Annotated in this window: 102 protein-coding genes (2 of these 102 only partly in view); 61 read left to right on the forward strand and 41 right to left on the reverse strand. The window is 70.8% G+C overall.

The features are described 5' to 3' along the window. The 5 genes from JIAGA_RS27810 to pdxR form a co-directional block, all read right to left on the reverse strand. Positions 1-113, reverse strand: partial view of an ABC transporter permease gene (locus JIAGA_RS27810; RefSeq protein ID WP_035812144.1) — the start only. The gene continues 772 nt to the left of window position 1, outside the view; the window shows 113 of its 885 coding nt (coding positions 1-113); it begins with the start codon at positions 111-113; the stop codon falls past the left edge of the window. Continuing rightward, complete coding sequence (locus JIAGA_RS0105825; protein WP_026874941.1) at positions 110-1,063, reverse strand: ABC transporter permease; 954 nt, start codon at positions 1,061-1,063, stop codon at positions 110-112. Before JIAGA_RS0105825 ends, JIAGA_RS27810 begins: the two co-directional genes overlap by 4 nt. 70 nt (positions 1,064-1,133) lie before the next feature. Further along, entirely contained in the window at positions 1,134-2,777 is a 1,644-nt protein-coding gene (locus tag JIAGA_RS0105830; protein ID WP_026874942.1) for an ABC transporter substrate-binding protein, read from the reverse strand. Next, positions 2,774-3,976, reverse strand: a complete 1,203-nt coding sequence (locus tag JIAGA_RS0105835; protein ID WP_026874943.1) for a dipeptidase — start codon at positions 3,974-3,976, stop codon at positions 2,774-2,776. The genes JIAGA_RS0105830 and JIAGA_RS0105835 overlap by 4 nt, the downstream gene beginning before the upstream one ends. A gap of 816 nt (positions 3,977-4,792) precedes the next feature. Then, on the reverse strand, positions 4,793-6,205 hold the full coding sequence (gene pdxR / locus JIAGA_RS0105845) for a MocR-like pyridoxine biosynthesis transcription factor PdxR (protein ID WP_026874944.1): 1,413 nt from the start codon (positions 6,203-6,205) through the stop codon (positions 4,793-4,795). A gap of 47 nt (positions 6,206-6,252) precedes the next feature. Between pdxR and JIAGA_RS0105850 the strand changes: the two genes are divergently transcribed. Beyond that, a complete protein-coding gene (locus JIAGA_RS0105850) occupies positions 6,253-7,572 on the forward strand; it encodes an FAD-binding oxidoreductase (protein WP_026874945.1) in 1,320 nt (439 codons plus the stop codon). A gap of 91 nt (positions 7,573-7,663) precedes the next feature. Here the strand turns inward: JIAGA_RS0105850 and JIAGA_RS0105855 are convergent, their stop codons facing one another. The 7 genes from JIAGA_RS0105855 to JIAGA_RS0105885 all read right to left on the reverse strand — a co-directional run bounded on the left by JIAGA_RS0105855 (position 7,664) and on the right by JIAGA_RS0105885 (position 12,478). After that, on the reverse strand, positions 7,664-8,422 hold the full coding sequence (locus JIAGA_RS0105855) for a class I SAM-dependent methyltransferase (protein WP_026874946.1): 759 nt from the start codon (positions 8,420-8,422) through the stop codon (positions 7,664-7,666). 15 nt (positions 8,423-8,437) lie between these two features. Further along, positions 8,438-8,740, reverse strand: coding sequence for a hypothetical protein (locus JIAGA_RS0105860; RefSeq protein WP_157552757.1), 303 nt, complete (start codon positions 8,738-8,740; stop codon positions 8,438-8,440). A gap of 179 nt (positions 8,741-8,919) precedes the next feature. Further along, entirely contained in the window at positions 8,920-10,146 is a 1,227-nt protein-coding gene (locus JIAGA_RS0105865; RefSeq protein WP_026874948.1) for an RNA polymerase sigma factor, read from the reverse strand. A 2-nt stretch (positions 10,147-10,148) separates the two neighbouring features. Then, positions 10,149-10,499, reverse strand: a complete 351-nt coding sequence (locus JIAGA_RS0105870) for a YciI family protein (protein WP_026874949.1) — start codon at positions 10,497-10,499, stop codon at positions 10,149-10,151. A gap of 132 nt (positions 10,500-10,631) precedes the next feature. Further along, complete coding sequence (locus JIAGA_RS0105875) at positions 10,632-11,210, reverse strand: dihydrofolate reductase family protein (RefSeq protein WP_026874950.1); 579 nt, start codon at positions 11,208-11,210, stop codon at positions 10,632-10,634. A 24-nt stretch (positions 11,211-11,234) separates the two neighbouring features. Then, entirely contained in the window at positions 11,235-11,840 is a 606-nt protein-coding gene (locus JIAGA_RS0105880; RefSeq protein ID WP_026874951.1) for a dihydrofolate reductase family protein, read from the reverse strand. A gap of 152 nt (positions 11,841-11,992) precedes the next feature. Next, positions 11,993-12,478 carry a MarR family winged helix-turn-helix transcriptional regulator gene (locus tag JIAGA_RS0105885; protein ID WP_026874952.1) on the reverse strand — a complete coding sequence of 162 codons (486 nt, stop codon included), beginning with the start codon at positions 12,476-12,478 and terminating at the stop codon, positions 11,993-11,995. A 321-nt stretch (positions 12,479-12,799) separates the two neighbouring features. On the opposite strand from JIAGA_RS0105885, the gene JIAGA_RS0105890 reads away from it, so the two are divergent. Beyond that, complete coding sequence (locus JIAGA_RS0105890) at positions 12,800-13,000, forward strand: cold-shock protein (RefSeq protein WP_026874953.1); 201 nt, start codon at positions 12,800-12,802, stop codon at positions 12,998-13,000. Positions 13,001-13,082: 82 nt separating this feature from the next. Here JIAGA_RS0105890 and JIAGA_RS0105895 read toward each other — a convergent pair whose 3' ends face one another. Next, positions 13,083-14,771, reverse strand: coding sequence for a DEAD/DEAH box helicase (locus JIAGA_RS0105895; RefSeq protein ID WP_026874954.1), 1,689 nt, complete (start codon positions 14,769-14,771; stop codon positions 13,083-13,085). Between the two features lie 144 nt (positions 14,772-14,915). Here JIAGA_RS0105895 and JIAGA_RS0105900 point away from each other — a divergent pair, with 144 nt between their 5' ends. The 3 genes from JIAGA_RS0105900 to JIAGA_RS27820 all read left to right on the forward strand — a co-directional run bounded on the left by JIAGA_RS0105900 (position 14,916) and on the right by JIAGA_RS27820 (position 22,770). Next, positions 14,916-17,837: an ATP-binding protein gene (locus tag JIAGA_RS0105900; RefSeq protein WP_026874955.1), complete on the forward strand. Its 2,922-nt coding sequence runs from the start codon at positions 14,916-14,918 to the stop codon at positions 17,835-17,837. A 44-nt stretch (positions 17,838-17,881) separates the two neighbouring features. Continuing rightward, a complete protein-coding gene (locus JIAGA_RS35885; protein WP_281172663.1) occupies positions 17,882-18,004 on the forward strand; it encodes a hypothetical protein in 123 nt (40 codons plus the stop codon). Positions 18,005-19,020: 1,016 nt separating this feature from the next. Continuing rightward, complete coding sequence (locus JIAGA_RS27820) at positions 19,021-22,770, forward strand: S8 family serine peptidase (protein WP_084469501.1); 3,750 nt, start codon at positions 19,021-19,023, stop codon at positions 22,768-22,770. Positions 22,771-22,848: 78 nt separating this feature from the next. Here the strand turns inward: JIAGA_RS27820 and JIAGA_RS0105915 are convergent, their stop codons facing one another. Continuing rightward, complete coding sequence (locus JIAGA_RS0105915; protein WP_026874956.1) at positions 22,849-24,465, reverse strand: DUF3352 domain-containing protein; 1,617 nt, start codon at positions 24,463-24,465, stop codon at positions 22,849-22,851. A gap of 398 nt (positions 24,466-24,863) precedes the next feature. On the opposite strand from JIAGA_RS0105915, the gene JIAGA_RS0105920 reads away from it, so the two are divergent. Further along, positions 24,864-25,664 carry a Bax inhibitor-1/YccA family protein gene (locus tag JIAGA_RS0105920; RefSeq protein WP_084469502.1) on the forward strand — a complete coding sequence of 267 codons (801 nt, stop codon included), beginning with the start codon at positions 24,864-24,866 and terminating at the stop codon, positions 25,662-25,664. Positions 25,665-25,884: 220 nt separating this feature from the next. On the opposite strand, the gene JIAGA_RS0105925 is transcribed toward JIAGA_RS0105920, so the two are convergent. Further along, positions 25,885-26,115 carry a DUF4287 domain-containing protein gene (locus JIAGA_RS0105925; RefSeq protein WP_026874958.1) on the reverse strand — a complete coding sequence of 77 codons (231 nt, stop codon included), beginning with the start codon at positions 26,113-26,115 and terminating at the stop codon, positions 25,885-25,887. A gap of 124 nt (positions 26,116-26,239) precedes the next feature. Between JIAGA_RS0105925 and JIAGA_RS32815 the strand changes: the two genes are divergently transcribed. Beyond that, positions 26,240-26,566: a hypothetical protein gene (locus JIAGA_RS32815; protein ID WP_157552763.1), complete on the forward strand. Its 327-nt coding sequence runs from the start codon at positions 26,240-26,242 to the stop codon at positions 26,564-26,566. A gap of 46 nt (positions 26,567-26,612) precedes the next feature. Here JIAGA_RS32815 and JIAGA_RS0105935 read toward each other — a convergent pair whose 3' ends face one another. Together JIAGA_RS0105935 and JIAGA_RS27830 are read right to left on the reverse strand one after the other, a co-directional pair. Beyond that, positions 26,613-27,833, reverse strand: coding sequence for an acetyl-CoA C-acetyltransferase (locus JIAGA_RS0105935; RefSeq protein ID WP_026874959.1), 1,221 nt, complete (start codon positions 27,831-27,833; stop codon positions 26,613-26,615). 55 nt (positions 27,834-27,888) lie between these two features. Further along, entirely contained in the window at positions 27,889-28,887 is a 999-nt protein-coding gene (locus JIAGA_RS27830; RefSeq protein WP_035813509.1) for an SGNH/GDSL hydrolase family protein, read from the reverse strand. Positions 28,888-29,045: 158 nt separating this feature from the next. Between JIAGA_RS27830 and JIAGA_RS0105945 the strand changes: the two genes are divergently transcribed. Beyond that, positions 29,046-30,413, forward strand: coding sequence for a cystathionine beta-synthase (locus tag JIAGA_RS0105945; RefSeq protein WP_026874960.1), 1,368 nt, complete (start codon positions 29,046-29,048; stop codon positions 30,411-30,413). A gap of 26 nt (positions 30,414-30,439) precedes the next feature. On the opposite strand, the gene JIAGA_RS0105950 is transcribed toward JIAGA_RS0105945, so the two are convergent. Next, positions 30,440-30,901: an NfeD family protein gene (locus tag JIAGA_RS0105950; protein WP_026874961.1), complete on the reverse strand. Its 462-nt coding sequence runs from the start codon at positions 30,899-30,901 to the stop codon at positions 30,440-30,442. Between the two features lie 99 nt (positions 30,902-31,000). Between JIAGA_RS0105950 and JIAGA_RS0105955 the strand changes: the two genes are divergently transcribed. The 7 genes from JIAGA_RS0105955 (at position 31,001) to JIAGA_RS0105990 (ending at position 43,419) form a co-directional block, all read left to right on the forward strand. Further along, positions 31,001-31,801, forward strand: coding sequence for a DUF3152 domain-containing protein (locus JIAGA_RS0105955; protein WP_035812146.1), 801 nt, complete (start codon positions 31,001-31,003; stop codon positions 31,799-31,801). A 962-nt stretch (positions 31,802-32,763) separates the two neighbouring features. Continuing rightward, the gene (locus JIAGA_RS27835; RefSeq protein ID WP_084469503.1) at positions 32,764-37,260 is read left to right on the forward strand and encodes a 3-keto-alpha-glucoside-1,2-lyase-like domain-containing protein; all 4,497 of its coding nucleotides are present in this window, start codon (positions 32,764-32,766) and stop codon (positions 37,258-37,260) included. 113 nt (positions 37,261-37,373) lie between these two features. Beyond that, positions 37,374-38,450 (forward strand): substrate-binding domain-containing protein, encoded by a 1,077-nt coding sequence (locus tag JIAGA_RS0105970; RefSeq protein ID WP_026874963.1) that lies wholly within the window; start codon positions 37,374-37,376, stop codon positions 38,448-38,450. Positions 38,451-38,454: 4 nt separating this feature from the next. Then, positions 38,455-39,933 carry a sugar ABC transporter ATP-binding protein gene (locus JIAGA_RS27840; protein ID WP_035812149.1) on the forward strand — a complete coding sequence of 493 codons (1,479 nt, stop codon included), beginning with the start codon at positions 38,455-38,457 and terminating at the stop codon, positions 39,931-39,933. After that, positions 39,930-40,949, forward strand: coding sequence for an ABC transporter permease (locus JIAGA_RS27845; RefSeq protein WP_051425775.1), 1,020 nt, complete (start codon positions 39,930-39,932; stop codon positions 40,947-40,949). The genes JIAGA_RS27840 and JIAGA_RS27845 overlap by 4 nt, the downstream gene beginning before the upstream one ends. Further along, positions 40,946-41,971 (forward strand): ABC transporter permease, encoded by a 1,026-nt coding sequence (locus JIAGA_RS27850; RefSeq protein ID WP_084470209.1) that lies wholly within the window; start codon positions 40,946-40,948, stop codon positions 41,969-41,971. Before JIAGA_RS27845 ends, JIAGA_RS27850 begins: the two co-directional genes overlap by 4 nt. Positions 41,972-42,207: 236 nt before the next feature. After that, positions 42,208-43,419: an ROK family transcriptional regulator gene (locus JIAGA_RS0105990; RefSeq protein ID WP_035812150.1), complete on the forward strand. Its 1,212-nt coding sequence runs from the start codon at positions 42,208-42,210 to the stop codon at positions 43,417-43,419. On the opposite strand, the gene JIAGA_RS0105995 is transcribed toward JIAGA_RS0105990, so the two are convergent. Next, entirely contained in the window at positions 43,408-44,598 is a 1,191-nt protein-coding gene (locus tag JIAGA_RS0105995; RefSeq protein ID WP_035813524.1) for a Gfo/Idh/MocA family protein, read from the reverse strand. The two genes, JIAGA_RS0105990 and JIAGA_RS0105995, sit on opposite strands and share 12 nt — an antisense overlap. Positions 44,599-45,223: 625 nt before the next feature. Here JIAGA_RS0105995 and lanKC point away from each other — a divergent pair. The 5 genes from lanKC to JIAGA_RS0106015 all read left to right on the forward strand — a co-directional run bounded on the left by lanKC (position 45,224) and on the right by JIAGA_RS0106015 (position 53,639). After that, on the forward strand, positions 45,224-47,890 hold the full coding sequence (gene lanKC, locus JIAGA_RS27855) for a class III lanthionine synthetase LanKC (protein ID WP_051426593.1): 2,667 nt from the start codon (positions 45,224-45,226) through the stop codon (positions 47,888-47,890). A 30-nt stretch (positions 47,891-47,920) separates the two neighbouring features. After that, positions 47,921-48,049: a SapB/AmfS family lanthipeptide gene (locus tag JIAGA_RS34345; RefSeq protein ID WP_157552773.1), complete on the forward strand. Its 129-nt coding sequence runs from the start codon at positions 47,921-47,923 to the stop codon at positions 48,047-48,049. Between the two features lie 84 nt (positions 48,050-48,133). Continuing rightward, a complete protein-coding gene (locus JIAGA_RS0106005) occupies positions 48,134-50,227 on the forward strand; it encodes a prolyl oligopeptidase family serine peptidase (protein ID WP_026874966.1) in 2,094 nt (697 codons plus the stop codon). Next, a complete protein-coding gene (locus JIAGA_RS0106010) occupies positions 50,224-51,918 on the forward strand; it encodes an ABC transporter ATP-binding protein (RefSeq protein WP_051425776.1) in 1,695 nt (564 codons plus the stop codon). The genes JIAGA_RS0106005 and JIAGA_RS0106010 overlap by 4 nt, the downstream gene beginning before the upstream one ends. Further along, the gene (locus JIAGA_RS0106015; protein ID WP_026874968.1) at positions 51,915-53,639 is read left to right on the forward strand and encodes an ATP-binding cassette domain-containing protein; all 1,725 of its coding nucleotides are present in this window, start codon (positions 51,915-51,917) and stop codon (positions 53,637-53,639) included. The genes JIAGA_RS0106010 and JIAGA_RS0106015 overlap by 4 nt, the downstream gene beginning before the upstream one ends. Here JIAGA_RS0106015 and JIAGA_RS0106020 read toward each other — a convergent pair. The 3 genes from JIAGA_RS0106020 to yczR all read right to left on the reverse strand — a co-directional run bounded on the left by JIAGA_RS0106020 (position 53,618) and on the right by yczR (position 56,630). Continuing rightward, positions 53,618-54,223 carry a response regulator transcription factor gene (locus tag JIAGA_RS0106020; RefSeq protein ID WP_026874969.1) on the reverse strand — a complete coding sequence of 202 codons (606 nt, stop codon included), beginning with the start codon at positions 54,221-54,223 and terminating at the stop codon, positions 53,618-53,620. The two genes, JIAGA_RS0106015 and JIAGA_RS0106020, sit on opposite strands and share 22 nt — an antisense overlap. Positions 54,224-54,391: 168 nt before the next feature. Beyond that, positions 54,392-55,060, reverse strand: a complete 669-nt coding sequence (gene msrA, locus JIAGA_RS0106025) for a peptide-methionine (S)-S-oxide reductase MsrA (RefSeq protein WP_157552776.1) — start codon at positions 55,058-55,060, stop codon at positions 54,392-54,394. Positions 55,061-55,169: 109 nt separating this feature from the next. After that, positions 55,170-56,630 carry a MocR-like transcription factor YczR gene (gene yczR, locus JIAGA_RS0106030; protein ID WP_211239528.1) on the reverse strand — a complete coding sequence of 487 codons (1,461 nt, stop codon included), beginning with the start codon at positions 56,628-56,630 and terminating at the stop codon, positions 55,170-55,172. Positions 56,631-56,695: 65 nt separating this feature from the next. Here yczR and yczE point away from each other — a divergent pair, with 65 nt between their 5' ends. After that, positions 56,696-57,304 carry a membrane protein YczE gene (yczE, locus tag JIAGA_RS34350; RefSeq protein ID WP_026874972.1) on the forward strand — a complete coding sequence of 203 codons (609 nt, stop codon included), beginning with the start codon at positions 56,696-56,698 and terminating at the stop codon, positions 57,302-57,304. 11 nt (positions 57,305-57,315) lie between these two features. Then, positions 57,316-58,452, forward strand: a complete 1,137-nt coding sequence (locus JIAGA_RS34355; protein ID WP_026874973.1) for a cystathionine gamma-synthase — start codon at positions 57,316-57,318, stop codon at positions 58,450-58,452. Between the two features lie 72 nt (positions 58,453-58,524). Here the strand turns inward: JIAGA_RS34355 and JIAGA_RS0106045 are convergent, their stop codons facing one another. After that, on the reverse strand, positions 58,525-59,508 hold the full coding sequence (locus tag JIAGA_RS0106045; RefSeq protein WP_026874974.1) for an LLM class flavin-dependent oxidoreductase: 984 nt from the start codon (positions 59,506-59,508) through the stop codon (positions 58,525-58,527). 68 nt (positions 59,509-59,576) lie between these two features. On the opposite strand from JIAGA_RS0106045, the gene ilvA reads away from it, so the two are divergent. The 5 genes from ilvA (at position 59,577) to JIAGA_RS0106070 (ending at position 64,093) form a co-directional block, all read left to right on the forward strand. Beyond that, entirely contained in the window at positions 59,577-60,791 is a 1,215-nt protein-coding gene (gene ilvA / locus JIAGA_RS0106050; protein WP_026874975.1) for a threonine ammonia-lyase, read from the forward strand. 59 nt (positions 60,792-60,850) lie between these two features. After that, a complete protein-coding gene (locus JIAGA_RS27860) occupies positions 60,851-61,729 on the forward strand; it encodes a hypothetical protein (RefSeq protein ID WP_026874976.1) in 879 nt (292 codons plus the stop codon). Beyond that, complete coding sequence (locus JIAGA_RS0106060) at positions 61,726-62,124, forward strand: DUF2089 domain-containing protein (protein ID WP_026874977.1); 399 nt, start codon at positions 61,726-61,728, stop codon at positions 62,122-62,124. The genes JIAGA_RS27860 and JIAGA_RS0106060 overlap by 4 nt, the downstream gene beginning before the upstream one ends. Positions 62,125-62,276: 152 nt before the next feature. Further along, positions 62,277-63,266, forward strand: a complete 990-nt coding sequence (locus JIAGA_RS0106065; protein ID WP_026874978.1) for a daunorubicin resistance protein DrrA family ABC transporter ATP-binding protein — start codon at positions 62,277-62,279, stop codon at positions 63,264-63,266. Continuing rightward, positions 63,263-64,093: an ABC transporter permease gene (locus tag JIAGA_RS0106070; RefSeq protein WP_026874979.1), complete on the forward strand. Its 831-nt coding sequence runs from the start codon at positions 63,263-63,265 to the stop codon at positions 64,091-64,093. The genes JIAGA_RS0106065 and JIAGA_RS0106070 overlap by 4 nt, the downstream gene beginning before the upstream one ends. A 71-nt stretch (positions 64,094-64,164) precedes the next feature. Here JIAGA_RS0106070 and greA read toward each other — a convergent pair whose 3' ends face one another. Together greA and JIAGA_RS0106080 are read right to left on the reverse strand one after the other, a co-directional pair. Further along, on the reverse strand, positions 64,165-64,668 hold the full coding sequence (greA, locus tag JIAGA_RS0106075; protein WP_026874980.1) for a transcription elongation factor GreA: 504 nt from the start codon (positions 64,666-64,668) through the stop codon (positions 64,165-64,167). 150 nt (positions 64,669-64,818) lie between these two features. Next, positions 64,819-65,238: a DUF4307 domain-containing protein gene (locus tag JIAGA_RS0106080; RefSeq protein ID WP_026874981.1), complete on the reverse strand. Its 420-nt coding sequence runs from the start codon at positions 65,236-65,238 to the stop codon at positions 64,819-64,821. Positions 65,239-65,371: 133 nt separating this feature from the next. On the opposite strand from JIAGA_RS0106080, the gene mca reads away from it, so the two are divergent. The 14 genes from mca to JIAGA_RS0106150 all read left to right on the forward strand — a co-directional run bounded on the left by mca (position 65,372) and on the right by JIAGA_RS0106150 (position 81,683). Then, positions 65,372-66,232, forward strand: a complete 861-nt coding sequence (gene mca, locus JIAGA_RS0106085) for a mycothiol conjugate amidase Mca (RefSeq protein ID WP_026874982.1) — start codon at positions 65,372-65,374, stop codon at positions 66,230-66,232. Between the two features lie 61 nt (positions 66,233-66,293). Beyond that, positions 66,294-66,497, forward strand: coding sequence for a hypothetical protein (locus JIAGA_RS27865; protein WP_157552779.1), 204 nt, complete (start codon positions 66,294-66,296; stop codon positions 66,495-66,497). Between the two features lie 106 nt (positions 66,498-66,603). Continuing rightward, the gene (locus tag JIAGA_RS27870) at positions 66,604-67,020 is read left to right on the forward strand and encodes a helix-turn-helix domain-containing protein (protein ID WP_051426595.1); all 417 of its coding nucleotides are present in this window, start codon (positions 66,604-66,606) and stop codon (positions 67,018-67,020) included. Between the two features lie 40 nt (positions 67,021-67,060). Beyond that, a complete protein-coding gene (locus JIAGA_RS0106100; RefSeq protein WP_026874983.1) occupies positions 67,061-67,522 on the forward strand; it encodes a VOC family protein in 462 nt (153 codons plus the stop codon). Between the two features lie 201 nt (positions 67,523-67,723). Beyond that, positions 67,724-68,779, forward strand: a complete 1,056-nt coding sequence (locus JIAGA_RS0106105) for a ScyD/ScyE family protein (protein ID WP_026874984.1) — start codon at positions 67,724-67,726, stop codon at positions 68,777-68,779. A gap of 602 nt (positions 68,780-69,381) precedes the next feature. Continuing rightward, a complete protein-coding gene (locus tag JIAGA_RS0106110; RefSeq protein ID WP_026874985.1) occupies positions 69,382-70,464 on the forward strand; it encodes a Fic family protein in 1,083 nt (360 codons plus the stop codon). Between the two features lie 238 nt (positions 70,465-70,702). Beyond that, a complete protein-coding gene (locus tag JIAGA_RS0106115; protein WP_026874986.1) occupies positions 70,703-72,769 on the forward strand; it encodes a thioredoxin domain-containing protein in 2,067 nt (688 codons plus the stop codon). Positions 72,770-73,520: 751 nt separating this feature from the next. Continuing rightward, positions 73,521-74,723 carry a glycosyltransferase family protein gene (locus tag JIAGA_RS27875; RefSeq protein WP_157552785.1) on the forward strand — a complete coding sequence of 401 codons (1,203 nt, stop codon included), beginning with the start codon at positions 73,521-73,523 and terminating at the stop codon, positions 74,721-74,723. Then, the gene (locus JIAGA_RS27880) at positions 74,713-75,933 is read left to right on the forward strand and encodes a glycosyltransferase (protein ID WP_035812153.1); all 1,221 of its coding nucleotides are present in this window, start codon (positions 74,713-74,715) and stop codon (positions 75,931-75,933) included. The genes JIAGA_RS27875 and JIAGA_RS27880 overlap by 11 nt, the downstream gene beginning before the upstream one ends. After that, entirely contained in the window at positions 75,930-77,093 is a 1,164-nt protein-coding gene (locus JIAGA_RS0106130) for a glycosyltransferase family 4 protein (protein ID WP_026874987.1), read from the forward strand. Before JIAGA_RS27880 ends, JIAGA_RS0106130 begins: the two co-directional genes overlap by 4 nt. Beyond that, positions 77,093-78,880 carry an ABC transporter ATP-binding protein gene (locus JIAGA_RS27885; protein ID WP_211239531.1) on the forward strand — a complete coding sequence of 596 codons (1,788 nt, stop codon included), beginning with the start codon at positions 77,093-77,095 and terminating at the stop codon, positions 78,878-78,880. Before JIAGA_RS0106130 ends, JIAGA_RS27885 begins: the two co-directional genes overlap by 1 nt. Beyond that, positions 78,864-80,039: an aminoglycoside phosphotransferase family protein gene (locus JIAGA_RS33710; protein ID WP_026874988.1), complete on the forward strand. Its 1,176-nt coding sequence runs from the start codon at positions 78,864-78,866 to the stop codon at positions 80,037-80,039. The genes JIAGA_RS27885 and JIAGA_RS33710 overlap by 17 nt, the downstream gene beginning before the upstream one ends. Then, a complete protein-coding gene (locus JIAGA_RS0106145) occupies positions 80,036-81,154 on the forward strand; it encodes a protein kinase family protein (RefSeq protein WP_026874989.1) in 1,119 nt (372 codons plus the stop codon). The genes JIAGA_RS33710 and JIAGA_RS0106145 overlap by 4 nt, the downstream gene beginning before the upstream one ends. 10 nt (positions 81,155-81,164) lie before the next feature. Next, on the forward strand, positions 81,165-81,683 hold the full coding sequence (locus tag JIAGA_RS0106150) for a hypothetical protein (RefSeq protein ID WP_026874990.1): 519 nt from the start codon (positions 81,165-81,167) through the stop codon (positions 81,681-81,683). A gap of 30 nt (positions 81,684-81,713) precedes the next feature. Here the strand turns inward: JIAGA_RS0106150 and JIAGA_RS0106155 are convergent, their stop codons facing one another. Together JIAGA_RS0106155 and trhA are read right to left on the reverse strand one after the other, a co-directional pair. Continuing rightward, entirely contained in the window at positions 81,714-82,160 is a 447-nt protein-coding gene (locus JIAGA_RS0106155) for a hypothetical protein (protein WP_026874991.1), read from the reverse strand. A 10-nt stretch (positions 82,161-82,170) separates the two neighbouring features. Then, the gene (trhA, locus tag JIAGA_RS0106160; RefSeq protein ID WP_211239532.1) at positions 82,171-82,857 is read right to left on the reverse strand and encodes a PAQR family membrane homeostasis protein TrhA; all 687 of its coding nucleotides are present in this window, start codon (positions 82,855-82,857) and stop codon (positions 82,171-82,173) included. A 108-nt stretch (positions 82,858-82,965) separates the two neighbouring features. On the opposite strand from trhA, the gene JIAGA_RS0106165 reads away from it, so the two are divergent. Next, positions 82,966-83,727 (forward strand): isoprenyl transferase, encoded by a 762-nt coding sequence (locus JIAGA_RS0106165; RefSeq protein ID WP_026874993.1) that lies wholly within the window; start codon positions 82,966-82,968, stop codon positions 83,725-83,727. Between the two features lie 6 nt (positions 83,728-83,733). Here JIAGA_RS0106165 and JIAGA_RS0106170 read toward each other — a convergent pair whose 3' ends face one another. The 3 genes from JIAGA_RS0106170 to JIAGA_RS0106180 are packed head-to-tail and all read right to left on the reverse strand — an operon-like array spanning position 83,734 to position 85,774. After that, positions 83,734-84,330, reverse strand: a complete 597-nt coding sequence (locus tag JIAGA_RS0106170; protein ID WP_026874994.1) for a TIGR03086 family metal-binding protein — start codon at positions 84,328-84,330, stop codon at positions 83,734-83,736. Continuing rightward, positions 84,327-85,334, reverse strand: coding sequence for an RNA polymerase subunit sigma-70 (locus JIAGA_RS0106175; RefSeq protein WP_026874995.1), 1,008 nt, complete (start codon positions 85,332-85,334; stop codon positions 84,327-84,329). Before JIAGA_RS0106175 ends, JIAGA_RS0106170 begins: the two co-directional genes overlap by 4 nt. Before the next feature lie 41 nt (positions 85,335-85,375). After that, the gene (locus JIAGA_RS0106180) at positions 85,376-85,774 is read right to left on the reverse strand and encodes a VOC family protein (protein ID WP_026874996.1); all 399 of its coding nucleotides are present in this window, start codon (positions 85,772-85,774) and stop codon (positions 85,376-85,378) included. 127 nt (positions 85,775-85,901) lie between these two features. Here JIAGA_RS0106180 and JIAGA_RS0106185 point away from each other — a divergent pair, with 127 nt between their 5' ends. After that, a complete protein-coding gene (locus JIAGA_RS0106185; RefSeq protein ID WP_026874997.1) occupies positions 85,902-86,720 on the forward strand; it encodes an NmrA family NAD(P)-binding protein in 819 nt (272 codons plus the stop codon). Positions 86,721-86,759: 39 nt separating this feature from the next. Here JIAGA_RS0106185 and JIAGA_RS0106190 read toward each other — a convergent pair whose 3' ends face one another. The 4 genes from JIAGA_RS0106190 to JIAGA_RS0106205 form a co-directional block, all read right to left on the reverse strand. After that, complete coding sequence (locus tag JIAGA_RS0106190) at positions 86,760-87,686, reverse strand: ABC transporter permease (RefSeq protein WP_026874998.1); 927 nt, start codon at positions 87,684-87,686, stop codon at positions 86,760-86,762. Further along, positions 87,679-88,617, reverse strand: a complete 939-nt coding sequence (locus JIAGA_RS0106195; protein ID WP_211239533.1) for an ABC transporter permease — start codon at positions 88,615-88,617, stop codon at positions 87,679-87,681. The genes JIAGA_RS0106190 and JIAGA_RS0106195 overlap by 8 nt, the downstream gene beginning before the upstream one ends. A gap of 19 nt (positions 88,618-88,636) precedes the next feature. Further along, positions 88,637-90,007 carry a M14 family zinc carboxypeptidase gene (locus tag JIAGA_RS27890; RefSeq protein ID WP_035812158.1) on the reverse strand — a complete coding sequence of 457 codons (1,371 nt, stop codon included), beginning with the start codon at positions 90,005-90,007 and terminating at the stop codon, positions 88,637-88,639. 108 nt (positions 90,008-90,115) lie between these two features. After that, a complete protein-coding gene (locus tag JIAGA_RS0106205) occupies positions 90,116-91,723 on the reverse strand; it encodes a peptide ABC transporter substrate-binding protein (RefSeq protein WP_026875000.1) in 1,608 nt (535 codons plus the stop codon). Between the two features lie 226 nt (positions 91,724-91,949). Here JIAGA_RS0106205 and JIAGA_RS27895 point away from each other — a divergent pair, with 226 nt between their 5' ends. The 3 genes from JIAGA_RS27895 to JIAGA_RS35190 all read left to right on the forward strand — a co-directional run bounded on the left by JIAGA_RS27895 (position 91,950) and on the right by JIAGA_RS35190 (position 95,110). Next, positions 91,950-92,453 (forward strand): GbsR/MarR family transcriptional regulator, encoded by a 504-nt coding sequence (locus JIAGA_RS27895; protein ID WP_051425778.1) that lies wholly within the window; start codon positions 91,950-91,952, stop codon positions 92,451-92,453. 358 nt (positions 92,454-92,811) lie between these two features. After that, entirely contained in the window at positions 92,812-94,152 is a 1,341-nt protein-coding gene (gene phoH2 / locus JIAGA_RS0106215) for an RNA 5'-3' helicase PhoH2 (RefSeq protein WP_084469505.1), read from the forward strand. A 247-nt stretch (positions 94,153-94,399) separates the two neighbouring features. Further along, positions 94,400-95,110, forward strand: coding sequence for an aggregation-promoting factor C-terminal-like domain-containing protein (locus JIAGA_RS35190; RefSeq protein ID WP_051425779.1), 711 nt, complete (start codon positions 94,400-94,402; stop codon positions 95,108-95,110). Between the two features lie 128 nt (positions 95,111-95,238). On the opposite strand, the gene JIAGA_RS0106225 is transcribed toward JIAGA_RS35190, so the two are convergent. Then, positions 95,239-96,642 (reverse strand): class II fumarate hydratase, encoded by a 1,404-nt coding sequence (locus JIAGA_RS0106225; RefSeq protein ID WP_026875002.1) that lies wholly within the window; start codon positions 96,640-96,642, stop codon positions 95,239-95,241. Between the two features lie 206 nt (positions 96,643-96,848). Here JIAGA_RS0106225 and JIAGA_RS0106230 point away from each other — a divergent pair, with 206 nt between their 5' ends. Continuing rightward, positions 96,849-97,643: a hypothetical protein gene (locus JIAGA_RS0106230; RefSeq protein WP_026875003.1), complete on the forward strand. Its 795-nt coding sequence runs from the start codon at positions 96,849-96,851 to the stop codon at positions 97,641-97,643. A gap of 88 nt (positions 97,644-97,731) precedes the next feature. Here the strand turns inward: JIAGA_RS0106230 and JIAGA_RS0106235 are convergent, their stop codons facing one another. Beyond that, positions 97,732-98,418, reverse strand: coding sequence for a spermine/spermidine synthase domain-containing protein (locus JIAGA_RS0106235; RefSeq protein ID WP_051425780.1), 687 nt, complete (start codon positions 98,416-98,418; stop codon positions 97,732-97,734). 117 nt (positions 98,419-98,535) lie between these two features. On the opposite strand from JIAGA_RS0106235, the gene JIAGA_RS0106240 reads away from it, so the two are divergent. From JIAGA_RS0106240 to JIAGA_RS0106295, 12 genes are all read left to right on the forward strand, one after another. Continuing rightward, on the forward strand, positions 98,536-99,822 hold the full coding sequence (locus JIAGA_RS0106240) for an extracellular solute-binding protein (protein ID WP_026875005.1): 1,287 nt from the start codon (positions 98,536-98,538) through the stop codon (positions 99,820-99,822). Further along, positions 99,819-100,775, forward strand: coding sequence for a carbohydrate ABC transporter permease (locus tag JIAGA_RS0106245; protein ID WP_026875006.1), 957 nt, complete (start codon positions 99,819-99,821; stop codon positions 100,773-100,775). The genes JIAGA_RS0106240 and JIAGA_RS0106245 overlap by 4 nt, the downstream gene beginning before the upstream one ends. Further along, positions 100,775-101,623 carry a carbohydrate ABC transporter permease gene (locus JIAGA_RS0106250; RefSeq protein WP_026875007.1) on the forward strand — a complete coding sequence of 283 codons (849 nt, stop codon included), beginning with the start codon at positions 100,775-100,777 and terminating at the stop codon, positions 101,621-101,623. The genes JIAGA_RS0106245 and JIAGA_RS0106250 overlap by 1 nt, the downstream gene beginning before the upstream one ends. A gap of 27 nt (positions 101,624-101,650) precedes the next feature. Next, complete coding sequence (locus tag JIAGA_RS0106255) at positions 101,651-102,862, forward strand: ABC transporter ATP-binding protein (RefSeq protein ID WP_026875008.1); 1,212 nt, start codon at positions 101,651-101,653, stop codon at positions 102,860-102,862. Between the two features lie 227 nt (positions 102,863-103,089). Then, positions 103,090-103,725 (forward strand): DUF1707 SHOCT-like domain-containing protein, encoded by a 636-nt coding sequence (locus tag JIAGA_RS27905; protein ID WP_084469508.1) that lies wholly within the window; start codon positions 103,090-103,092, stop codon positions 103,723-103,725. After that, the gene (locus JIAGA_RS34910) at positions 103,722-104,492 is read left to right on the forward strand and encodes a DUF1707 SHOCT-like domain-containing protein (protein WP_051425782.1); all 771 of its coding nucleotides are present in this window, start codon (positions 103,722-103,724) and stop codon (positions 104,490-104,492) included. The genes JIAGA_RS27905 and JIAGA_RS34910 overlap by 4 nt, the downstream gene beginning before the upstream one ends. 212 nt (positions 104,493-104,704) lie before the next feature. After that, positions 104,705-105,055, forward strand: a complete 351-nt coding sequence (locus tag JIAGA_RS34370; RefSeq protein WP_157552791.1) for a hypothetical protein — start codon at positions 104,705-104,707, stop codon at positions 105,053-105,055. Positions 105,056-105,128: 73 nt separating this feature from the next. Then, the gene (locus tag JIAGA_RS0106275) at positions 105,129-105,533 is read left to right on the forward strand and encodes a TOBE domain-containing protein (RefSeq protein WP_026875010.1); all 405 of its coding nucleotides are present in this window, start codon (positions 105,129-105,131) and stop codon (positions 105,531-105,533) included. Next, entirely contained in the window at positions 105,530-106,315 is a 786-nt protein-coding gene (gene modA, locus JIAGA_RS0106280; RefSeq protein ID WP_051425784.1) for a molybdate ABC transporter substrate-binding protein, read from the forward strand. The genes JIAGA_RS0106275 and modA overlap by 4 nt, the downstream gene beginning before the upstream one ends. Then, positions 106,312-107,118, forward strand: a complete 807-nt coding sequence (locus tag JIAGA_RS0106285) for an ABC transporter permease (RefSeq protein WP_026875012.1) — start codon at positions 106,312-106,314, stop codon at positions 107,116-107,118. The genes modA and JIAGA_RS0106285 overlap by 4 nt, the downstream gene beginning before the upstream one ends. Then, positions 107,115-108,167, forward strand: coding sequence for an ABC transporter ATP-binding protein (locus tag JIAGA_RS0106290; protein ID WP_026875013.1), 1,053 nt, complete (start codon positions 107,115-107,117; stop codon positions 108,165-108,167). Before JIAGA_RS0106285 ends, JIAGA_RS0106290 begins: the two co-directional genes overlap by 4 nt. A gap of 84 nt (positions 108,168-108,251) precedes the next feature. Continuing rightward, positions 108,252-108,782 (forward strand): DUF4245 domain-containing protein, encoded by a 531-nt coding sequence (locus JIAGA_RS0106295; RefSeq protein ID WP_026875014.1) that lies wholly within the window; start codon positions 108,252-108,254, stop codon positions 108,780-108,782. Between the two features lie 101 nt (positions 108,783-108,883). Here JIAGA_RS0106295 and JIAGA_RS0106300 read toward each other — a convergent pair whose 3' ends face one another. The 3 genes from JIAGA_RS0106300 to xseA are packed head-to-tail and all read right to left on the reverse strand — an operon-like array spanning position 108,884 to position 110,798. Continuing rightward, a complete protein-coding gene (locus JIAGA_RS0106300; protein ID WP_035812162.1) occupies positions 108,884-109,096 on the reverse strand; it encodes an exodeoxyribonuclease VII small subunit in 213 nt (70 codons plus the stop codon). A gap of 24 nt (positions 109,097-109,120) precedes the next feature. Beyond that, a complete protein-coding gene (locus JIAGA_RS0106305; RefSeq protein ID WP_026875016.1) occupies positions 109,121-109,528 on the reverse strand; it encodes a nitroreductase family deazaflavin-dependent oxidoreductase in 408 nt (135 codons plus the stop codon). Positions 109,529-109,535: 7 nt separating this feature from the next. Continuing rightward, on the reverse strand, positions 109,536-110,798 hold the full coding sequence (xseA, locus tag JIAGA_RS27915; protein WP_051426596.1) for an exodeoxyribonuclease VII large subunit: 1,263 nt from the start codon (positions 110,796-110,798) through the stop codon (positions 109,536-109,538). 44 nt (positions 110,799-110,842) lie between these two features. Here xseA and JIAGA_RS0106315 point away from each other — a divergent pair, with 44 nt between their 5' ends. Beyond that, positions 110,843-111,817, forward strand: coding sequence for a 4-hydroxy-3-methylbut-2-enyl diphosphate reductase (locus JIAGA_RS0106315; protein WP_026875017.1), 975 nt, complete (start codon positions 110,843-110,845; stop codon positions 111,815-111,817). 39 nt (positions 111,818-111,856) lie between these two features. Here JIAGA_RS0106315 and JIAGA_RS0106320 read toward each other — a convergent pair whose 3' ends face one another. Further along, positions 111,857-112,300, reverse strand: a complete 444-nt coding sequence (locus tag JIAGA_RS0106320) for a DUF1707 SHOCT-like domain-containing protein (RefSeq protein ID WP_026875018.1) — start codon at positions 112,298-112,300, stop codon at positions 111,857-111,859. Positions 112,301-112,398: 98 nt separating this feature from the next. After that, positions 112,399-113,877, reverse strand: a complete 1,479-nt coding sequence (locus JIAGA_RS27920; RefSeq protein ID WP_084469509.1) for a DNA recombination protein RmuC — start codon at positions 113,875-113,877, stop codon at positions 112,399-112,401. A 219-nt stretch (positions 113,878-114,096) separates the two neighbouring features. Here JIAGA_RS27920 and ychF point away from each other — a divergent pair, with 219 nt between their 5' ends. Beyond that, positions 114,097-114,300, forward strand: partial view of a redox-regulated ATPase YchF gene (gene ychF / locus JIAGA_RS0106330; RefSeq protein WP_026875019.1) — the beginning only. The gene runs 870 nt beyond the window's last position; 204 of the gene's 1,074 nt are visible here — the first part of the coding sequence; its start codon is at positions 114,097-114,099; the stop codon falls past the right edge of the window.

Raw genomic sequence — 114,300 nt, forward strand, 5'->3', positions numbered from 1 at the left:
CCGACCGACAGCCACCCGGACGGCGCGGAGAAGAACCCCCCGGTTCGCCGGCGCCTGGTGGTCATCGCGGCCGTCGGCGTGTCGACGGTGAGATTCTGCGGCTCGGTGCTCATGTGCGGATCCTTGGGTTGAGAACCATCGAGAGCAGATCGGTGAGCAGATTGGCCAGCACGACGGTCACGGCCAGCACCACGAAAGCCCCCTGCAGCACGGGGAAGTCCAACTGTTGCACCGACTCGAAGATCAGCCGGCCCACGCCCGGGTAGGCGAAGACGGTCTCGGTCAGCACCGCGCCGCCGATGAGCGTCCCGAGCTGAAGACCCATCAGCATCAGCGCCGGCAGGACTGCGTTGCGCAGCGCATGCCGCCACACGACCCGCCGCGGGGTGAGCCCGCGCGAGCGGGCACTGGTGATGTAGTCCTCACCGAGCACCTCGGCCATGTTGGTACGCAGCGTGAGGGCATACGGGCCGAGCTGCACCAGCACCAGCGAGAACAGCGGCAATGCCAGGTGGTGCAGGAGGGAGGCGTACGCCGCGAGCCCCCGGGTGTCCGGGTCGATGGCCTGCCCGATCGGGAACCAGCCCAGGTTCGAGCCGAAGACGACCAGGAGCAGGATCGCGACGCTCGGAATGAACAGCGCGTTCGACGTGATCCCGAAGAACTGCACGCTCCGGTCCACCGCGCCGCCCCGCCCGACGGCGGCGTAGACGCCGAGCGGGATGCCGATCAGCAGCGTCAGGACGAACGCCGAACCGGCGAGCAGCAGCGTCCACGGCAGCCGCGACAGCAGCAGGTCGGTGACCGGGACGAGCTGGCGGAACGAGACCCCGAGGTTGCCCTGGACGAGCTGGCCCAGGTACAGGCCGTACTGCTGGAGAAGGGGCTTGTCGAGGCCGTACTGGCTCCGGAGCGCCTCCTGCATCTCCGGGGTCATGTCGCCCTCCACGACCAGGAGGGTGGGATCCGCCGGCAGGAGCCGCAGCAGGAAGAACGTCACCGTCACGGCGATCCAGATCGTCAGAATCGCGCGCAGCAGTCGACTTGCGGCGTACCTCAACACGGTGTGCTACCCACCCTCCCGGTGTGTCGTGGACATGACGTGAGCGCCCGGCGGGCCTCGTTCAGCGGTCTCAGTCGACTGTCGTGACCTGGGACAACGAGTAGCCGGTCACCATGCCGAGCAGGTCGGACGGCGACGGGTCGAAGCCGGTGAACCGGTCGCCGCGGTACGCGAAGCGGAAGTCCTCCACGTACAGCGGGGTGAGCAGCGCCTGGTCGTGCACGTACGCGTCGATGTTCTTGATCTTCTCGACGAAGGCGTCGTGGTCGTCCGTCGTCGCGGCGTCGTTCACCAGGGCGTCCAGCTCGGGGTCCTGCACGAGGTTGTAGTTGATGCCGCCCGGGTTGCTCGACAGGTAGGTGCTGCGCAGCTGGTCCATGGGGTTGTCGAAGACGCCCCACTGCGACAGATCGATGTCGTAGTCGCCGCTGCGGGTCCGGCTGAGGAACGTGTTCCGCTCGATGCAGGCCAGGTCGAGCTGGATGCCGGCCTCGGCCGCGTCGTCACGCACGACCTCCGCGACGCGGGTGAGGTTCGCGTTGGACTGGTCGCACACCACCTCGAACGTGAGGTCGTCGAACGTGCCGTCGCCGTCGGCGTCGGTGTAGCCGGCTTCCTCGAGCAGGGTCCTCGCGGCGGCCGGGTCGAACGGGTACGGCTCGAGCTCGGTGTTGTCGTACTCGGCGAAGATCGGCGAGATCGGACCGGTCATCTGCTGGCCGTCGCCCTGCAGGATCGTCGCGATGATCGACTCGGTGTCGACCACCATCGAGAGCGCCTGCCGGACCGCCTGGTCCGCGAGCACCGGGTGCTGCACGTTGTACGTGAGGTGCGCGAACCCGAGCGACTCCACCGACTCGATGGCGATGTTCTCGTCACTCTCGATCGAGGCCACCGCGGAGATCGGCACCGGAGTGCCCATCAGGTCGATGTCGCCGTTGCGCAGCGCCAGGATCATCGTGTTGATGTCCGGGTAGACGACGTACTCGACCGTCTCGACCGCGGCGCCGCCCTCGGGGGCATAGGGGTAGTTCTCGTTGGCCTTCAGGGTGTAGCGCTGACCGGGAGTCACCGAGTCCAGGATGTATGCGCCGGCACCGACCCAGTCGGAGTCGTTCGCGAACTGCGACAGGTCGCCGGCCTCGCTGAAGATGTGCTCGGGCACGATGCGCATCCAGAACCCGACGCCCTCGGCGAAGGGCGCGTACGGCTCGGTGAGGTGGAACGCGACCGTCTGCTCGTCACGGACCTCGATGCTCTCGACCCAGGTCAGCTTCGCCGCTACGTTGCCCAGCTGGTAGTCCATGATCGCCTGGGCCGTGAACGCGACGTCGTTGGCCGTCACCGGAGTGCCGTCGGTCCACTCGAAGTCGTCGCGCAGGTGGAAGACCACGGTGCTGCCGCCGTCCTCCGTCGTGTACTCCTCGGCGAGCTCCGGCACCTTCTGTGCGTCCCGGTCGATGCGCAGGAGCGCCGGGTAGGTCGCGTTCAGGATCCAGCTGTCCGTCTTGGACAGCGACTGCAGCGGGTTGTAGTTCTCGACGTCCGTCGTGGTGCCGATGCGCAGCGTCGCCGGGGCCGACTGCTCGCCCGAGCCGCTGCCGGCCTCACTCGTGTCGCCGCCTTCGTTGAGCGAGCATCCCGTGACCGCGACCATGGCCGCGACCACCAGCGCCGCGCTCGTCGCGCGGACGCGTGTGATCTTCCCGTTCACCAGACCTCCTTGAGTACGCGCAGGATGTTGAGACCGATCACCTTGCTGATGTCCTCGTCGGACCAGCCGTGCTTGACCAGCCAGCCGACGATGTTGGTGAAGTTCTCCGCCGGGTTCTCCACCCCGGCGACGTACGGGACCCGCGGATGGTCCACGTGCCCGTGCGCGCTGGCGATGGTGAGATGACCGGTGAAGGAGTCGTGCAGCCCGACGTGATCGCCGAAGTTGGTGTCCGGGCCGAACGCGACGTGGTCGATGCCGACCAGGTCGACGCAGTACTGGAAGTGGTCCATGACCGACTCCAGCGAGTGTTCGGGGTGTTCGGCCGAGAGCGTGGTGTGCGGTGCTGCCTCGATGCCGATGACCCCGCCGCGCTCGGCGCAGGCGACGATGACGTCGTCGGGCTTCATGCGGTTGGTGGGCCAGACCGCCCGGGCGCCGGCGTGGGTGATGAACACCGGGACGGCGGAGCGCTCGATGACGTCACGGCTGGTGCGGTCGGACGAGTGCGAGATGTCGATCGCGATGCCGAGGGCGTTCATCCGCTCGACGGCGCGGCCGCCGAACATGGTGAGCCCACCGTCCTGCGGCTCGGCGAGACCGGCGCCGAGCTGGTTGGCCATGGAGTACGCGATGCCCATCTGCCGCACACCGAGGCCGTAGAGGATGTCGAGCCGGTCGAGCTCGTTCTCGATCATCGTGGCGGCTTCGAGCCCCGCGACCAGCGCGATCCGGCCCTCCTCCTTGGCCTTCTCGAGGTCGGCGACGGTGCGCGCGAGCACGACGTGGTCCTGCTGCGCGACATCCGCGAAACGCAGGCCAAGGTCGAAGATGACGTCGTTCCACTTCCAGCCGTGTTCGGACGTCACACAGTTGGTGCCGTTCATGAAGTTGTCGAAGAACGCGGTCATCCCCGACCGCGCGATGCCCTCGAACCCGAACGCGTTGCGCCCGGTGCCGTTGTACTCCTTCAGCAGGGACGGGTCCGTGGTGAGGATCTTCGGGTGCTCGTGCAGGGAGATCACGTGCTCGCGGCCCAGGATGTCGGTCACTCGCCGTGTCTGCTCCTCGTCCAGCCCGAGGTCGTACGCGGGCACGCGGCCGATCTCGGGGGCGAGGTCGAAGACGCGGAAGTCGGTGTGCGGTTCGAGGTAGTCGAAACTGCGGTAGCCCCGGTAGCGCACGCCTGGTCTCTGCATCGGCTTCTCCCAAGTGGTCCAACCTCTTTCGAGGGCACACCATAACCAGAGGTTGGACCTCTTGAGTTGCTGATTCCTTGATCGAGAATTCGTCGACAGATCATTCGCGGCGCACTGGGGGAGTCTTTTGGGCCTGCTGAGCAGGACGGACACGCTCCGCGCCCGCCGTCCACGACCTGATCAACGGGAAGCGCGACGTCGCCGGATCGTTACGAGAAGGAAACGTGCGTTCACGAATAAGGGCACTTTTCGGTCCGCCACGATGGCCGACGGCACCGCAAGCGATCAGCCAGGCCGATCATCGGCATGACGGCTGAGAGCTCGGGCCGGTACCCGCGGGCGGCCGGCGCTAGGGTGTGTCACCTGATCGTCGTTGTGTCACCTGATCGCCTCGGTGTGGACGATCAGGTGTCCCGGACGCCGACCATCGGCGCGCGTGGCCCACCTGATCATCGCCAACATGTGGATCCGAAACGATCAGGTGACCTCGACGCGCCGTTCAGCGCCGGAAGGTCGCCTGATCGCCAGGCCGCGGCCGGAATGCGCGTAGTGGCCGATGACTTTCTGGTTGCTTGCCAGTGAGGCGCGAAGAGTACCCGCCTGCGGTGGCGTCGGTCGCCGGAGCTGGGCGCCGGGCCGAACCGGCTGGCCGCGGGTGACGATTCGCGCTGACGCGCCAGGTCAGGCCGCTCGGTCAGCCTGCGCGGACATGAAAGGGCCGCCCTACCAATTTGGGGGGCAAAACGGCAGGGCGGCCACGTGAATCCACTGTAACTCACCGTGACGGTGTTGCGCATCCTTAAGTGGTGAGATGCTTCACATCGCGCGCAGCTGGCCCATCGCGGCGGCCAGCAACTCCACGCCGTCGCGCACGGCGCGTTCGCTCAACGCCGAGTACCCGAAGATCAGCCCGCCGGGTCCGGGCCCGCCCAGCCGGTACGGGCCGACACCGTGAACGCGGACGCCGCGGCGCCCGGCCGCCGCCACGACATCGTCCTCGTCGAGTCCCGGCGGCAGCCACGCCACCAGGTGCAGGCCCGCGGAGACGCCGGCGGGTTCGAGGTCGGGGAGCAGGGCACCGAGCGCGGCCAGCAGGGCGTCGCGTCGGCGCCGGTACGCCGGTCGCATCCGCCGCAGGTGCCGGTCGAACTCCCCGTGCGCGACGAAGTCGGCGAAGGCCAGCTGGTCCAGGACCGGCGAACCGCGGTCGACGGCCAGTTTGGCGGCCGCCACTTCGTCGACGAGGCCCCGCGGCAGCACCAGCCACCCCAGCCGCAGCCCGGGCGCCAGGGTCTTGCTGGCCGAGCCCGCGTAGGCCACGCGGTCGGGCGCCAGGCCCTGCATCGCGCCGATCGGAGCGCGGTCGTAGCGGTACTCCGCGTCGTAGTCGTCCTCGACGACCAGGGCGTCGTTGCGTTCGGCCCATCTCAGTACCGCGGCCCGGCGCTCGGCGGGCAGCACCGCGCCGGTGGGCCACTGGTGCGACGGGGTCAGCACGACGGCGTCCGCGGGCGTCGCGTCCAGCAGGTCGGTGCGGATGCCGTCGGCGTCGACCGGCACCCCGACGACCTCCAGCCCGGCTGCCGCCGCGAGCGGGCGGACGTCGTCGTCGGCGGACGGGTCCTCGACGACGAGCCGCCGGGCGCCACGTGCGGCGAGCACCTGCACGAGCAGCGCGACACCCTGCGCGTATCCGGTGCAGACGACGACGGTGCCGGGCGTGGCCGCGGTGCCCCGAACCCGGTTGAGGTAGTCGGTCAGGGCGTCGTGCAGCTCGGGCACTCCGCGGCCGCTGAGGTAGCCGAACCGTTCGTTGGGTGCCGCGGCGAAGGCGCGGCGGATCGAGCGCATCCAGGCGGTGCGGGGGAAGTTCGACACGTCGTAGCGGCCGTAGCCGAAGTCGACGCGTGGGGCCGGTGGCGGCGCCGCCGCCGCGGTGGTCCGCTGACCGACCGGCCCGATGGCCACCTCGGTGTAGCCGCCGGGCCGGCTGGTGAGGTACCCCTCCGCGACGAGCTGCTGGTACGCCTCGACGACGACGCCACGTGAGACGCCGAGATCGGCGGCCAGCGTCCGGGTCGGCGGCAGGCTGGTGCCCAGCCGCAGCCGCCCGGAGCGGACGCCGTCGCGCACCGCGGCCGCGAGCTGGCGGTGGAGGGGCACGGCAGTGGCCCGGTCGAGCTGCACGAGCAGCCCGCCGGGTGGCGAATTGGTCCGGCTTCCCGCCACGGCATTGGACCTTATCGCGAGTACCGGTCGCTGCCAGGCTCGAAGCCATGACGACGTACACCCGGATCCGAGAGCAGCTCGACGGCCAGTTGGTCCTGCCGGGCGACGAACACTACGACCGTGCCCGCACGGTCTGGAACGCGATGGTCGATCGCCGGCCGCGGATGATCGTGCGCTGCGCGAGCGTCGGCGACGTCGTGGCGGCGGTGCGCACGGCCCGCGAGCTGGGCCTGGAGATCGGGGTCCGGTGCGGCGGGCACGGTGTGTTGGGGCTGGCGGTGCCCGCGGACGGCGTGATGATCGACCTGACCCCGATGAACGGCGTGCGGGTCGACGCGGAGCGGCGGCGGGCCGTCGTCCAGGGCGGTGCGCTGCTGGGCGCGCTCGACGCCGCGGCGCAGCGGCACGGCCTGGCCACCACCGCCGGCAACGTGTCGCACACCGGGGTGGGTGGGCTCACCCTCGGCGGCGGCATGGGCTGGCTGGCCCGTCAGTACGGCCTGACGTGCGACAACGTCGTCTCGTACGAGGTGGTGACGGCTGCCGGTGACGTCGTGCGCGCCAGCCGCAGCGAGAACCCCGACCTGTTCTGGGGACTGCGCGGCGGCGGCGGCAACTTCGGCATCGTCACGTCGTTCGAGTTCCAGCTGCACCCGGTGGGCACCCGCGCGTTCGTCGCGGAACTGTCGTATCCGCTGGAGCGGGCCGCCGCCGTGCTGCGCGGCTGGCGCGACCTCAGTACGCAGGCGCCGCGGGCGGCGACGTTCGCCGTGTCACTGGGCGGCGGGCTCGCCACCGTCGGCTTAGTCTGGGTCGGCCGGCCCGACGGTGCGTCGTCGCTGGTGCCGGAGCTGCGGGCGCTGGGCGCTCCGGTGACGGAGAACGTCGGTGAACTGTCCTACGTGGACCTGCAGCGGCGCGAGGACAGCCCGGAGGGGTACTCGATGCGCCGGTACTGGAAGGGCCACTACCTGCACGGCCTGCCCGACGCCGCCGTCGACGCGCTGGTCGAGCACGCCGCGAACGGGGTGGGCGTCAGTCTGCAGGCCTACGGGGGCACGATCGCCGACGTCCCCGACGAGGACTCCGCGTTCAGCCAGCGCGACGCCGCGTTCGAGTACGTGGCGGCCGCGAAGTGGGCCGACCCGGCCGAGGACACCGAGCGGATGGCGTTGGCCCGCCGGTCGGCCGCGGCCATGGAACCGTTCGCCAGCGGCGCGTACGTCAACGCGCTCAGCGACGAAGGCAGCGCGGGGGTGCGGCGGGCGTACCGGCCGGCCAAGCTGGCACGGCTGCGCACCCTGAAGGCGGCCTACGACCCCGAGAACGTGTTCCACCTCAACCAGAACATCACCCCCGCGACCTGACCCGGCCGGCGCCCGACGCGATCCCACTTCTGGAGAGTTGCGCACCCTACGAGGAGAGTTTTGGCGTGGATAAGTCTCCAGAAGTGGGGTCTCAAGGGGAGGAGGGGCGGTGGCCGAGGAAGATGTCGCGCGGGGTGTGCGCGCCGTCGGCGACCTGCTCGCTGAGCGCCATCGGTTCGAAACCGGCATCGGTGAGCCGGCGGAACCACACGTCGCGGCTGAACAGGCCGGTGTCGTGGGTTTCGTGGACGCACTCGGTCCTGCCGTCGGCCGAGCGTAGGAGCAGCACGTACTCGGTTCGCACCCAGGTGTCGGCGGGGTCCGGGTCCCAGGTCCAGCCGAGGAACCGGGCACCGCGGCCGTCGGTGTCGTCCTCGCCGCCGTGCTCGGTGCTCTCCTGGAACGTCTCGGCGGTGTGGTCGGGGACGAAGACGGCGACGCCGCCGGGCCGGCAGTGCGCGAACGCGGTGGCGATGGACTGGACGAGATCGTCCTCGGTGACCATGTAGTCGACGGCGTCGTGGACGAACACGGCGTCGAAGTCGCGGCCCAGCCGGACCGTGCGCATGTCGGCCTGGTGGTGCTCGCACTCGGGGTTGAGCCGCCGCGACACGTCGAGCATCTCCGGCGACAGGTCGACCAGGGTGAGCGCGAAGTGCTGCTTCAGGTGGACGGCGTTGTGGCCGCCGCCGCTGCCCAGCTCCAGCACCTCCCGTACCGGCCGCTGCGCGGAGTTCAGCACGCTGGCGGCGAAGGCGGCCTCGTCGGCGTACTCGTCCGGCGGCGAGATCAGTGGCCACCAAGAGGCCAGGTCACCGTAGAAGCGGTACGGAGCGGACGGCTCAGGCATGCCGGAATCGTCGCATCAAGCGGTGTCGCCGGGGGCCGGGGGCCGTTGATGGCGCTGGACCGGCGGCGCCTCCGGCTCGGTACCCGGAGACCTGGCCTCCAGGAACGCCTCGATCTCCGCGATGCCGGCTTCGGCCTCGCGGGCGACGGCGTCACGGCGCCGTCGGGCGGGTGGTCCGGCCTTCTGCCAGATCGCGTGGACGCTGGAACCGCCGTAGAAGGCGGCGCCGACGACGGCAAAGCCGCTGACCGTCATCCACATGAGATATCGCAGGCCGTCGAACATCGCGTGCACGAGGTGTGCCGACCAATAGCTCACGTGGCTCACCTCCGCTCCGTTGCGGCTGCAGGCGACTTGCTGTCCACATACCCACCGTGAACAGTTCGTCACCACCGAGAGTACGTCGATTTATATAGCAGGAACACCGCAGCGCGCCAGCGATGGCGCGTCGAGGTCTCCGACCTGGCCGGATCCGGGCAGATCCATCCGCGCGGGCGCTACCCGAGCTGGTCGCGGCGGCGGGTCAGGTAGGCGGTCTCGGCGGTGTTGCCCGCCAGCTCGATGGCTCTGTCGTACGCGGCGCGCGCCTGCCGGCCGCGGCCCAGCCTGCGCAGGAGGTCGGCGCGGGTCGCGTGGTAGGCGTGATAGCCGGCCAACGTGTCGTCGAGCCGGTCAACGGCGGCAAGCGCCACCTCGGGGCCGTCCAGCTCGGCGACGGCGATGGCCCGGTTGAGGGCGACGATCGGCGACGGGTCGAGCCGGACGAGCTGGTCGTAGAGGGCGACGACCTGCGACCAGTCGGTGTCGCGCATGTCGCGGGCGGAGGTGTGCACGGCGTTGATCGCGGCGAGGATCTGATAGCGACCCGGAGCCACCCCGGCGGCCAGGCGCTCGCGCACCAGCCGGTGGCCCTCGGCGATGAGCGCCGCGTCCCAGGCCCCACGGTCCTGCTCGCCGAGGGTGACCAGTTCGCCGCCGGCCGACACGCGGGCGGTGCGGCGGGCCTCGGTGAGCAGCATCAGAGCCAGCAGCCCGGCCACCTCACCGTCCTGCGGCAGGAGGGCGCGGACCAGGCGGGTGAGCCGGATCGCCTCGGCGGTCAGGTCGTGGCGTACGGGGTCGGAGTCCGGGCCGCTGGCTAGGTAGCCCTCGTTGAAGACGAGGAAGAGGACGGCGAGAACGCCGGAGACGCGTGCCGGGAGGTCGTCCGCGCCCGGTACCCGGTAGGGGATGCGAGCGGCCTTGATCTTGGCCTTCGCGCGGGTGATCCGCTGGCCCATGGCGGTCTCCTGCACCAGGAAGGCGCGGGCGATCTCGGGCACGGTCAGACCGCCGACCATGCGCAGCGTCAGCGCCACGCGGGACTCCATCGCGAGCGCCGGGTGACAGCAGGTGAAGATCAGCCGGAGCCGCTCGTCGTCGATGGCGCCGAGAGGCTCGACCGGGTTGTCGTCGTACAGCATCCGAGCCTCCTTCTGTTTGTCGTCGCGCTTGTTCTCGCGCCGGATCCGGTCGATGGCCTTGCGGTTGGCGGTGGTGGTCAGCCAGGCGCCCGGGTTGGGCGGTACGCCGTCGGCCGGCCACCGCTCGACGGCGGTCGCGAACGCGTCGGCAGCGGCCTCCTCGGCGATGTCGAGGTCGCCGAACCGCCTGGCCAGGCCGGCGACCACCCGTGCCCATTCCTCGTGGTGGGCACGGGTGATCGCTTCCCGGACGTCGACCATGCTCACAGGAGCGGCCGCACCTCGATCCTCCGGTTGCAGGCCTTCGAGCCCTCGGCCGCGAGCTGGAGCGCCACGTCGAGATCGGGAGCCTCGATGACCCAGAAGCCGCCGAGGTGCTCCTTGGACTCCAGGAAGGGTCCGTCGGTGAACATCGCCTCCCCGCCCCGGTTGTCGACGATGGTGGCCGTGTTGGGCGACGCGAGGCCACCGGCGAAGACCCAGCGACCCTCCGCAGTGAGCCGGTCGTTGAACGCGTTGATCGCGGCCTGCTCCTCCGGAGTGGCGGAGCCGGCCTCGTCCGCTCGGACGCCACCCGGCAGGAACTGCTCGATCACGGAAACGAGGTACTGCATCTGAAGACCATCTCCTATGGTCGGGGCGCCCCTCGTGGGCAGCCTCTCATCCTTGCTGCGAACATCGCGGCCCCGAGCCGACACCGCTTCCCAGGCCGCGGGGAGAATCTCCGGGCAGGTGCCTGGATGCACTCAGACGTGCAGGGTGGGCCGGTAGACGAGTTCCTGGATGTGGCCGTCGAGTGTTCGGTGCTCGATGAGCTCGAGGTCGAAGTCGGCTGCGTTCTGGAAGATCGGGTCCGCTCCGGTCTGGCCGGTGATCACCGGGAAGAGCGTGACCTGCACGCGGTCGACCAGGCCGGCGGCCATCAGCGCGCGGTTCATCGACAGGCTGCCGTGTGAGCGCAACGGCACCTCGGACTCCTCCTTGAGCCGGGCGACGACGTCGACGGCGTCACCGCTCGCGACGGTCGCGTCGGGCCAGTCGAGCGGCCCTTCCAGGGTGGTCGACACCACCGTTGCCGGTAGGTTCCTCATCCGGGTGACCCATGGGTCGCGGACCTCGGAGTCCTCGGTGCTGGAGGCCAGCATCTGCGCGAACGCCCGGTACGTGTTGGCCCCGAAGACCATCCGCTGTTCGTCGCGGTACAGGGCGAGGCGATGGTCGAGCAGCTCGGGGCCTTGCTTGCCCCAGTAGCCGGTCCAGTTGCCGGTGGCGGCGCCGAAGCCGTCGAGGCTGGAAAAGACGTCGAACGTGTAGGTAGCGGTCATGGTGCTCTCCTCGAGTCACGTGGTTCAGGCCGAGTACTGCGGGCGCCCGGCCGGCCGGTAGGTGTGGGCTGTGATGCCGCTGGTGAAGGCTCGCGAGTCGACCAGATCGAGCGCCGCGTCCGGGCCGGCGTCGGGGAACAACCGGGTGCCCTGGCCGACGACCACGGGGTAGGTGAGCAGGATGATCTCATCGACCAGGTGGTTGTCGAGCAGCCAGCGGACCAGTCTGCCGCTGCCGTGCACCTGCAGCTCACCGCCCGGGCTGGCTTTGAGCTCGCCCACGGAGGCCGCGGCGTCGCCGGAGAGGACGGTCGTTTCCGCCCATTGCGGGTCGGTGAGCGTCGTCGAGGCCACGTACTTGGGGCGCGTGTTCAACGCCGTCCAGATGGGGCTGTCGCCCGGATCTGCCCACGTCCCCCAGGAGCCGGCGAAGATCTCGTAGGTCTGCCGGCCGAACAGGAACGCGTCGGCGCGCTGGTAGACCTGACCGAGGAACGTCTCGGCCTCGCCTTCGAACAGCGGCAGGGCCCATCCGCCGCGCTCGAATCCGTTCCGGCGGTCTTCGTCCGCCCCGCCGAGTCCCTGCATCACCCCGTCGACGGAGACATTGGTGACGGTCGTCAGTTTCATGATCGCGGTTTCCTTGTCCTCGCGGCGCCCCTCGCAGGCGACCTCTTACCCCTGCTACGAACGCCGCTGCCCCGATCCGACACTGCGCCCCGGTTTCCTTCGGATCTTTTCGTCTGCCGGACGCTCGGATCGTTCCCAGACCTGCGTTCGGCTCAGAAAAGGCGCTCCACCAAGTCGGAGAGGTGCCGCAGCAGGGGTACGACGAGCGCTCGCTCGGCCGGGGAGAGGTCGTCCCAGGCGCCCGCGAGGTGCCCGGCTACGACGTCGCGTTTGGCCGCGAGCAGTTCCGTGCCCCGCTCGGTCAGTTCCAGGGCGTGCCGCCGGCCGTCGCCGCCGTTGTCGCCGTGACGGACCAGGCCGTCGCGGATCAGCGCACCGGCACTGCGGGTGACGGTGGGCTGGGTCAGCCCGGTCAACTGCGCAACCGCACCGACGCCGTCGCGGCCGCATTCCTCGATGGCGTCGAGCAACACCAGCTGTGGCACGGTGATGTCGTCGAACAGGGGCTGCAGCCGGCCGCGGGTGCGCCGGGCGGTCGCGAGGAACGCCATGAGCGCATCGGCGAACTCGCGCGCTTCGCCGCCGGACGTGGTCACCGTACGGCCCAGTGCGCCGCTGGTATGCGTGTGATCGGCCATGCGGGACCTCCGTACTCCTCGAGTGGAATGAAACCACCAGCGGCCGCGGGCCGCTCGACCGAGTCCGTCTCAGGACCGGAACCCCGGGTCGGGAATGAACTCGGGAGAGGATGGGTTGTACGGGACGGTCGTAGTTTTTGTGTTGTCGTGTTCCGCACGCTCGCACGGAACTTTCGTTGCGGGCGCGCTGCTTGCGTTCATTGCTCTTCCGTCCGAGGAACCATCTCGGGCGTCAGGTCACTGGAGAAGTTGCGTCGTCTAGAACCGGCCCGGGACCACCGCACGGTGCGGTGCCCGTATCCAGCCCTGTGAGGAGCATTCATGACTCAGGGAACTGTCAAGTGGTTCAACGCGGAGAAGGGCTTCGGCTTCATCTCCCGCGAGGACGGACCGGACGTGTTCGTGCACTACTCCGAGATCGACGGCGCCGGCTTCCGGAGCCTCGAGGAGGACCAGCGCGTCGAGTTCGAGCTCGCGCAAGGCCCGAAGGGTCCGCAGGCCACGAGCGTTCGCGCCGTCTGATCCGCTGGTAGGCAACGCCTACCGAGGACCTGACTGACGAGGGGCCGGCACCATCAGGTGCCGGCCCCTTCTCGCGTCCGCACTACCGGGTCGCGGACCGTTTCGACGGGTACCGCTCGCGACGCACGGTCGCCTTCCGGCCCTTGATCGTGGTGCTCCGCATCGCCGCGATGACCTCGTCGGCCGTCGCCTCCGGAACCTCCACGAGCGAGAACCGGTCAGCGATCTCGATCGCGCCGATGTCGCGACCGGTCAGGCGGGACTCCCCGGCGATCGCGCCGACGAGGTCCTGCGGCCGGATTCCGGCCCGCCGCCCGACGCCCAGATAGATGCGCGTGGTGGCGGCGTTCGGATCGCCGCCGCGTTGCCGGCCGGCCTTCGCCGACCGCTGCTTCCGCCCGTCGGCGGAGACGGGGGCGACCTCGGGGATGTCCTCCTCGTCCGTTCCGCCGGTGGTGGCCTCGTGCGCCAGCTTCACGCCGGCCAGGGCCACGTCGACGATGTCGAACTCGTCGGTCAGGGTCTCGATCACGGTGCGGAACTGCGCCAGGTCGTCGGTGAGCAGGATCTCCCGGAGCGCGGCACGCGTCAGGTCGAGCCGGCGCGTGCGCAGCTCGGCGACGGTGGGCACCTTCTCAACCGCGATGCGTTGCTTCGTCAGACGTTCGATCGCCTTGAGCATGCGGTGTTCACGCGGCTCCGCGAGCGTGATCGCCACGCCTTCTCGCCCCGCACGCCCGACCCGGCCGATCCGGTGGACGTACGCCTCCGCCGCGGCGGGCACGTTGTAGTTCACGACGTGCGTGAGCTGCTCGATGTCCAGTCCCCGGGCGGCGACGTCGGTGGCGACGACCAGTTCTGTCGTGGCGGCACGCAGCCGCCCCATCACCCGGTTCCGCTGCTCCTGGTCCATCCCGCCGTGCAGGGCCTCGGCCCGGTACCCGCGCCCGTTCAGCGCTTCCGTCAGCTCGTCGACCTCCTGCCGGGTGCGGCAGAACACGATGGCCGCCGCGGGCGCCTCGACGTCCAGCACCCGCCCGAGCACGGCGGGCTTGTGCGCCCGGGCGACGATGTACGCGCTCTGCCGAACCAGCGGCGTGCTGCCCTCACTCGTCGGGATGAGACCGATCTCGATCCGGACCGGGTCGCTCAGATGACGGCGCGCGATCCGGTCCAGCCGCGCCGGCATGGTGGCCGAGAACAGCACGGTCTGCCGGCCGGTGGGGGTCTGCTCCAGGATCGCCTCGATGTCCTCGGCGAAGCCCATGTCGAGCATCTCGTCCGCCTCGTCCAGCACGACCGTCTCCAGGCCGTCCAGGTTCAGCGTGCCCCGGGCGATGTGGTCCAGGGCGCGACCGGGCGTGGCGACGACGACGTCGACCCCGCGCGCGAGCGCCGCCAGCTGCCGCCCGATGGGCTGCCCGCCGTAGACCGGGAGCACCCGCACCCCGAGTTCGCGGCCGTAGCGGTGGAACGCTTGTGAGACCTGTTCGGCGAGTTCGCGAGTGGGCGTGAGCACCAGGGCGACGGGGCCGGCGCCCCGGCCGTCCGGGGACAGCCGCTGCAACACCGGCAGCGCGAACGCCGCCGTCTTCCCGGTACCGGTGGCGGCCTGGCCGAGGAGGTCCCGATCGGCCAGCAGCGGTGGGATCGCCGCGAGCTGGATAGGGGTGGGTTCCTCGTACCCCAGTGTCGACAGGGCGCGGATCAACTCCGGTCGCAACGCCAGATCGGCGAAACCGGCGCCGTCGTCGGGCTCGTTCACAGTCATCGATCGCCTACCGTACCCACTCCGTGCGACGACACCGGCATCGCTGATGGCCGCGCCCGATGCGGGCTCCCCTAAGCTGGCGGACGGTTGACCCGGCGGGCGAACCCGGTCGGCCACGGTGGCGCGGCGGCGACGGGAGGTCAGGTGGAACGTCAGCTTGCCCGCACCGCCCGCCCGATCGAATCGACCGGCCCCGCCTTCGTCGGCCGCGACCGCGAACTGGCGGCCGTCGCGGAAGCCCTCACCGGCGGGCCGGCGCTGGTGCTGGTGGAGGGCGAGGCCGGCATCGGCAAGACCCGTCTGCTGCAGGAGAGCCTGCGCGGACTCGACGAGCTGACCGTGCTGGCCGCTGCCTGCCCGCCCATGGCCGAGCCGTTCCCGCTAGGGCCCCTGGTCGATGCCCTGCACCGCCGCTCCATCGACGGCGTCGAGCTGACCCCGCTGGCCGGTGCGCTGCGGCCACTGTTCCCGGAGTGGGCCGAGCACCTGCCGCCGGCGCTGGAGCCGCTGGAGGATCCCAGCTCCACCCGGCACCGGCTGTTCCGGGCCCTCGTCGAGCTGGTCGAACGGTCCGGCGTCGACGTGCTGGTCCTGGAGGACGCGCACTGGGCCGACGCGGCCACCTTGGAGTTCCTGCCGATGCTGTGCGCCTCCAGCGACCGCGACCTCAGCCTGGTCGTCACCTACCGCGCCACCGACGTGCCGGCAGGGTCGCCGCTGCTGCGGCTCACGTCGCGCCCACCGGCCGGGCTGCGGAGGCTGAGCCTGACGCTGCAACCGCTCGGCGTCGACGCCACCACCGCGCTGGTGGCGTCCATCTTCGCCACCGACGACGTGTCGGCGGAGTTCGTCTCGTTCCTGCACCGGCACACAGGAGGCGTGCCGCTGGCGGTCGAGGAGAGCGTCTCACTGCTGCGCGACCGTGGCGACATCGTCCGCCGCGGCGGCGAGTGGTCGCGGCGCGCACTCGACGAGCTGCAGGTGCCGCCGACGGTGCGCGACTCGGTTCTCGAGCGGGTGGCCCGGCTGGCACCGGAGGCGCGGCGGATCCTGGCCGCGGCAGCCGTGCTGACGGATCCCGCCGACGAGCCGACCCTGGCCGCCGTCGCCGGCCTGGACGAAGAGGACGCCCGGTTCGGGCTGGCCGAGGCGCTCTCGTCCGGGCTGGTCCGCGAGGCCGCCGCGGGCCGGTTCGTGTGCCGGCACGCGCTGGCGTCCCGGGCCATCGAGGAGGCCACACCGGCGTCCGAACGCCGGCACCTGCACCGCAAGGCCGCCGAGGCGCTACAGGGCTCGGGGACGGCGCCGGTGGCCCGGCTCAGCCGGCACTACCGTGAGGCCGGCGACGTCGCCGCCTGGAGCCGGTACGCCGAGGCGGCCGCGGACCTGGCGCTGGAGTCCGGCGAGGACCGCGCCGCCGTCGTCGTCCTTCATGAGCTGCTCACCACGGCCGACCATCCGCCGGACCGGCATGCCCGCCTGGTGCGAAGCCTGGGCGAGGCCGCTACCTGGGGCGTCGCAGCCCTGGGCGACCTGGCGCTGGAGGTGGCCGAAACGCTGAGCTCTGCCCTGGAGCGCTACGACCTGCCGGCCGCCCAGCGCGGGGAGATCCGGGTGCTGTTGGGCCGGCTGTGGCTGCAACTCGGCGACTTCGACGCCGGCATCTCGCAGGTCGAGGCGGCGGTGGCCGACCTCGCCGAGCGGCCGGAACTCGCGGTCCGGGCGATGATCTCGCTTGCCTATCCGCGCGGCCACGACTGGCCGGTCAGCCGGCACCTGGAGTGGCTGGGCCGCGCCACCCGGGCCATGCCGCACCTGCCCGAGGCCGAGCGCGTCTGGTTCGACGTCGACCGCGCCAGCGCTCTGCTGATGATGGGTGAGGAGTCGGGTTGGTCGGCCGCGGCCGAGTTGGCCGGCGAGGCCACCACCCTGTTCGATCAGCGGCAACTGGCGCGCGGCCTGATGAACGTCGGCCACTCGGCCATCGGCTGGGGCCGCGACGACGACGCCCGCCGGCAGCTCGACCGGGCGATCGAGCTGCTCGCGTCCACCGGCTACCAGCGCCTCATGAACTCCGCCCTGATCACCCGGGCGCTCGTCGACTGGCATGCCGGTGCCTGGGACGGCCTGGCAGACCGGGTCGGTGAGCTGGCCGACAGCGACGACACCCTGCCCGAGGCGCTGCTCGAGGCGCGAATGCTGCTGGGCCTCGCCGGACTCGCCGACGGCCGGCGAGCGGACGCGGAGGAGCACCTGCGCACCGTCGTCGCGGAGGCGGGGCGGCGCGGCCTGGTCGACGTGCACGCCGCCCCCACCGGCGCGCTGGGCCGGCTGTATCTCGCCGACGACGCCGTCGACGACGCTCTGCAGGTCACCGGCCCGGCGATGGCGACCATCGTGCGCAAGGAGCTCTGGCTGTGGGCCGCCGACCTCGCGCCGGCACACGTCGAAGGGCTGGTGCGGGCGGGACGCCTGGCCGAGGCCGGTGAGCTGGTGGACCGGTTCGCCGCCGGGCTGGCCGGCCGGGACATGCCGGCCTCGCGGGCCGCGCTGCTGGTCTGCCAGGGACTGGTGGCCGCCGACGACGCCACGGCCGCGGACCTGTTCGGGCAGGCCGCCGAGGCCTGGTCGCGGCTGCCCCGTCCGTACGCGGAACTGCTCGCCCGGGAACGACGCGCCCGTAGCCTCCTGGCCGCAGGCAGTGCCGGCGACGCCGCGCTGGACCTGCTCACCTCGGTCCAGCGGCGGCTGCGGGAACTGGGCGCACGGTGGGACGCCGACCGGGTGGCCCAGCTGATGCGCGGGCAGGGTGTCGACGTTGCCCGCGCCTGGCGCGGCGGCCGGCGCGGCTACGGCGACCGGCTGTCGCCGCGGGAACTCGAGGTGGCCCGGCTGGTCGCGCAGGGGCTCACCAACCGGCAGGTCGCGGAGTCGCTCTACCTGTCGCCACGAACCGTCGACCGGCACCTGAGCGCCGCCATGCGGAAGCTGGCGGTGAGGTCGCGGACGGCGCTGGCGGTGGCCATCACCGCCGACGCGGCGGCCACCGACCCCAAGATTGGGTGATCTGCCCACTCGCGAGCGGCGCCTGCGAAGCTGATCGTGGCTCCATGGGAGAGCACGAACAGCCCAGCGCCGAGCCCGCCGCCGAGCCGACTGGGTGTTGGGAGCCGCAGCCCGCCCCCGCCGACGACGACGGAGCCGGCGGCGGGGACGGCTGGGAACCGCTCTGAGACTGGTGCCGCTGGGAAAGGTCCCACCGCCTTTGCAATGGACACCTATACGCACCACCCGGGTGTGCCGACGCCCTCCTGCCCGCCACCGCGGATGACGGCATAGACGTCGCAGCAGGTGCCGTGCGCGCTCGCCGGACGCAGCGCCACGCGGCCCTGGCCATGGCGCGGCGTCCTGGCCGTGGCGGGGCGTCCTGGCTGTGGCGGGATGTCCTGGCTGTGGCGCGGCATCTCGTGCCGCAGCCCTGGCGGTGGGCGGGCTGTCGTGGCGAGACGGTCCCGGCGGTGGCGTGGGTTCTCGTTGTGGCGCAACTCTGGCGGTGGGCGGCCTCTCGTGGCGGCGCAGCCCGACGTGGTGCGCTGTCACCTGATCGTCGATGTGTCGCGTGATCGGGTTCGTGACGACGATCAGGTGACGACCGCACGCGCATCGGTGCGGCTAGGTCACCTGATCGGCTCCAGCATGTGGACCGGCCGCGATCAGATGACCTCGACACACCCATTCGGCGGGAACGGTCACCTGATCATTCCGGCCACCGGCCACCGGCCACCTGGGACCCACCACCGGCCACCGGCCACCGGCCACCTGGGACCCACCACCGGCCACCGGCGACCCGCCACCGCGACCCGCCGCCCGCCTCCGCGCCGGGTCGGAATGGGCGCCGGATCCAGGTGAGCGGATGGGTCGTGCTGTCGATGGCGGGTGGTTTGGTGGCGCCCTGGCCCCACCAAACCACCCGCCATCGCCGTTCGCGGCGGCCGTCGGCGCCGGTGGTGCGTATAGGTGTCCATTGCAAAGGCGGGCCACCCGCATCCCGGCGGCTCGGCGCTGCGATGCGGAGATAAATGGGTGATCCGCACAATCGCAACCATTCCGGCGGTGCGGGACCGTGGCCACACAGGGAGTTCCTGCCTGGCGAGACGCCGGCGTCCGCATCGTGGCGGTGTCGGCAGCACAGCCGAGACGTAGCGCACCGACCGGGCCCGGCGGGCGTCGACCGAGGCGAGGGAGAACGATGAGCGATCCGAAGAGCCGGTGGTCGAGACTGCCGGTACCGATGCTGACCGCCGCGGCCCTGACCGTGCTGGGGACCGCGGCACCCACGGCCACGTCGGCGCCGGCGCCGGTGGGCACCGGCCCGGCCGTCACCTCGGGCGCCGGCCAGACCTACCAGGTCACGCTGCTCACCGGAGACGTCGTCGCGCTGCACATCGCACCGGACGGGCGGCAGGCCGCGTGGATCGAGGAGTCGGCCACCGAGCGGCAGCCCCGGATCGCCGAGCTGGACGGACACGTGCACGTGGTGCCCGACGAGGCGGTGGCGTATCTGGAGTCCGGTGCACTCGACGAGCGGCTGTTCGACGTCACCTACCTGGCTCAGGAGGGCTACCACGACGCCGCCACGGCCGAACTCCCATTACTGCTGGCGGCGCCGGACGGGCCCGGAATCCGCAGCGTGCCCGAAGCTCCGCCGGGCATCCGGGCCGAGCGTGAGCTCGACAGCCTCGACGCCGTCGTCGTCGCCGCGCCGAAGGACGACGTGCGCGACGTGTGGCAGGAGCTGGTGTCCGGCGCCGTCGGCCAGATCTGGCTCAACGGCCGCGTCGAGGTGGCGCTGGACGAGAGCGTGCCGCAGGTCGGTGCACCGGCCGCGTGGGAGGCCGGCCTCGACGGCACCGGCGCCACGGTGGCCGTGCTGGACACCGGCTGGGATCCGGGACATCCGGACCTGGCCGGTCAGGTGACCGGGGCGGCGAACTTCACCGAGGACACCGACCCGGAGGGTCAGCCCGGCCTTGACGGACACGGTCACGGCACCCACGTCGCGGCCACGATTGCCGGTACCGGAGCGGCGTCGGACGGCGTCACCCGGGGCGTCGCGCCAGGCGCGGACCTGCTGGTCGGCAAGGTCCTCGACGCCAACGGCAGCGGCTACGAGGACTGGATCATCGCAGGCATGGAATGGGCGGTCGAGCAGGGCGCCGACGTGGTCAACCTGAGCCTCGGCACCAACTACGCGACCGACGGCACGGACCCGCTCAGCCAGGCGGTGGACCGGCTCAGCGAGACGTCGGACTCCCTGTTCGTCGTCGCGGCCGGCAACATCGGGCCGGACGACGGGAGCGTCACGTCGCCGGGAGCGGCCACGACGGCGCTGACGGTCGGCGCGGTCGACAAGGCCGACCAGCCGGCGGCGTTCTCCTCCCGCGGCCCGCGTCGCGGGGACGGCGCGGTGAAGCCGGAGATCGTGGCACCGGGAGTCGGCATCGTCGCCGCCCGGGCCGCCGGGACCTCACTGGGCAACCTGCTCGACGAGCACTACACGTCCATGAACGGCACGTCGATGGCCACCCCGCACGTCGCCGGCGCCGCTGCCATCGTGGCGCAGCAGCACGCCGACTGGGACGGCGAGCAGATCAAGGAGCGGCTGGTCTCCAGCAGTGTCACGCTGCCGGAGCAGCCGCTGACCTTCCAGGGCGGCGGCCGGCTCGACATCGCGTCCGCGACGGCCGACGCGGTCAGCGTCGACCAGGGTGTCGTCGACCTCGGCCACCTCGGCATGGAGGACCCCGCGGTGAGCCGGACGTTGACGTACCACAACCCGACCGACCGGCGGGTCACGCTGCGGCTCACCGCCGAGGTGACCCGGCCGGGCTCCGGTCAGGTGACTCCGGCGCTTCGGGTGCGCGACCGGGTCCTGGCGATCCCGCCCCGCGGAACGGCCAGCACCCAGGTCGAGGTGGCCGCCTCCGCGAGCCCCGGCGGCACCTACACCGGGCAGATCGTCGCTACCGACCCCCGCAACCGCGGCGTCAACCTGCACAGCGTCGTCGCGTTCACCGTCGAACGGCCGGTCCATACGATCACCGTGACCGCCACCGACCGCGACGGTGCGCCGGCGGCCGGGCCGGTCGACCTGTGGAACACCGAGACGGGTGAATGGACGCGGGGGTTCCTGCGCGACGGCACCGAGGCCATCGAGGTGCCGGCCGGCCGGTACACGCTGGTCACCGCGATCGAGACCCCGGGCGACGGGATCCTCACCACCAGCGAGACCATCGCCGGTGAGCCGGAGCTGCTGGTCGACGACGACATCTCGCTGCGGTACGACGCGCGCGACGGCGAACCGGTCGAGGTGGTGACCCCGCGCCCTGCCGACGTCGAGGACGTCACCGTCACCTGGCACCGTCAGGTCGCAGAGCAGTCGATGACCCGGATGCTCACGCAGAACTGGTTCGAGCCCGAGGTGTATGTGATCGCCAGCGATCGGCCGCGCACCGGGACGTTCGAGTTCTCCACCACCTGGCAGCTGGTGGAGCCGCTGCTCACCGCCACCGTGCCCGGCCCGGACGGGTTCCAGCTCGACCCGTATCCGGCGCTGATCTCGCAGCGCAACCCGTATGTCGGTGCGGGAGCGCTGCGCGTGGTGGACGTCGGCACCGGGACCGCGGCGGAGTTCGCCGCTGCGGGCGACGCCGTCGACGGAGCGGTCGCGCTCGTCACCCGGCGCGAGTCGGGGGATGCGACGAGCGAACAGCTCGAGCTCGCCCGCGACGCCGGGGCAGCCCTGGTGCTGATCGCCAACGACGGGCCCGGCGGGTGGTCGCAGAGCCTCTGGTCCGCGCCGCACCACGCCTACGCGGTGAGCGGTGAGACCGGCGACCGGTTGCGGGCGGCCCTGGCCGCCGACCCTGGCCGCACCGTCGACGTCGTCGGGCTGCGCGACTCCACCTACAACTACGAGCTGGCGTTCACCGACACCGACGGCATCCCCGGCGGCACCACCTACGACGTCACCGAGACACCGCTGGCGACCGTCGAGACGCAGTACCGGCAGGCGTCGGAGCGCATGAACCGGCAGGAGCTGTGGGCGCCGTATGTCGGCTCGGCCACGCTCGGCACGGGGCTGCGGATCGCGCGCAACGGGCCGGTGCACCGCACCGAGTACATCACCAGCGAGGGTGTCGAGTGGCAGCGCTTCGGCCAGCCGCACCAAGAGTTCCCGGGCCTGTACTGGACATGGTCGGCGATCCGGCCGTACGAGACCGGGTCGACCACCCAGCGGACCTGGTGGGGCCCGCTGGTCGCGCCGGGAACACCGGCACTCAGCGGCGCGGAGGAGTACGGGCTTCCCGTGGCCCGGTTCCGCGACGCCATCCGGATCTCGATTCCGCACTACCTGTACGGGCCGGCGCTCTACGGCACCATCTTCGAGCAGGCCGGTGACCGGTCGGAGCTGGTGCTGCGCCGCAACGGCGAGGTCGTGGGCACGTCGACGTGGTCGGACGCGCAGTTCACGGTCCCGGCTGAGGAGGCCGACTTCGCGCTGTCGCTGTCGGTGACCAGCGGGCCGGGCCACTTCTCCGACCTGTCCACCCATACGGAGACGACATGGGGCTTCCGGTCCGGCCGGCCGGAGGATGCGCGCGACGTGCTGCCATTGGTGCAGCTGGGCTACGGGCTCGATGCCGGGCTGAACAACGACGTGCCCGCCGGCGAGACCTACCCGCTGGTGGTGACGCCCGCCTATCAGCCGGGCGCGACAGGGCCGGGCGGGTTCACCGTCGCCGCCGAGGTGTCGTTCGACGACGGCGCCAGCTGGCAGGAGGTGCCGGTGACCGCGTCCGGCGCCGGGACGTTCCGCGCTGAGATCCCTGCCGCCGGGGCCGGCTTCGCGTCCGTGCGGGTGTCGGCGACCGACGGCGACGGCAACAGCGTCAGCCAGCGCATCGACCGGGCCTGGCGGATCGGCACCGCCGGTTGACCGCACGTGCCCGGTGGCGGGGCGCAGCCACCCCCGGCCCCGTCACCGGGCACACTCCACGGGAACGGCGACAGTCGATCAGTCGGCGGTGACGCGCAGGCTCATCTCGGTGTGACCGTCCAGCACCCGCGCCGACGCGCCCAGCGCCCGCAGCGCCTGGATGGACTCGAGCTCGCTGTCGCTCAGGCCCTGGCTTTCGGCCGCCGCCAGGATGTCGTCCTCGATGGCATCGAAGTTGAGGAAGAACACCGTGTTGGCGTCGTCCGCGTCCCGGACCGCGGTGGTGTACACGTCGCTGTCACCGAGCCCGCCGCCGTCGAGCAGCGTGTCGGCGTAGTCGTCGTTGGTGGCGATGACGTAGCCGTCGTCGATGATCTGCATCGGCACGCCGTCCAACGACGCACCGGAGTCCTCGGCCAAGCCCTGGACGCGGTCCCAGAAGTCCTGGAACGCGTCCGGATCGGTCTGGACCCGCGCGCCGACGTCCAGCGTGGACAGGTCGCCCTCCATGATGGCGCCGAGGTCGAGCTCACCGCCGCCCATCGCGACGACGAAGTGCTCCCCGAACACGGTGGCGAGGTCCTCGGGCAGCGTGATCCCCGTCTGCTCCTCGAGGAAGCCCAGCTCGTCGTCGGCGCCCGGATAGGACCCGATCAGCGCATCCCAGTTGTCGACGGCGTACTGGCCGCCGCCCGCCACGCCGAGGAAGGCCGTGGTGTCGTCGGGGACATCGGCGCGCACGCCGTCGGTGTCGACGGACTGGTACACCTCGCCGGTCATGACGGCCGCGACCTCTGCGTACGAGTCGTCGAACCGGAACGCCACCGCGGCGCTGCGGTACGAGTCGTCCACCAGCTGCCGCATCTCCTCACCCGACGGGACACCGGCGCCCTCGGGCAGATCGGCGAAGGCGTCCACGCCGCCGAAGGAGTCGAACAGCGCCGTGCCCGACGTCCACGCCGACGCGATGCCCGGGTCGCCGAGCAGGTCCATCGTCTCGGTGAACTCGGCGTTGTCGTCGAGCGAGGACTCGGCGGCGGCCTCGGCGTACCGGTCGGCGTTCTCCTGCGTGTCGGTCATGATCAGGTAGCCGTCGAGGAACGCGCGGCCCATCTGCGCATCGCCGGACGCCTCGCATTCGAGGACCTTGTCGATCGCGGCCTCGGCGGCGTCCTGGTCGTCAGTCTGCAGCGCCAGGGCGAACCCGGGCTCGTCGCCGTCGCCGGCCGGCGGCAACATGGCCATACCGAGGCGGTTGCCGATCCACGGCTCCACGTCGTCGGAGAAACTCACGTCACAGCCGGTGGCCGCGGAGAACGCGTCGACCAGCCGTTCGCGCAAGTCTGCTTGGTCGTCCTCGATGCCGGTGGCCTCGGTGAACAGCGGGAACTTACGCAGGAACCGGAACGCGTCGATCTTCTGCCCGGCCGACGGGTCAAGGTCGATGCGCGCGTACCCGAGGGCATCGGCCGGCAGGACGTCGTGCGGCTGCGTCCCGCCGCCGTCGAGTGCCTGCCACGCCACCACGGCGCCCGGAACTACGACGACGACCGCCGCGGCCAGCACGCCGGCGACCAGGCCGCGGCGGCGCTTGCCGGGCTCGGGCTGCTCGGGCGTGGAACTGACGGTGACCGCGCCGAGGTCCAGCGGCCGGGTGGGCCGCGGCTGGGGGCCCGTCGGAGGCGGCGGGGGCACGGCTCCCGGGGGCGGCGGGGGCGTGGAGCCGTGGGCCGGCGGTGGGGGAACCGGCGGGAGGGGACCGTCGCCGCCACGACCGTCCGGACCGTGACCGCCCGGATCGTCAGGACCCGTGGGCGAACCTGTGCTAGACATCGCGTGACCCCCTCGGCAAGACCTTCGGCTGCTCGACCGCTCAGGGTAGTCGAGAGCGGCGAACGGGGCATTCCGTCAGCTCGGCGGTGAGGCCGGCCGCAGGCCCGTTCATCCGGTCCGGGTGGATGCGCCCGGCGGGCCGATGTGACATTTTCGTTCACCAGGCCTTTGGCGGCCTCCAGTCTCCCTGTCGAGCCTGGTGATCAGTAGACTTGTCCCACGTATCTGATCCGCCCGGTGACGGGCGTTGGAGGAGAGCGATGCAAGGGAACAACCCGATCTTCAATCGGGCTGAAGGCTTCAACGGACGGCACGCGACCTACGACGCTGCCGCGCCGAGTGCTGAAGAACTTCAGCAGATGTACGCCGCCCCGTCTGCGACCCCCGTCCAGACCGGGCGCATGACCTATGACGACGTCGTCATGAAGACGGGCATCACGTTCGCCGTGCTGCTCGCCGGCGCCGTCGTGGGCTGGTTCAACCCGGGCCTCGCGTTCGTCGGGTTGATCGTCGGCCTGGTGCTCGGCCTGGTCAACGCGTTCAAGCGCAACCCGTCGCCGCCGCTGATCCTGGCCTACGCCGCGTTCGAGGGCCTGTTCGTCGGTGGCATCAGCCAGATCTTCGAGAACTACGCCATCAGCGGCCGCCCCCTCGACGGCATCGTGGCGCAGGCGGTCCTGGGCACGCTGGCGGTCTTCACCGCCACACTGCTCGTCTACCGCAGCGGCAAGGTCCGCGTGACGCCGAAGTTCCGCCGTGGCGTCATGATCGCGCTGATGGGCTACGCCCTGTTCAGCCTGGTCAACCTGCTGTTCATGGTGTTCGGCAGCGGTGACAGCGCGTTCGGGTTCCGCGACGGCATCTTCGGCGCGCTGATCGGCCTGTTCGCGGTCGGCCTGGCGTCGCTGGTCCTGATCCTCGACTTCGACTTCATCGAGAAGGGCGTCAAGGCCGGTATCCCGGCCAAGTTCGCCTGGACGGCGGCGTTCGGCCTCACGGTCACGCTCGTCTGGCTCTACATCGAGATCCTGCGCCTGCTGGCCATCCTTCGCGGAGAATGACCGCAGCACCGTCCGTCGTGACGGTGACGCACGTTCGGCCCGCCTCGTGTACTACGCGAGGCGGGCCGATCTCGTTGTTCCCCGCCGACCGCCTCGGAAATGATCACGTCCGGCATGGTTGTTCCCGCTCCACCAGGAATGCTTGCCTAGTGAGGCGAACACACGCCTAGTGCCCGACGACAGCGCAGGCCGACGGCGGGCGCTGACCCCCCGCGACGCCTCAGCCGAAGAAGCGGGCTGCGCGGCGCAGGTCGTGCTCGTGCACGATGGCGGTGGCGTGGCCGTGCGCCAGACCGTGCTCGTCGCGCAGCCACCTCACGCGGTCGTCGAACCGTAGGAATGCCGGTCCGGCCTCCAAGGCCTCGAACCACTCCGGAAGTTCTCGTCCGGTGACACCTGGGACCCGGGCGAGAAGATTGCGATGGGTCTCGTCGGAGTGATTCAGGCTCATGGCTGCCTCCGTGGGTGAGGGTTCCCGTACTTCGACTGTGCCTGACAGGCCCATACCGCACAACCCCCTTCGTCAAGACCATCTACGGATCGGACGGGCAGTGGTGATCAGCAACGATGTCGAGGTGCTAGCACGGGAACTCGATCGTGTGGTCCGTGACCTTCGCCGGCTCGACCGGCGCCTCACCGGCGACGCTGCCGCCGCCGTCGCGAGTTCCGGCGCGGACTCCGTCGCCCACCGGGCGCACCGGCTCGCGCAGGCCCTTGCCGATGCGGCGGCCGGGGCGGCCGCCGCGCCGCGCCGGGCGGTCCCGCGGTTGGCCGACCACGCACTGGCTGACCAGGTGGCTGTTGTCGGCCGGGACCTGCTCGACCTGCTCCGGGCCGGCCGGCCGGCGGACCTGGACGGCGTCAACGCGGCGTTGGGGGCGCTGCGCCCACCTCCGGAGTGATCGAGAGCCGGCTACCACCCTCAGTGGGGTAGCGGCTCCCTGGCGATCACAGCCGCTCGAGGATGATCGCCATGCCCTGGCCGCCGCCGACGCACATGGTCTCCAGTCCGATGCTGGCGTCGCGCTTGTGCAAGCCGTTGATCAGCGTCGTCATGATGCGTGCGCCGGTGGAGCCGAACGGGTGGCCGAGCGCGATGGCGCCGCCGTGCACGTTGAGCTTGTTCACGTCGATGCCGAGCTGGCGGGCGCTGGGCAGCACCTGGGCGGCGAACGCCTCGTTGATCTCGACCAGGTCGACGTCGTCGATGGTCATGCCCGCCCGCGCCAGCGCCCGCTGCGACGCCTCGACCGGGCCGAGCCCCATGATCTCCGGCGAGAGCGCCGACGCCGCGGTGGCCACGATGCGGGCGAGCGGGGTCAGGCCGAGCTCCCGGGCCCGGGTGTCCGACATGATGACCACCGCAGCGGCGCCGTCGTTGAGCGGCGTGCAGTTGCCGGCTGTGACGGTGCCGGCCGGCCGGAAGACGGGGTCGAGCCCGGACAGCTTCTCCAGCGTGGTGCCGGGGCGGGGGCTGTCGTCGGTGTCGACGACCTGTCCGTCCGGCCGGGTGATGGGCACGATCTCGCGGGCGAAGAACCCGTCCTTGATGGCCTGCTCGGCACGCGACTGCGACAGGACGCCGAACTCGTCCTGGTCGGCGCGGCTGACTCCGCACAACGTGGCGACATTCTCCGCGGTCTGGCCCATCTGGACGTAGATGTCGGGCAGGTGGCCGTCGGCGCGCGGATCGCTCCAGGTCTCGTTGGTCTCGGCGTATCTGGCGGTGCGGGCCTGAGCTTCGGCGAACGCGGGGTTCTGCGTCTCGACGGGGTCGACGCCGGCGCCGCCGAAGCCGGCGTAGCGGGACACGCACTCCACGCCGGCGGACACGAAGGCGTCGCCCTCGCCGGCCTTGATCGCGTGGTACGCCATGCGGGCGGTCTGTACCGACGACGCGCAGAACCGGTTGATCGTGGCCGCTGGGACGGCGTCGAGCCCGAGTTGGACGGCGATGCGGCGGGCGACGTTGCCGCCGTGCTCGTCGCGGGGCTCGGCGCAGCCGACGTAGATGTCGTCGAGGGTGGCGGGGTCGAGCGCCGGGACGGAGTCGAGCGCGGCCTGGATGGTGGCGACTGCGAGGTCGTCGGGCCGCACGTCGACCAGCGATCCCTTGAGTGCCCGGCCGATGGGGGAGCGGGCGGTGGCGACGATGACTGCCTCGGGCATGGCGGGCTCCTCGGACGGGTTACCGGCTGGTAACTCCAGGCTACACGCCGCCGGCCTACATCTGGTGGGCCTCGGCGGCGTCCGGCAGCGGCCGGCGGCGCCGGTTGCGGACCTGTGCCCAGCGCCCGCGTGGGCCGCGGCTGTGCCCGGCGACGGTGGCGGCCGCGACCTCGGTGCCGGCGTGGTCTGCGGCGGCGACCGCGGCGATCGACACCGGCAGCACGCTGTCGCCGCGGACGTGCTCCGGCCGGTCCTCGTCGGCCGCCCACAGTCCCAGCGCTCCGACCAGCGACGGAAGCGCGGCCGCGGCGGCGTGTGCGTAGCCGGCCGACGACGGGTGGAACTGGTCCTCGCTGAACAGTTCGCCGGGGGCGGCCTCGAACTCCGGTCCCAGGATGGAGCCGAGCGACACCGTCCGCCCGCCGGCCTCGATGACGGCGACCGTCTGGGCCGCGGCCAGCTGCCGGCTCGCGCGCCGGGCCAGCCAGCGCAACGGCGGCCGGATGGGCCGGATGGTCCCGAGGTCGGGGCAGGTGCCCGCCACCACCTCGCAGCCGGCGTCGCGCAGCCTGCGGACGGCCTCGTCGAGCAGCCGCACGGAGTCGGTGAGCCGGACCTGGTGAGTGATGTCGTTGCCGCCGACGATCATCAGCGCGACATCGGGTGCCGCGACGAGCGCCTTGTCGATCTGGTCGGCCAGGTCCGTGGTCTGCGCGCCGACCTGGGCGACCGTGGTCAGCGCGACTGGACGGTGCGCGATCTCGGCCAGTCCGGCGGCCAGCAGCGCACCGGGTGTTTCCTCGGGGGACTCGACGCCGTAGCCGGCGGCCGCGGAGTCGCCGATGACGACGAACGAGATGGGCGGGCCTTCGCCCGTGCCGTAGATGCCGTCGGGGTCCGGTGGACCACCGAGCGGCCGTCCGGTGATGGTGCGCCGCGCCACCGATGCCTGCAGGCGGAGCAGGCCGTAGACACTGGCCCCCAGGACGCTGAGCCCACCGCCGCCGTACGCGGCGGCGGTGGCGATACGACGGGCGGTTCGCGCGCTGAGCATGCCGGCCACGCACCGACTCTAGCGAACGTGCGGCGTCCCCTGCCCGCATCCCGTTGATCTTGGAGTAATCGTGGAAACTCCGGGCGATATGTCCGTTTGATGCCGCCAGAACTCCAAGATCAACGAGGTCGGGCGGCGGGAGAGATAAAGTCTGCGACGTGGAGTACTACGAGAACGTCATCGACCTGATCGGCGACACCCCGTTGGTCCGGCTCGGTTCCGTGGCCGGTCACGTCCCGGCCACCGTGCTGGCGAAGGTCGAGTACCTCAACCCCGGCGGCTCGGTGAAGGACCGCATCGCCACCCGCATGGTCGACGACGCCGAGAAGGCCGGCCTCATCGGGCCCGGTGGCACCATCGTCGAACCCACCAGCGGCAACACCGGCGTCGGTCTGGCCCTGGTCGCGCAGCGGCGCGGCTACCGGTGCGTCTTCGTCTGCCCGGACAAGGTCAGTGAGGACAAGCGCAACGTCCTGCGCGCATACGGCGCCGAGGTGGTCGTCTGCCCGACGGCGGTCGCCCCGGAGGACCCCGGCTCGTACTACTCCGTCTCCGACCGGCTGGTCCGCGAGATCCCCGGCGCCTGGAAACCCGACCAGTACGCCAACCCGGCCAACCCGCGGTCGCACTACGAGACCACCGGCCCGGAGGTCTGGAAGCAGACCGACGGTGCCGTCACGCACTTCGTCGCCGGTATCGGCACCGGCGGCACCATCAGCGGTGTCGGCCGCTATCTCAAGGACGTCTCCGGCGGCCGGGTGCGCATCGTCGGCGCCGACCCGGAGGGCTCGGTGTACTCCGGCGGCACCGGCCGGCCGTACCTGGTCGAGGGGGTCGGCGAGGACTTCTGGCCCAGCACCTACGACACCGGGGTCTGCGACGAGATCATCGCGGTGTCGGACAAGGAGTCCTTCGAGATGACCCGCCGGCTCGCGCGCGAGGAGGGCCTGCTGGTCGGCGGCTCGTGCGGGCTCGCCGTGGTGGCCGCGATCCGAGCCGCCGAGCAGGCCGGGCCGGACGACGTCGTCGTCGTGCTGCTGCCCGACGGCGGCCGCGGCTACCTGTCGAAGGTCTTCGACGACGGCTGGATGACGTCGTACGGCTTCCTGCCGCCGGTCGAGGGCGTGACCGTGGGCGACGTGCTGCGCGGCAAGACCGGCGCGATGCCGGCGCTGGTGCACACCCACCCGGGTGAGACCGTGGCCGACGCCGTGCACATCCTGCGTGAGTACGGCGTGTCGCAGATGCCCGTGGTCCGGGCCGAGCCGCCGGTCATGGCCGCGGAGGTCGCCGGCGCCGTGGTAGAGCGCGACCTCCTACACGCGCTGTTCACCGGCGCCGCCGCACTCAACGACCAGGTCGAGCAGCACATGTCGCAGGCGCTGCCCATGCTCGGCGCCGGTGAGGCGGCCAGTGCCGCGGTCGAGACGCTGCGCTCGGCCGACGCGCTGCTGGTGGTCGACGACGGCAAGCCGGTGGGTGTGCTCACCCGGACCGACCTGCTGGGCTACGTCGCCGCGAGCTGACTGCGCTGCTGTGCAGGCGAGAACCGTCAACTCTCGTGCAGGACGAGGGCGATGGCGCCGCGGATCTCCATCACGGTGACCGTGGCGCCGGATTCGAAGGCCGACCGGCCGTCGTAGCTGTGTGCCGTCCAGGTCTCTCCGGCCAGCTTGATGCGCCCGCCGTGGGCGTCGACCCTGTCGATGACGACGCCGCTCCGGCCGACCAGCGCGGCGGCTCCGAACGCCGACGGGGTCGGCTTGAGCAGCCGACGCTTGGCGATGGGGCGCACGATGCCGAGCAGCGCCACGCTGACTCCGACGCCGACCAGCAGCTGGACCAGGAATCCCGCGCCGAGCGCGGCGCTGACCGCTCCACTGGCGGCGCCGATGGCCAGCATGAGGAACACGAAGTCGAGGGTGGTCAGCTCGATGGTGCCGAGCACCAATGCGGTGCCGGCCCAGCCAACCACCCACGCGTGGTCGCTGAGCCAGTCCCACAACGATTGCATGGCCGCAGTTTATTGACTGCCGCCACGCCTGTGTCCATTGTCGAAGCGGCCCTTGTGCGCTGAGAATTCTCTGAGAACGCGTGTGAGATCATGACCCGCATGGTCCCCGCAGCCCGTCGAGCCGGCCGTCGGGAGCGGGGCAGGCGCCGGGTTCCGGCGCTGCGTGGACGCCGGCCCTGGCGGCTGGCCGGGTTCGTCCTGGGGGTCGTCGCGTTGGCCGGTGCGGGTTGGGCGATCGTCCCCGACGACGGCGGCTCGGGTGGCGCTGCCGGTGTGGAGCCACCGCCGGCCGTCGTGAAGCTCGCCGCGTCGCCCCCGGCTTCCTGGTCTGCAGAGTCGACGCTGGCGTCACCTACGCCGACTCCCACCCCGCAGGTGCCGCAGGCCGGTGCGGGCACGTTCACCATCACCCCCGGGCAGAGCGCACGCGCGGGCGCCGGTCCGGACCTGCGGCGCTACACCGTCGAGGTCGAGGACGGGCTGCCGTTCGACCCGATCGAGGTGGCCGACACGGTCGACGCCACGCTGGCGGACCCCCGCAGCTGGATCAGCGGCGGACGGCACGCGTTCGAGCGGGTGCCGGCAGGCGGCGACATCAGGATCCTGATCGCGTCTCCCGACACCACCGATGCCCTGTGCGCCCCGCTGCGCACCAACGGGGAGGTGTCGTGCCGCAACGGCGACAACGTGGTCCTGAACGCGATGCGGTGGGCGTTCGGCGTTCCGCACTACGACGGTGACCTCGCCGGCTACCGGCAGTACCTGGTCAACCACGAAGTCGGACACGCGCTGGGCGAAGGTCATGTGCCGTGCCCCGGCCCGGGCCAGGTGGCGCCGGTCATGCTGCAGCAGACGTACGGGCTGGACGGGTGTCTGCCGAACTCCTGGCCGTATCCCTAGTGCGACGTGATCCCTAGGGCGACGCGCGCGTCGCCCGCGGTGCCACGCGCTTCGGGGCGCGGCCATCGCCGCAGGTCAGGTAACCCTTTACCGCCCTTTGCAATGAGCACCCATACGCACCACGCTGATAGCCCGTCGTGCGGACGGGCTTGCCACGGCGTTGCGCGGCAGGCCACAGCGAGCTGACCGATTCGCAGACCAGGCGCTTCGGCATCGGAGCGGCGGCCGACGGCCGAGAAGCTGGCGGCGCACAGATGGTGCGTATGGGTGCTCATTGCAAAAGGCGGCGCGACGGACACGCCGGCAGCGTGCGCGTGACGGGCCGGGTGGGCCGAAGGAGCCAGCGGGTCGCATCGTTGGCCAGCCCGCTGCGGACACTGACGTCGCGCCCGGGCCGGCGGTGTCGGCGCGAGCGGGAGTGCGCGGGATCTGTCCGACTCGCACTAATTTGATCAGAACCCTTGACGCCGCCCGCAGATAGTGACGATAGTTTCTTTACTAAGTCTTGGACGTGACGTCAGCTGCAGCCGGGCAACCCCGGGAGGGCTCATGTTGGGCAAGCGATCTGCGTCTCCGCTTCTGTTACTGCCGCTGTCGAAGCCGGCCTTCGTGAGCGTGGCCGGCGACCACACGCACGCGTTCGAGAGGTACCAGCACTCCCCCTGACGAGCGGCCCAGCCACGAGTCTCATTGCGCGCGGCGGACCGCCGGCAACACCGACGACCTGAGGGGCACGATCCTGCCGATCGCCCTCAGCTCGGCACCACGTACCCGAGCCTGCGGGGGCAGCCTGCCCCCGCCCGACGATCACGACGGTCCGACCCGTCCCGGGATCGACGCGATGGGTGCCCGCAACCCGTCCGGATGATCCATTCACGTAGAACCGGCAACCCCGGGAGGAACACGTGTTGGGAAAACGATCCGTATCGTTACTCCTGTTCTCGGCCCTGCTGTTGTCAGTCATGATCAGCGCACCGGCCACCGCGCACACGACCGACGTCCACGAGGACACGAACCAGACGTTCGCGGAGTTGTCCGCTGACGACCAGTTCGAGAAGGTGCTGCTGACTCCCGATGTCCCGGAGCCGATGTCGATGGACATCGCCGCTGACGGGCGGGTCTTCATGACCAGCCGCGATGGTGTGATCCGGGTGTATCACCCGGAGACCGAAGAGGTGACCGTAGCGGCTGAGCTGAGCGTGTTCGACGACCATCCGCTGCCGCCCAACCCTGATTTCGAAGGGTCGAAGAACCAGGAGGGAGGTCTCCTGGGGCTGGCGCTGGATCCGGACTTCGAGGCGAACGGCTGGGTGTACGTGTATTACACCAGCCGCGACGAGAACAACCATTTCCTGTCGCGGTTCGAGGTCGTCGGCGACGAACTCGACATGGCGTCGGAAATCGTCATGCTGAAGGTGCCGTACAACAAGACGCACTGCTGCCACGTGGCGGGCGACCTGGAGTTCGATTCCGCGGGCAACCTGTACCTGAGCACCGGTGACGAGTCGCCGCCGGACCTGAACCAGCAGTACTCGCCGCTCGACAGCCGGCCGACGCACTGGTACAACGACGACCGCCGGACGTCGGGCAACACGAATGACCTGCGTGGGAAGGTGCTGCGCATCACGCCGCAGCCGGACGGCACGTACACGACTCCAGAAGGCAACCTGTTCACCGGGGACGAGGACGGCGGCGGCAAGGCGCGGCCGGAGATCTTCGCGATGGGATTCCGCAACCCCTTCCGGATCTCGATCGACCCCGAGACCGATCGGCTGCACATCGGCAACTACGGCCCGGACCGCCTGGGCGACTGGACCGAGCGCGGACCGTGGGGCTTCGACCAGTTCATGGCGACGTCGGAGGCGGCCAACTTCGGGTATCCGTTCTGTATCGGAAACAACTACCCGTATCGGCCGTGGAACTACGAGACGAACGAGCCGATGGGCGATTTCTATGATTGCCAGAACGGCCCGGTCAACGACTCGCCGAACAACACCGGTCTCGACCAGCTCCCGCCGGTGAAGCCGGCGACCATCTATTACCCCAGGAGTTGGGCGGGGTGGCCGGAAAACTGGGTCGGATGGCCGGCTCAGGAGATCAACCCGATTCCGGAGCCGTTCCTGAACATGGGGTCCGGCGCTGGTGGACCGATGTCGGGCCCCGTGTATCGCTACGACGAGACCCTCGAGTCCGACACCAAGTTCCCCGAGCACTACGACGGACGCTGGTTCCTCCTCGAGTTCCACCGCGGTTACATCAAGACGGCCGAACTCGACGAGAACGAGACCATCACCGCGATCGACGATTTCATGCCCGGTCAGACCTGGCGCGGCCTCATGGACGGCGAGTTCGGGCCGGACGGGTCGTTGTACGTGCTCGAGGGCGGTGCCTTCGGGGCCAGCCCGAACGCGGGCCTCTACCGGGTCGACTACGTCAACGATGACCAGCCGCCGCTCGGCGAATGCGTGAGCGACGACTTCGCCGGGACCGAACTCGACCGTGAGAGGTGGTCGACGATCGTTCGCGAGAACCCGGAGGGTTACCGGCAGGTCGACGGCGCCCTCGAGATCGACATGCTCCAGGGCGACATGATCAGCAATCACCTGAGCGGCAACATCAACACCGAGGCTCAGAACCTGATCATGACTCCGGTCCCCGACGGTCGGTGGGTGGCCGAGGTGACGCTCGAGCTGCCGCCGAATCCGGTCAGCCACGATCAAGCCGGGTTCATCATCTACAGCGATGACCAGAACTTCACCAAGGCGGCGTTCTTCCCGGCGTATGCCGGCCAGGTCGATGGCCGGTTCGAGTACCTGTTCCACCAGAACGGGGAGATCCGCTATCAGAGTGGCGTCGACAACCCCACCATCACGAATGCGCCATCGACGATCCACCTCCGGCTCACCAGTAACGGTGAGGACGTGTCCGCCGCGTACTCGCGCGACGGCGCGACCTGGGTCAATGTCGGGAGAGCAGCCCCGATCTCGCAGTACGAGAACCCGCAGTTCGGCTTCTTCGCCGCACATGGCCCGAACGCGATCGAGACGCCGCTGACGGCGACGTTCAGCGACTTCTCGCTGTGCCTCCCGGAAGACCCGGTGTGCGCCGAACAGCCGGTCGACGAGGGCTACCGGGCGTTGTGGGACGGGTCCACGCTGACCGGCTGGAACCAGGCCGGGCCGGGTGGGTTCGCGATTGTCCCGGACGGGGACCGCGAGGGTACGTGTGCCCTGGAGTCGATCGGTGATCCAGCCGGGCTGGGGATGCTCTGGCACGAGGAGGAGTTCGAGTCGTATCGGCTGCACGTCGACTTCAAGGCCGTGGCCGAGGACGACAACTCCGGCGTGTTCTTCGGCTTCCCCGACCCCGGTGACGACCCGTGGGTGGGAGTGCGCCAGGGCTACGAGATCCAGATCGACGACACCGGTGGCTCTCCCGGGGCCGCGGACCGCTCCAAGACCGGGTCGATCTACACGTTCCAGGGCCCGACCTCGTTCCCGGCCGTCGTCGGCGAGTGGAACGAGATGGAGATCGAGGTCGACGACCCGATGGTGCGGGTGTGGATCAACGACGTGCTGGTGAACGAGTACGAGAACCCGGAAGGTTCGGGACGTGACCTGGCCTCCGGATTCATCGGCCTGCAGAACAACCGGGTGTCGGACAACGTGTTCTTCCGCGACATCTGGGTCCAGGAGCTGGGCGGGTGCCCGGAGCCGCAGACACCGCCCGCGGGCTACGTGCCGCTGTACGACGGCGCGACGCTCGACGGATGGACGCAGGCGGGCCCCGGTGGCTTCGCGGTCGACGAGTGCGGGCTGCTCCAGCCGCACGGCGGCATGGGCCTGCTCTGGTACGACCAGCAGACGTTCAGCGACTACACCATGCGCGTCGACTTCCGGGTCCAGGACCCCGCCGACAACTCCGGCGTGTTCGTCCGCTTCCCCGACCCGGAAGGCGATCCGTGGAACCCGGTGAATCAGGGCCACGAGATCCAGATCTATGAGGCCACCGACAACCCGCTGGGCCGGACGGGCGCCGTCTACCAGTTCGCGCCGGCCGAGCCGCTGGCCACCAACCCCATCGGCGAGTGGAACACGATGGAGATCGAGGTGATCGGCCAGGAGTACCGGGTCATCCTCAACGGCACCGAGGTCACCACCTACACCGGTGACGGCAGCCGGCCGCTCGAGGGCTACGTCGGCCTGCAGAACCACTCAGCAGGTCAGGCCGCCGGCGAGAGCGTGGAGTTCCGCAACGTCTGGATCAAGGACCTCACGAGCGTGCCGGAGCTGACGGTCGACGCGTCGGTGGAGCCGGCCGAGCCCGACGGCGCCAACGGGTGGTACGTCTCACCGGTCACGCTCAGCCTGGAGTCGAACAACCCTGACGCGGTGCTGCAGTGGCGCCCGAGGACCGATGAGTCCCAGTGGCGGACGTGGACCGAGCCGGTGCCGTTCGACACGGACGGGGTCTACAACATCGACTACAAGGCGGTGCTGCCCGGCGACGGTGGCGGGGAACCGGCCGAGAAGGAGATCCTCGTCGGGGCGGGCGGATTCGGTTTCAGCGAGACCGAGTTCAGCGTCCGGCAAGGCGACACGATCAAGTTCCAGTACGTCCCCGGCTACCCGCACGATGTGGTGATCACGGACGACACCGGCCAGGTCCTGGCGTCTCGTCCGGAGGGATCGGACTGGGAGGACGATCCGTTCTACTTCGAGGCGGCGGACGTGGGCACCTTCTACGTCTACTGCACGCCGCATTCGAACCGGCCGAATCCGAACGATCCGACGACGTGGGCCGGCATGGTGTCGACCTTCGAGGTGACTCCGTCCAGTGGTGAGCCGCCGGTGGAGACCGGGATCGAGGAGATCGAGTTCCTGATCGATCAGACGGCTGCGACCACCACGGCGTCCCTGGCGGGCGAGCAGGCCGGCGACGTCTTCACCGGTCCGGTGACGGTGACCCTGCAGGCGCGGGACGCCACGTCCGGCGTCGCGCAGACCCAGTACCGGATGGCTGGCACGGAAGAGCCGACGGTCTACGACGACCCGATCAACGTGACCGATGTCGGAGCCCACACGATCGAGTTCCGGTCGGTGGACGTGGCCGGCAACGTCGAGGACTGGCAGTCCGTCGAGTTCACCATCGGCGAGGCGGGGCCGTGCCCCGAGCCGGACCAGCGCGAGACCGTCGTGGTCGGTGACGTCGACAGCGGTGTCCCCAACTACACGCTCGACGACGGGTGCACCGTCAACGACCGCATCGACGAGGACGGGGACTGGGCGAACCACGGAGCGTTCGTCCGCCACGTTCAGGCGGTGGCCGACCAGCTGGTGGCCGACGGCGTGATCAGCAAACGAGAACGCGGCGCGATCGTCCGTGCCGCAGGCCAGAGCGACATCGGTCGCAAGGACAACCGAGGTGGTCCGCACATCAAGTCCGCACACCTGCTCTGAAGCGGTCCGTCGCCGGCCAGCCGGAACCCCGGCTGGCCGCGACGGCCGCCGAGCTGGCGGACCTGACCCGGAAGGACGCGGACCACCCCGACAACGACGGAAGGAGACGGTCAATGTCGACCAGACGACCGTTCAGCATCGCCACCCTTGCCACCGCCGTGGCGCTCGTGCTCGTGGGATGCGGTGGAGACGGTGGCGATGCCACGGCGGAGGGGGAGGGCGGCGGCGCCGACGAGGGCCCCTTCACGATCGGCGTGAGCAACACCTTGGTGGGTAACCAGTGGCGCGAGCAGATGGTGTGTTCCATCCAGGCGCAGGCTCTGGCGAGCGGTGTCGTGGACAAGGTGGTCCTGGCCAACCGGAACACCGATGCCTCTGGCCAGATCGCCGACATCGAAGGACTGATCGGCCAGGGTGTCGACGCGATCATCGTGAACCCGCACGATCGGACGGCGCTGGACGACGTGATCGCCGCGGCGGACGAACAGGGCATCATCGTGATCTCGGTGGATCAGGCGGTCACCGCGGAGGCTGCCTACAACGTCACGAACGACCAGGTGGCCTATGCCGAGCTCGGTGCCCGGTGGCTGTTCGAGCAGCTCGGCGGGTCCGGTGACGTGGTGTACATGCGCGGGTTCGAGGGCAACCCGGCCGACGTGGCAAGGGATGAAGGGTTCCAGGCCGCACTCGCCGACTATCCCGGCATCAACGTCGTGCGTGAGGTGCACACCGGCTGGGACCCGACCACGGGCGCGCAGCAGGCGCTGGAGATCCTGTCGGCCGCCGAGGTCGACGGCATCTGGACGTCGGGCATCGACTACACGGTCGTGGAGCAGTTCGAGGCGGCCCGGCACCCCTACGTGCCGATCGTGGGCGCGGACAACAACGGGTTCATCGAGCAGCTGATCGAGTTGAAGGACGAAGGGCTGATCGGAGCGGCCGTGACGAACCCGCCGCCGGTTGGTGGGGTGGCGACGGCGATAGCGGTCGATCTGCTCACCGGTGCCGAGGAACACCCGCAGGACACCCTGCTGACCCCCGAAGTCCACGACAACGTCGAGGACCTGGCCACCCTCGAGGAGCTGCATCTGCCGGACCTGCCGACCGGGTTCGTCTCCACGATGGAGTTGGAGCCGTGGACCACCTATACCCAGGAGGACGTCCTCGAGTGCCGCGGTCCCGGGGACTGACGCGATGACGGTAGACGGGCAGCCGCTGTTGAGCGTCCGCCAGGTCAGGAAGGCCTACGGCGGGGTCGTGGCCCTCTCCTCGGCCGACCTGGTGGTTCGGCCGGGTGAGATACACGGCCTGGTGGGCGCCAACGGAGCGGGCAAGAGCACACTGGTCAAGATCCTCTCCGGCGTGATCCGGCGCGACGCCGGCACGGTGGAGGTGCACGGCTCGCCGGTGGAGGTGCGCAACCCGAGGGAGGCGGCTGACGCCGGCCTGGCGACGGTGTTCCAGGACCCGGCGGTGGTGCCCGACCTGACGCTGGGGCAGAACCTGGCGTTGGTCGGGCTCACCCCGGACGACGTGTGGCCATGGCTCGAGGAGCTGCGGCTCAGCACGCTGGATCCGGCCGCAATGGCCAAGGACGTGCCGCTGTCGGTCCTGCGGCTGTTCGATCTGGCGCGGGCGTTGGCGCGCGATCCCCAACTGCTGCTGCTGGACGAGATCACCGCAGCGCTTCCGGGTGACCAGGTGGAACTCGTGTTGGCGCTGATGTCGCAGTGGCGCGAACGGGGCCGGTCGGTGTTGTTCATCACCCATCGGCTGCGCGAGCTGCAGCGGATGTGCGACCAGGCGACGGTGCTGCGCGACGGGCGTCGTGTCGCGACACTGGTGCCGGCCGAAGGCACCGAACAGGACCTCGTCCAGGCGATGCTCGGCGAGGCGGCGCCGACGCGCGCCGTCGCCGAAGCCCGGTCCCGTCCCAGTGGGGCGGCCCGCGCGGTGTTCGAGGCGCGGGAACTGAGTTCGCTGGACTACCTGAAGGGGGTGTCGTTCACGGTATCCGCGGGTGAGGTGCTGGGGCTGGTCGCGCTGGAGGGGCAGGGCCAGGACCGGCTGTTCGAGGTGCTGTCGGGAGACCTCCCCGCTGACGGCGGACAAGTGGTCGTCGACGGGGAAGTGGTGCGGCCGCGGTCACCGTACGACATGGTCCGCCGGGGAGTGGTGCTCGTCCCCGCGGACCGGCTGCACGCGCTGCTGCCGCAACGCTCGCTCCACGAGAACCTGTCCTCGGCGCTGTACAACCGGGTCGCACGGTGGTTCCGGCTGGTCGGCGACGAGCGGCACCGAGTCGCCGAGGCGACCGAACGGCTGCAGATCGACGACCGCGGACAGCGTGAGGTGCGCCAGCTCTCCGGCGGGAACCAGCAGAAGGTCGCGGTGGGCCGCTGGCTGGCCGCGGGCTTCGGCACGCTGCTGTGTTTCGACCCGACCCGCGGCATCGACGTCCGCACCAAGGAGCAGCTCTACCGGCTGCTACGTGAGCTCGCCGACGCCGGTGCGGCGGTGCTGTACTACACCAGCGAGTTCGTCGAGGTCCCGCAGGTCTGCGACCGGGTGCTGGTCATGTACGACGGCCGCATCGTCGACGAGCTCGAGCCCACGGCCGACGAGGCGAGCATGCTGGCCGCAGCCCATGGCCTGGGGAAGGCGACGCTATGACGGCCCCGACCACGGAGAGGACGCGCGCCGACCGTGCCCGGTCGGTGGCCCGCCGGCAGGCTCGCCGGCACGGCTGGACGGTGGGAGTGTGGCTGCTGCTGGTGGTCATGCTGGTCTGGTACGCGACGCTGATCCCGCAGTTCGGGGACTTCCAGCTCACGTCGATCGCCAAGAACAGCCTCCCGACCGTCTTCCTCGCCCTCGCTCAGGCCGTCATCGTGATCGCCGGCGGCATCGACGTCGGCATCGGCGCGCTGATGGTGCTGGCCAACTCGGTGGCGGCCAGGCTCATGGAAGGCCAGCCCTTCGTGGTGACCGTCGCCATCGGGCTCGGCGTCGTCGTCGGATCGGCGTTGCTCAACGGCCTGGTGGGCTGGACCATCGTGCGGTCCGGGGTGCCCGACGTCGTCGTCACCCTGGCCACGCTGTTCATCTTCACCGGCCTGGCTCTCCTCGTGCTCTCCTCGCCCGGGGGCGGCACCAGCCCCGGCCTGCGCCTGATGTTCACCGGCTCGGAGACGGGGGTGGGTTCCAACTATGTGCCGTCGTTGCTGGCGTTGGCGATTCCGGCGATCATCCTGTCCTGGTGGCTCACGCGGACCAGGCGGGGACTCGCGCTGTACGCGATCGGCAGCGACACCAGCGCCGCCTTCCTGTCCGGGATCGACGTCGGGCGGGCGAAGATCAGGTCCTACGCGGTAGGCGGCGCGTTCGCGGGACTGGCCGGTGTCGCGTTGGTGGCGATCTCCAACTCCGGCGACCCGCGGTTCGTCAACGCCCTGAACGGCACCCTCAACAGTCTGGCCGCTGTGGTGCTCGGCGGCGTCCTGCTCGGCGGCGGCGTGGGCTCGGTCATCGGCGCGACGGCCGCGGGCATCATGCTGTTCACGCTCAACCCGGTCCTCACCGCCATGGGCATCGACCCGAACACCGCGCAGATCGTGCGCGGAGCGCTCATCGTCGCCGTGATGATGGCCGCCGGGCTCCTCGAATGGCGTCGACGGAGGCGCACATGACCGACCGACAAGCAACCACAGCCCCGCCGAAGCATGCGGCCGCAGCCGAACCGGCGGGCTCGGCACCGCGCCGGTCGCTGCGACGGGCTCTGGTGGACCACCCGCTGCTGGTCCTGGGCGGCGTACTGGTCGTCCTGGTCCTGGCCACCGGCGTGATCGAACCCAACTACCTCAGTCTGCGCGGGTTGCGGAACACCCTGCTGCTGGCCGCTCCGCTCGGGATCATGGCGGCCGGACAGACGCTGCTGATGCTCACCCGCGGCATCGACCTGTCCGTCGCCATGATCGCCACGGCCGCGGCGTACGTCGTCGGCGCCCAGGCCGGCGGCAGCCTCGCCGTGGCCATCGTGCTCGGCCTGCTGGTCGGCGCGGCCGCTGGCGCGGTCAACGGAGCGGGGGTCGGGATCTTCCAGGTCCATCCCCTGATCATGACGCTGGCCATGTCGACCATCCTGCTGGGCGTACTCACGCAGCTGGCGCAGTCGGTCTTCGTCGACGCCACGTCGACACCGGATTTCGTGCGCACTCTCGGCGTCGGCACCTTCGCCGGCGATCTGATCCCCTGGAACGCACTCATCTGGGCCGGCCTGGCCACGATCATCATCGTCGGGCTGCGCCGCACCGGGTTCGGCCGGATGCTCTACGCCGTCGGCGACAACCCCGTCGCCACCAGGCTGGCCGGCGTGCGCACCTGGCAGGTGCTTATCGCCACGTACGCCCTCTCCGGACTGTTCGCGGCGTTGGCCGGGATCCTCATCGCGGGCCAGACCGGCGCCATCGACCTGCAACTGGCCCAGGAACTCCTGCTGCCGTCCATCGCCGCGGCGGTCATCGGCGGCACGTCCATTTTCGGCGGTCGCGGCAGCTACTCGGGGACCATCCTCGGCGCGCTCATTCTCAGTGTGCTGTCCAGCATGCTGACGTTCCTTGACACGCCTCAGGCGTTCAAACAGGTGATCTTCGGCCTCATCGTGCTCGGCCTCGCCTGGCTCTACGCGGCCGTCACCCGAACCCGGGACTAGGGAATGTCGACCGCTGCCTCGCCCGGGCAGCGGTCGCCGTCCGGGCCGGCCGGCCGCGGTGGCTCACGTGGGCCGTCGTCGGGCGCTGCGTCGTCGTCGCCCCGGAGCCGGCCGGCGGCTCATCTTCTTCGGTGTGTTGTCATTCAGAGGTCACCAGATGCGCGGGCCGCACTACCTACACTTAGTAAAGAAACTATCGTCACTAATTCCGGACAAGTGCCGCCAAGGGGGATGCCATGACCCAACCCGGACCAAGTGGCGGGCCGCAGATGCTGCGGTTGATGAACTGCGCCGCAGTGTTGTCCGCCATCAGGGACGCCGGGACGGCGCGCGTGACGGAACTGATGCGAGCGACCGGCCTGTCCCGCCCCACGGTCACCGCGGCGGTCTCGACCCTCGTCGAGGACGGACTGGTCGAGGAAGCCGAGGCACTGGAACTCGACCAGCCCCGGATGGGCCGGCCGCCGCGCGTGCTGAGGTTCCGCGCCGAGGCACGATACGTGCTCGGTATCGACGTCGGCCCGAACCGGGTCCTCTGCACGGTGGCCGACCTCAACGGCACCGTCGTCGCCAGCGGGCGGCGCGACGTCGCGACAGCGGGTGCGCGCACCAAACTGCTCGAACGTGTCGAGGCGACCATGCGCGACGTGCTCGCGGAGGCCGCGGTTCCACCGTCCGCGCTCGCGGCCGTAGGCGTCGGGACACCAGGCATCGTCGACCCCCGCCGCGGCACGGTCGTGCGGGCGCCGTCCGTGCCGGGCTGGGATTCTCTCGAACTCGGCAGCCTGCTGCGCGACAGCGTCAACTGCCCCGTGCACGTCGAGAACGACGTCAACCTCGCCGTCATGGCCGAGCGGTGGCGTGGTGCCGGCAGCCAAGCCGACGACCTGCTCCTCGTGCAGTGGGGATCCCGGGTGGGCGCCGCCGTGCTGGTACGGGGGCAACTGCACCCCGGTGCCCACGGGGCGGCCGGCGAGATCGGGTTCGTGGATCTCGAGGAGCAACCGCAGGGCGTGCAGGCTTACGGACACGGCCCGCTCGAGTCCGCGGTCGGCACCGCGTCGATGCTCCGCCGGGCCCGCCACCTCGGCGACGACGAGAGTCAGGATGCCGCGGCCGTCCTCATCGCAGCGGGTGAAGGCGACGCACGAGCTCTCCAGGTGCTCGACGAGGCCTGCGCACTCATGGCGCGCGGGCTCGCGGCCTTCGTGATGGCGATCGACCCGGAACTCGTCATCGTCGGCGGCGAGATCATCCTGGCCGGTGACGCCGTCCTCGACGCGCTGCGGCGGCATCTCGCCAGGCGCGTGCTGGTGGCGCCCCCCATCGAACTGTCCCGCCTCGGCGACGACGCCGTCGCGCTGGGTGCCGTGCGCCTGGCCCTCACCGACGCCCAGCAGCGTCTGCTGGACCCGTACACGGCACCCAGCGTCAAATCACCGAGCTGACGTCGGCGACGTCATCACGCGGTCGACGAAATCGCCCGTGTCCTCGTCCTTCAGGATCATCCGCCGCTGCCCGTCCGGCAGCACCTCGGACTTCACGACCGTGAGGCCGTCGTGCTTCTCGGCCTCCCGGCTGATGCGCGGTGTCGTGCCGCCACGCCAGTCGATCTCGATCGGTTCCCACCGCTTCGACCGAGCCGACCGATAACACGCATCCATGATCGAGTTGACGACGTAGCCGTCATAGAACGTCTCACGCGGCGCCCGGCCCTCCTCCAGCGCGGACAGCATGTCCGTGAACATGTCGACATAGCCGAGTTCGACCACCTCGTCGCCGACGGGGAACAGCCAGCCGGAGTCCGTTTCCGCCTTCTCGGCGACGTACCCGCCGCTTCGCCCGGTGGTGAACATCTCGAAGCCCACCCGCGGGAAGTGATCGAGCCTGAGCGTCCCTTCGGTGCCGGAGACCTCGTCCCGCAGGTCCAAGCCGCCGCGGAAGGTCCAGCTGACCTCGAACTGACCAACCGCTCCGGACTCGAAGCGGATCAGCGCGATCGCGTTGTCCTCGTCCTCGATCGGGTGGACGAAGGTGTCCGTCCAGCACATGACCTCGACCGGGCGGTTGCCCTTCCCCATGAAGCTGCGGATGATCTCGATGCAGTGGCAGCCGAGGTCGATGATCGCGCCGCCGCCGGTGAGGCGGCCATCCCAGAACCAAGCCGAGTGCGGGCCGGGATGCGACTCCCGGGACCGCACCCACGTCACGTCCCCGACCGCGCCCGCGGCCACGCTGGACAGCGCCTTGAGCGTCTTCGGCGTGTAGCACAGGTCCTCGAGGTAGCCGGCGAAGATGCCCGCCTTCTCGACGAGGTCGAGCATCCGCTTGGCTTCCTCGCCGTTGCGTCCCAGCGGCTTGGTGCACAACACGGCCTTGCCGGCGTCGGCGCACAGTGCGATGGCCTCTTCGTGCAGGTGGTTCGGGAGGCCGACCACCACGACGTCGGTCTCCGGATGCCGGATCGCCGCCTCGAGGCTGGTCGTCGACTCAGGGATGTTCCAGTCGGCTGCGAACGCCTCAGCACGTTCGCCGGTGCGCGAGTAGACGACGCGGATTCTGTCCCGGCTGCGCTGCCCGTGCAGCGCCGCGGCGTAGAACCCGCCGATCAGTCCCGTTCCCAGCATGGTGATGGCGCGGTCGTTGCTCACGTGATCGTTCCCCTTCCCTAGAAGGCCGGTGGAGCGGCTGGTGATGACCAGGCGTTGGATCCGCGAGGTGCCGGGTCGGACACCGCCGGCACGTCTCGCACGAGCGGGAACGGCCGTCGGCGCCGAGCTGATCCGACATAGACAATCTTCTTTCAAAAACTCCGCCGAATCAATGCCGGCCGCCGAGGAAAGAGGTGCTCGGCGCACGTTCGCGAGCGATCAGGTCGCATCCACCGACCGCCGGTGATTCATCCTTACTCGCCGGTGATTCCCTCACGGGCATGGAGTGAGTCATTCATAACGATTTCGTGACGTTCACTACTGGGGCCGACTCCGGCCTGGGCGGAGGATGTGGACGCAACCAGTGCGTCGGAGGTGTCCAGGATGGAGGACCAGAATGAGGCGTTCTGTACGACCAGTGTCCTGTTCTGGGCCTCGGCCGACCGCCGGCGTAGCTGGTGCCTGACGACCCGGGATACCACGCCGGACCCGGCGACCGGCTCCGCTGGGCGGCGCGGCGACACTCGACACGGACCTCGGCCTATGCCGCCGGTTCCTGGTCTGACGATCGTGCCCGGTTCGATCACGGGAGTGTCCGGTGATCGACCAGTATGAGCTCTACTGCCTGGCTGACCAGGCCTTTTACGACGCGCCCGCCAACACGGACGCCGGTGGCCCGGACTTCACCATCGCGGCGCGGCCGGTCCCGGATGGCTGGGAACACCAGGCGACGGACGTCTGGTTGAACTACGCACCGCGTGAGCAGTCGCTCCCGTCGCAGGGCTGGAAGATCCACGTCTCGTCCGACCTGGAGGACGCCGACCGCGTACTGGACGCCGTTTGGGACTACTGCGTCCCCCGCGGACTGGCCTTCAAGTTCCTCCGCAGCCGACCGGTCATGGTGATGTTCAACTCCAAGTCCGCCTTTCGCGGATCGAGCGGCAAGCTCGTGACCATCTATCCGGCCGATGCCGACCAGTTGGAGCTCGTCCTGAAGGAGCTGGACGGCGCGCTGCGCGGCATCAACGGTCCTTACATTCTCAGCGACCTGCGGTACGGCGACGGCCCGCTCTTCGTCCGGTACGGGGCCTTCGCGGAACGTCATTGCGTGAACGCGAGCGGTGAGCGGGTTCTGGCGATCGAGGATGATCAGGGACGGCTCGTTCCCGACGTACGCGGGCCGGTCTTCGCCTGTCCGCCCTGGGTCGGCCTGCCCGAGTTCCTCGAGCCTCACCTGGAGGCCAGGAACGCCGTGACGGTCGCGGGCCTGCCCTACGACATCGAGAGCGTCGTGCAGTTCTCCAATGGCGGCGGCGTGTATCTCGGGCGGATCCGGAGCACCGGGGAGCGGGTGGTGCTGAAGGAGGGCCGTCCGCTCGCGGGGCTCGACGTCGCCGGCCGGGACGCGGTGGCCCGGGTGTCGCACGAGCGGGACATCCTGGGGCGCCTGTCCGGGCTGTCTGCCGTGCCCGCAGTGCGCGACTATTTCACCCTCGGCGGGCACCACTTCCTGGTCATGGAGTTCGTCGACGGCAACCCGCTGCAGCGTCTCGTCGTGGACCGGTATCCGCTCACGCATCCGGATCCGTCGTCGGAGACCGTGACCGCATACACGGAGTGGGCGCTCGGGATGCTCGCGCGAGTCGGCCAGGCGATGGATGCCGTCCACGAGCGCGGCGTGGTCTTCGGCGATCTGCATCCGGACAACATCCTGGTGGCCGGCGACGGCCGCCTCGTCCTCGTCGACTTCGAGGTGTCGTCCTTCGCCGAGTCAGGTGGCCGATCCGCGTTGGCGCACCCGGGATACGGCGCGCCGCCCGACCGGCACGGCATCGAGGTCGATCGGTATGCGCTGGCTTGCCTGTTCTTCGGGCTGTTCGCACCCCAGACGACGATCATGCTGCCTCTGCATCCGGCCAAGGCCGTCCACGTGGCTGAACTCGTGACGCAGATCTTCCCCGTGCCCGCCGCGACGGTGCAGGACGTGGTCCGGACGATCCTCGGACCGGCCGGCGACGCCGCCCCCACCACGATGCGTGCGTTGCCGATGCCCGGGGTCGCGAGCTGGGAGCACGTTCGGGCGTCGATGTGCCGGGCCATCGTCGCCAGCGCCACCCCTGAGCGCGAGGACCGGCTCTTCCCCGGCGACATCGCCCAGTTCGAGGCCGGCGGGGGCATCAACGTCGCACACGGGGCGGCTGGCGTGCTGTACGCGCTGGCTCGGACCGACGCCGGCAGGTTCCCGGAGTACGAGGACTGGCTGTGCGCTCGCGCCGCAGCGCCACCACGCGGAACGGGCGTCGGCTTCTACGACGGCCTGCACGGCGTGGCGCACGTGCTGGAGGATCTCGGGCACCGGCAGGACGCGCTCGACACGATGCAGTTGTGCCTGGCCGGCGACTGGCGGTCTCTGGAACTCGGCCTGTACTCCGGGCTCGCCGGGATCGGCCTCAACCTCCTGCACTTCAGCGAATGCACTGGTGAGCGAGAGTTCGTCACCGAGGCGGCCGCCGTGATCGACGCCGTCGCCGACCGCCTCGGCGGACCTGAGGACGTGCCCGACGTCAGCGGCGGCGACAACCCACGTGCCGGACTGATGTTCGGCTCGTCCGGGCCGGCCCTGCTGTTCATCCGCGCCTACGAGCGGACCGGTGACGCGGCGCTGCTCGACCTGGCTGCGACGGCGCTGCGGCAGGACCTGCGCCGGTGTGCCCAGGACGAGGACGGGACGATGCAGGTCACCCAAGGATGGCGAACGCTGCCCTACCTCGACGAGGGTTCGATGGGGATCGCGTTGGTCCTCGCCCGCTACCTGACGCACCGCCAGGACGAGGCGTTCGCGGGGGCGCTCGACGCCTTGCGGCGGGTGGCGCGGGCCGGCTACTTCGTGCAGCCGGGCCTGTTCACCGGGCGCGCCGGCATCATCGCCGGGGCCGGCATGCTGGGGCGCGCCGGCGCCGGGCCGGCCGAGCCGTCGGAGCTGTCCGAGCTGACCCGCTGGCTGAGCTGGCACGCGCTGCCCTATGACGGCGGGCTCGCGTTCCCCGGCGACCAGTTGCTACGTCTCTCGATGGACCTGGCCACCGGAACGGCCGGGGTCCTCCTGGCGCTCGGATCGGCGCTCCACGACCGGCCGGTGTTCCTGCCGTTCCTCGAGCCGGCCGGGCCGGTTGCGACCACGGCCACCTCATCCACCCCGCGCGAGGCCGAGCTGGCGCTCGCGGACGACGTCCGGGAGGAGGCGCACTCGACCACTACGCCGTCTTGACCCCACGAGCTATGGAAGGAGGTGTAGACGATGGTTCTCCTCGACCTTCAGGGAATGGAGGCTCCTGGCCGCAAGGGCGGTGGCGGCGGCAGCACGCTGACCGTACTGACCTGTGGCTCGGTCAAGCCGAGCAACCTCAGTGTCGCCTTGTGTCACTGAGCGATCCCGGGTCCTGGGCGACGGCCGAACCTCGCCCAGGACCCGTACGGCCGGAAGGGAGGGCCGGTGTCTTCGACGGATCGGATGCCCGTCGTCGTCTATCCGACGGCAGCGCGTCAGGCGATCGCCGACCGGCTTCACGGGCACGTCGTGCGCGATCCGTATCGGTGGCTGGAGGACGCGTCGAGCCCGCAGACGCGGGAATGGCAGGCCGCCCAGGACGATCTGTGGCGGCGTTTCCGTGCCTCGCTCCTCGGCCGGGAGCGGCTGCAGGCCCGCGTTGCCGAACTGTCGGACGTGGGAGTGATCACCGCCCCGATGTGGCGCGGAGACCGCCGCTTCGGCCTGCGGCAGACCGCCCAGCAGGAGCACCCGGTGCTCTACACCGCCGGGCCGGACGACCACGAGCGCGTCCTGGTGGATCCGATGACCATCGATCCGTCCGGTGCGACGACGCTCGATCACTGGCAGCCGGACCTCGACGGCCGGCTGTTGGCCTTCCAGCTGTCGCGGTACGGGAGCGAGTGGGCGCAGCTCTACGTCATGGACGTCGCGTCGCGCGACGTGGTCGACGGGCCGATCGACCGCTGCCGGTACTCCCCGGTGGCCTGGCTACCCGGCGGCACGGCCTTCTTCTATGTCCGTGCCGTCCCCGGGTCACCGGCCGGCGCCCGGCGCGTCTACCTCCACCGGCTCGGGACGCCGGCCGAGGACGACATCCCGATCCACGTTCCGGTCACCGAGCCGGACCGGGACGAGGGTTCCTCGTTCGGTCTCGGGATCAGTCCCGACGGTCGCTGGCTGGCGATCTCGGAATCCCGGGGCACCGCGAGCTCGAATGATGTCTGGCTCGCCGATCTCTCCGCGTCGACGTGGGCGGATCCGGCTCTGCGGGTCGTACATGAGGGCGTGGACGCCCGGACGGCGTTGGACGTCGGCACCGACGGGCGGATGTACGTCGTCACGACGCTCGGAGCGCCTCGCGGCCGGCTGTGCGTCGGTGACCCAGCACGCCCGGACCCCGAGTCCTGGCTCGACCTCGTTCCCGCCGATCCGGAGGCGGTGCTCAGCGATTTCGTCATTCTGGACGGTCCCGATCTCCAGCGGGCCGTCCTGCTCGTCGGCTGGACGCGGCATGCCCTGAGCGAGGTCAGCGTGCACGACCTCGCCACGGGCGAGCGGCTGGGCCAGGTGCCGCTTCCCGGACCCGGGTCGATCGGCCCACTGACAAGGCGCCTCACCGGCGCGCACGAGACCTGGTTCACCTATACCGACAGCGCCACCCCGGGAGCCGTGTTCCGGTACGACGCTCGCACCGGCGAGACCACGCCATGGGCCCGGTCGCCCGGTTCCGCAGTCGTTCCCGAAACGCTGGGCCGCCAGATCGTCTACGCCTCGGCGGACGGCACGCCGGTGCGCATGGTGGTCCTGGCCCGGCCCACCGGCGAGGCCGGTCCACGGCCGGCCATCCTCTATGGCTACGGCGGCTTCGGCGTGCCGATGACGCCGGCCTATTCGAGCTTCACCCTGGCCTGGGTCGAGTCGGGCGGCGTCTTCGCGATCGCCCACCTGAGGGGCGGCGGAGAGGAGGGCGAGCAGTGGCATCGCGCCGGCACACGTGAGCGCAAGCAGAACGCCGTCGACGACTTCGTCGCGGCGGCCGAGACGCTGATCTCGGAGGGCTGGACCAGCGCCGATCAGCTCGGTGTGTGCGGCGAGTCGAACGGCGGCCTCGTCGTCGGTGCGGCGCTGACGCAGCGACCGGAGCTGTTCGCCGCCGCGGTGTGCTCGGCTCCGGTGCTCGACATGGTGCGGTACGAGAACTTCGGTCTCGGTCCGGCGTGGCGAGCCGAGTACGGCAGCGCCGACGACCCGGACCAGCTCCGGTGGCTGCTCGGGTATTCGCCCTATCACCACGTCCGCGCGGGCGTCGACTATCCCGCCGTGCTGTTCACCGCCTTCGGCAACGACTCGCGAGTGGATCCTCTGCACGCCCGGAAGATGTGCGCGGCCCTGCAGTGGGCGACGGCGGGCTCGCGTCCGATCCTGATGCGCCTGGAGGACGAGGCCGGCCACGCGGACTCGGCCTCCACCCGAGGCGTCTCGCTCGCCGCGGACATCCTCGCCTTCGTCGCGGCCCAGACCGGGCTCGATCTCGCGGGAGGTGGCGGGGCATGACGCTGCGTGGCCAGCACGAGCGCTCCCGGCCGAGGGGACGAGGCATCACGTTCGGCGCTGTCGTCCGGCACGGTGGCCGCTGGCTTCCGCTGATCGGGATCGCGGCCCTGGCCGACAGCCTCGCCATGCTGGCGCTGCCGTTCGTGTTCGGCCGCACCGTGGACGCCATCGTCGGGGACGGGGACGTCAACCGCTGGCTGCTCGTGGCCATCGGGCTGATCGTGGTCGGAATCGTGTGCGATCTCGTCGACACGTTCGCCGACGCCGCCTGCATCGCAAGCACGACCGCCTGGCTGCGCCACCGCCTGATCCGGCACGTGCTCGCCATCGGCCCCGTGGGCACTCACCGGTTCACCACGGGAGACCTGGTCAGCCGAGTCTCCAGCAACGCCGTGGACGCTGCCCAAGCCGGTCCGAGCGCGGTGACGGTCGCAGCGGCGGCGCTGCCTCCGGTGGGCAGTCTGGTGCTGCTCGCCTACATCGATGTGTGGCTCGCTGTGGCCTTCGTGGGAGGGGTGGCGCTGGTGGCCCTCGTCCTGCTGGCCTTCGCCCGGCGGACCGCCGAGGCGGCCCTGGCATACCAGCAGGCGCAGGGCCGCATAGCCGCCCGGCTCACCGAGTCGCTGACCGGAATCCGCACCATTGCCGCGGCCGGAACCGTGGAGCGGGAGGACGAGCGCGTGCTCGAACCACTGCCCGAGCTCCACGACCATGGGATGCGGACCTGGAACGTGCTGGCCCGGTCGAGCGCGCAGGCCGCCGTCGTCGGGCCGATCGTGCTGGTGGCGGTTCTGGCGGCGGGAGGACTCCAACTGGTGGACGGCCGGATCACCCCGGGCGAGCTGTTCGCGGCCAGCCAGTATGCGGTGATGGGCGCCGGCCTGGGCTCGTTGACCAGCGTGTTCGCGGAGTTGGCACGGGCGCGAGCCGGCGTCCAACGCGCCGCCGAGGTGTTCGGCGTGCCACCGATCTGGTACGGGCGGCGCGAGCTTCCGCCCGGTCCGGGGCGGCTGGAGTTCCGCGGTGTCACCGTCCGCGATGACGACGCGGTGCTGCTCGACGGGGTCGACCTCGTCGTGCCAGGTGAGGCGGCGGTCGCCGTCGTCGGCCGGTCCGGTGCGGGCAAGTCCGTCCTCGCCGCGGTCGCGGCCCGGTTGCGCGACCCGGACGAGGGCCAGGTGCTGCTGGACGGGGTGCCTCTGCACGAGGTCGGCCACGACTCACTGCGGGCCGCGGTCGGCTGCGCCTTCGAGCGGCCGGAGCTACTCGGCGCGACCGCCGGTGATGCCATCGGGCTCGGGCTGGAGCGCGATCTGGTGGTGGCCGCCGCACGCGCCACCCACGCGTACGAGTTCGTCAGCCGGCTACCCGAGGGCTTCGACACCCCGCTGCACCAGGCCCCCATGTCCGGCGGTGAGCGACAGCGGATGGGCCTGGCCCGGGCGTGGCATGCTGGCCGGCTGCTCGTGCTCGACGACGCCACGTCCAGCCTCGACACCGTCACCGAGATGCAGATCAGCCGCACCCTCACCGGCGATTTGGGCAGGCGCACCCGCCTGATCGTCACCCACCGGGTCGCCACGGCCGCGCGGGCCGACCTGGTCGTGTGGCTGGAGGACGGGCGAGTGCGGGCCTGCGGTCCCCATGCGCGGCTGTGGGACGACCTGGCCTACCGGGAGGTCTTCGGATGAGGCGGGAACTGCGATTCGGCGTCGCGTCGCTGCGTCGCCGGCCGCTGCTCGAGCTCGCGGCGTGGTCGCTGCCTGATGCGGTGCCCACCGCGATCTACGGGCTGGCGATCGCTCGTGCCGTCGACGACGGCTTCCTGGCCGGTCGTCCGGGAGTGGGCCTGGCCTGGCTGGCCGTCCTCGTCGGGGCGGCCTGCGTCGGCGGCGTCGGGTCGCGTCAGGTGTTCCGCCGCCTCGGCGACCTGGTCGAGCCGTTCCGGGACGACCTCGTGCGCCGGGTGGTGGCGGCCGCGTTGCGGCAGGGCGTGGCAGGCCGTCCCGACGACGGCGCCGTCGCGCGGCTGACCCGCCAGGTGGAGATCGTCCGGGACACGTACGCCGGGCTCATCGTCGTGGCCCGCGACTTCGTGGTGAGGGTCGTCGGCGTCGTGGCCGGCCTGCTCGCCATCGCGCCGGTCATCGTCGTCCTCGTGCTGCCGCCGTTCCTGCTCGGGTTCGCCGTCGCCGTGCTGACGCTCGGCCTGGCCGCGGCTCGTGTGCGCGCGTCGGTGCGCGCGGACGAGCGTGCCGCCACCGCGGCAGGAGCGGTGGTCGCCGGCACCCGGGACGTGGTCGCGCGTGGCGCCGAGGGGTACGCGACTGCTTTGGTGGCTGGACCGATCGGCGAGCACGCGGCCGCGGAACGGGCACTGGCCCGGGTCGGAGCGCTGCGCACCCTCTGCTTCGCCCTCGGTGGCTGGCTACCGCTGGTGATCCTGCTGGCCGCCGGGCCGTGGCTGGTCGAGCGAGGGGTGAGCGCCGGAGCCCTCATGGGAGGGTTGACGTACGTTCTGGTCGGGCTGCACCCGGCGCTCGACACGGTCATGGGTGCTCTCAGTGGCAGCGGCCTGCGGTTCGTCGTGACCCTGGGCCGGATCCTCGACGCCACCACGATCCCCGCGGTTCGCCTGCCGCGCCTTACGGCGGCACCCAGCGGGCACATCGTCGCCGTCGATGCGGCGACCTTCGCCTACGGACCCCACGCCGAACCCGTGGTACGGGACCTCGATCTCGTCGTCGACGACGGTGACCACCTGGCCATCGTCGGCCCGAGCGGGATCGGGAAGTCCACGCTCGCGGCGCTGATGTGCGGGCTGCTCCGGCCGGACGAGGGGCGAGTGCTGCTGGGTGGTGCGCCCGCCGCCGACCTGCCGGCACAGCGGCTGGCGGCCACCCGGGTTCTGATCCCCCAGGAGGCCTACGTTTTCGAGGGGACGGTCCGCGACAACCTCGCGTACCTGCGGCCCGGCGCCACGGCCGCCGAGATCCGTGCCGCGGTCGAGGTCGTCGGTGCCGAGGCGCTCCTGGGCCGGCTCGGGGGACTCACCGCACTCGTGCGCCCGAACCAGCTCTCCGCGGGCGAACGCCAGCTGCTCGCACTCGTGCGCGCCTACCTGTCGCCGGCGCCGCTGGCGGTCCTCGATGAGGCCACCTGTCACCTGGATCCGGTGGCAGAGCGGCTGGCCGAGGCGGCCTTCGCCCGTCGTGCCGGCACCCTGATCGTCATCGCCCACCGGATCAGCTCGGCCCTGCATGCCCGGCGCATCCTCGTGCTCGACGGCGCGTCCGCGACGGTCGGACAACACGAGGAGCTGCAACTCGCGTCACCGCTGTACCGGGACCTCCTGGGGCATTGGAGCGCCACCGCAGCGGAAGGCGCCGGTCAGATCCAGCCGGCGTCCTGAGCGATGCGGATCGCTTCGATGCGGGTGCGCGCCCCGGTCTTGACGAGGATGTGCGACAGGTAGTTGCGGACCGTGCCGGGGCTCAGGAACAGCGTCGCGGCGATCTCCTGGGGCGGCGCGCCGGTCATGGCCAGTCGCAGGACATCGCGCTCCCGGTTGGTCAGCGGACTGGCGTCCGCGGTGAGGGCGGCCACGGCCAACTCGGCGTCCATCACGGCTTCTCCGCGCACCAGGTGCCGTATGGCATCGACCAGGTTGGCCAGCGACGCGTCGGTGGCGATGAGTCCCACCCGAGGTGCCAGCCGGGCGAGCGACAGGCTGTCGATCCCGGACGAGTATCGATCCAGCAGCATCAGGATGCCGAGCCTGGGCAACTTCTGGCACAGCACGCGCACGTCGACCGTGCCGGGCAGCAGAGCGTCGAGCACGGCGACCTGGGCTTGCCGGCGCAGGGCGGCGGGGAGCACGTCGTCCACCCGGGCCAGCTCGTCCACGACTTCCAGATCGGGTTCGCGGGCGAGGACGGAACTCAGTGCCTCACGCACCAGCGCACCTCGGTAACCGAGCAGCACCCGAATAGCCACGCCGTTCGCCCCCTCGCGACGGCCGCCCTGCGGAAGACGTGCCAATCAGTCAAGTCTGATTGAATCGATCCCCCGGTCACACTAGCGGTAATAATGTGATCGGGCCATCAGGTTGCCGATGCCGGTGAACCGTCCGTGGGCAGCGGCGACGAAGGGGCACAGCGGAACCTAGAACGAGGTGCCGGTGCCGATCGGGCAGGACACACCAGTGCCGGCGAGACCGCAGTAACCGTTCGGGTTCTTGGCGTCGCTCAGGTACTGCTGGTGGTAGTCCTCGGCGTAGTAGAACTGCCGCAGGGGCTCGATCTCGGTGGTGATGTCGCCATGGCCGGCGGTCCGCAGCTTGGCGGTGTAGGTGTCCCGGGACGCCGCGGCGGCCTCGAGCTGCGCCGGCGTCGTCGTGTACACCGCAGAGCGGTACTGCGAGCCGATGTCGTTGCCCTGGCGCAGCCCCTGGGTGGGGTCGTGCTCCTCCCAGAACGCCTTGAGCAGGCCGGCGAAGCTGATCACGGCCGGGTCGAAGACCACCCGCACCACCTCGGCATGCCCGGTGCGGCCGGTGCACACCTCTTCGTACGTGGGGTTCGGGGTGAACCCGCCGGCGTAGCCGACAGCCGTCGTCCACACGCCGGGCAACCGCCAGAAGATCCGCTCGGCGCCCCAGAAGCAGCCCATCCCGAAGACGGCCTCCTGGTGCCCCGCGGGCGGCTCGCCCTCGATCGGGGTACCCAGGACGGTGTGCGTCCCGCTCAGCCCGAACGGCCGCGTCTCCCGGCCGGGCAGTGCCTCCTCGGGCGTGACCATCTTCGTCTTGACCAAGCGATCGAACAGCGACATGGCGCACCTCCGTCTGCGTCAACACCGAGCCGCCGTCCTCCCTTCCCGTTGATCATCAAGACTTGACCCGACCAGGACCGGGCCAAGTCTTGATGATCATGGGGAAGGGCTACGCGAACGCGTCGACCATGGGTTCGCTGTGCCCGCTGCCCGCCGTCACCGTCGCGAACGCCTGGGCCAACTGCTCGGTTGCCCGCTCCAGGACCTCGGCGGGGTAGGTGTAGGGCAGTCGGAGGCGCTGTTCGAAGGCGCCCTCGACGCCGAAACGCGGCCCGGCGGCCAGCCGGATGCCGTGGTGCTCGGCGGCCGCGACCAGCCGGCTCGACACCGGCTGGCCCATGTCGCACCAGAGCACCAGGCCGCCGTCGGGCAGCCGGACCCGCCACCCCGGCAGCCGCCGCGCCAGGGCGCCGGCCAGCGCGTCGCGGCGGGAGCGCAGCTCGGTCAGACGGCCGGGAAGCAGCTCGTCGAGCGAGGCGAGCAGCGCCGTCGTCGCGAGCTGTTCCACCACGGCCGAGGAGATGTCGACGCTCGCCCGTACCGCGGCCAGCCGGCGGATCAGGGACGGCTCCGCCCGTAGCCAGCCGACTCGCAGCCCACCCCACAGCGTCTTGCTCACGCTGCCGATGGTGACGCTGAGGTCCGCCGGCAGGTACGTCGCCAGCGGCGGCGGGGGCGGACCGGCCAGGGTGAGTTCCACGAGCGACTCGTCGACGACGGTGAGTGTGCGGCTGCGTCCCAGGCTGGTCGCCAGCCCGCGCCGCTCGTCGTCGGAGGCCAGCAGCCCGGTCGGGTTGTGGAAGTCGGGGACGAGGTAGGCCAGCCGGGGCGCGGTCTGGCGGACGGCGGCGGCGACGGCGTCGACCTCCCAGCCGCCGGCGGTCAGCGGGACCGGCACGGCTCGGGCGCCCTGCCGGCGGATCGCGTCCAGGGCGTTGGGGTAGGTCGGCTGCTCGACCAACACGCGATCGTTGGGCGCCGTCACCAGCGACAGCACCAGTGAGAACGCGTGCTGCGCCCCAGACGTGACGAGGATCTGGCCGGCGGTGGTGGGCAGCCCGCGGGCCGTGTAGCGGGCCGCAATGGCCGCGCGCAGGTCCGGCAGTCCGTACAGGTCGTAGCCGCAGGTGGGCAGGTGCCGCGGGAGCTGCTCCAAAGCGGCGTCGTAGGCCTGCCGGAGCGCGTGGGCGGGTGCCTCGGGTGCGGCGTGCGCCAGGTCGAGCAGGTCCGAGCCCTCCGGTCCGAACGGTGCCCAACTGCCGCCGGTGGCCGATCCGATGGACCGCGACGGTGGCAGTGCCGCCCGGGTGCCCGAGCCCTGCCGGCTGACGGCGTATCCCCCTGCGCGTAGCGCGTCGTACGCGGCCGTGACGGTGGTGCGGCTGACCCCGAGTGCGGCGGCCAGATCGCGTTCGCCGGGCAGCCGGGCGTCGAGAGGGACCCGGCCGTCGAGGATGAGCAGCCGGATCGCTCCCGCGACCCGGGTATAGGCCGGCCCGCCCTCGCCCGGCGTCGTTCGAGACCAGTCGCCCAGCTGCCGGGCCAATTGGGTTCCGCTGAGACTCCGCACCAGGCCACTGTTGCACAAGTGGCTATGGATTCGAAGGCCAGAATCCAGGATGATGGTGCGCCGTGATGGTTCGACGCCTTTTCCAGCTCTATGCCGGCCTGGTCCTGTACGGCTTCAGCATGGCGCTCCTCGTCGAGGCCGGGCTCGGCCTGGACCCCTGGGACGTCCTGCATCAGGGGGTGGCCGAGCGCACGTCGTTGACCATCGGGATGGTCACCATCGCCGTCGGCGCGCTCGTGCTGCTGGCCTGGATTCCGCTGCGGCAGCGTCCCGGCCTCGGCACCATCAGCAACGTCATCGTGATCGGCCTGGCCGTCGACGCAGCCATCTGGGCGTTGCCGTCGCCGGACGTGCTCGCGGTCCGGATCGCGTTCCTGGCCGGCGGCGTGACGCTCAACGCCGTCGCCACGGCCGCGTACATCGGGGCGCGGCTCGGGCCGGGCCCGCGCGACGGGTTGATGACCGGCCTGGTCGCCCGCACCGGCCGGTCCGTCCGGGTGGTCCGGACCAGCATCGAGGTCACCGTACTGGCCACCGGCTGGCTGCTCGGCGGCACCGTCGGCGTCGGGACCGTGGTGTATGCGCTCGCGATCGGCCCGCTGGTGCACATCCTGTTGCCGCGGTTCGAGGTGCGTGCGCCGGTTCCCGTCGCCCCGGTGCCGCCCGCGACGTAGAGTCGCATCTCGTGCACGGATTCGAGACGCGAGCCATCCACGCCGGGCAGGACCCCGACCCCCGTACCGGGGCCGTCATCCCGCCCATCTACGCCACCAGCACGTACGCCCAGGACGGCGTCGGCGGACTGCGGGAGGGGTACGAGTACAGCCGTACCGCCAATCCCACGCGGAGCGCGCTGGAGGAGTGCGTGGCCGCGCTCGAAGGCGGTACCCGGGGCCTGGCGTTCGCCAGCGGCATGGCGGCCGAGGACACCCTGCTGCGTGCCGTGCTGCGGCCCGGCGACCACATCGTCATTCCCGACGACGCCTACGGTGGCACCTTCCGCCTCGTCAGCAAGGTGGCCGAACGTTGGGGCGTGGACTGGACGCCGGCCCCCGTCACCGATGTCGCCGCGGTGCGAGCCGCGGTCCGTCCGGAGACGAAGGTCATCTGGGTCGAGACGCCCACCAACCCGCTGCTGAGCGTCGCGGACATCGCCGGCATCTCGGCGGTCGCCCGCGACGCAGGCGCGCTGCTCGTCGTCGACAACACCTTCGCCACGCCGTACCTGCAGCAGCCGCTCGCGCTCGGCGCCGACGTCGTCGTCCACTCCACCACCAAGTACTGCGGCGGCCACTCCGACGTCGTCGGCGGCGTGCTCGTGGTGGCCGACGACGGGCTCGGTGACGAGCTGGCGTACCACCAGAACGCGATGGGCGCCATCGCCGGGCCGTTCGACGCCTGGCTGGTGTTGCGCGGGCTCAAGACGCTGGCCGTGCGCATGGACCGGCACTGCGACAACGCCGAGCGCGTCGTCCAGCTCCTCCAGCAGCACCCTGGGGTGTCGCACGTGCTCTACCCCGGGCTGGCCGGCCACCCCGGCCACGACGTCGCGGTCAAGCAGATGAACCGGTTCGGCGGCATGGTGTCGTTCCGGATGGCCGCCGGCGAGCAGGCCGCGGTCGACGTCTGCAACCGGACCCGCCTGTTCACGCTGGGGGAGTCCCTCGGCGGCATCGAGTCGCTCATCGAGCACCCCGGCCGCATGACCCACGCCAGCGCCGCCGGCAGCGCGCTGGAGGTCCCGGCCGACCTGGTGCGGCTGTCGGTCGGCATCGAGACCGTCGACGACATCCTCGCCGACCTGCGTCAGGCCCTGGGCTGACCCCCTTGATCATGTTCTCTCGCGGTCACTGACGGACCGCGAGAGAACATGATCAAGGGATACGGGTGCTGGTCAGGCCGCCCAGTCGCGCAGGGCCGGCAGCACCTCGGCGCCCACCTTCTGGATGGTGTCGGCCGGGTCGGCGCTGGCCACCTGGATGGCCACGTAGTCGGCGCCGACGTCGTGCACGAGCGGACGGTAGGCCTCGGCCAGCTGCTCCAGGTCGCGGACGATCGTGTACTTGCTCAAGATCTCCTGCCGGTCCATCTCGTCGGCGCGTTCGCGCAGCACCGCGGGATCGGCCACCTCGAGCCGCCCGGGAGCCCGCAGCCCCCGCATCGAGGCCAGCGCCTCCCAGGCTTCGTCGTCGGAGCCTGCCAGCACGACCCAGCGGGTGGCCATCACCGTGGTGTCGGCGCCACGGGCGGCCGCGGCATCCCGATACGGCCCGATGACGTTCGCCACCGTCTCGGCCGGGTCCTTCACGCTGGTGATGAGGCCCTCGGCATGCTCGCCGGCGAACGTCGCGGACTTCGGGCCGCCGGCGGCCATCCACACCGGGACCCGCCCCACCGGCGGGCTGTAGAGCTTGGCGGTACGGGCCGTGTAGTACTCGCCGTCGACGTCGAGCTTCTCGCCGGCCAGCAGGCCGTGGATGATGGTCAGCGCCTCGCGCATGCGGGCGATGCGCTCGGCATAGCCGGGGAACTCGTAACCGAGCGGCGCCTCGTTGATGGCCTCGCCGGTGCCGACGCCCAGGACGAACCGGCCGCCCGACAACCGGTCGACCGTGGCGGCGGCCTGCGCGATCAGACCCGGGTGGTAGCGGTACAGCGGGGCGGTCACGCTGGTGGCGAGCTCCACGCGTGACGTGGCCTGCGCGACGGCGCCGAACCACGTCCAGACGAAGCTGGACGCGGAGACGTCGTCGACCCAGGGATGGAAGTGATCGGCGCCGGTGACGACGTCGAAGCCGGACTGCTCGGCGAGGACGGCGTGTTCGAGGAGTACCTCGGGCTGATAGGACTCATGACTGCACAACCAGGCAAGCTTCACGCTGGCAACTCTACGAGCACGGCGCGGCCCGGGCACGGGCACTGCGCCACGGGTGACAGGATCGGGGCATGAGTACCGTCTCGATGGCTGACGTCGAAGCCGCTCGCGAACTGCTGCGCGACGTCGTGCGGCCCACACCGCTGGAGGACTCCCGGTGGCTGGCCGGGCGCGTCGGCGGACCGGTGCACTTGAAATGCGAGAACCTGCAGCGCGCCGGCTCGTTCAAGATCCGCGGCGCCTACGTGCGCATCGCCAGGCTGTCCGCCGGGGAGCGGGCCAACGGCGTCGTCGCCGCCAGCGCCGGAAACCACGCGCAAGGGGTCGCGCTCGCGGCCAGCATGCTCGACACCAAGGCCACCGTCTTCATGCCGGAAGGCGCGGCCATCGTGAAGGAGAAGGCCACCCGCGCGTACGGCGCGGACGTGCGCTTCGCCGGAGCCAGCATCGACGACGCGCTCCTGGCCGCCCGCGCGTTCGCAGCCGAGACCGGCGCGGTACTCATCCACCCCTTCGACCATCCCGACATCGTCGCCGGCCAGGCCACCGTCGGCATGGAGATCCTGGAGCAGTGCCCGGACGTACGCACCATCGTGGTGGGCACCGGCGGGGGCGGGCTCACCGCCGGCATCGCGCTGGCGGTGCAGCACCTGAAGCCGGGGATCCGGGTGGTGGGCGTGCAGGCCGAGGGCGCCGCCGCTTACCCCAGCTCGCTCGCGGCCGGCCAGCCGCTGCCGCTGGAGCGGATGAGAACCATGGCCGACGGCATCGCGGTGGGCTGCCCGGGCGACGTGCCGTTCGGCATGATCCAGGAGTTCGTCGACTCCATCGTCACCGTGTCGGAGGAGTCGCTCTCCCGGGCGCTGGTGCTGCTGCTGGAACGGGCCAAACTGGTGGTCGAACCGGCCGGAGCGGCAGCCGTGGCCGCGCTGCTCGACGATCCGCGGGCCTACGAGGCGCCGGTGGTGGCGGTGCTCTCCGGCGGCAACATCGACCCGCTGTTGCTGCTTCGGGTCATCCGGCACGGCATGGCCTCGGCGGGACGGTACCTGTCGCTGCGGGTCCGGGTTCCCGACGCGCCGGGCGGGCTGGCACGGCTGCTCTCGGAGCTTGCCGCCGTCGACGCCAACGTCCTGGACGTGGTGCACGAACGCACCGGCTCGAGCCTGTCGATAGAGGAGGTCGAGATCGCCCTGCAGCTGGAGACCCGAGGCCCCGAACACTGCGACCGGGTGCTGGCCAAGCTGCACGAGTCGGGGTACTCGGTTGACATTCCTGGTGCCTGAGTTTCGGATATGGCAATCGGACTTGACGATTTAGTAGTTCGCGCTCCACTATGTGGAGCATGAACACCCTCAGCGTGCGTGAGATCCTCGAGCAGGTGGCCGACGGCAGGCTCGATCCCACTCGGGCGGCCGTCCTGCTCGATCAGGCCGACGGCGCCGCCGAAGCTCCGCTCGGCACTCTTGGCGACGACGACGCCCGCGGCGGCTCCGCGGCGGGCGGCGGGGGCGCAGGGGCCGGCGGGGGCGCGCGCGCCGGCGCGGGCCGGGACGTCGCTCCGCCCACCATCGAGCGCATCCAGGTCCGGGCCACCTCCCGGCGCCTCGTCGTCACCGGTGACCCGAGCGTCTCCACCGTCGCCGTCGACGGTCAGCACACGGTCCGTCGCGACGGCACCACCCTGCACATCACCGGTGAGACCGAGCTGGTGCCCACCGAGGGTGCGTTCACGCTGCTGGCCGGTGGCCGCTGGCGTGACGTCGCGGCGCGGTTCCAGAACGCCGGCCAGATGCTCGATCTACGGGTCCGGGTGAACCCGGAGCTCGCGGTCACCGCGGAAGCCATCGCCGGGTCGCTCCAGGTCAGTGGCGTTCCGGTGCTCGAACACATTCGGGTTACGGCCGGGTCGCTGCGGGTGCGCGACCTGGAGAGTTCGGTCGACCTGCTGGTCCAGGCAGGTTCGGCGCAGGTCGAGACCCGCCAGCTGGCCGGTCACTCCCGGATGCGATGCGAATCCGGGTCTCTGCAGCTCACCCTGCTGGAAGGCTCGGACGTGCGGGTTCGCTCGGACGTGCAGCTCGGCCGGCTGCGCACCGTGCCCGACCGCGTAGGGCGCGACCGTGACCGCGACGTCGTCATCGGCACCGGCGCCGCCGAGATCGACGCCGAGGTCGTCATGGGCGACGTCACCATCATTCTGCCGGGGGGTGCTGGCCGATGACGCACGGAACCCCGCACGCACATCATCAGGCGCCTGCCGACTGCCCGGTCTGCGGCGTGGAGCTGCATGTCACCAGGCTGGGTTGCGACTCCTGCGGCACGGAGCTGTCCGGACGCTTCGCGTCGTGCCCGTACTGCGCGCTCGGAGCGCAGGACCGGAAAATCCTGAGCACGTTCCTGGTCTCTCGGGGCAATATGAAGGACCTGGCACGGGAGCTGGGGGTGAGTTACCCGACCGCCAGGCAGCGGTTCGCCGAACTGCTCGAGCGACTCGGATTGGAGGAGGCGGCGGGGTCGGGCGTGCGTCCGGACCACGCCGTGGACCGAGAAGCCGTGTTGCGCCGGTTGGCCGCCGGTGAGCTGGATCTCGATGAAGCGACCACGCTCTTGAGCTGACGGCGAACGCCGTAAATCAGGATTGACTTATATAAGTGTAGGCGGGCATTCTGGCGGATGCCGAGGGCCTGCCCGGGGTGGGGTGCGCGCCGGCCGACCTTGTCGGAGCCGCCTGCCACCATGCCCACACCAACTCACGAGAGGACACCACCGTGAACGCCATCACCGCCGAGGGTCTGGTCAAGACCTTCGGCTCCGGGGAGAAGGCCGTCAAGGCCGTCGGGGGAGTCGACCTGGTCGTGCCCGAAGGCACCGTGGTCGGCCTGCTCGGCCCGAACGGCGCAGGCAAGACCACAACGGTCCGGATGCTCACCACGCTGCTCGCTCCCGACGCTGGTAGAGCGATCGTCGCAGGTCACGACGTCGTCAAGGAGCCGCAGGCGGTCCGGTCCAAAATCGGCCTCTCCGGGCAGTACGCGGCCGTCGACGAGACCCTCACCGGCCGCGAGAACCTCTGGCTCTTCGGCCGCCTGTACCAGCTGTCCCGCAAGCAGGCGTCCCAGCGGGCCGAGGAGCTGCTCGAGCAGTTCAACCTCACCGACGCCGCGGACCGGACGCTCAAGACCTACTCCGGCGGAATGCGCCGGCGCCTCGACCTCGCCGGCAGTCTGATCGTGCACCCGAAGATCCTCTTCCTGGATGAGCCGACCACCGGGCTGGACCCGGCCAGCCGCCTCGACCTGTGGGATGTCATCCGCGAGCGGGTCGCCGAGGGCGCGACCATCCTGCTGACCACCCAGTACCTCGAGGAAGCCGACGCGCTGGCCGACAACATCGTGGTCATCGACCACGGCCGCGTCATCGCCCAGGGCACGGCCGACCAGCTCAAGGCTCAGATCGGCGGCGAGCGCATCGAGGTCGTGGTCAGCGACGCCCATGCGCTCGACACCGCCGAGCAGGTGCTCAACCTCGGCAGCGGCGGGCAGTGCGTGCGCGACGACCACACCCGCAGGCTCACCGTTCCCACCCACACCGGCTCGAAGGGCCTGATCCAGGTCATCCGAGAGCTCGACGAGGCCGGTGTGTCCATCGACGACATCGCACTGCGCCGCCCCACGCTCGACGACGTCTTCGTCAAGCTCACCGGGCGGCACGCCGAAGAACAGCAGCCGGCCGGCGAGCCGGCGGGGAGGGCATCGTGACCACCACCGACCTCATGCCGAGCAGTAGCCGGGTGGGTCTCAGCCAGGCGTTCACCGACGCCATGACCATCACGTGGCGGAACATCCGTGGCGGCTGGCGGGTGCCGGACAACCAGATCTACATGTTCATCCAGCCGATCATGTTCGTGCTGCTGTTCGCCTACGTGTTCGGCGGCGCGATCCAGGCGCCCGGTGTCGACTACACCGAGTATCTGATGGCCGGCATCTTCGTGCAGACCATGGCGTTCGCGTGTGCGCCGGCCAGCGTCGGTCTGGCCGACGACATGCAGAAGGGCCTCATCGACCGGTTCCGCTCACTGCCGATGGCCCGCTCCGCGGTCATCTCCGGCCGCGTCGTGGCCGACCTGGCGAACCAGTTCATCGTGCTGGTCATCATGATCATCTGCGGGTTCATCGTCGGCTGGACGTTCCACAACGGTATCGCCCAGTTCATCGCGGCCGTCGGGCTGATGATGCTGTTCGCGTTCGCGATGCTCTGGGTCGGCGCCTTGATCGGTCTGTCGGTCGGCAACCCGCAGGTGGCCGCGTCCGCCGGGCTGATCTGGCTGTTCCCCGTCGTGTTCATGTCCAACGCGTTCGTGCCGCCGTCGACCATGCCGTCCGTGGTTCAGGCCATCGCCGAGTGGAACCCCGTCAGCGCCATGGTGGCCGGTGCGCGTGACCTGTTCGGCAACCAGGGCATCATCGATTCCGACGCTTGGCCGATGCAGAACCCCGTCTTGGCTGCGGTGCTGTGGTGCCTGCTGATCATCGCCGTCTTCGCACCCCTGGCGATCCGCAAGTACAAAGCGGCCGCCAGCAAGTAATACCTGTGATCGACAGGGCGCTGCTACCGCCAGTGGGGTAGCAGCGCCCTGTCGATCAATGGGGCTGGGGGTCAGGCGCCGTACGGCTTGGCGCTGACCACCTCGACGGTGATGGTGTTGCCGTTGGGCGCCTGGTAGGACGCCTTCTCGCCGACCTTCTTGCCGCTGATGGCAGCGCCGAGCGGCGACTTCAGCGAGTAGACGTCGATGTCGACGGAGTCGTCCAGGGACGCGAGCTCGCGCGAGCCGAGCAGGAAGCGCTCGACCTCGTCGTCGCCCTGGAAGCGGATCTCGATGATCATGCCGGGCTCGACGACGCCGTCGTCAGGCGGGTCGCCGACCTGGGCGCGCTGCAGGAGCTGCTGCAGCTGGTGGATGCGGGCCTCCTGCTTGCCCTGCTCCTCCTTGGCAGCGTGATACCCGCCGTTCTCCGACAGGTCGCCCTCGGCTCGCGCCTCCTCGATCCGCCTCGCGATCTCGAGGCGGGCCGGGCCCATCAGGTGCTCCAGCTCCTCCTTGAGGCGGTCGTAGGCATCCTGGGTGAGCCAGGCGACGTTATCGCTAGTAGCGGTCACGGCAACTGCTCCTCGGGTATCTATCGGGTTCGATGTGCACGACTCATGGGTGTGCTCCACCGCCGGGCCAGCCGCCCGGAGAATGGTGACGGGGAATCCACAAGGATACAAGATTTGCGGTGACGCGACGATTATCCCAGGTCAGCAGGGCTAGTCGGCCGGCCGGCAACCGGTCAGCTCGGGAGCGATGCCGTCGCCCTGGAGCGGAATTTCGGCGTCGACCCGCAGGTGTTCCTCGGGCCCTGCCGGGACCTCCAGCTCCAACTGCCCGACGACGATCTGCCGCAGGTCGACGGCCACCAGGTCGCAGGTGACAGCGAGGCCGGCGTCACGGCGGATCTCGACCGTCACCGGCAGCACGTCACCGCGCGGAGGGTCCCAGGAATGCACGCTGGCGTCCAGCGGGGCGGTCACGGTGCGGACGATGAACCACGTGGCCACCGCCACCAGCACCAGGAACGCCGCGGAGACGGCGATGAGCAGGCCACGCCCGGGCTTATCGCGCCCTGGACCGCTACGCCCGTAGCGCTCGGCCATGAGTTCGGGCGACTCGGTCCGGTGGTCGGCCATCAGGATGCGTCCCAGGGGCTGGCGGATGGGTTGTCGGTGTGGTGCGGCACCATTATCCCGTGGACGGTTCCGTGGGGCCACCGTGGCCCGGACATGGCCGTGTACAGGAGTCGAGGCGAACAATGGGGTCCTGGTGAACGAGCCGCTGCGGCTGATGCACGTACATGCTCATCCCGACGACGAGTCCAGCAAGGGCGCAGCGTCCACGGCTCGGTACGTCGCGGAGGGCGTCGACGTCCTGGTGGTCACCTGCACCGGGGGCGAGCGCGGCTCCATCCTCAACCCGAAGATGGACCGTCCCGACGTGCTCGAGAACATGTCCTCGATCCGCCGGCAGGAGATGGACGCCGCACGCAGCATCCTCGGCGTCCGGCAGGAGTGGCTCGGCTTCGTCGACTCCGGCCTTCCCGAAGGCGATCCCCTCCCGCCGCTCCCAGAGGGCAGCTTCGGGCTGATGCCGGTCGAGAAGGCCGCGGAACCGCTGGTCGAGGTCATGCGGCGGTTCCGGCCGCACGTCGTCACCACGTACGACGAGAACGGCGGCTACCCGCACCCCGACCACATCATGTGTCACAAGATCACCGTGGCCGCGTTCGACGCCGCGGGCGACGCCGGACAGTACCCGGGCACCGGTGAGGCGTGGCAGCCGCGCAAGCTCTATTACCACCACGCGTTCAGCCGTGGCCGCATGCTCGCGCTCCACGAGGAGATGCAGCGGCGTGGGCTGCCGTCGCCGTACGCCGAGCGGCTCGAGGACTGGACCGACACCGCCTGGGACGACCGCGTGACCACCAGGGTCCAGTGCGCCCAGTACTTCCCGGTCCGCGACCGCGCGCTGCTGGCCCACGCCACCCAGATCGACCCGGACGGGCCGTGGTTCGCCGTCCCGCTCGAGGTGCACCAGGCCGCCTGGCCGACGGAAGACTACGAGCTGGTCACGTCGCACGTCCCCACGGAGCTGCCCGAGGACGACCTCTTCGCGGGCCTGCGCTGACCGGCGGCGACGAACGGTGCGATAATGAAGGAACAGGCGTGACGACGAGGAGATGGGCGCCGTGCATCTGATTGCGGCTGCCGCTGAGGCCGAGACCACCGGCGTGGGCCCTGGGCTGATCGGGTTCCTGGTCATCATGTTCCTGCTGGTGGCGTTGCTGGTGCTCTACCGCAGCCTGCGCAAGCAGATCCGCAGGGTCGACTTCGACGCCGAGGGCCGCTCCGACGCCGAACGGATGCGTGGGCACCACGAGACATCGGACTGACCCAGACGTGACGGCGGCGCCGAGGTCCGGACGGGCCGCTGCGGCCCGTGAGCTCAGTCCGGCGCGCGTCGGTGCCGGTAGCGGCGCGGTCGAGACCCTGGTCGCGATGCGCCGGGCGCGCGATCACATCGACCGCTGCTACGCCGACCCCATCGACCTGGCCGGCATCGCCGCCGCGGCCGGGTATTCCCGCTTCCACCTGGTCCGCGCGTTCCGGGCCGCGTACGGTGAGACGCCCGGCCGCTACCTCACCCGTCGGCGGGTCGAGCGGGCGCAGGAGCTGCTGCGGGTCGCCGACCTCAGTGTCACGGAGATCTGCCATCTGGTCGGCTTCTCCAGCCTGGGCTCGTTCAGCAGCCTCTTCACCGAGCTGGTCGGGGTGCCGCCGTCGCAGTTCCAACGCGCGGCGCACGCTTCCGGCCCGCCGCTCATCCCCGGCTGTTACATCCTGATGTGCGCCGGCCCGCGCCCGGCAGCGAAGACAGCAACGACGGAGAAGCTCGACCCGCCCGGCGGGCCCTAACGTCGATGGCACACGATGCCGAATCGACAGGAGTACTGCCGTGATCACCAAGTTGGGTGTCGCCAGCGTCTACGTGAACGACTACGACGAAGCACTGGCGTTCTTCATCGACAAGCTGGGCTTCCAGCTGCGTTCCGACGTGCGCATGGAGAACGGTTACCGGTGGCTGACGGTCGGCCCGTCGGCGAGCCCCGAGTTCCAGCTCGCGCTGAGCGTCCCGGGTCCGCCGATGCACGACGAGGAGACGGCGGCGACGCTGCGGGCGCTGATGGCCAAAGGCACGTTGAGCGGGGGCGCGTGGAACACCGACGACTGCCGCCGGACCTTCGACGAGTATTCGGCGCGCGGAGTGGAGTTCATCCAGGAGCCGGTCGACCGGCCGTACGGCGTCGAGGCGGTCTTCCGCGACAACTCCGGTAACTGGTACAGCCTCAACGAGCTCAACGACAAGGCACTCGACCAGAAGGCCATGTCCGAGGCGTTCGAGTCTGGCGCGCCCTGACTTCAGCCCGGGTCCGGGCGGGCCGGACCTCCCTTGACGCTCCTTGATCACAGTGTTAAGCCTGGGCGGGCTTGCGCCATGAGGCTCGGCCTCGCACAGGGGGCGTTGGCTTTCGGGGGGAACAGGGGGAAGGTCATGGTGCGTTTTCCGCATGCGCGGGCCGCTGCAGCAGTCGCGACCGGGGTGGTCGTTGCCAGCGGCATGCTGGCTGGAGCAGCATCGGCCGCGAACGCCGCATCCGCTTCGGGTGGCGGGTGGCGCGAGCCGACGCCGGTCGTCGAGTTGGACGGACCACGCGGCGTCGCCGTCGATCACGCCGGCCGCATCGTCGTCAGCGAGGCCGACGGCACCATCAGCCGCGTCATCGATCGCGGCCGCAATCCCAAGGTGCACGAGCTCGGGTCGGTACCGGCTGGGTTCATCGCCCCAGCCGTGGCCGTCGCCCGGGGCAATCGGGTGTTCGCCTTGACGACCGCGGGCGAGCCGGGCACCGGGGCCGCCACGCTCTACCAGGTGCGGCCGGGCCGCGCTGCGAAGGCGATCGCCGACATCGCCGCCTATCAGCAGACGGATCCGGACCCGTACGACCTCGAGGACAACCCGACGGAGTCCAACCCGTTCGGCGTCGCGGCGCTGAAGGACGGGAGCGTGCTCGTGGCCGACGCGGCCGGTAACGACCTGCTGCGTGTCCACCCGAACGGCGACGTCGTCACGGTCGCCCGGTTCAAGCCACGGGTGGTCGAAGTTCCGGAGGAACTGCCCGACGAGTTCGACGGCGAGCCGCTGCCGCCAGCCGGCACGCCGATACCCGCCGAGTCCGTCCCAACGTCGATCACGGTCGGCTCCGACGGCTACTGGTACGTCGGCGAGCTGCGCGGCTTCCCGGCCACGCCGGGGACGTCGCAGATCTGGCGCATCAAGCCGGGCAGCGTCGACGCCGTCTGTGACCCGGAGCGACCGAACAGCGGACACTGCCGCCGCTTCGCCGACGGCCTGACGTCCGTGGTGGACCTGGCCGGCGGCTCGCACGGCACCATCTATGCGGTGCAGTTGGTCCAGCAGAGCTGGCTGCAATGGGAGCTCGGCCTGGCCGACCCGCCGGTCGGCGGACTGATCAAGGTGCGGCCCGGTGGCTCGAAGTCAGAGATCGCCCCTGGCTCGTTCATCCTGCCCGGCGGTGTCGATGTGGGGCGGCATGGAAAGCTCTACGTGACCGCGCCGGTATTCGGCCCGGGAGCATTGCTGCGGGTCGGTTGAGGGACGCTGTCAGCGCCCGGGAATTGTGATGGCGAATTGAATCTCCGTCACATCGTCCGTCACGTTCCCGGGCCTTGATTTGCACCCTGGGGCCGCGTTGACATGCCCCGATGCATGGTGCATAGTCGGCAGCGTCAGATCACCCATGCAGTCAATTCGATGGTCTGGCTGCCAATTCCATTGGTGCTGAGTAACCAAGAGCCGGGGGGCACTCGCCCTTCGGTGTCGAGTCCGTCATCGGGTTTCGCCCGATGTTCTCCGGGTTCGATGCCGAAGGGCGTCTTGGCACGCTCACATTGATGAATTGCGCATCCCAGGGTTAGAGCTGCGCGGAATGGGATGCGAACCAGGCCGCTCAAGGTGCCGGTCAGGCGGAACGCGACAGATGCGAGCCGCGTCGAGGTGACGCGTGGGTGGTTGCGTGTGCGCGGTGGCCGCTTCGTGCCGTAGCGCCAGCAAGGATGCCGCCCGGCGCATGGTGAGCGTTCTGGACCGGTCGCTGTCGATGTAGACGTGTCGAGTCTCCTGACTCATCCGGATAACGTGTTAGGTTTACCGAGAATCTTTAACACGTAGTGCGGATGCGTTGAAGGAGCTGACACGTGTCCTGGAGCCCCGAAGTCCCCTTCAACGATCTGCCACCGCTGCCACCGTCCGGCCTCGACCTCGAGCCCAAGCCCGTGCTCAAGGCCACCGTCGAAGCCCGAACGGCGCTGGCGACACTCGCCCAGGCTGGCCAGCTGCTGCCGAACCCCAACATCCTGATCCACGCGGTCCCGCTGCTCGAGGCGCAGGCCAGCTCCGAGATCGAGAACATCGTGACCACGGCCGATGAGCTGTTCAAGCACGCCGACTCGGGCGGGGGAGACCGCGCTACCATGGAGGCGCTGCGTTACCGGAGTGCGCTGTTCGCAGGGGTCGAATCGATCAGGAACCGGCCGCTCACGTCCGCGACCGCTGCCCAGATCTGCTCCGAACTGCAGGGCCGGGAGATGACAGTTCGTGCGGTGCCTGGTACGCGCATCGCGAACCCGACCACACGGCAGGTTGTTTACGCCCCACCCGAAGGGGCCGACCTCATTCGCGAGAAGCTCTCGGCCTGGGAGCGCTTCGTCCACGCTGAGGACGACCTTGATCCGCTGGTGCGCATGGCGGTGGCGCACTACCAGTTCGAAGCGATCCGCCCATTCCACGATGGCAACGGGCGCACCGGCCGCGTCATCAACATCCTGATGCTGATCGAGGCGGGCCTGCTGCACGACCCGATCCTCTACCTCTCACGCGCGATCATCGCCCGCAAGAACGACTACTACCGACTCCTGCGAGCGGTGACAGCCGATAACGCCTGGATCGAATGGGTCCTCTACATGCTCGACGTCGTTCGCGACTCTGCGGCATCGATGACGCGGAAGATTGCCGCCATCCGCACGTGTCAGGAGGGCATTGCGGAGCGGGCGCGCGGTGCCACTCCGGGTGGACGGAACGCACAGTTCTTGGCCGTCCTGTTCGAGCAGCCCTACTGTCGCATCAACACTGTCGCCGACCGATGCCACGTCTCGCGTCAGACCGCGTCGTCGTGGCTGCACGCCCTGGTGGACACAGGGCTCGTCCGCGATGTCAAGGTCGGCAGGGAGCTCCTCTTCGTGAACCATGAGTTCCTGAACGTGCTGACGCGGCCCGAGTGAGCGGACCCGAGCGACGATCGGCGATGCGCCTTGCCAAGCAGCGCGACCTGTACGAACGCGAATTCGAGCTTGCACCTCGTCGCCGACGGCACCGGTGGTCTTGTGTGAGGGGCATCGGTGTTGCTCCTAGGCTGGAGGGGTGGGCTCGAACGGCGGGTCCGCGAGAGCTGCTTCCGCATCACCCCGTGCGTCACATGCATCGGCAGCGATACAGGTGCCACTCGTCAGGAGTCTGGGAATGGCCAACCGTCTCGCCAAGGCGACAAGCCCGTACCTGCTGCAGCATGCCGACAATCCGGTCGACTGGTGGGAGTGGGGCGACGACGCGTTCGAGGAGGCACGCCGGCGGGACGTGCCGGTGCTGCTCAGCGTCGGATACGCCGCCTGCCACTGGTGCCACGTCATGGCGCACGAGTCCTTCGAGGACGAGAAGGTCGCGCGCTACCTCAACGAGCACTTCGTCCCGGTCAAGGTGGACCGCGAGGAACGGCCGGACGTCGACGCGGTCTACATGGAGTCGGTGCAGGCCCTGACCGGGCAGGGCGGCTGGCCCATGACGGCCTTCCTCACGCCCGACGGCCGGCCGTTCTATGCCGGCACCTACTTCCCGCCGTCGCCGCGGCACGGTATGCCGTCGTTCCGTCAGGTGCTTCAGGCTGTCGACGAGGCGTGGACGCAGCGACGCGGCGACGTCGCGGCGTCGGCGGAGCGGATCGCCGAAGCCCTGGGTGGGGGCGCCCGGCTGGCCAGTGGCGACGGACCACCGTCGGCCACCCGGCTCGACGCCGCGGTCGGCCGGTTGGAGGCTGAGCTCGACCCGGTCAACGGCGGGTTCGGCGGCGCGCCCAAGTTCCCGCCGTCCATGGTGCTGGAGTTCCTGCTGCGTCACCACGCCCGCACCGGCGAGCATGCGGCGCTCGGCGCGGTCGAGCTGACCGCCGAGCGGATGGCCCGCGGCGGCCTGTACGACCAGCTCGGCGGCGGGTTCGCCCGCTACAGCGTCGACGCATCCTGGGTGGTTCCGCACTTCGAGAAGATGCTGTACGACAACGCGTTGCTGCTGCGGGTGTACGCCCATCTGTGGCGGGCGACGGGGTCCGCCCTGGCCGAGCGGGTGGTGCGGGAGACCGCCGCTTTCCTGCTGCGCGACCTGCGCACCGCGGAGGGCGGCTTCGCCAGTTCGCTCGATGCGGACTCGCCACCGGAGCCCGGTGCCCACCCGGTGGAAGGCGCCTACTACGTGTGGACCCCCGCGCAGCTGCGCGCCGAACTCGGTGACGAGGACGGCGCGTGGGCGGCAGAGCTGCTCGGGGTCACGGCGGAGGGCACGTTCGAGCACGGAGCGTCCACCCTCCAACTACCAGCGGATCCCGCCGCTCCCGGCGACGCCACCCGGTGGGGCCGGGTGCGGGCCGCCCTGTTCGAGGCCCGTCGTCGCCGTCCCGCGCCCGGCCGCGACGACAAGGTGGTCGCGGCCTGGAACGGGCTGACCATCGCGGCGCTCGCCGAGGCCGGCGCGCTGCTGGACGAGCCCGCCTGGATCGACGCGGCGACCGCCTGCGCCGACCTGCTGGTCCGGGTGCACCTCGACGACGCCGGGCGGGTGCGGCGGGTCTCGCGCGACGGCGTCGCCGGCGGACATCCGGGAGTGCTGGAGGACTATGCCGACCTCGCCGAGGGCTTCCTGGCATTGCTCGCCGTGACCGGCGACCCTGCCTGGCTGTCGCTGGCCGAGCAGCTGCTCGAGGTGGTGCTGACGTCGTTCACCGACCCGGCCGGCGGGTTCTTCGACACCGGCGCCGACGTCACCGACGCACGGCTGGCCGGACTGCGCCGGCCGCAGGACCCGACCGACAACGCCACCCCGTCGGGCTGGTCCGCGGCGGCCGGAGCCCTGCTGGCCTTCGCCGCCTACACCGGTTCGTCCCGCCACCGGGAGGCCGCCGAGAGCGCCCTGAATATCTACGACGCGCTGGCCGCCCGGGCGCCCCGGTTCGGCGGGTGGGGGCTGGCGGTCGCGGAGGCGCTGCTGGCAGGCCCTGTCGAGGTGGCCGTGGTCGGCCCGGCCAGCGACGAACGGACAGCCGCGCTGCACGCCACCGCGCTGCGCGGGACCTCGCCCGGCGCGGTCGTGGTGGCCGGCGACCCCGTCGATCCCGCGGCCGGTGCGATTCCGTTGCTCCGCGGCCGGGACGTCGTGGGCGGCGTGCCCGCCGCGTACGTCTGCCGCAACTTCGTCTGTGACCTCCCGGTCACCGACCCCGAGCAATTGGCCGCGCGCCTCCCCACCGCTCAGGCCGACTAGGACGTGTCTCGGATGATCATGTTCGCGCGCGGCGCGTCAGCGACCGCGAACGCACATGATCAAGGCACATCCTGGTGGGTCGGGCCGAACCGGCGCGTGGGAACGACGCATCCGGCCGGACGGTTCTGGTCGACGGCCGTCAGCGCCCCCGAGCAGGAGATCTTCCGGGACGCTTGCTCCAACAGTCAGAATTGATCACGTTCGGCATGGGTGTTCCCGCCGCGCCATGGATGCTTGCCTGGTGGGGCGGGAGTAGGCCTGCGGGAGTCCGCGGCCGCCGGTCGCCCCCGCCCCCGTGGCTCGTCGCCGGGGGTCACGTAGCGGGCCTGCGGGTCACGTCACTCGTCTCGGGGCCGTATCCGACGGCGACAACGCCAGAGTCCGACCGCGTGGCGAGTGACGTGACCCGAAAGGGTGCACAGTAGGCGCGGCCACCTGCCTGCCAGCCGCCACCGGGAACGGTGTGAGATCGCTGCTCGCCACGATGTGACAACACTGTCGCCAAAGGACAGCAACGCCCCATCGTTCCAGGCAGCGATCTCACGTCCCCTTCCCGCCGGGTAGGTGGTGCGTATTGGTGCTCATCGCAAAGCGCCCCGCAACACGAGGCTGACCAGGGAAGACGGGTGCGGTGGCGCCCACAACACCCGGTTGATGAGAACACGCTCATCACCGGTTCATGCGCACGCCACGCTGGGCTTGGACGCTGGCCATCGAACGGTTCCTCAGGACGTCGGTGAAAGGCGTGCCCATGACGGTGAGATCGCTGCCCGCCCGTGGACGGAGACGTATCGCTCTGTACTCCCACGACGCCCAGGGGCTCGGGCACGTGCGCCGCAACCTGGCCGTGGCGGGCGCGCTCTCCCACATGAGTCCGAGCCCGGACATCCTGCTGCTCACCGGCGCACCGGAGGCCTCGGCCCTTCCTCGCCCGCCGGGGTGTGACATCGTCGGGCTGCCTGGCATGGCCAAGGACCAGGGCGGCCGGTATCGCGCCCGGCACCTGTCGGTCCCGGTGAGCGAGCTGGTCCGGCTGCGGGCGGCCACCATCGACGCGGCGCTGCGGGCATTCGACCCGGACCTGCTGGTGGTCGACCGCCACCCCTGGGGCTTCCGCGGCGAACTGGAACCGGTGCTGGAGTCACTGGCCGAGCGCACCCGCGTGGTGCTCGGGCTGCGCGACGTGCTGGACGAGCCGGCCCGGGCCCGGCAGGAGTGGATCGACGACCGCGCCGATCTGGCGGTCCGCCGGTGGTATCACCAGGTCTGGTACTACGGCGACCCGCGCGTGCACGACGCCACCACCGAGCTGGACCTCCCGCCCGGCATGGTGGTCCCGACGGGGTACCTCGCGCGCGGCCGGCACCGGCGCCAGCACACGGGGCCCGGGCGGCCGGTCGAGAAGCGCTACGTGCTCGGGCTGGTCGGGGGAGGCGCCGACGGCTGGGCACTGGCACGCGCGTTCGCGTCCGCGCCGATGCCGGTCGGGCACCTCGGCGTGCTGGTCACCGGACCGCGGATGCCGCACGCCCAGCGGGCCGAGCTGCACGCCATCGCCCGCGCCCGGCCGGAGCTGCGGGTCTTCGAGTTCGTCGACCAGATCGACGCCTGGCTCGACGACGCGGGGGCCGTCGTCGCGATGGGCGGCTACAACACCGTCTGCGAGGTGCTGGCCTGCGGCGCCCCGCTGCTGGTGGTGCCGCGCACCCGGCCCCGGAGCGAACAGCTGGTGCGCGCCGAGCGGCTGGCCGGCGCCGGGCTGCTCGACGTGCTGCACCCGGACCGGCTCGGCGCGGCCGAGCTGGGCGGCTGGCTGGCCGCCGCCGTCGACCGGCCCGCCGTGTCGGGTTCCGAGATCGACCTGGATGGCCTGGCCCGGCTCCCCGCGCTGGCCACGGCCCTCATCGGCGCCGCGCCGGACCGTGACCACGAGGAGGCCCACGATGTCGCCTGATGCCCGGACCACACCGCGCGTCGGCTACGTGCTGAAGATGTACCCGCGGTTCTCCGAGACCTTCGTCGTCTCCGAGATCCTGGCCCGGGAGGCTCGCGGCACCGAGATCGAGATCTTCTCGCTGCGCCCGCCCGACGACAGCCGGTTCCACGACACGCTCGCCCGGGTCGCCGCGCCGGTCACGTACCTACCGCGCATCCGCCGTCCGGAGCAGTTGTGGTCGATCCTGGCGGCCGCGGCCGGCCGGCTGCCCAGGCTCCCGGAGGTGCTGCCGGAGCTGCTGACGGCCGACGCCGAGGACGCCGGCCAGGCCGTCGACCTCGCGCTGCGGATCACCGCCGGCGGGGTGACCCACGTGCACGCGCACTTCGGGTCGGTCGCGACGACCGTGGCCCGGCTCGCGTCGCTGCTCACCGCAGTGCCGTTCTCGTTCACCGCGCACGCCAAGGACATCTTCCACGAGTCGGTCGACCCGGCGGACCTGCGGCGCAAGCTGACCGCCGCCCACCACGTCGTGACCGTCAGCGACTACAACGCCGGCTACCTCGCCGGCACCTTCGGGCCGGACTCCGCCCGGGTGCGGCGCGTCTACAACGGCCTGGACCTGGATGCGTTCACGTACGACTCCACGGCGGCGGAGCGCCCGCCCGTGATCGCCGCCGTCGGACGGCTGGTGGAGAAGAAGGGCTTCGACGTCCTGCTGGACGCCTGCCGGCTGCTCGCGGACGACGGCCGGACGTTCCGCTGCAGGCTCGTCGGCACCGGCCCGCTCGCCGACGACCTGCGTGACCAGGTGGCCCGGCTCGGCCTGCGCGACCTGGTCGAGCTGACCGGCCCACTGTCGCAGCCGCGGGTCCGCGAGGTGGTGCGGGAGGCCGCGCTGCTGGCCGCTCCGTGCGTCGTCGCCTCCGACGGCAACCAGGACGGGCTGCCGACGGTGCTCCTCGAGGCGATGGCGCTGGGAACGCCGTGTGTGTCGACGGACGTGAGCGGGATCGGCGAGGTCGTCCGCGACGACGAGACCGGCCTGCTCGTCCCGCAGCGCGACCCCGAGGCGCTGGCCGCGGCGATGGCCCGCCTGCTCGACGACGGCGCCCTGCGCGCCCGGCTGGCCGCGGCCGCGCGCGACCTGGTCGAGAAGGAGTTCGACGCGGTCCGGCAGGCCCGCGAGCTGGACGACCTGCTGGCACAGCCGGGGGTGATCCGATGAAGGTGGCCTACGTCTGCGCCGACCCCGGCGTGCCGGTGTTCGGTACCAAAGGCGCGTCGGTACACGTGCGGGAAGTGCTGCGGGTGCTCGTCGCCGGCGGCGCCCGGGTGGACCTGTTCTGCCGGCGCACCGGCGGTCTGCCACCGCCCGACCTGGCCGGCGTCCGCGTTCACCGCCTACCCGCGGTCGCCAGCCGTGACGTCGCCGGCCGGGAGCTGGAGATGCTGGCCCAGGGGCGGGACGTCGAGCGGATGCTGGCCGCGGCCGGTGCCTTCGACCTCGTCTACGAGCGCTACTCGCTGTGGGACGCGGCCGCCATGTCGTGGGCGCGGACGGCCGGCGTCCCAGCCGTCCTCGAGGTCAACGCGCCGCTGGTGGACGAGCAGGCCGAGCACCGCGGCCTGGTCCACCGCGACGAGGCGCTCACGGTGCTGCGGGCCGCCGCGATGTGCTCGTCCGTGGTGGCGTGCGTGTCCGAACCGGTGGCCGACTGGGTGCGCTCGGTCGCGGGGCCCGCCGCCCCGGTGGTGGTGCAACCCAACGGGGTGGACGTCGAGCGGGTCCGCCCAGGGCTCGGCCGCGGCCGGCGCCCGTACACCGTCGGCTTCGTCGGGACGCTCAAGCCCTGGCACGGCGTCGACGTGCTGGTGGCCGCGTTCGCGATGCTCGCGCACGAGTGTCCGGATGCCCGGCTGCTGGTGGTCGGCGACGGGCCGGAAGCACCGGCATTGCGCGCCGGCGTCCGGCAGGCGGGCCTGGACGGTGCCGTCGAGTTCACCGGCGCGGTCGAACCCGACGCCGTCCCGGCGCTGCTGCACCGGATGGACGTCGCCACCGCGCCCTACCCGGCCGGCGCCAGCCAGTACTTCTCACCGTTGAAGGTCTACGAGTACCTGGCCGCCGCGCTGCCCGTGGTCGCCAGCAGGACCGGTCAGCTGCCGTCGATCCTGCGCGACGGCGTCGACGGCGTCCTGGTGCCGCCCGGTGACCCGGCCGCGCTTGCCCGGGAACTGATCCGGCTGCGACACGACCCCGGCCGGCGGCTGCGGCTGGCCCGGGCCGCCCGCGCAACGGCCGAGCGGCACCACACCTGGCAGGCCGTGGTCGGCCGGACCCTCGCGGCGGCGGGCGTGGAACTGCCGGTGCCGGCGGTGGCGTGATGGCGGCCGCGGCCGGGAACCTCCGCAGCGCTCTGCCGGGGTTGAAACGCACCCTCACCTACCTGCGCCCGCACCTGCGGCCGGAGCGCCGGCTGCTGGTGGCCGGGTTCGCATGCCTACTCGCCGAGGTCGCGTTCCGGCTGATCGAGCCCTGGCCGCTGAAGTTCGTCATCGACGCGGTCGTGCGCCCGGCGGGCAGCGGAACCGTGCCCAGCACCGGGACCCCGCCCGGGGTGATCCAGCTGTTGGTGCTGTGTGCGCTCGCGCTGGTGGCGGCTGCCGGGCTGCGTGCGCTGATGGCATACCTGACGACGGTGTGCTTCGCGCTGGCCGGAACCCGCGCCATGACGGCGGTACGCGCCGATGTGTTCGCGCACGTGCAGCGGTTGTCGCTGCGCTTCCACGGCGCCACGAAGACCGGCGACCTGCTGACCCGGCTGGTGGGCGACGTCGGCCGGCTGCAGGAGGTCGCCGTCACGGCCGCGCTGCCGCTGGTCGGGAACGTCGTGGCACTGCTCGGCATGACCGTGGTGATGCTGATCCTGGACTGGCGGCTGGCGCTGATCGTCGTCGCCGCGTTCCCCGTCTTCGTGCTGTCGAGCTCACGCCAGAGCAAGCGGATCACGTCCGCGGCCCGGCTGCAGCGCCGCCGCGAGGGCGAACTGGCCGGCACCGCCGGGGAGACGCTCGGCGCCATCGCCGTCGTCCAGGCGTACTCGCTGGAGGGCGTCCTGCAGCGGGTGTTCGGCGCGGACAACAACCGGGCGCTGCGTGACGGCGTCCGGGCCTCCCGGCTGGCCGCCGGGCTGGAGCGCAAGACCGACCTGCTGGTCGGGGTCGCGACGGCCGCGGTGCTGCTGGTCGGCGGGATGCGGGTTCTCGACGGCGCGCTGACGCCGGGGGAGCTGGTGGTGTTCGTCAGCTACCTCAAAGGCGCCTTCAAGCCGATGCGTGACCTGGCCAAGTACACCGGCCGGCTGTCGAAGGCGGCCGCGTCCGGGGAACGCATCCTCGACCTGCTGGCCACCGAGCCTGACATCGCCGACGGCCCGCGGGCCCGTCCGGCGCCGCGGTTCTACGGCGAGGTGCGCTTCAACCACGTCGATCTCGACTACGGCTCGGGCGAGCGCGCGTTGCGGGACGTGTCGCTGCGCATCCCGGGCGGGTGCCGGGTCGGGCTGGTGGGGCCGTCGGGCTCCGGCAAGTCCACCCTGGCGGCGCTGGTGCTGCGGCTGTACGACCCGACCGGCGGCATCGTCAGCATCGACGGGCACGACCTGCGCGACCTGACCGTTGCGTCGGTGCGCCGCCAGGTCGCCGTCGTGCTGCAGGAGAGTGTCCTGTTCGCGACGACGGTGCGTGAGAACATCCGCTACGGGCGCCCGGACGCCGGCGACGACGACGTCGAGGCGGCCGCCCGCGCGGCCAACGCACACGAGTTCATCGAGCGGCTGGAACACGGGTACGAGACGGTGCTCGGCGAACGCGGCGGGGGCCTCTCCGGTGGGCAGCGGCAGCGCATCGCCATCGCCCGGGCCATGCTCCGCGACGCCCGCATCGTGGTGCTCGACGAGGCGGCCACCGGCCTGGACCAGGAGAACTCCGCGGCCGTCCTCGACGCGATCCGCGAGCTCACCCGCGGCCGCACCACGTTCGTCATCTCCCACCTCCCCGACGAGGTGGCCGACTGCGACATCGTCGTGCGGCTGGAAGCGGGCCGGGTGATCGACGTGCGGACCAACACCTACCCGCGGCGAAGCGAGGTGGCCGGTGCTCACCGCGGCTGACCGTGAACTCGCCGACCGCGACGGCGTCATCCCCGGGCTGCCGGTGCTGCTGGATCCCGACGCCCTCACGGCGTGGCTGGCCGGGCACTGGGCGGCGGGGCACTCGGGTGACCGGCCGCCGCCCCAGGCCGTCGTCGTCCGCTATGTGCGGTACAAGCCGGGCACCGGCATGGTGGCAGGGGTGGAGCTGCACTGGCCCACCGGGCGGCGGCCCGGGCTGGTGAAGGCGGTGGCGTCGCGGGCCGCGCCGAAGCTGGCCAAGCTGCCCTTGGCCGACCACGAGCTGCTTCTCGGATACGCCGACGCCGGCCGTGACCGGCGGCTGCCGGCGCTGCGCGGCCTGCTGACCGGCCAGGCCGGCGAGCCGGTGACATTGCGGTACAAGCCGGAGCGGCGCTGGGTGGGGCTGGCCCCTGGGCAGGTGGTGAAGGTCCACCGGCCACCGCTCGCCGACACCGTCACCGACCAGCATCGGGTGCTGGTGGCGGCCGGCTTGCCGGTGCCGGAGCTGCTGACGGTGCGGCCGCGGGCCGGGCTGCTGACCTACCGCTGGGTCGACGGCGAACCGCTGGACCGCCTGCCTGCGGCACCCGAGCGGCTGGTCGCGGCGGGTGAGCTGCTGCGCCGGCTGCACGGCATGGACGTGGGTCCGGGCGGCATGATCACCCCGCCCGGCCCGGTCACGCCGTCCGGGCTGGCCGGCGCGGTGCGTGCGGTCGGCGCCGTCCAACCCGCGCTGCGACCGGACGCGCAGGCAGTGGCGCGCATCGTGGCGGCCGTGCTGACCGGATCCCACCGGCCCCGGACGCTGGTCCACGGAGACTTCTCCGCCGACCAGGTGGTCGCCGGCGCGGAAGGGCTGGCGGTGATCGACCTGGACCGGCTCGCCGTCGACGACCCGGCGACCGACCTGGCCGGCTGGGCCGCCGCGGAGATCGTCGCCGGCCGGGCGGCGACGGACGCGCGCGCCGTCGACGTCCTGGGGCCGCTGCTCGACGGGTACCGGCCGGCCCCGTCGATGCTGGCCCGGCTGGACGCGTTGACCGCGGCCGCCCTGCTGCGGCGGGCCACCGAGCCGTTCCGCGGCCGGCTCGGTGGCTGGCCGGAGTTGGTGGCCGAGCACGTCGTGCGGGCCGGCCGGCTGGCGGTGGCCCGATGAGGCCGCCGGACCGGCTCCGGCACCCGCGGACCACCGCGACGCTGACGGTGCGGCGGGCCTGGCCGCGCGGCGCCGGACACGTGCTGCTCGACCTGGGCGGCGCTGACGGCTCACGGTGCGCCGGGCAGTGGTTCGCCGATCCGGACCGCCGGGCGTCGGTGGCCGCGGCCACGCCCGGCGCTGTCGACCTGCCGGACGACGGTGTCGTGCTGCAGCCGGGCGGCGCGGACCGGCGGCTCCCGGTGCTGGCGGAGCTGGTGCGACGGCCGGGAAGCCGGCTGCTGGTCCATCGGCCGGAACGGCGGGCCGTCGTCCGGCTCCGGTGGGACGGCGAGGTCGCCTATGCGAAGGTGGTGCGCCCCGGACGCTCCGCGGACCTGGCCGAACGGCTGGGAACCCTCGGCGGGGGACCGTTCGCCGTGCCCCGCGTCCTCGACCACCGTCCGGACGACGGCGTCGTCGTGCTGTCCGAGCTGCCCGGCCCCACGCTGCACGAGGCCGGTGCCGAGCCGGGTCGGGACGTGACTGCGGCGTGGCGGTCGGCGGGCGAGGCGCTGCGGCATCTGCAGGACGGGGCCGGCGGCCCGGTGCCCGGAGCGCGTCACGACGCCGCCGACGAGGTGACCGTGTCGGCCCGCTGGGCGACGGCCGCCGCGGACTTCGGACTGCTGCCGGCGGCGGCCGTCGCCGATGCACTGGACGGGACATCGCCGCTGGTGAGTTCCCCGCCTGGGCCGGAGGGCGTCCTGCACCGCGACCTGCACGACAAGCAGCTGGTCCTCTCTCCTGATGGTCTCGGCTTGCTCGACCTGGACACCCTGGCCGTCGGCGAGCGGGCGCTGGACGTCGCGAACCTGCTGGTCCATCTGGATCTGCGGGTCGCGCAGGGGCTGCTCACGGCGCGCCGTTCCGCGCTGGCCCGGGCGGCGTTCCTGGACGGCGCGGCTCTCGACGCGCGGACGTCGCGCCGGGTGCCCGCCTACGCGTGGGCGGCCCGGGTGCGGCTGGCGGGTGTCTACGCCTTCCGGCCCCGGTGGCGGCGGCTGGCTGCCGAGCTACTGGAGTCGGCTATGCCGAGAGCGGACGACCCTAGGCGGATGCGTGTAATGATGTAATCATTGCTACATGAGCAACGAGCAGGTGGAGAAGGTCCGCGGCTGGCTCACCGGCCGGCTCCCGGACGACTGGTTCGACGAGCCGGTCGAGGTCACCCTCGACCGCGAGGAGATCACCGTCGTCGGCCGCATCCCGGCGCCGGCGATGGACGCCGACGTGTCCGACGTCGAGCGAGAAGCGGCCCTGTCCGGCCGCATCGGCGCGTTCCGCGAGACCACGCGCGAGCGACGCATCGAGATCGCCCGAGAACTGGAGCACGTCAGTGGCCGCAAGGTCGCCTGGGGTGTGCGGTGCGGCGACCGGCGTGAGCTGTTCACCCGGCTGGCCGCTCCGGTCATGACGCGGCTTCGCCAGCCCGAGCGGCAGGTCCTGGACACCCTGGTCGACGCCGGGGTCGCACGCTCCCGGTCCGAGGCATTGGCCTGGTGCGTCAAGCTCGTGGGTTCGAACGCCGACACCTGGCTGGCCGACCTGCGCCAGGCGCTGGCCCACGTCGAGGAGGTCCGCTCCGGCGGCCCCGTCCCGTGATCATCAAGAGTTGACCCGGTCCGGGCCGGATCAACTCTTGATGATCATGGGGGCTCGGCGGCGTCTCAGGACGAACGCGGCCACTGCGGCCCCGGCGGCCAGCACCGTCAGCGCGATCGTGGCCGGGTTGACCCAGCCGGACACGTACTGGACGGTCGAGATGCCGTCGGTGCACGTGGCGCTCAGCCGGAAGGGCTGGGCCGTCGTCGTGTACGCGTTGCCGGCCGCGCAAAAGTCGTCGATGTCGAACCACGGCATCTGGAACCAGCCGATGTAGTAGACGAGCACGCCCGCACCGAGCGCGAGGGCGGACACCTGAGCGAACACCCGCGGCACGAGGAGATCGGTCCAGCGCCGCGCCGCGACCGCCCGGATGATGCGGCCGGTCAGGGCGACCAGGACGACCGCAACGGTCACCAGCACCGTCAACGGCAGGACGAACAGGATGAGCAGCGCCGCCAGTCGGTAGGGGTCCACGGGCCGGCGGTCAGCTGGTGGCGACGGCGCCGGCGCTGAAGGCCGCCAGCCAGATGCCGACGTGGTGGCTGGCGAACCCGGCCAGCGTGAACGCATGGAAGACCTCGTGGAACCCGAACCACTGCGGCGACGGGTTCGGCTTCTTCATGCCGTACACGATGGCTCCGGCGGTGTACATGAGCCCGCCGACGATGATCAGTGTCACCACCGCGGCGCCGCCGTTGCTGGCGAACTGCGGCAGCCAGAACACCGCCGCCCAGCCCAGCGCCACGTAGATGGGCACGTACAGCCAGCGCGGCGCTCCGACCCACAGCACCCGGAACCCGACGCCCAGCAGCGCGCCGATCCACACCAGCGACAGCAGGATCCGCGCCTGCCCCGCCGGCAACAGCAGCAGGGTGAACGGCGTGTAGGTGCCGGCGATGATCAGGAAGATGTTCGCGTGGTCCAGCCGGCGCAGCGCCGCCTGGGTGCGCGGCGACCACCGTCCGCGGTGGTAGATGGCACTGATGCCGAACAGCAACGCCGCGGTGAGCGTGTAGATGGCGGCGCTGACCCGCACCTCGGTGGACGGCGCCACCACGACGAGGAGCAGGCCGGCGAGCACCGCCACCGGGAACGTCCCCGCGTGCAGCCAGCCCCGCAGCTTGGGCTTGACGGCCGCGACCGCCTCACGCATCTGCTCGTCGAACGCCATGATTGCCACGGTACCTGCGAATTCGGGCGCCCGCGCAGGGTGAGAGTAGTCTCTCGGCTGAGAAGGACGTCCCGGCGGCGGGCCACGATGGTGGAGGAGCGGCGGTCGATGGGTCTTTCCGACCTGGTCTATCGGCTTTACGAGAAGCGCATCCAGCGACGGCTGGATCCGCAGCGGACGCCGCGTCACGTGGCGGTCCTCATGGACGGCAACCGACGGTGGGCCCGGGCGTTCGGCGCACCGACCTCCAGTGGCCATCAGGCCGGAGCCGAGAAGGCCCGCGAGTTCCTCGGCTGGTGCGACGAGCTGAACGTTCGCGTCGTCACCTTGTGGATGCTGTCGACCGACAACCTCAACCGGCCCGAGGACGAGCTGGTGCCGCTGCTGGGCATCATCGAGAACCTCATCGACGACATCGCCGCCACCGGCCGCTGGCGCGTCTACCCGATGGGCGCGCTGGACCTACTGCCCGACCGCACCGCCGCCGTCATCAAGGAGGCGGCCGACCGCACCCGCGACCTGTCCGGCATGCACGTGAACGTGGCGGTCGGCTACGGCGGGCGGCGCGAGATCGCCGACGCCGTCCGGGCACTGTTGCAGGAGCACGCGTCCAAGGGGGCGTCGCTGGAGGAGGTGGCCGAGGTGGTCACCGTCGAGGGCATCGCGGCGCACCTGTACACGAAGGGCCAGCCCGACCCCGACCTCGTCATCCGGGCCAGCGGCGAGCAGCGGCTGTCCGGATTCATGCTGTGGCAGAGCGCCAATTCCGAGTTCTACTTCTGTGAGGCGATGTGGCCGGATTTCCGGCGCGTCGACTTCCTGCGGGCGTTGCGTTCCTACAGCGAGCGCGAACGCCGCTACGGCCGCTGAACGACGTCAGGGCACCCGGCCGAGGAACCCCAGCAGCCGGTCACCAGGGTGCCCGCCGGCCCCGACGGGGACGGGCGCGGCGAAGCGAACCGGCCGGTCGGCGTCGCCCACCAGCAGCTGCGCCAGGCCCAGGAGATCGGTCGCGAACGACGGTGGCAGCGGCCGGTCGTGCCCGCACGCGCGGGCCACGTCCCAGCCGTGCACCGCGATCTCCAGCGCCCCGGTGCCGGCGACGACGTCGACGTCGAGCCGATGCCCGCCGACAGCGACGGTGCCCGGGCCGCCGGAGGCCGCGCACCGGGCGAGCAGGCGGCAGGCGCTGGCCTTGATCGCCGAAACCGGGTCGTCCGTGGGGGCTCCCTGCGCGGGCTGGACGCCGACGGCGACGGCCGCGGTGTCCGCGGCCTCGACCAGCGTGGTCAGCGACTCGTCGACGTGCCAGAGCAACGTCCGCAGGTCCCACCCGGCGCACGGGGTGGCCCGCGCCAGCGCCGCCGGCCCGACCACGCTCAGGCTGCCGAGCGCGTAGGCGACGGCCCGGTCCAGCAGCTCGACCCCGCCGGCGAGGCCGGCCGCGTCCGGGCCGGCCGCCGGCCCGCTCATCGGACCGGCGAGGCCGGCAGCACGTCCGGCAGCCCGAAGAGCGGGAACAGGCTCACGTCGAAGAACTGCGCGATGTGCGAGATGCCGGCCGGGGTCATCGTGACAACCTGGACGGCGAACGGCCGGTGTACGCCGTCGGCATCGCGCAGGTACTGCGCCAGCGCCGGCTGCCCATTGGCCGTGGTGGGCACGAGGCGGAGGTCGCCGGCAGCCTTCGCCGGGCATGCCGTGGCGATGAGGGTGCCGATGTCGGCCGGGCCGCGGAACCATGCGGCGTACGGCGGCATCTCCCAGACGGCGTCCGCGGTCACCTCGCGCACGATGGCGTCGACGTCGTACGCCTCGAAGGCGGCCGCGTAGCGGTTCAGCTGCTCCTGTAGCTGCGGGGTCAGCGTCTCGACGGCGTCGTCCTGCGACGGAGAGACCCGTTCCAGCTGGGCGTGCGCCCGCTGCAACATGCTGTTGACCGCCGCGGTGGAGGTCTCCAGCAGGTCCGCCACCTCCGCCGCCTTCCAGCGCAGCACGTCGCGCAGCACCAGGACCGCCCGCTGCCGCGGCGGCAGGTGCTGCAGGGCGGCGATCAGCGCCAGCCGGACGCTCTCGCGCGACGTGACGACGGTGGCGGGGTCGACGCCGTCGGTGCTGTCGGCGCCGACGGTCACGTCCGGCAGCGGCTCCAGCCACGGCACCTCGGTGCGTTCGAGCAGGTCGCCGGTGGGTTCCGTGCTCGGGCCGCCGAGGCCGGTCGGCATGGGCCGGCGGCCGCGGCTCTCGATCGCGGTCAGGCACGCCGTGGTGGCGATGCGGTACAGCCACGTCCGCAACGACGAGCGCCCCTCGAACCGGTCGTAGGCCCGCCAGGCGCGCAGGTACGTCTCCTGGACGAGATCCTCGGCGTCGTGAACGGAGCCGAGCATCCGGTAGCAGTGCGCCAGCAACTCCCGCCGGTAAGGATGGGCGAGCTGCTGGAAGTCGCCCATGGTCTCGGTGGTGGTCTGCACCATTGCCTCCCTCGGTCCGTTCCGACCCTACGCCGCCTGGGCCGTCATCCGAGCTGTGTCGACGCGGCCATCTCCGCCTGATGCTCCGGGCTGATCTGGACGAGCTGCACGTAGTTGCCGTCGGGGTCCACGGCGGTGGCGAACAGGCTGCCGTCGCGGTCCTCCAACGGGGCCAGCCAGGTCGCTCCCATCTCGTCCAGGCGGGCGGCGACCGCGCGGGCGTCGTCGACGTCGAAGTTCAGGATCATCCGGCCGGGCTCGGGATTGGACGCGCCGACGTCGTCGCGGGAATCGATCATCAGGTAGAAGTCGCCGAACTTCAGGATGCGGTATGTCTCGACGCGGGCGTCGTCGGCGGGCGTGAACGCGGCCGCGTACCAGGCGCCGAGGCGGTCCGGGTCGGTGCTGGACAGCAGCATGCTGCCGAGGGTTGCTGCGCTCATGTGTTCCTCCTTCACCCGGCGCTGCGGCCGGGGTCGGTGTCGGTGTGTCGTTGGATAGACCGCCAAGGCGGACGGAACTCATCGGATCTCGCCGGACCTTGTCGGTGCCGGCCGATTGAATGGCGGCATGGCGGATTCGACTGTTCTCGTCCTGGGCTCAACGGGGTCCACCGGCCGGCGGGTCGCCGGTCAGCTGCGCTCGCGCGGGGTTCCGGTGCGCGCCGCCTCGCGTAGCGGCGAGGTGCCGTTCGACTGGTCCGAGCCACGCACGTGGGAGCCGGCGGTCGCCGGAGCCACGGCCATGTACCTGATGGCGCCGCACGAGCTTCCCGTCGACCCGGCCTTCGTCGACGTCGCAGTCGGCGCCGGGGTGCGCCGTATCGTGCTGCTGTCCAGCCGCGCTATCGAGGTCATGGACGACCGTCGACTGCTGGCCGCCGAGAGCACTGTGCGCGGTTCAGGGGCGGAGTGGACCATCGTCCGGCCCGACTGGTTCAACCAGAACTTCGACGAGGGCTTCTTCCGGCCGGCGGTCATGGCCGGTGAGTTCGCCATGCCGCTCGGCGATGTCCGGCAGGTCTTCATCGACGCCGACGACATCGCGGCGGTGGCGGTGGCCGCGCTCACCGAAGACGGCCACGGCGGGCAGAGCTACGAGGTCACCGGGCCGGAGGCACTGTCGTTCGGTGCGGCGGCCGAGATCATCGGCAGCGCCGCCGGGCGCACCGTCCGGTACCGCGGCTCGCCGGAGGAGTACCTGGCCGCACAGGAGGCGATCGGGGTGCCCCGGGCCTCGGCCGAACCAGCGTTGGCGGGGTTCGCGGCGCTGCGTGAGCAGGGCGACGGCGAACCCACCGATGTCGTCCGGCGGGTCGCCGGCCGGGCGCCCACGGTGTTCGCCGAGTACGCCGCCGCGGCTGCCGCCAGGGGTGCGTGGGCGGGCTGACCCCGGCCCGGGCAGGCGGGGGCCAGGCGGCGGCAGGGCTCAGCGCTGCCGCGGGTCCAGAGCGTCGCGGATCATGTCGCCCAGCACGATGAAGCTCAGCACGGTCAGGCTGAGGAAGATCGACGGGAAGATCAGCAGGTGCGGCGCGGAGGCGAAGTCGGTCGAGGCGTTCGACAGCTGCAGGCCCCACGAGATCGCCGGTGACTGCAGGCCGACGCCCAGGAACGTCAGCGTCGACTCCACGACGATGACCGTGCCGATGTCCAGCGTCACCAGCACCATGATCGGCGTGATCGCGTTCGGCAGCACGTGCCGGCGCAGCAACCGCAGCTTCGTCGCGCCCAGGCCCACGGAGGCGCGTACGTAGTCCATGTCCCGGACCGACATGACGCTGGAGCGCATCACCCGGGTCATCGACGGCCAGCGGAACATCGCCAGCACCAGGGCCACCACCCAGATGCTGCGGGCGTCGAAGCTGGTCAGCACCACCAGGGCGCCCAGCAGGAACGGGAAGCCGAAGAACACGTCGGCGAACCGCGAGACCACGGCATCCACGACCCTGCCGAAGAAACCGGCCAGGCTGCCCAGCACCAGCGCGAGCACCAGCGTGAGCGAGGTGACCAGGATGCCCACGCTGATCGACGCCCGGGCACCGTGGACGACGTTGGCGTACACGTCGCAGCCCTGCTTGTCGAAGCCGAACGGGTGGCCGGCGCTGGGGCCGTCGGTGCTGCGGGCGAGGTCGCAGACCCGCGGGTCCCCGTTGCCGAACCAGCCGGCGAACAGCTGCGGGAACGCCGCCATGAGAATCAGCAGCACCACGCACAGGGCGCTGACGATGAACAGCGGCCGGCGGCGCAAATCGGCCCAGGCGTCGCCGAGCAGCGTCGTCGGCTTCTCCGGCGCGGGCGTGGGCTCCGGCGCGGGCGTGCCCGCGTCGGCCGTGGCGGTGGTCGGGTCACTCATGGCGAATCCTCGGGTCCAGCACGCCGTAGAGCAGATCCACGACGAGGTTCGCGATCAGGAAGATCAGCACGAGCACGGTCGCCACGCCCACGACCACCGGGCCCTGCTGCGCGGAGATGGACGAGAACAGCAGCTGACCGACGCCCGGCAGGTTGAAGACCCCCTCGATGATCACGGTGCCGCCGAGCAGGTAACCGAGATCGATGCCGAGGAACGTGACGGCGGGGATCAGTGAGTTGCGCAGGACGTGCCGAAAGATGACCCGGCGGCGGGTGAGGCCTTTCGCCGTCGCCGTCTTGACGTAGTCGGCGCGCAGGTTCTCCAGCACGCTGGCCCGCACCAGCCGGGCCACCGACGCCAGCCCGAAGATCGCCAGGAGGATCGACGGCAGCAGGTAGCTGACCGGCCAGCCGTCCCCCACGCCGGACACCGGGACGATGCCGAGCCGGACGCCGAAGACGATCTGCGCGGTGTACGCCAGCACGAAGACCGGGATCGAGATGACGCCGACGGTGAAGAACAGCGTCACGTGGTCCAGCCAGCGGCCCTTGCGCAGCGCGGTCACCACCCCGAGCGTGACTCCCACGACCACCTGGATGACCCAGGCGGTGACGGCCAGCCGGATCGTCACCGGCCAGCGCTGCCCCATCAGGTCGGCCACCGGGCGGCCGTTGAAGTCGGTGCCGAGGTCGCCGCTGAACAGGCTGGCCAGGTACTTCGCGTACTGGAGGAGGACCGGGTCGTCGAGGTTGAACTGCTCGCGCATGGCGTTCACGACGCTTTCGGGCAGCTGCCGGTCGCCGCCCAGCGCCCGGATCGGGTCGCCGGGCAGGGCGTAGACGGCCAGGTAGATCAGCAGCGTGACGCCGAAGAAGACGAGCACCAGTTGCAGCAGGCGCGCGACGACGTACTTGCCCATGCCGCCGGTCACACTGGCCTCCCCATGTCGTTCAGGCGCCCGCGGCGTGGGCGGCCGTGACGATGATCGACGCGTACTGCACGGCGGCCAGCTTGCCGTACGGGATGGGGTCCGCGGGGGTAACATCGGCTGCTTCGCCGGCCCACGTCCGGTAGGTGGACTCCATGGCCGCGCGCTGCTCCCGGATCAGTGGGGTGCCGTTGCCGATGGCGATCTCGCCGTCCAGTGCGCGCAGCAACGTCCCGCCCCAGCGCAGCCGGAACATGTGCACGACGTCGAGGCAGCCGAACCGTTCGCCCACCGTCGCCGGCCGTTGCGCGTCCGGCTGGCCGGCCCGGTGCTCGCTCTGCTTCGCGGCCTTGGCCAGCATCGGCACGAACGCCTCGGACGAGCGCAAGAACGGGGAGCGGACCGTGAGCTCCGGACGGGCGGCGCTGAGGATCCGGTCGAGCTGGAGGTGGGTCTCGCGGAGGCCGGCCGCCTGCTCACGCAACACGTCGGCGTAGGTCTGGTCGAGCGTGGTGGTGTCGTCCGCGTCCGGGTGCGTCCAGTACGGCACCTCGGTGACCAGTGTGAGCGTGCCGTACTTCGCGGCATACGCGGCGCTGGACGCCCCGGACAGCCGTTCGGTGGGGTCCAGGCCGGCGGCCTCGGTGAAGTCGTACTGGTCCTCGCTGCGGATCATCCCGAAGATCGCCGGCGCGTACTGCTCGACGTACGGCGCCTCGGGCTCGCCGGTGTCCAGCGGCAGGTCGACCGCCGCGGCGATGTCGTGCAGGGCGCCGTAGAGCTCCGGCTCCGGCCGGGACAGGTAGTAGTACACGCCGCCGTACTCGCCGTTGTGCAGCGAGCACATGAACGCCGGCTCGGTGTCGTCGATGAGCCGCATCAGCGCCACCGTCTCCGGCATCATCCGGTCGAAGTAGGCACGTTTGTAACTGAACGGGAACGTCCACTCGACCTGCTCGTCCGGTGCCGGACGGTAGAACTGCCGGCCGTAGTGCTCGCGGGTCAGCGGACCGGTGAACCAACCCTCGTTGAGCCGCATCCCGTCCGGGTCGATGCACGGGATGACGTGCCACGTGTAGCCCAGCCGGTCCAGCAGGTCGCGGTCCTCGGTGAGGTTCTGGACCAGGTGCAGCGCGGTGATGTTGCCGATCGGCTCGTTCGGGTGCACCCCGCCGAAGACGACGGCGTGCCGGTCGGCGTCGCCGATGACGATCTCCTCGATCGGCTCGCCCAGCCGGGACGTGCCGATGCGGCGCATGCTGGTCACGTCCGGGTGCGCGGCATGGACCCGCCGGAGACCGGCGACCAGGTCGTCGACGCTGGGGAACACGTCGGCCTCCGGCAGCGTGCGCAGTGCCTCGTCGACCAGGTGGGACGTCGTCGGGGTTGTCACTCGGCGGTCTCTCCTCGCGCGATCCGGCGTCGCCGGTCGGCGGCGACGGTGGTGAACGTGGTGCCGGCCCGGCGCCGCCGGTTCGCGACGGCGCCGGGCCGGGGCTTGTCAGTTCTCGACGACGACGTCGTTGAGCTCGATCTGGTCGAAACCGATGATCACGTTGGACACGTTGTCGCTGTGTGCGTAGACGTACTTGGCGTAGAAGAGCGGCACCACCGGGAAGTCGGCCATGATCTGCTCCTCGGCCTGCTTGTACAGCTCGACCGCCTCTTCCGGCGTCGGCGCCCCGTCGGCCTGCGCGATCAGCGCGTCGACCTCGGCGTTGGTGTAGCCGCCGGCGCCCTCACGGCCGTCGCCGCTGGAGCTGAACACGGCCGTCAGCTGGTTCTGCATGCTCGGGTACAGCGAGCCCCAGCCACCGCGGAACGGCCCGGAGGCCTGCTGGGTCCGCAGCGCGTCGAGGAACTGCACGAAGCCGGGCTGGCTCTGCAGCGTGACCTCCGCGATGCCGAGGTTCTGCCGGATCTGGTTCGCCAGCGCCTCGAAGGTCTGGTCGTATCCCACGCCGCCCGGGAACCAGATCTCCATCGGGCCCTCCCAGCCGCCGGCCTCGGCCAGCAGCTGCTTCGCGGCGTCCGGGTCGAACTCGCAGAACTCGCCGCACAGGCCCTCCGTGCCGCCGCCGATGGTGGTCGGCCCGTGCAGCGACGTGGCCGGGGTGTAGAGCCCGCCGAAGATGGCCTCGTTCACCGCGTCCCGGTCGATGGCCATCGAGACGGCCTGCCGGATGCGCGGATCCTGGAAGCGCGGGTCCCACAGCGGGAAACCCAGCCAGTCCAGCCGGACCGCCTCGAACGCGACGAAGTTGTCGGCGAAGTCGGAGTCGACCTGCTTGTACTTCTCCTGGGGCACCGACACGATGTCGACCGACCCGCCGATGGCGTCGGTGTACGCGGTGGTGGTGTCGCTGTAGATGCGGAACGTGATGCTGTCGGCGTTGGTCTCCGGCCCCTGGTAGTCCTCGTACCGGGTGACGGACAGCTGGACGTCGTGCTCCCAGGTGCCGTCCATCTGGTAAGGGCCGTTGCCGATGGGCGCCTCGTTGAACGCGTCGAAGTCCTCGAACGCCACCGTCGGCAGCGGGTAGAAGCCAGGGTTGCCCAGCTTGTACGGGAACTGGCTGTCCGCTGCCTTCAGCGTGACCCGCAGCGTGGTGTCGTCGACGACCTCGACGCCGGACAGCGTCTGCGCGGTCGGCTCACCCTGCGCGGGGTTGAGCTCGTCGTACCCGACCACCTGCGCGAACAGGGCGTTGTTGACCCAGGCGTTGGGGCCGTACGCGGTGGCGTTCCACGCGTCGGCGTAGCTCTGCGCCGTCACCGGCTCGCCGTTGTGGAACGTCCAGTCCGGCTTGATCGTGATGGTCCAGACGATGTTGTCGTCGCTCTCGATCGACTCCGCGTGCAGCATCTGCGGCTCGCTCTGGTCGCCGAACTTCACCAGCCCGGAGAAGAGCGCGTGCATCTCGTCGAACGCGCCCTGGGCACGGCCGGGGATCAGGGAGTCCGGCTCGTCGATGCCGACGGAGAACGTCCCGCCGGTGCCGCCGCCGTCGCCCGTGTCGGTGCTGTCGTCGGAGCCGCCGCCGCATGCGGTGACGGTCAGGAGTGCAGCACCGACAGCGAGTGCTGAGAGCCGTTGCCACGTACGCATGGTCACCTTCCGGTGTGCCAGGGGCAGGTTTCGCTGTGCCCGCTCACTTGATGGAGAGTGAATCTAGTGACACGCTGAACTTTCAAGCAAGCCACTATTTAGCTGAAGTTTCAGAAGTTACTGAGACTTAACTGATCGAACCGCAGGCGTGCGGTGGCGAATTCGGGCACGCGGATGCTGGTCAGCGCGCAGGGCGATGGCCCACCATGTGGGTCTTGGAGGTGTCATGGCAGACGACGGGGCGAAGCTGGAGTTCTTCGTCGAAGAGCTGGGGTTGCTCTTCGAGGAGATGGGCCAAGGACGCATGAACGGCAGAGTCCTCGGCTACCTGATGCTCAGCACGGCACCCTACGTCTCCACCGCCGAGCTCAAGCGGGAGCTCAACGCCAGCGCGGGTTCCATCTCGACCGCCACGCGTGCGCTGTCCGAGCCCGGATTCATCCGGAAGGTGTCCGTGCCCGGCTCACGCGGCCACTTCTTCCGCGCCGACGAAGACGTCTGGGGCGCCTTCCTCGCCACCGAGCACCGGTACTTCGCCACTCGCCGGCGCCTCGCCACGTCTGTCCTGGCCGCGCTGGAGCCGGAGGACGAGGTCATCCGCAAGCGCATGGAGAACATGTACGACTACTTCGAGTGGCTCGAGACGTACCACCAGAAGATGTACGCCGACTGGGAGGCGTACAAGCTCGAGCGCGAGAGCGCCGCGAAGCGCGAGCCCACCGCCGGCTGACCGCACCCGCCCGCACGCTGCGACCCCTCACTCGGCCCGCCCCGCGTTGATCTTGGAGTTCTCGCAGAATCGCAGCCCGAAATGCCCGATAGATTCCGCGGAGACTCCAAGATCAACGGAACGCGAAACCGATCGTTCACGTCGTCGTCAAGGCGTGTCCTATCGCGGCGGACCGGCGCGGCGCTAATCTGGTCGTGGCGGTTGGTGAGTAGCCGGCCGTCCGGGAGGCCCGTCCTACGTGCTGACACCATGGCGCGAACGGAGGGCCGGCACCCGGCCCAGTGGGCTCGGTCCCGGCACTCCGCGCGACACAGACGCCTGAGCCGTCAGGGTGCACTCAGGCGTGAGGGAGACGGACGTGGCCGCTTCCAGGAACCAGACCCGTCGTCGCACCACCCGGCCTGAGCCGGCTCGCCGCACCTACGTGCTCGACACGAGCGTGCTGCTGGCCGACCCATACGCGATCTTGCGCTTCGCCGAGCACGAGGTCGTCCTGCCGATCGTGGTGATCACCGAACTCGAGGCCAAGCGCCATCACCCGGAGCTCGGGTACTTCGCCCGCTCCGCGTTGCGCCTGCTCGACGAGCTACGCGTCGAACACGGTCGCCTCGATGTTCCGTTGCCGGTCGGCGACGACGACGGTACGGTCCGCGTCGAGCTCAACCACACCGATCCGGAAGTGTTGCCGGCCGGTTTCCGGCTGGGCGACAACGACTCCCGCATCCTCGCCGTGGCCCGCAACCTGGCCGCCGAGGGCGCCGACGTCACGCTGGTGTCGAAGGACCTGCCGATGCGCGTCAAGGCATCGTCGGTCGGCCTGCACGCCGAGGAGTACCGCGCCGAGACCGTCATCGAGTCCGGCTGGACCGGTATGGCCGAGCTCGAGGTCCCTGGCAGCTTGCTCGACGAGCTGTACGAGTCCGGCTCCGCCGACTACGAGGAGGCGCGCGAGCTGCCCTGCCACACCGGGCTGGTGCTGCACAGCGAACGCGGCAGCGGCCTGGGGCGGATGACCGCGGACAAGCGCATCCGCCTGGTGCGCGGCGACCGCGAGGCGTTCGGGCTGCACGGCCGGTCGGCCGAGCAGCGCATCGCGTTGGACCTGCTGCTCGACGACGAGGTCGGCATCGTGTCGCTGGGCGGCCGGGCCGGTACCGGGAAGTCGGCGCTGGCCCTGTGCGCCGGGCTCGAGGCGGTCATGGAGCGCCGCGTGCACAAGAAGGTGGTCGTGTTCCGGCCGCTGTACGCAGTCGGCGGCCAGGACCTCGGCTACCTGCCGGGCAACGAGTCCGAGAAGATGAACCCCTGGGCCCAGGCGGTCTACGACACCCTCGGCGCCCTGACCACGCAGGACGTCATCGACGAGGTCGTGGCCCGCGGCATGCTCGAGGTGCTGCCGCTGACCCACATCCGCGGCCGCTCGCTGCACGACGCCTTCGTCATCGTCGACGAGGCCCAGTCGCTGGAGCGCAACGTCCTGCTCACGGTGCTGTCGCGGGTGGGCAGCAACTCCCGGGTCGTGCTGACCCACGATGTCGGCCAGCGCGACAACCTCCGCGTCGGCCGGCACGACGGCGTCGTCGCGGTGGCCGAGAAGCTCAAGGGCCACCCGCTGTTCGCGCACGTGACCCTGACCCGCTCGGAGCGTTCGCCCATCGCGGCGCTCGTCACCGAGATGCTGGAGAACATGTCCGGCTGATTTTCCCCAAATGATCACGTGGACTATGGGTGCTCCCGCTTCACCGGGAATGTAGGCCTGGTGAAGCGGGAGAAGCCCTGGTGAGGGCGGTTTCTAGAGCGCTCCCGGGCGCCGCGCCGGGACGGCCGATTGCCCGGCTGTGGGCGGTTCGCCGGTTTCACGGTGGGCGAGGTCACACGCCATCGAGTTGGCAAAGGTCACGATTTCATTGCAGTGTGGTGGAGCCCTACAGGAAGGTTCCCACCTCGTGCATCGCAGACGCAGACATCTGCGCCGGCTCGGTCTCGGGCTCGGATTCATCACATCGATCATCGTTCTGGCCACCCTCGTCACGGGGTGGGTCGTCGACTCGGCGGCACCGCCCAATGCGGTGGCCAGCATGGATTCGGGGGCGCTGCCCCAGGTGAACTCCAAGGCTCAGGTCACACCGCAGCCATCGCTGGAGCGGCAGCTCGCCGAAGCGGCCGAGGCTCAGGTCGCGGCCGAGGCGGCCCGGGCCAAGGCTGAAGCCGAAGCAAAGGCCAAGGCAGAGGCCGAAGCGAAGGCCAAGGCTGAAGCGGAGGCGAAGGCCAAGGCCGAAGCCGAGGCGGCCGCCCGCGCCGAGGCCGAACGGCAGGCGGCCGCGGAGGAGGCGGCCCGGTCGCTGGAGCGCGCCGCCGAGGACCCCAAGTCCGCCGCCCGCGCCCTCATGGCCGACTACGGCTGGGGCGACGACCAGTTCTCGTGCCTCGACCGGCTCTGGACCCGGGAATCGAACTGGCGGCACACGGCGGAGAACCCGTCGTCCGGCGCCTACGGCATCCCCCAGTCGCTGCCCGCGAGCAAGATGTCCCGCTTCGGTGACGACTACCGGACCAACCCGATCACCCAGATCGAGTGGGGTCTCTGGTACATCGACGACCGCTACGGCACGCCGTGCGAGGCGTGGGGGCACTCCGAAGCCGTCGGCTGGTACTGACGGCCCGGCGCCGCTGGCGCCTCTGAGCAGGCATCGCATGCCAGAACCGCGGATGGGCCCTGATCAGGGCACCATCCGCGGTTCTGCGTTGCAGAGACCACAGGGCCCAACCGGCCCCGCGGGATCCGTCAGCCGGCCGACGGGGGCCGCGTCATGCTCAGTACGTCGAGGGCCTCGTCGAGCTGCTCCTCGGTGAGCTGGCCGGTGTCGAGGTAGCCGCGCTCGACGACGACCTGCCGGATCGTCTTGCGCTCGGCCAGTGCCTGCTTGGCGACCTTCGCCGCCTCCTCGTAGCCGATGTAGCGGTTGAGCGGCGTCACGATGGACGGCGACGACTCCGCGTACTCGCGGCAGCGGTCCTCGTTGGCCTCGATGCCCGCGACACAGCGGTCGGCGAACAGTCGCGAGATGTTCGAGAGCAGCCGGATCGACTCCAGCAGGTTGCGGACGATGACCGGCAGCATCACGTTGAGCTCGAAGTTGCCGGCCGCCCCGGCGAACGCCACCGCGGCGTCGTTGCCGACCACCTGAGCGCTCACCATGCACAGCGCCTCGGGGATCACCGGGTTGACCTTGCCGGGCATGATGGACGAGCCGGGCTGAAGGTCCGGCAGTGCGATCTCGGCCAGTCCGGCGCGCGGTCCGGAGCCCATCCAGCGCACGTCGTTGGAGATCTTGTACAGCGAGACGGCGATCGTGCGCAGCTGGCCGGACAGCTCGACCAGCCCGTCGCGGGCGCCCTGCGCCTCGAAGTGGTTGCGGGCCTCGGTGATGGGCAGCCCCGTGTCGGCGGCGATGCGCTCGATGACGGCGGCGGCGAAGCCGGGCGGGGTGTTGATTCCGGTGCCGACGGCGGTGCCACCCAGCGGGACCTCGGCCACGCGCGGCAGTACCGCCTGCAGCCGTTCGACACCGTAGGCCACCTGCGCGGCGTAGCCGCCGAACTCCTGCCCGAGCGTGACGGGGGTGGCGTCCATGAGGTGCGTGCGGCCGCTCTTGACGACTCCCGCGAACTCGGCCGCCTTGCGCGACAACTCCCGCTCGAGGTGCTGCAGTGCGGGGATCAGCTCGCCGATGACGGCGCCCGTGGCGGCGACGTGGATGGCCGTCGGGAACACGTCGTTGCTGGACTGCGAGGCGTTGACGTGGTCGTTGGGGTGGACCTGCTGGCCAGTGCGCTCCGAGGCCAGGGTGGCGAGGACCTCGTTGGTGTTCATGTTGCTCGACGTGCCGGAACCGGTCTGGAAGACGTCGATGGGGAAGTGCTCGTCGAAATCGCCCCGGGCGACCTCCACGGCGGCCTCGTGGATGCCCTTCGCCAGGTCGGCGTCGACGACCCCGAGGTCGGCGTTGACGCGTGCGGCCGCGCTCTTGATGGTGGCCAGCGCCTGGATGAGCGAGCGCTCGATGCGCGTGCCGGAGACGGGGAAGTTCTCGACTGCCCGCTGGGTCTGGGCGCGGTACTTCGCCGCGGCCGGGACCCGTACCTCGCCCATGGTGTCCTGTTCGATCCGGTACTCAAGGTCGCTCATGGTGACCATCATGGCGTGCCCGGGGGACGATCTGCCGCCGGGGTCGAACCTGCTTGCCGGCCGACAAGCGTGATCTACGGCATATTGCCCAGCGCACACCGATACCGGCATACTTCTTCCATAAAAGAATGAGCCTTCGTTTTGGTGGCGTCGCAGGGAGGTACGGGGCGCAAGGCCTGATCCAGGGTGCTCGCCTCGACACACTTATGGCATTTGACATCCGCGAATACACCCGAACATCCGCAGCGGTGAAGTGGCAGGATCTGCCGTTCGAGGAGTTCCGTACGAATCCACTGCCGCCCGAAACACTGCGCAGCCTTCGCTACATGTGCGACGTCGAGTACCACACCGTCTGCTACCTACGGGACATGCTGGTCACGCCATCGCACAAAGACCCGCAGGTCACGGCATTCATGACGATGTGGAACATGGAGGAGTTCTGGCACGGTGAGGCACTTGCCGAGGTGCTCGGCATGCACGGCCTCAGTGTCGACTACGACCACCTCAAGGCCGTCCGCCTGAAGATGGGCTGGCGCGACAAGTTCGACCCGATCAAGCAGTCGATGCTGGCCAACATCGTCGGCCAGGACTTCGTCGCCGTCCACATGATCTGGGGCGCGGCCAACGAATGGTCGGCCATCACCGCGTACAACCGGCTGGCTGCGCTGGAGAAGCACCCGGTGCTGGCAGAGCTGCTCAAGCGCATCGCCAAACAGGAGGCCCGCCACGTCGCGTTCTACGCCACCCAGGCGCGGGATCGGCTGGCACGCAGCAAGAAGGCGCAGAAGATCGCCCGGTTCGCGCTGCGCAAGTACTGGGGACCGGTGGGCACGGGAGTCATGGCCGAGTCCGAGGTGCGCCATGTGCTGCATCACCTCATGAGCGGCCCTGACGGGCGGCAGGCCGCGCGCAGCATCGACGATCACATCAGCAAGATGCCGGGCCTGGCCGGGCTGCGCATCGTGGAGAACGCGCTCGACGTGCGCGGCGTCCCGGCCTGATCGGCCCGGCTCGCTTCGCTCCGAGGTGATCTGCCGCTCCACCAGGCAAGCATTCCTGGTGGAGCGGGTGCACCCATGGTCCACGTGATCATTCCGGGTCGCGGCGGGCGGCGAAATACAGGTGGTACTGGATGTCGCGGCCCTCGCGGCGCACGGTGCGCACCACCTCGTCGACATCGCCGACGGCGTCGGCCAAGGCGGCGCCCAACGCCGTCGACGGTGCCGCTGACCAGACGGCGAGCAGGCCGCCGGGGCGCAGTGCCCGGGCCGCCTGCGTCAACAGCGGCCGCTCGTACACCTGCGCGTTCGCCGCGTGCACCAGCATGTCCGGGCCGTTGTCGACGTCGAGCAGGATGCCGTCGTACGTGGACGGGGCGACGCCCGGCAGCAGCTCGCGGACGTCGTCGACCAGCACCCGGACCCGCGGGTCGCCGACGACGGCCCCGACACCGGGCACGACGCCATCGCGCAGCACCTCCACCAGGATCGGTTCGAGCTCGACGACGTCGACTGCCTGGACCCGCGGGTCGCCCAGCAGTTCCGCGACCGTGAAACCGAAGCCGAGGCCGGCCACCAGGACCCGTTCGGGGACGGGATGACGTTCGAGCAGGACACCGGCGAGCAGCCGCTCGGTGGACGTCTCGGCGGTGTCCATGAGGAACGTTCCGTTGACGATGAGTTCGTAGATCGTCTCGTCGGCGGCGAACCGGCTGCGGACCACGACTTCACCGCCGATGCCGTCGCGCCGGACCAGTGTGCGCGGAAGGTCATCCACAGGTTCACCGTATGTCCTCGACCAGTCGCACTCGATGTCGTAACGTCGACTCACACTTCAACGCTCCGATGACGAAGCGGTCACTGGAGCGCGCTGTGTGTGCTCCAGGGAGGCGATGTGGGCAGGAGAACAGTCAGCGTTGCAGCGGCCGCCACCATGGTCCTCGGGCTGGCCGCGTGCGGCGGCGACGACGGCACTCCGACCTTGACCTGGTACATCAACCCCGACGACGGAGGACAGGCCGAGCTCGCGCGAAGATGCACCGAGGCCGCCGACGGCGCCTACCGCATCGAGACGTCGCTGCTGCCCCGCGAGGCGTCCGCGCAGCGCGAGCAGCTGGCCCGCCGGCTGGCAGCCAACGACTCGTCCATCGACATCATCAGTCTCGACCCGCCGTTCATCCCGGAGTTCGCCGAGGCGGGCTTCCTGGCGCAGATCCCCGACGACATCGCCGACGCCGTCACCGAGAACGTCGTGCAAGGCGCCATCGACGGCGCCACCTGGCGCGACGAGATCGTCGCCGTCCCGTTCTGGGCCAACACCCAGCTGCTGTGGTACCGCCGGTCGGTCGCGGAGGCCGCCGGTCTGGACCCGGAGAACGAGCCGGTCACCTGGCAGCAGCTCATCGAGGCCGCGCAGTCGCAGGACAAGTACCTCGGCGTGCAGGGAATCCGCGCCGAGGCGCTGACGGTGTGGATCAACGCGCTGGTGACGTCCGCCGGCGGCGAGATCCTGGAGAACCCCGAGGCCCCGGCCGACGAGGTCCAGCTCGGCCTGGAGAGCGAGGCCGGCGCGGCCGCCGCCCAGGTCATCGAAGAGATCGCCCGCAACGGCCTGGGCGGTCCCGGGCTGGGCAACCAGGACGAGAACGGCGCCATGCTGCAGTTCCAGGGCGACCGGGGCTCGTTCATGGTCAACTGGCCGTTCGTGTGGGCCGCGACGCTCGCGGGTGTCGAGGGCGGCAACCTCGACCAGGCGCTGGTCGACGACATCGGCTGGGCGCTCTACCCGGCGGTCGCCGAGGGCGAGGAGTCCCGGCCGCCCTACGGCGGCATCAACCTCGGCATCGGCGCCTTCAGCGCGCACACCGACCTCGCACTTGAGGCCGCCCAGTGCATCGTCACGCCCGAGAACCAGGCGTACTACATGGTCACCAACGGCAATCCGGCGTCCAACACCGAGGCCTACGACGACCCGGAGGTACGCGAGAGCTTCCCCATGGCCGACCTGATCCGGGAGTCGCTCGAGGCGGCGGCGCCGCGGCCGCAGACGCCGTACTACAACGAGGTGTCGTCCGGGCTGCAGTCGACCTGGCATCCGCCGAGCTCGGTGACGCCGGACTCCTCGCCTGAGGAGGCCACGACGCTGATAACCGAGGTGCTGAAGGGGGAGAGGCTGCTATGAGCGTGACACAGGCCCCGGACACCGTCGGTGCGGACGCCGGGCCACCCCCTCCCGCCAGCGACCGCGCCCGCGCGGAGCGGCGGCTCGGCTGGTACCTCGCCGGCCCCGCGTTCGTCGTGATGCTGCTGGTCACGGCGTATCCCATCGCCCAGGCGTTCTACGAGTCGCTGTTCAAGTACCGGCTCACCGACCCCGACGCGCGCGAGTTCAGCGGGCTCGGCAACTACCTGGTCGTGCTGTCCGACGGCGTGTGGTGGCGGGCGGTCGGCGTCACCGTGCTGATCACGGTCATCACGGTGGCCATCGAGGCGGTGCTGGGTTTCGCGCTGGCGCTGGTGATGCACCGGGCGCTCACGACGCTGCGGCCCATCCTGCGCACGGCCATCCTGGTCCCGTACGCCATCATCACCGTCGTCTCGGCGTTCGCCTGGTTCTACGCCTTCGACATCAACTCCGGGTTCGTGAACTCGTGGTTCAGCTGGGTGCCCGGCATCAGCGAGAACACCAACTGGTTCGGTGAGTTCAGCACCTCGGTGACGGTCATCATCGCGTCGGAGATCTGGAAGACGACGCCGTTCATCTCGCTGCTGTTGCTGGCCGGGCTGGCGCAGGTGCCGGACGAACTGCAGGAGGCGGCGAAGGTCGACGGCGCCACCTGGTGGCAGCGGATGTACAAGGTCACCATCCCGAACATGAAGGCGGCCATCATGGTCGCGCTGCTGTTCCGGACCCTCGACGCGTTCCGCATCTTCGACAACGTCTTCATCATGACCCAGGGCGCGAACAACACCGAGGTCGTGTCCTTCCTGGCGTACAGACAGACGATCAGCCGGTTGGAGATCGGCCTCGGGTCGGCGGTGTCGGTGCTGCTGTTCCTGTGCGTCGTCCTGATCAGTTTCCTGTTCATCAGGCTTTTCAAGGTCGACCTGGCCAGTGCGAGGGGTGAGCGGTGATGGACGAGGGTCAGCTCTCGCGCGGCACCAAGGCGTGGTGGTGGGTCGCCGGTGTCGTCGTCATCGTCTACGCGCTGTTCCCGGTCGCGTGGATCGTCTCGCTGTCGTTCAAGACCCCCAGTGATCTCGGGACGGGCCAGTTCCTCCCCACCGAGTGGGTCTGGAGCAACTACGACAACATCCTGGCCGGCGGCGCGCAGGAGCTGTTCCTGTCCGCGCTGCGCAACTCCATCGGCATCTCGCTGATCGCGACGTTCATCTCCGTGGTGCTGGCGACGTTCGCGGCCTACGCCATCGCCCGCCTCGACTTCCCCGGCAAGCGGCTGATCCTGACCACGGCGCTCGCGGTGGCCATCTTCCCGGTCATCTCCATCGTCACGCCCCTGTTCAACCTGTGGCGCAACATCGGGCTGTACGACACCTGGCCGGGCCTGATCATCCCGTACCTGTCGCTGACGCTGCCCATCTCGATCTGGACGTTGTCGGCGTTCTTCCGGCAGATCCCGTGGGAGCTGGAGCAGGCCGCCCAGGTCGACGGCGCCACCACCTGGCAGGCGTTCCGCAAGGTCATCGTCCCGCTGGCCACACCTGGCGTGTTCACCACCGCCATCATCTCGTTCTTCATCGCGTGGAACGACTTCGTCTACGGCATCTCGCTGACGTCGACGGAGGCAGCGCGCCCGGTTCCGGCGGCACTGGCGTTCTTCACCGGTGCCTCGCAGTTCGAGGAACCGACGGGCGCGATCGCGGCGGCCGCCGTCGTCGTCACCATCCCCGTCGTCATCCTCGTCCTGCTGTTCCAACGCCGGATCGTTTCCGGCCTGACCCAGGGCGCCGTCAAGGGCTGACCCAGCAGTAACTGGAGGAGAAACCCCATGGCTGCCATCACGCTGAAGGACATCAACAAGCGGTACGGCGACGGCTTCCACGCGGTCAAGGACGTCAACCTCGACATCGCCGACGGCGAGTTCGTCATCCTGGTCGGCCCGTCCGGGTGCGGGAAGTCGACGCTGCTGCGCATGATCGTCGGGCTGGAGGACATCACCAGCGGCGAGATGCAGATCGGTGGGCAGCGGGTCAACGAGAAGGCGCCGCGCGACCGCAACCTGTCAATGGTCTTCCAGAACTACGCGCTCTACCCGCACCTGACGGTGTACGAGAACATCGCCTTCCCGCTCCGGCTGCACAAGGCGCCGGACAAGGAGATCGACGAGCGGGTGCGCCGGGCCGCCGACCTGCTCGAACTGACCGAGCACCTGGATCGCAAACCGGCCAATCTGTCCGGTGGGCAGCGGCAGCGGGTCGCGATGGGTCGCGCGATCGTCCGCGAGGCGCAGGCGTTCCTCTTCGACGAGCCACTGTCCAACCTCGACGCCAAACTGCGCGGCCAGATGCGCACCGAGATCTCCCGGCTGCAGAAGCGGCTCGGCATCACCACGGTGTACGTCACGCACGACCAGGTCGAGGCCATGACGCTCGGCGACCGTGTCGTCGTGCTGCGCCGCGGCGTCGTCCAGCAGGTCGCCTCGCCACGCGAGCTGTACGAGAACCCGGTCAACCTGTTCGTCGCCGGGTTCATCGGGTCGCCGCCGATGAACTTCATCTCCGCGACGGTGGCCGGCGACCGGCTGCACACTCCGTTCGGCGAGTGGACGTTGCCGTCGCCGGCGCTCGACCTCAGCGGCCGCGACGTCGTCCTGCTCGGTGCCCGGCCGGAGGCGTTCGAGGACGCCGCGGTGGTTTCCGACACCATCCGCGATCACGGCGTGGAGTTCGACGCCACCATCGACGTCATCGAATGGCTCGGCAACGAGCAGTACGCCTACGTGCCGTACGAGGCGCCCGACGACATCCGCAAGCAGTTGGCGGAGCTGGAGCGTGAGCTCGACAGCGAGGCGTTGCGTACTCAGCTCGTCGTGTCGCTCGACGCCACCAGCCGCATCCCGGAGGGCACGGGCGCCAAGCTCTGGCTCGACCTGCGCAAGGTCCACGTCTTCGACCCGGAGACGGGGGAGAACCTCACCGTCGGGGCGCGGGCCGGCTCCGGGTCGGCGTCGGACGGCAACGGCGCGGGTGGTCCGCCGTGACCGTCCGCCGGTGGGATGGGGACGCCGCCCCCGCCCGCCTCGCTCGCTCCTCGCTCGGACGCCCGAGCCTACCCCTGCCGGCATCCCCATCCCGCCGGCGGCGACCGTCCGCGAGAACGATCAGCTGACGAAGCGGAGATCAGGGGTCCTGACTCCTCCTGCGGGGGCAGGAATCGCAGGTCGGCTCATCCTTCTGGACGGCGTGGTCATTGCTAAGGTCATGGGTTGTGGACGAGACACGCGACCAGCGTTCGATGCGGGCGTCCGACGCCGACCGTGAGCGCGTCGCCGACGTCCTGAGGCAGGCGGCCTCCGACGGCCGGCTGAGCCTGACCGAGCTGGACGAGCGTATCGAGGCGCTGTACGCCGCCAAGACGTATGCCGATTTCGAACCGGTGGTGCGGGATCTGCCCGGCGACGTCCCGCTGCCGCCGGTCACGAGGCCACCCGCGGTACGACCGGCTCCGTCACCGGCGCCGGTCACGTCGGGCCGGATCGGTGGCCGGCCGGTGTCGCGATCGGCCAAGGTCGTGTTCAGCGGCCTCCAGCGGCGCGGCGAGTGGGTGGTGCCCAGCCGCTTCCACGTCAAGGCCGTCTTCGGCGGCGCCGACCTCGACCTGCGCGAGGCGAGTCTCGAGAGCGACGAGGTCGAGATCGACATCAGGGCCGTCTTCGGCGGAGTGAACATCGTCGTGCCCGACGACGTCCGTGTCCTGGTCGACGGAACCGGTGTCTTCGGCGCCTTCAACGACGACGCCAGCCATCGTCGCCAGCCCGGTGCGGGTGCGCCGGTCGTCCGGGTCACCGGCAAGGCCGTGTTCGGCGGCGTCAACGTCCAACGCAAGTCGATAGGTGAGGCATGAGCGAAGTCCCCGACGTGCCCAGGCCGCCCGCCGACCCCGGTCCGTCGCCGCAGCCTGCGCCGGTGGGCGTCCCCGACGTGCGCAGCGCCGCTGACCTGCGCTGCTCCGACGTCGACCGCGAGCGGGTCGCGGAGGCGCTGCGGCAGGCCGCCGGCGACGGCCGGTTGACGCTGTCCGAACTGGAGGAGCGGCTGGAGGCGACGTTCAACGCGCGTACCTATGGCGACCTGCAGCCCATCACCCGCGACCTGCCGCAGGGACCCTATCCGCTGCCCGGTGGCACGTCCACCGCGACGTGGCAGCAGGGCCGGCCCGCAGCACCGGCCGCCAGCACCGGACCGGCCACGTCGGCGGCCGGCGTCGCACCCGTGCCGCGGCCGCCGACGGACGGGCCGGTCCGCGCCTCCGAACGCATCACCAGCGTGCTGAGCACCGAGAAGCGCAAGGGTCGCTGGGAGGTGCCGGCCCGCATCGACCTCACGTCCGTGCTGGGCGAGGTGGAGCTCGACTTCACCGAGGCCATCGTCCGTTCCCGCGAGATCGACATCCACGTCGGCATCGTCCTCGGCAGCGTCACCCTGATCGTCCCTGAGGGTATCGACGTGCGGATCGAGGAGGGCGCGAACATCCTCGGTGAGCGGAAGATGAAGCTGAAGTCCGAGGTCACCCCCGGCAGCCCGGTCTACCACGTGCGCGGCTTCGTGGTGCTCGGTGAGCTCACCGTCCGTCCGCCGAAGGAACGGCGCCGGTCCCTGCTCGGCCATTGAGCGCTCCGGGCGGCGCGCAGCGTGTCGGACCTCGGGGGAGGGATGCTGATGCCAACTGTCGGCGTGAGCGTCCCCCTCGCCGATTCGTCCCCCCGTGGCGGAGCGGGCGCGGACACCGTGCGCAGGCCGAACGTGCACGAGGGAGCAACCGTGGATTCACCGCAGCAGGCGACACTGCCGTGATGGTGTTGCGCGGGGGACCGGCGCGCAGCGTGAGCATTGTGCTCGCCGGCGCAGTGCTCACTACTGCGGGCGCTGCCTCGGCGGCCGTTGCCGAACCCCCGGGCGGCGCGGCTGTCCCGGTGGCGTCGCTCTCCGCCGATCGAGGCGCGCCGAGGCTTCCGGCCCACATCCGCCCTGTCCCGCCGCAGGTCGGGCCGATGGTGTCCGGGCGAACATCGGTCGTGCCGCCGCCGGCCGTGACGGCCGCGGACGACGGCGACGACAATGATCCTGGCTGGGGCTGGGGTCCGTCGCGGGTCATCTGGGCCGCGTTCGGGTGGCTGGCGCTGGTGATCGTGGCCGCGATCTTGCTTCGCCGGCTGGTGTCTCGCCGCCGCTGACATGGGAGGGGCGCCGGCGGCGCTGCCGCCCGACCCACCGCGAAACCGCGGATGCGGTTCTATACTTTGATTCGTGCCGCAGTTTCGGATTGCTGACGCCGCCCGGTTGCTCGGGATGAGCGACGACTCCCTACGCCGGTGGGCCGATGGCGGCCGGCTGCGGGTCGACCGCGACGACGCCGGCCGCATGGTCGTCGACGGCGTCGAGCTGGCGCGCGTGGCCCGCGAGATCGTCCCCGGCGAAGCCGCCCTGCCCACGCCGCGCGAGTCTGCGCGCAACCACTTCCCCGGCATCGTGATCTCGGTGCGCAAGGACGGCGTCATGGCGCAGGTGGAGATCCAGGCCGGCCCGCACCGGGTGGTGTCGCTGATGAGCCGGGAGGCCGCCGACGAACTCGGGCTCGAGGTGGGCGTCGCGGCCATCGCGTCGGTGAAGGCCACGAACGTCGTCGTCGACCTGCCGGCGGGCCGGGCATGAACCGCGGCGCCGGACGGGGCGGCGTCGTCGCAGTGACGGCGGCCACCGCGCTGGTCGGCGCGGCCTGCGGCGGCTCCGCCACCGCTCCGGCCAGCGGCGACGCGCCGGGCGGCACCGTCACCGTCCTGGCCGCGGCCTCGCTGACGGAGCCGTTCGAACGGCTGGCCGACCGGCTCGGCGAGGAGTACCCGGACCTCGAGGTCGTGTTCTCCTTCGGGCCCAGCTCCGGCCTGGTCGAGCAGGTCGTCTCCGGTGCTCCGGCCGACGTGCTCGCCACCGCCGATACCGGGACCATGGACAACGCCGTCGCCGCGGGTGTCGTCGACGGCGAGCCGGCAGTGTTCGCCCGCAACACCCTCGCCCTGGTGGTCCCGGCCGCCAACCCCGGCGGCGTCACCGGTCTGGCCGACCTGGCTCGCGAGGACCTGCTGGTCGCCATCTGCGAGCCGCAGGTGCCGTGCGGCACGGCGGCCGGACGCCTGCTCGACGCGGCCGGCGTGGTGGCGGCGCCGGACACCCTGACCACCGACGTCAAGGAGGCCGCAGCACTGGTCGCTCTGGGCGAGGCGGACGCGGCGCTGATCTACCGCACCGACGCCGTGGCCGAGGGCGACGCCGTCGAGACCGTCCCGGCGCCGGACTCGGATGCGGTCGTCAACGACTACCCGGTCGCGGTCCTCGCCGACGCCCCCAACCCGGCGGGCGCCCGGGCGGTGGTGGCGGCCATCACCGGTGAGCTCGGTCGGTCGATCCTCGCCGAGGCAGGTTTCCTGGAGCCGTGAGCCGCCCTCGCCGCGCCGACGACCTGCGGGTTCCGGTCGCTCTGCTGATCCCGTCGCTGATCGGCGTCGCCATCCTGGTGCTGCCGATGCTGGGGCTGCTGCTGCGGGCGCCCTGGCGTGACCTGCCGTCGATCCTGGTTTCGCAGGAGGTCCTGACGGCGCTGCGGCTGTCGTTGACGACGGCGACGGTCGCCACTCTGGTGGCGCTGGCGTGCGGGGTCCCGGTGGCCTGGCTGCTGGCCCGCACCGCGCTGCCGGGCCGGGCGCTGCTGCGGGGCCTGGTGACCGTGCCCCTGGTGCTGCCGCCGGTCATCGGCGGGGTGGCGCTGCTCATGGTGTTCGGCCGCCGCGGCGTCATCGGCAGCTGGCTGGACGAGACGTTCGGGGTGAGTCTGCCGTTCACCACGGCCGCGGTGGTGGTGGCGCAGGTGTTCGTGGCGATGCCGTTCCTCATCGTCGCGGTCGAGGGAGCGCTGCGCACCACCGACAGCCGGTACGAGGACGTCGCCGCGACGCTCGGCGCCGGTTCGTGGACGACGTTCCGGCGGGTGACCCTGCCTGCGGTCGCCCCCGGCGTGCTGGCCGGGGCGGTGCTGTGCTGGGCCCGGGCGCTGGGCGAGTTCGGCGCGACGGTGACGTTCGCCGGCAGCCTCCCGGGCACCACCCGGACCCTGCCGATCGAGGCATACGTGGCCATCGGTGCCGGTGACAGCGACGTGGCCGTCGTACTGAGCCTGCTCATGATCGTCGTCTCGGTGGCCATCCTGGTCGGGCTGCGTGAGCGCTGGATCGGTACCGCATGAGCCTGACCGCGCGATTGACGCTCAGCCGGGGCGACCTGCGGCTGGCCGCCGGCCTCACCGTCGCCGCCGGTGAGGTGGTTGCGCTGCTCGGCCCGAACGGCGCCGGCAAGTCGACGCTACTGCAGCTGCTTGCCGGGACATTGCGCCCGGACGGCGGCCGGGTCGAGCTGGACGGGACGATCCTCGACGACGCCGACACCGGCGTGCACGTGCGGCCGCGCGAGCGCGGCGTGGGCATGGTGGTCCAGGACTACCTGCTGTTCCCGACGATGAGCGTGCTGGAGAACGTCGCGTTCGGTCCGCGCTCGAGGGGCGTGCCTCGGGAACGGGCCCGGCAGCGGGCGGGCGAGTGGTTGGCGCGGGTGGGGCTGGCCGGGTACGAGCGACGGCGTCCGCGCGAACTCTCCGGTGGCCAGGCCCAGCGGGTGGCGCTGGCCCGGGCGCTGATCGTGGAGCCGCGGCTGTTGCTGCTGGACGAGCCGCTGGCCGCACTCGACGCCGGCACCCGCCCGGTGGTCCGGGCCGAACTGCGCCGGCACCTCGCCGGGTACGACGGCTGCACGCTCGTCGTCACCCACGACCCGCTGGAGGCGATGGTGCTGGGCGACCGCGTCGTCGTGCTGGAACGCGGCACCGTCGTGCAGGAAGGCCGGCCGGCCGACGTCGCCCGCCGGCCGCGCACCGACTACGTCGCCCGGCTGGTCGGTTTGAACCTGCTGCGCGGTGTGGCCCGGGGCCTGGTCGCGGAGCTGCCGACCGGCGCCACGGTGGCGTTGGCGCACGAGGCGAGCGGTCCGGTGCACGTCGCCTTCCCGCCGGCCGCGGTGACCCTGAGCCCGCGCCGGCCGGAGGGATCGGCGCGCAACGCCTGGGAGCTGGTGATCACGGACCTGGAGGCGCACGGCGACCTGGTACGGGTGACCGCGGACGGCGCGGTGCCGGTCCTGGCGGACGTGACACCGCTCGCCGTCGCCGACCTGCGGCTGGAACCGGGCCGCCGGGTGTGGGCGTCGGTCAAGGCCACCGAGGTCAGCGTCTACCCCGCCTGACCGCTCCCCATGATCATCAAGGGTTGACCCGGTCATAGGCGGGCCAATCCTTGATGATCATGGGGAGGGTGCGACGATGCTGTCGTGGCAACCTCGACTCGCGGTAACCCGTCGCTGGGCGACATCATGCGCAGCATGGCGGCGCTGGCCGGCGTGCTGGCTTTGGTGGCGCTGGTGTTCAACCTCCTCAACGACCAGGAACCGCGGCTGCCCGAACCCGTCGAGTACCGGGACGCGCTGGCGATGGCGCGCGCCGACTACGGCTACGACGTGCTCGCGCCGGAGCCGGTGCCCGACAACTGGCGGGCCACCAGCATCGACGTCTCGCAGGACGGCGGCGGCGACCGCTGGCGGCTCGGGTTCCTCATCGACGACGACAAGCACATCGGCATCGAACAGTCCGACGGCGAGATCCAGAGCTACCGCGACGACCGGCTGGCCGATTTCGACCCCGACGGTGAGAGCACCGTCGGCGGCGCTACCTGGGAACGCCTCGTCGAGCGCGACGACGCCCCCGACCGGGCGTTGGTCCGCGAGTCCGGCGGCGTCATCACCATCGTGCGCGGCACCGTCGGCTACGAGCAGCTGGAGGAGTTCGTGAGCCTCCTGCGCTGACGCCCCTCACCCGTCGATCTTGGAGAGATGGGCGAATCGCCGGGCGAAATGTCCGATAGATTCCGCAAGAACTCCAAGATCAACAGGTGGGGCGAGGACAATCACTCAGGCGTGTCCGGCGTGCCGGGGTTCTCGGCGGCGTCGAGGCGCTGCCGGGCACCGTCGAGGTAGGTCTCGCAGAGCTTCGCCAGCTCCTCGCCGCGCTGCCAGAGGGCCAGCGACTCCTCGAGCGTGGTGCCGCCGGCCTCCAGCTTCGCGACGATCTGGACCAGCTCGTCGCGGGCCTCTTCGTAGGTGGGTTCGGCGGGCTGCATGGCCAGCCAACCTACCAGCCGGCGTCAGCTCGCCGGCCGGAGCACGACGACGGGGATGGGACGGTCGGTCACCGTCTCGTAGTCGGCGAAGTTCGGCATCGCGGCCACGTGCGCGGCCCACAGCCGGTCCCGTTCGGGTCCGTCGGGGATGACCGCGGTCGCCGGATAGGAGCGCTCGCCGACCTCGACCGTCACCGTCGCGTCGTCCTGGATGTTGTAGTACCAGTCGGGGTGCCGGTCGGAGCCGCCGTTGGATGCCGCGACCACGAGGTCGTCGCCGTCGGCCGTGTAGGCGAGCGGCGCGATGCGTGGCTGGCCGCTGTGCCGACCGGTGGTGGTCAGGAGGAGCAGTTCCACCCCGGCGAACGGCCCCGCGACGCGGCCGGCATTCTGCCGGAACTCTTCGATGATCTTCTCGTTGAAGGAGGACATGCTCGCTTCAGCGATCACCGTCGATGGTTTGTTCCGCGGCATCGGGCCCGGCACCGGCGGCCGGCGAGTCGATGGTGGCGGCGATCTCGCCGCCGGCCACCAGCAGGCGCACGTGCTCGCCGGGGCTGACGTCGTCCGGGGCGCGCACGACGGTGGAATCGGCCTTCTGGACGACGGCGTACCCGCGTTCCAACGTGGCGGCCGGCGACAACGCGCGGATGCGGGCCCTGGTGTGGTCGACGTCGACGGCGGCGCGGTCGAGCTGGTGCCGGACGCTGCGCCGCGCCCGCTGCACCAACGCGGCGACCTCGTCGGCGCGCAGCCGCACACCATGGTGCGGGTCGGCGAGCACCGGCCGGGACCGCAGCGACGCGAGGCCGTGCCGCTCGCGGTCGAGCCGGTGCCGGACGGCGGACCGGATGCGTTCGCGGGCCCGCGCCACCCGCTCGATCTCCTCGGTGACATCGGGCACGACGCGCTTCGCCGCGTCGGTCGGGGTGGACGCGCGCACGTCGGCGACCAGGTCCAGCAGCGGCGTGTCGGCCTCGTGCCCGATGGCGCTGACGACGGGGGTGCGTGCGGCGGACACGGCCCGCACCAGCGCCTCGTCGGAGAACGGCAGCAGGTCCTCGACCGAGCCGCCGCCACGGGCGATGATGACGACGTCGACCTCCGGGTCGCGGTCGAGCACCCGCAGCGCGTCCATGACCTGGCTCACGGCGTTGAGCCCCTGCACCGCGACCGGCTCGATTCGGAAACGGACACCGGGCCAGCGCCGCCGGGCGTTCTCGAGCACGTCATGCTCGGCCTTGGAGTCGCGACCGCAGATGAGCCCGACGACGGTGGGCAGGAACGGCAGCGGGCGCTTGCGCTCGGCCGCGAACACTCCCTCCGCGGCGAGGATCTTCCGCAGCCGCTCGATGCGTGCGAGCAGGTCGCCCAGGCCGACCGGGCGGACGTCGTCGGCGGCCAGCGACAGTGTGCCGCGGGTGTAGTACCACGACGGTTTGGCGTGCACGACGACGCGGGCGCCGTCGGTGAGCGGCGCCTCCAGCGCGTCGAGCAACCCCACCGGGCAGGTGACGGTGAGCGACACCTCGGCGTGCGGGTCGCGCAACGTGAGGAATGCGGTCTGCGTGCCCGGGCGGCGGGAGAACTGCGCGACCTGGCCTTCGACCCACACCGGACCGAGCCGGCTGATCCACTGGCCGATCAGCTGAGAGATGACCCGTACGGGTGCCGGCTTCTCCGGGGATGTGTCCAAGGCCACGATGGGCACCGTACCGGCTGGGACTGACGGCCATGGCACCTACCATGGGGAGCATGACTGCTGAGGGACGCGTACTGCTGGCGGCGCCGCGAGGCTACTGCGCGGGCGTGGACCGTGCCGTCGTCACCGTGGAGAAGGCACTTGACCACTACGGCCCGCCGGTTTATGTCCGCAAGCAGATCGTCCACAACAAGCACGTCGTGGAAACGCTCGAGCAGCGCGGGGCCATCTTCGTCGAGGAGCTCTCCGAGGTTCCCGAAGGCGCGCTGGTGGTGTTCTCCGCGCACGGGGTGGCGCCCATGGTGCACGCCGAGGCCGCCGACCGCGGGCTGCGAACCATCGACGCGACCTGCCCGCTGGTCACGAAGGTGCACAACGAGGCGCGCCGGTTCGCCAAGGACGACCTCGACATCGTGCTCATCGGCCACGCCGGCCACGAGGAGGTCGAAGGCACCTCCGGTGAGGCGCCGGAGCACATCCAGCTGGTCGAAAGCCCCGACGACGTCGCCAACGTGCAGGTCCGCGACCCGTCCCGGGTGGTGTGGCTGTCGCAGACCACGCTGTCGGTCGACGAGACCTACGAGACGGTCGACCGGTTGCGCCAGCGGTTCCCGGCCCTGATCAGCCCGCCCAGCGACGACATCTGCTACGCCACCCAGAACCGTCAGGTCGCGGTCAAGGAGATCGCAGTGGAGTCGGAGCTCGTCCTGGTGGTCGGCTCGGCCAACTCGTCCAACTCGGTGCGCCTCGTCGAGGTCGCGCTCGACGCCGGTGCCGATGCGTCGTACCGGATCGACAATGCCTCCGAGATCGACGAGGCATGGCTCGACGGCGTCACCACGGTCGGCGTCACCAGTGGCGCCTCGGTGCCGGAGGACCTCGTGGCGGGCGTGGTGTCGTGGCTGGGGGAGCGCGGCTTCCCCACCGTCGAGGAGCACCGCACCACCGAGGAGTCGCTGATCTTCTCGCTGCCGCGTGAGCTGCGCCGTGACCTCAAGGCCACCGCGTCGTCGGACTGAACCGGCCCGGCCGCTCGGCGGTCGTGCTTGCTTGGCCGGCTATGTGTCGTCGCCGCGGCCGAAGGCGCTGACCAGCAGGATGACCGCCCAGATGCCCAGCGGGATGGCGGGCCAGAAGTTGTTGAACTCGCCGTTGGCCAGACTCGTGACGCCCCAGATGCCGATCATGATGACGGCGCCGCCCAGCCACGCCTGCCACTCGCCCAGGTATTCGCGCGTCTCCCGCTTCTTGCGCTCGGCCAGGGCCTTCTGCCGCTCCTCTTCCGCGCGGGCGCGTTCTCGCTGCAGCGGCTGCGGCAGGTCGGCGGTCAGCCGGTCGAGTTCGCCGTAGGTGCGTGACTTCCACACCGCGTCGAGGCGGCGCTCGTACTCGTCGGCGTCCAGGCGGCCCTCGCTGAAGGCGTCGCGCAGATCACCGGCGACCAGGTCGCGGTCGGTGTCGCCGGCGCGCTGGTCGTCACGCCGAGCCGGCCGGTCGGTCATGCCGTCCTCCTCGGCTGCTCGAACCCTGGCCCGTGGCTGTTCCCGGGGCTAGCCTGTCGTGCGAGCAAGGATACGACCGCGGGGTGGGCCCAGGCGCGTCAGCCGTCGGTGCCGCTGCGCCGACGGCGGGACTTGGCGGCCTCGGGTGCCGGGGCGAGCCCGAACCGCGGATCGACCTGGATCTCCTCGAGCGCGATGAGGGCGTCGTCGACCAGTTCTGGCGCCTGGACCTGCCGGGCGGCGCGCTCGATCTGCGCGGGTGCCTCCAGCTCGGCGTCGACGACCTTGAGGTCGGACAGCTTGCGGGCGCTGACGAGGACACGGCTCTCCAGCGAGCTGACGCTGTCGTTGTAGGCGCGGACGGCGCCGTCGAGCTGACGGCCCAGCTTGCTGATGTGACCGCCCATGGTGGCCAGCCGGGAGTGCAGCTCACGCCCCAGCGACAGCACCTGCTGGGCGTTCTCGGCCAGCGCTTCCTGCCGCCAGGTGTAGCCGACCGTGCGCAGCAGCGCGACCAGGGTGGCCGGGGTGGCGATGACGACGTTGCGCTCGAAGGCGTGCTCGAACAGCGTCGGGTCCTGCTCCAGTGCCGCGTTGAGGAACACGTCGGACGGGACGAACATGACCACGAACTCCGGCGTGGGCGCGAACTGCTCCCAGTACTGCTTGGCGGCCAGGGAGTCGATGTGGGTCTTCAGATGCCGGGCGTGCGCGGCGAGCCGGGCGTCGCGGGTGGCCTCGTCGCGGGCCTCCTGCGCCTCCAGATAGCCGTTGAACGCCACCTTGGCGTCGACGATCACGCACTTGTCGCCGGCGAGCTTGACCAGCAGGTCGGGGCGGAGTTTGCCGTCCGCGGTGTCGGCCGTGGCCTGCTCGACGAAGTCGACGTGCTCCAGCATGCCGGCGGCCTCGACCACCCGGCGCAGCTGCAGCTCGCCCCAGCGGCCGCGAACCTGGGGCGCACGTAGCGCCGTCACCAGCTGCTGGGTCTCCTGCCGCAGCAGGTCGGAACTCTTGCCCATGGTCTCCAGCTGGGCGCGCAGCTCGCCGTAGGCGGCGGCACGGGCCTTCTCCAGTTGGTTGGCATGGTCGGTGACCTTGGCCAGCTGGTCGTTCAGCGGCTTGACCAGGGCTTCGACGGCCTGCCGGCGGTGTTCGAGCTCGGTCTTGACGCGGTCCTCGGAGCCCTTGAACCGCTCGGCCGCCAGTTCGAGGAACTCGGTGCGGTTCTGCTTGAGCGCGTCGTTGGACAGCCGCTGGAACTCCTGAGTCAGCCGCTCCTGCTCGGCACGCAGCAGGGCCAGCTTCTCCTCACCGTCGGTGCGGGCATGCGCCAGCTCCGTCTCCAGACGGGTCTGCGCGGCCTGGGCGTCGAGCAGCTTCTCGCGGTCGACCTCGCGCTCGGACACCAGCTGCTGCCGCTCCTGCCGGGCGGTGTCGCGTTCGGCTCGCGCCGCATCGCGTTCGGCCACCACCGTCGCGATGTGCGCGGCGGAGCGGACACGGACGAGCAGCGCGCCGACCACCACTCCGAGGAGGAGGGCGAGGAGGGCCAGGAGGATGCCGGTGCCGTTCATGGGACCAGCTTGCCGGGCGGGTCCGACAAAGTCGGGAAGGCGCGGCGATCAGCGGTCCGGATCAGCCATTTCGTCCAGATTCGTGATCGGCGTGGGCGCTGCGGTCCGATCCACCGCAGCGTTTTCCCCGCACCGCGTCTGCCGTCATACACTCGGTGGGCTCCCCGTTCGCGCCGGACGGCGCCGCGCGGTCGGCTCTGACAGCGAAGGATCATCGGTTTGTCCCTCACCATCGGGATCGTCGGCTTGCCCAACGTCGGCAAGTCCACGCTCTTCAACGCGCTGACGAAGAACGACGTCCTGGCGGCGAACTACCCGTTCGCCACCATCGAGCCGAACGTCGGCGTCGTCGGGGTGCCCGACTCCCGGCTGGGCACGCTCGCCGAGATCTTCGCCTCGGCCAAGCAGATCCCGGCCACGGTG

The organism is Jiangella gansuensis DSM 44835, assembly GCF_000515395.1.
Taxonomy (GTDB): domain Bacteria; phylum Actinomycetota; class Actinomycetes; order Jiangellales; family Jiangellaceae; genus Jiangella; species Jiangella gansuensis.

Bases quoted from the DNA above. Each gene is read 5' to 3' on its own strand.
- JIAGA_RS0105835 (WP_026874943.1), bottom strand. From the start codon at position 3,976: ATGCAGAGACCAGGCGTGCGCTACCGGGGCTACCGCAGTTTCGACTAC.
- JIAGA_RS0105850 (WP_026874945.1), top strand. From the start codon at position 6,253: ATGACGACGTACACCCGGATCCGAGAGCAGCTCGACGGCCAGTTGGTC.
- JIAGA_RS0105855 (WP_026874946.1), bottom strand. From the start codon at position 8,422: ATGCCTGAGCCGTCCGCTCCGTACCGCTTCTACGGTGACCTGGCCTCT.
- JIAGA_RS0105865 (WP_026874948.1), bottom strand. From the start codon at position 10,146: ATGGTCGACGTCCGGGAAGCGATCACCCGTGCCCACCACGAGGAATGG.
- JIAGA_RS0105870 (WP_026874949.1), bottom strand. From the start codon at position 10,499: ATGCAGTACCTCGTTTCCGTGATCGAGCAGTTCCTGCCGGGTGGCGTC.
- JIAGA_RS0105875 (WP_026874950.1), bottom strand. From the start codon at position 11,210: ATGACCGCTACCTACACGTTCGACGTCTTTTCCAGCCTCGACGGCTTC.
- JIAGA_RS0105880 (WP_026874951.1), bottom strand. From the start codon at position 11,840: ATGAAACTGACGACCGTCACCAATGTCTCCGTCGACGGGGTGATGCAG.
- JIAGA_RS0105885 (WP_026874952.1), bottom strand. From the start codon at position 12,478: ATGGCCGATCACACGCATACCAGCGGCGCACTGGGCCGTACGGTGACC.
- JIAGA_RS0105890 (WP_026874953.1), top strand. From the start codon at position 12,800: ATGACTCAGGGAACTGTCAAGTGGTTCAACGCGGAGAAGGGCTTCGGC.
- JIAGA_RS0105895 (WP_026874954.1), bottom strand. From the start codon at position 14,771: ATGACTGTGAACGAGCCCGACGACGGCGCCGGTTTCGCCGATCTGGCG.
- JIAGA_RS35885 (WP_281172663.1), top strand. From the start codon at position 17,882: ATGGGAGAGCACGAACAGCCCAGCGCCGAGCCCGCCGCCGAGCCGACT.
- JIAGA_RS27820 (WP_084469501.1), top strand. From the start codon at position 19,021: ATGAGCGATCCGAAGAGCCGGTGGTCGAGACTGCCGGTACCGATGCTG.
- JIAGA_RS0105920 (WP_084469502.1), top strand. From the start codon at position 24,864: ATGCAAGGGAACAACCCGATCTTCAATCGGGCTGAAGGCTTCAACGGA.
- JIAGA_RS0105925 (WP_026874958.1), bottom strand. From the start codon at position 26,115: ATGAGCCTGAATCACTCCGACGAGACCCATCGCAATCTTCTCGCCCGG.
- JIAGA_RS0105935 (WP_026874959.1), bottom strand. From the start codon at position 27,833: ATGCCCGAGGCAGTCATCGTCGCCACCGCCCGCTCCCCCATCGGCCGG.
- JIAGA_RS27830 (WP_035813509.1), bottom strand. From the start codon at position 28,887: ATGCTCAGCGCGCGAACCGCCCGTCGTATCGCCACCGCCGCCGCGTAC.
- JIAGA_RS0105950 (WP_026874961.1), bottom strand. From the start codon at position 30,901: ATGCAATCGTTGTGGGACTGGCTCAGCGACCACGCGTGGGTGGTTGGC.
- JIAGA_RS0105955 (WP_035812146.1), top strand. From the start codon at position 31,001: ATGGTCCCCGCAGCCCGTCGAGCCGGCCGTCGGGAGCGGGGCAGGCGC.
- JIAGA_RS27835 (WP_084469503.1), top strand. From the start codon at position 32,764: ATGATCAGCGCACCGGCCACCGCGCACACGACCGACGTCCACGAGGAC.
- JIAGA_RS0105970 (WP_026874963.1), top strand. From the start codon at position 37,374: ATGTCGACCAGACGACCGTTCAGCATCGCCACCCTTGCCACCGCCGTG.
- JIAGA_RS27840 (WP_035812149.1), top strand. From the start codon at position 38,455: ATGACGGTAGACGGGCAGCCGCTGTTGAGCGTCCGCCAGGTCAGGAAG.
- JIAGA_RS27845 (WP_051425775.1), top strand. From the start codon at position 39,930: ATGACGGCCCCGACCACGGAGAGGACGCGCGCCGACCGTGCCCGGTCG.
- JIAGA_RS27850 (WP_084470209.1), top strand. From the start codon at position 40,946: ATGACCGACCGACAAGCAACCACAGCCCCGCCGAAGCATGCGGCCGCA.
- JIAGA_RS0105990 (WP_035812150.1), top strand. From the start codon at position 42,208: ATGACCCAACCCGGACCAAGTGGCGGGCCGCAGATGCTGCGGTTGATG.
- JIAGA_RS0105995 (WP_035813524.1), bottom strand. From the start codon at position 44,598: ATGCTGGGAACGGGACTGATCGGCGGGTTCTACGCCGCGGCGCTGCAC.
- JIAGA_RS34345 (WP_157552773.1), top strand. From the start codon at position 47,921: ATGGTTCTCCTCGACCTTCAGGGAATGGAGGCTCCTGGCCGCAAGGGC.
- JIAGA_RS0106005 (WP_026874966.1), top strand. From the start codon at position 48,134: ATGCCCGTCGTCGTCTATCCGACGGCAGCGCGTCAGGCGATCGCCGAC.
- JIAGA_RS0106010 (WP_051425776.1), top strand. From the start codon at position 50,224: ATGACGCTGCGTGGCCAGCACGAGCGCTCCCGGCCGAGGGGACGAGGC.
- JIAGA_RS0106015 (WP_026874968.1), top strand. From the start codon at position 51,915: ATGAGGCGGGAACTGCGATTCGGCGTCGCGTCGCTGCGTCGCCGGCCG.
- msrA (WP_157552776.1), bottom strand. From the start codon at position 55,060: ATGTCGCTGTTCGATCGCTTGGTCAAGACGAAGATGGTCACGCCCGAG.
- yczE (WP_026874972.1), top strand. From the start codon at position 56,696: ATGGTTCGACGCCTTTTCCAGCTCTATGCCGGCCTGGTCCTGTACGGC.
- ilvA (WP_026874975.1), top strand. From the start codon at position 59,577: ATGAGTACCGTCTCGATGGCTGACGTCGAAGCCGCTCGCGAACTGCTG.
- JIAGA_RS27860 (WP_026874976.1), top strand. From the start codon at position 60,851: ATGAACACCCTCAGCGTGCGTGAGATCCTCGAGCAGGTGGCCGACGGC.
- JIAGA_RS0106060 (WP_026874977.1), top strand. From the start codon at position 61,726: ATGACGCACGGAACCCCGCACGCACATCATCAGGCGCCTGCCGACTGC.
- JIAGA_RS0106080 (WP_026874981.1), bottom strand. From the start codon at position 65,238: ATGGCCGACCACCGGACCGAGTCGCCCGAACTCATGGCCGAGCGCTAC.
- JIAGA_RS27870 (WP_051426595.1), top strand. From the start codon at position 66,604: ATGCGCCGGGCGCGCGATCACATCGACCGCTGCTACGCCGACCCCATC.
- JIAGA_RS0106105 (WP_026874984.1), top strand. From the start codon at position 67,724: ATGCTGGCTGGAGCAGCATCGGCCGCGAACGCCGCATCCGCTTCGGGT.
- JIAGA_RS0106115 (WP_026874986.1), top strand. From the start codon at position 70,703: ATGGCCAACCGTCTCGCCAAGGCGACAAGCCCGTACCTGCTGCAGCAT.
- JIAGA_RS27875 (WP_157552785.1), top strand. From the start codon at position 73,521: ATGACGGTGAGATCGCTGCCCGCCCGTGGACGGAGACGTATCGCTCTG.
- JIAGA_RS27880 (WP_035812153.1), top strand. From the start codon at position 74,713: ATGTCGCCTGATGCCCGGACCACACCGCGCGTCGGCTACGTGCTGAAG.
- JIAGA_RS0106130 (WP_026874987.1), top strand. From the start codon at position 75,930: ATGAAGGTGGCCTACGTCTGCGCCGACCCCGGCGTGCCGGTGTTCGGT.
- JIAGA_RS27885 (WP_211239531.1), top strand. From the start codon at position 77,093: ATGGCGGCCGCGGCCGGGAACCTCCGCAGCGCTCTGCCGGGGTTGAAA.
- JIAGA_RS0106145 (WP_026874989.1), top strand. From the start codon at position 80,036: ATGAGGCCGCCGGACCGGCTCCGGCACCCGCGGACCACCGCGACGCTG.
- JIAGA_RS0106150 (WP_026874990.1), top strand. From the start codon at position 81,165: ATGAGCAACGAGCAGGTGGAGAAGGTCCGCGGCTGGCTCACCGGCCGG.
- trhA (WP_211239532.1), bottom strand. From the start codon at position 82,857: ATGGCGTTCGACGAGCAGATGCGTGAGGCGGTCGCGGCCGTCAAGCCC.
- JIAGA_RS0106165 (WP_026874993.1), top strand. From the start codon at position 82,966: ATGGGTCTTTCCGACCTGGTCTATCGGCTTTACGAGAAGCGCATCCAG.
- JIAGA_RS0106170 (WP_026874994.1), bottom strand. From the start codon at position 84,330: ATGAGCGGGCCGGCGGCCGGCCCGGACGCGGCCGGCCTCGCCGGCGGG.
- JIAGA_RS0106175 (WP_026874995.1), bottom strand. From the start codon at position 85,334: ATGGTGCAGACCACCACCGAGACCATGGGCGACTTCCAGCAGCTCGCC.
- JIAGA_RS0106180 (WP_026874996.1), bottom strand. From the start codon at position 85,774: ATGAGCGCAGCAACCCTCGGCAGCATGCTGCTGTCCAGCACCGACCCG.
- JIAGA_RS0106185 (WP_026874997.1), top strand. From the start codon at position 85,902: ATGGCGGATTCGACTGTTCTCGTCCTGGGCTCAACGGGGTCCACCGGC.
- JIAGA_RS0106190 (WP_026874998.1), bottom strand. From the start codon at position 87,686: ATGAGTGACCCGACCACCGCCACGGCCGACGCGGGCACGCCCGCGCCG.
- JIAGA_RS0106205 (WP_026875000.1), bottom strand. From the start codon at position 91,723: ATGCGTACGTGGCAACGGCTCTCAGCACTCGCTGTCGGTGCTGCACTC.
- JIAGA_RS27895 (WP_051425778.1), top strand. From the start codon at position 91,950: ATGGCAGACGACGGGGCGAAGCTGGAGTTCTTCGTCGAAGAGCTGGGG.
- JIAGA_RS0106225 (WP_026875002.1), bottom strand. From the start codon at position 96,642: ATGAGCGACCTTGAGTACCGGATCGAACAGGACACCATGGGCGAGGTA.
- JIAGA_RS0106230 (WP_026875003.1), top strand. From the start codon at position 96,849: ATGGCATTTGACATCCGCGAATACACCCGAACATCCGCAGCGGTGAAG.
- JIAGA_RS0106245 (WP_026875006.1), top strand. From the start codon at position 99,819: ATGAGCGTGACACAGGCCCCGGACACCGTCGGTGCGGACGCCGGGCCA.
- JIAGA_RS0106250 (WP_026875007.1), top strand. From the start codon at position 100,775: ATGGACGAGGGTCAGCTCTCGCGCGGCACCAAGGCGTGGTGGTGGGTC.
- JIAGA_RS0106255 (WP_026875008.1), top strand. From the start codon at position 101,651: ATGGCTGCCATCACGCTGAAGGACATCAACAAGCGGTACGGCGACGGC.
- JIAGA_RS34910 (WP_051425782.1), top strand. From the start codon at position 103,722: ATGAGCGAAGTCCCCGACGTGCCCAGGCCGCCCGCCGACCCCGGTCCG.
- modA (WP_051425784.1), top strand. From the start codon at position 105,530: ATGAACCGCGGCGCCGGACGGGGCGGCGTCGTCGCAGTGACGGCGGCC.
- JIAGA_RS0106290 (WP_026875013.1), top strand. From the start codon at position 107,115: ATGAGCCTGACCGCGCGATTGACGCTCAGCCGGGGCGACCTGCGGCTG.
- JIAGA_RS0106300 (WP_035812162.1), bottom strand. From the start codon at position 109,096: ATGCAGCCCGCCGAACCCACCTACGAAGAGGCCCGCGACGAGCTGGTC.
- JIAGA_RS0106305 (WP_026875016.1), bottom strand. From the start codon at position 109,528: ATGTCCTCCTTCAACGAGAAGATCATCGAAGAGTTCCGGCAGAATGCC.
- JIAGA_RS0106315 (WP_026875017.1), top strand. From the start codon at position 110,843: ATGGGGAGCATGACTGCTGAGGGACGCGTACTGCTGGCGGCGCCGCGA.
- JIAGA_RS0106320 (WP_026875018.1), bottom strand. From the start codon at position 112,300: ATGACCGACCGGCCGGCTCGGCGTGACGACCAGCGCGCCGGCGACACC.
- JIAGA_RS27920 (WP_084469509.1), bottom strand. From the start codon at position 113,877: ATGAACGGCACCGGCATCCTCCTGGCCCTCCTCGCCCTCCTCCTCGGA.